Here is a 115,343-nt window from a genome sequence, read left to right on the forward strand (position 1 = left end):
CGTGCCTCCACAGTGCGGGCACGGCTCACTCTGCTTCGTGCGTTGGCGCGCCATCTCCCTCTCCAGGCTTGGGGAAGCCAGCGAAACCCAGGCGCGAGAAGCTATCTGTTCGATTCGTCCATGTCAAAGGGAGTCACTACCCACAGATCCTTCGGCCTGCAAGCTCCTGCGTCGACGCTGATTACGGTCTGACCGGCCTCAGGATGACGTCCTTTCGGGCGTGACGGAGATGCATTCCAAGGAGAGCCGATGACCATCGCTGGAGAAGCGCGACGAGGCGCTGGCCGTCGAGCGCATGCGCACGCACCTGGAAGGCGTCGAGGAGGTGCTGCGCCGGTGGAGCACCCGGTGACGTGAAGTGCTGCGTGCTGAGTGCTGAGTGGCGGCGCGGCCGGCGAACTCTTGCGCGGCCGCGGGCTGGCCCCCTCCCCCGGCCCCTCCCCCGCTGCGCAGGGGAGGGGAGAACTCAGCGCCGAGAAGGCGTTGGCGCCGAGAGCGAGCCACCCCGCCACGATCGCGGTGCACGTGAGTCTCGAGGTGCGGAATAAGTCTGAGCGGCAGACGGCACTAAACCCTCTCCCGTTATCGGGAGAGGGCGAGCGCTCTAAGGCGCGGGGTGAGGGTGCCTGCGGCCGCGCCAGTCGTGCCACGACGGATCTTGGTGGGGATGTACGCCTACGCCGCGGACGCCGGGCGATGAGGTACTTCACCAGGGGGCCGACAGATGGGGCGGTCCGCGCCGCGATGGACGGATCCGGCGCAGGACGGTCCGCCTCGGCGGGGGTTGACAGGGGAGATAGATTCGGGGACCGATCTGGCGGTGGAATCCGGCATTTCGCCGCGAAAAGTCCGGCGGGCCCTTTCGGAACATCAGGGAATTCGTTATTCTTAGGGCCTTCGTTGGTGCGCGCCCTCGGGTGCGCTTCGGCGGCGAGTACGGTAACCAGCCGCTCGCCGCTTGCAGTCGGTGCCGGTTGTGGACAGCCAAGCTCCTGTGGCGGAACTGGTAGACGCGCTAGATTCAGGATCTAGTGGGCGCAAGCCCGTGGAGGTTCGAGTCCTCTCGGGAGCACTGTCCGCGGCACGAACGCACCGGCTGGGTTGTGATGCCCAGGTGCTGAAACTGGTAGACAGGCCAGACTAAGGATCTGGTGCCTTAACCGGCGTGGAGGTTCGAGTCCTCTCCTGGGCACTGCCTGATTGAAAATACGGGTCGGGAGGCGAGTGAGGATCGCGGCGCGCCCTGAGCGCGTCGAGGAAAGTCCGAGCTCCGCAGGGCAGGGTGCCGGCTAACGGCCGGGCGCCGCAAGGCGACGGAAAGTGCCACAGAGAACAGACCGCCGATGGCCTCCGCTGGGGGCACAGGCAAGGGTGAAACGGTTGCGGTAAGAGCGCACCGCCCCGGCGGCAACGACGGGGGCAGGGCAAACCCCACCCGGAGCAAGGCCGAACAGGAACGAGGGGCGGCCCGCCCCGCGAAGGATCCAGGTCCTTCACAGTTCCGGGTAGGCCGCACGAGGCCGCCGGCAACGGCGGTCCCAGAGAAATGATCCTCGGCCCGGCAACGGGTCTACAGAACTCGGCTTATTCCGCCTCCCGCTCGACTGCGCGCCCGTAGCTCAGCTGGATAGAGCGCTAGCCTCCGGAGCTAGAGGTCACAGGTTCGAATCCTGTCGGGCGCACTGAACGACATCAGAACCCCCGCGGTTGCTGCACTTGCAGCGGTCGCGGGGGTTCCTGCGTTTGGGCCTTTTTCGCGGCGTTCATATATTCGTCATCCGATCAGCGGATTTTCAGCAAGAGGACTCCGACTCGACGAGGGTACAGCGGGCCGATCGAGGCCGGACGTGCGCCGCGGCCAGTCCCCGCAGCCGGCCTGCCCGCCGAAGCCCGGTGCCATCACCTTCACGCGCATCCCGGCGGTGGGCCTCCTGAACGACCTGCACCGCCCGCTCCTGCGGCTGCTGGACGAGCGGACGAGCTTCGGAGAGGTGAGAAGCGCGGCGCAAGCGCTGTATGCGCGGCTCGCGGACGCCGCGGGGCTGGACGCCGGCGCGGCCGACCCGCGCCGGGAAGGGACCGGCACCAGCGCCGGGCGCGCCATTTCGCCGGTGGAGGCCGCGCGCTGCGTCCTGGATTTCTGGCGCACGGCGGCGTTCCTGCGCGGCGTGCTCGCCGCGCTCGAGGCGGCGCGAGGGCGCTTCCGGGAGACGCTGGAGGTGGTCTACGCGGGGACCGGCCCCTTCGCAACGCTCCTGCTTCCGCTGCTTCCGAGCCTCGCGCCGCGGGGCCTGCGCGTCACCCTGATCGACCTGCACGGCCGGTCGACGGAGAGCGTGAGGCGGCTGGTGGCGGCGGTGGGCGTGGAGAGCACGGTGGCGGCGGTGGTGACCGCGGACGCCGCGAGGTACCGCCACGGCCGCGCCATCCATGTCGTCATCGCCGAGACGATGCAGCGGGCGCTGGAGAACGAGCCGCAGGTGGCGGTGTCGCGCAACCTGGCGGCGCAGCTCGCGCCGGGCGGAATCCTCGTCCCCGAGCGGGTTTCCGTACACCTGGGAACGTGGAGCATCGGGCAGCCCCGCGCGGGGCGGGAACGCCAGGTGGAACTGCTCCGGCTGCGCAGCAGCGTCGGGCGCGCGCCGCCGCGGATCCTCGGCGGCGGCCGGATGGTGACGGTCCCTCGCCCGCGCGGGAACGAGGGGCTTGCATTGCTCACCCGGGTGCGCGTGTTCGGCTGCCATCGCCTGGACGTGAACGACAGCGCGATCACCCTCCCGCGGGAGGTGCCGGCCCTCCTGGTTCACGCCGGCCGCCCGGTCCACGCGCGCTACGCCGTGGGGACACGGCCGGGCTTCACCTTTGCTCCCATGAGCGAGGGCGGCACGTCCCCATGGGCAGGGCATGACGGACGACCCGTCTGCATCGGGTGAGCTTTAGGAGATTCTACCGGGAGGCGGGCGGGAGAGTACCTGGAGCCGAAGATCACAGGTTCGAATCCTGTCCGGCGCACTCGCATCACCTCAGAGCCTCCGCCGACTCGATGGACGTCCTCGTACTCTCCCAGGCGCAGGTCCAGGCACTGCTTCCGATGCCCGACTGCATGGATGCCGTCGCCGGCGCATTGCGGGCGCTCTCCGCCGGCGACGCGCGGCTGCCGCTCCGCACCGTCGTGCCGCTTCCGGACGGCCGCGGCGTGTTCGGCGCGATGCCCGCCTGGGTCGGGGAGCCCGCGACGCTCGGGATCAAGGTGATCACCGTCTTTCCCGGGAACGAGGGGTCGCGGCTGGACTCCCACCAGGGGGCGGTGCTCCTCTTCGATCCCGAAGACGGCCGTCTGCTGGCGGTGCTCGACGCCAGCTCCATCACGGCCATACGCACCGCCGCCGCCTCGGGGGTCGCCACGCGGGCGCTGGCGCGCGAGGGCCCGGCCGACCTCGCGCTGCTGGGGGCGGGCGTTCAGGCGCTGACGCACCTGGAGGCGATGCGCGCGGCACGGCCGCTGGCGCGCATCCGCGTCTGGAGCCGCCGCGCCGAGCGGGCGCACGCCTTCGCCCGGACCGCGCGCGAGCGCCTGGGAGAGACGGCGGAGCCGGTCGAGCGGGCGGAAGACGCGGTGCGGGGTGCTTCGCTGGTGTGCACGGTCACCTCGTCCCGTGAGCCGGTGCTGCGCGGCGAGTGGCTGGCGCCGGGAGCGCACGTGAACGCGGTGGGCGCCAGCCAGCGGACGGCGCGCGAGCTCGACGCCGAGGCGGTGCGCCGGGCCCGGCTCTTCGTGGACCGGCGCGAGTCGGCGCTGGCCGAGGCCGGCGACTTCCTCCAGGCCCGCGACGAGGGCGTGGTGGGGGATGACCACATCGTCGCCGAGCTCGGCGAGGTCCTGCTCGGCCGCAGCCCGGGGCGGCGGTCGCCCGAGGAGATCACCCTCTTCAAGTCCGTGGGAGTGGCCGTGGAGGACCTCGCGGCCGCACGCCTGGTCTACGCGCGGGCGATGGCCGCCGGCACCGGGACGCGCCTCGAGCTGGGCGGCGAGCGCGGCGACTGAGAAAGGCGGCCGCACGTACGCCGCGGCACGGCCACGTTCGAACGTTCACGGAGGCAGCATGCCGGCAGCGGTCCACGAGCTCTCCGCCCCCACCCTCGACGAGGTGCGCGACGCGGCGCGGCAGCTGCGGGGTGTGGCGGTGCGCACGCCGCTGGTACGGCTCCACCTCCCGGCCGGTGCGCCCGAGGTGTGGCTGAAGCTCGAGAACCTGCAGCCGATCGGCTCGTTCAAGCTGCGCGGCGCCGGCAACGTGATGCTGAGCGCGCCGCGCGACCTGCTGCGGCGCGGCGTCTACACCGCCAGCGCCGGCAACATGGCACAGGGCGTGGCGTGGCTGGCGCGCGAGTTCGGCGTGCCCTGTACGGTGGTGGTCCCCGACCACGCCCCACAGGCCAAGCTGGCGGCCATCGAGCGGCTCGGCGGCCGCATGGTGAAGGTCCCGTTCGACCGCTGGTGGCAGGTGCTGGTGGAGCACGAGTACCCCGGCATCGAGGGGGTCTTCGTGCACCCGGTGTCGGATCGGGCGGTGATGGCCGGCAACGGCACCGTGGCGCTGGAGATCTTCGAGGACCTGCCGGACGCCGACGCGATCCTGGTCCCCTACGGCGGCGGCGGGCTGTCGGTGGGGATCGCCGCGGCCACGCGCGCGCTGCGGCCCGAGGCGAAGGTGTATGCCTGCGAGGTGGAGACGGCCGCGCCGCTGCGGGCCTCGCTGGCGGAGGGGAAAGCGGTGGCGTGCGAGTACGTCGCCAGCTTCGTGGACGGAATCGGGGGGAAGAGCGTGCTCACCGAGATCTGGCCGCTGGCCAGCACGCTGCTGTCGGGTGCGCTGACGGTCTCGCTCGAAGAGGTCGCGGCCGCGATCCGGCTGCTGGTGGAGCGGACCCGCGTGGTGGCGGAGGGAGCGGGCGCTGCTTCCGTCGCCGCGGCGCTCAAGGGTGTCGCGGACGCGCGGCGGGTCGTGTGCGTGGTCTCGGGCGGCAACATCGACCCGGCGAAGCTCGCCCGGATTCTCATGGGCGAGCTGCCCTAGACGGCAGATCAACCTCGAAGCCCCGCTGCGCTCCTGCAGCGGGGCTTTCTCGTGTCTGCGATTTTGCCCAATCGCCCTGTCCGGTGAAGTCGCGAAGACTCTACCAAAGGAGGAAGGAATGTCATTCCGAAGGCGCTGCGCCGCCCTGTCTTCCATGCCGAAGCCGTGGCGCCTGAGGAATCTGTGGCCGGCTTCCGAGCCACAGGCCGCCTGACGCTCGGATGCATGCCACAGATTCCGCCGCGCGCCTGGCGCGAGCTGTTCGGCTACACCTGGACGGACGCGGATTCGGCGCATGTCGCAATGGTCCAGGCGGCGCGGGCGCGGAAGATCGCCGCGCCTGCGAACACGTTGATTCTGTTGGGTTGACGGGAGATGCTCATTGATCCAAATTTTGGATCAAACCTTGATGCGAGGTGGTGATTGTCGCGAAAGCCAGTGAGGGGGATGGAGAGGAGTGGACTGAGCGAGCTGCTGGCTTCGGCGGCGCTGGCCCGTCTGGTGGTGCACTTCGCGCTGAATCCCGGGCGTATCGAGCACGTGCGCGCGCTCCAGCGCCGCTCCGGGCTCTCGATGAGCTCGCTGAACCGGGAGCTGAGACGGCTGGAGAGCCGCGGTCTCGTCGAGCGCGTCGATGCCGGAGGCCGGACGCTCTATCGCGCGGCGGATGCGCATCCTGCGTGGAAGACGCTTCGCCAGCTCGTCCGCGACTTCGCCGATCCCGCGGAAGTCGTCACCGAGGCGCTCGCGGGCATGCCGGGGATCGAGGCCGCGTTCGTCTTCGGCTCGTTCGCGCGTGGAGATGCGCGCGAGGACAGCGACGTGGACGTGCTGGTGGTCGGCGACGCCGCGGCCGCGGGCGACGTGGGCCGCCAGGCGGCGGAAGCATCCGTGCTGCTGGGCCGCCCCGTCGAGGTGCGCGCCTACACGCGCGAGAAGCTCAGGCGGCAGCTCGCGGCGGGCAATGCCGTGCTCCAGCGCATCCTCTCCGGCCCCAAGCGCTGGCTGGTGGGCGACGAGGACCATCTCGCGGAGGCTGCACAATGAACTCGCAACGCATCGAGCGGCTGATCGAGTCGCGTAGCTTGGAAGAGGTTCACGGGGACGATGCGGAGAGATTGCCGCGATCTGGGCCGCCGCGCTGCGCGAGTGGTCGGATGCATCCGTCGCGGGACTGAGCGTCGCGGGCGCGTTCATGCACGTGTACCAGGCGGCGTTCCGTGCGGCCTCCGCGCTGGTCCGCGCAGCGGGTTATCGCATTCGCGGGGCCGTGGGCGGCCATCACTACGCCACGTTCTATGCCGCCGGGGCGCTTGGGGACGACGATCTCGAGCGCGCCGCGGACGCGCTGCAGAACGTCCGGGGCGGGCGCCACGCCGCGCTGTACGGTGACGACGAAGAGTTGGAGCCGGAGGATCTCGAAGCAGCCCGCGAGCACGTTGCACGACTGCTCGCGCTCGTCCATTCCGCTTTAGTCGCTCAACGTCCGAGCTTGGCCGGACAACTCCATCCGCCCTGAGAAAAGACCTCGGAAAAGTTGGCTCGCGCAGAACAGCAGAGGCAGCGGAGAAATCACCTCTGCTGCCTCTGCTGCTCTGCGTGAGATCTGCTGTTTCGGATTTATCGCGTCCCGGGCAGCACCGCGCGGCGCGTCGGCTCCCACACGTGGTCGTCGGCGCCGCGGATCAGGCGCATGAGGGCGCCGACCGCCGCCAGGTTCCCCCACACCGCGAACGCCGGCATCGCCACGAGGCGCGGCATCGGCTTCTCCTCGGGCCACATCCACCCGACGCCGGCCAGCACGGCCACGGCGAGCCCCGCGCCCAGCAGCGCCGCGGCCCAGGCGTGCGACGGCGCAAGCGCGGCCAGCGCCACGGCTGCCGGCACCGCGGCGACGGGAACGGCCCAGCGGCACACCTTGTGGCTCCACAGCTTCAGCGCGAACCCGCCGTGGCGCAGCGGGTTCAGCAGCCCGCGCCTGTACACCAGCGTCTCCATCCCGCGGCTGATCGTGCGCAGCTTGCGGCGGTACTCGCGGCGGAGCGACCCCGTGCGCGGCACCGTGCACAGCGCGTCGGCCGCCGACACGGCGCGGAAGCCGTGGTCGCGCGCGGTCAGCGGCGCGGCGAAGTCGCGGCTCAGGTGCGCGGGGAAGGGCACGCCGTGGAGGCCGATGCGGATGGCGTACAGGCATCCCGACGCGCCCACGATCCCGCCGAGCCGCGTCTCCAGGTCGCGGATCGTCATCTCCATCCCCACGTACCCCGTCTCCGCCACGTTCGCGTTCCCCTCCTCGGCCACGCTCACGTCGCGCCCCGACGCCACGCCCACCGACGGGTCGCCGAAGCGCCGCGCGAGCGCCATCAGCGCGCCGGGATGGACGCGGATCGACGCGTCGGTGTTCACCACCACCTCGCCGCGCAGGTGGGGGATGGCGGCGTTCTCGGCCGCCGTCTTCCCGCTGCGCGCCGGCATCCGCAGCAGCTCCACGCCGCGCTCCGCGTAGCCCTCCACCAGCGCGTCGGTGCCGTCGGTCGACGCGTCGGAGATCACCAGCACCTGCAGCCGCTCGCGCGGATAGTCGCACGCCAGCAGCGCGTCCAGCGCGCCGGGGAGCTGCGCCTCCTCGTTGTACGCGGGAAGGCTGACGCTGAGCAGCGGCCACTCCGCGGGATCAGCCGGCGGCGGCGGGGCGGGGCGGACGATCGCGATCGTTCGAAGCGCGAGCGGATACAGCGCGTACGCGTAGACGGCGAGCGCGAGCGGGAGGGCGGCCAGGGCGCAGGCGAGCAGGGTCATCGGCTACGCGCGCGGGAGAGGGCGCGCCGGTAGAGGGTGTCGTGGGCATCGAGCCACGGGCCGGGCGCATACGCCGTCTCGATGCGCTCGCGCGCGCGGCGAGCGCGGTCGGCGGCACCGGCGGGGTCGCCGTACACGGCCTGGATGGCCGCGGCCAGCGCGTCGGGGCGCTCGGGGGGGACGAGCATCGCCGAGGAGGGCGAGACCACGTCGGGGACGCCGCCCACTGCCGCGGCCACGATCGGCGCGCCGGCGAACGCGGCCTCGAACAGCGTTACCGGCGTTCCCTCGGTGCGCGAGCTGAGCACCCACGCGTCGAACGCCGCCATCCACCGCCCGGCGCCGGCCACCGGTCCGCGCCAGTCGATCCGCCCCGCGACGCACAGCCGCTCCGCCCGCGCGGCCACCGCGCCGCGCTCGGGGCCGTCGCCGAGGACGACGAGCCGGATCGGGAGATCGGCCAGGTGCGGGAGCGCGTCCACCAGCACGTCGAGCCCCTTCTCCCGCGATACTCGGCCGACCCAGCCCAGCGCGAACACGCCGCCGCCGAGCCCCAGTTCGCGGCGGGCCTCGTCGCGCGCGAGCGGCGGCGCGCCCGGCGTCCATGCGTTGGCGATCACGCGCAGGCGGTCGGCGCGCACGCCGCGGCGCTCCAACTCCATCCCCATCCGCCGCGAGACCGCGACGACGGCGTCGAAGCGGCGCAGCGCCCGGCGCTGGAGCCACTCGTACACCCGGTTCTTCCAATCCCCACCCGTAAAGCCGTGCACGGTGGAGAGGGTGGGGATGCCCAGCCCGCGCGCCGCGGCGCCGTGCAGCACGTCCGCACGGTAGCCGTGGGTGTGGACGACGTCCGGCCGCAGCCGCGCGAGCAGCGCCCGCACCGCCGCGCGCTCGCGGCGATAGGCGCGCGCGGGGGGATCGACCACGTGCACGGAGACGCCGGTCTCCGTGAGCGCGGCGAGGAGCGGGTGCCCGTCCGCCGCGCCGGGATCCAGGATCGCCGCGAGATGGACGCGGTGTCCGCGCGCGGCCTGCCCGCCGGCCAGCATCTCCACCACCCGCTCCAGCCCGCCGAAGCGCGCCGGCGCGGCGAGGTGGACGATCGTGAGCGGGCGTCCGTCGTCCGTCGCGGCATCGGCGGCGCCGGGAGATCCGGGCGCGGCGGCGAGCGATTCGGCGAGCATCATCCCCTCCGCACCCCGGCGATGCGCAGCCGGAAGCCCTCGTCCGACACCCCCGCCGCCACGTTCAGCCGCGGCAGCGCGAACGGCCGCGTCCGCGCGACGGAGGGGACGAACGCGCCGCCGTCCACGCGGAACGCGCCCGTGTAGCCGGCGCGCGCCACCGCGTCCTCCACCGCGGCCGAGGTGTGGCCGTAGGGATAGGCGAGCCAGGGAAGCCCGTTCGCGAAGCGCTCGCGCAGCCAGGCGAGCGGCCGCGCGAGCTCCATCTCCAGCTCGTCGGGAGATAGCGCGGGGAGGCTGGTGTGGCTCCAGCCGTGCGGCGCCAGCGTGATTCCCGGCCGGCCGGCGGCGGCGCGCAGCTCGTCTTCCGTCGCGATATGCTGGTGCGCGGGGACGTCGTGGCGCGCGAGCCCGGCGGAGCTACCCCACGCGCGGACGTCGTCCGGGCGCCCGCCGAGCACGTCCAGCGCATGTTCGCGGACCGATGGATCGAGCCCGTCCGCCCCCGCCAGCTCGTCCCACCACGGCGCGGTGCCGAGCAGCCCGGGGGCGACGAAGATCGTGGCCGGGAGGCCGCGCGTCTCCAGCTCGTCCACCCCCGCCGTCACCGCGCCCAGGCACGCGTCGTCGAAGGTGATGACGGCGCGCGGGCGGTCGTCACCCGTGCGCTCGAAGGCCTGGGCGAGCGGGACGACGTGGTGTGTCCTGGCCAGCGCGTCGAGCTGCCGTGCGAAGGCGTCACGCGGGAGATGCAGGCTCGCGTCCCCGTGCACCCGCTCCCCGGCGGGGACGACGTTGTGCCAGGCGAGCACCAGCAGCCCCCGCGGCCGCAGCGCCAGCGCCAGGCGGTCGACCTGCGCGGCGGAGAGGGTGCGCTCGGCCACGCGCTTGATCACCGCGCGCAGCGGCGAGACGGGGCGGGCCTCGGCGCTACCCACGGGCGCCCTCCGCGCGGCTTGCGTCCCCGCGCCGCTCACGCATGCGACACCTCCGCCACCGGCGCCGCGGCCACGCGCCCGGCCAGGACCGACGCGTACACCGCCACCACCGCCGCCGCGCTGGCCTCGGGGCGGAAGCGCTCGCGCGCCTTGGCCCGCGCCGCATCCCCCAGCCGCGCGCGGAGATCCGCGTCCCGCGCCAGCCGCAGCATCGCCGCGGCCAGCACCGGGACGTCGCCCGGGGGGACGAGCACGCCGTCGATCCCGTCCGCCACCACCTCGCGCGGGCCGCCCGCGTCCGCCGCGATCACCGCGCGCCCGGCCGCCATCGCCTCGGGCACCACCATCCCGAAGGGCTCGGGGGTGATGGAGGCGTGCACCACCACGTCGAGCGCCGCGTAGCACGCCTCCACCTCCGCGCGGTATCCGGCGAAGGTGAAGCGGTGGGCGAAGGGCGATGTGGCGACGAGCGCGCGAATCGCGTCGAGGTAGCCGCGCGCGCCGTCCGACTCGTCGCCGACGACGACGGCGTGGAGCGAGGGCTCGTCCGCCATCGCGGCCAGCGCGGCGCGGGCGAACTCCATCTGCCCCTTCCAGGGGATCACGCGGCCGACGATTCCCACCGCTACCGCGCCGGGCGCGATCCCCCACTCCGCGCGCACGGCGTCGCGGCGCGATGCGGCGGCCTCGATCCGCTCCGCGTCGACCGGGTCGTGGACGATGGTGATCCGGTCGCGCGCGAGCAGCCCGTCCAGCGCCTCGGCCACGGCGCCGGAGACGGCGATCACCCGCGCCACGGGCCGCATCGCCCAGCGCATCGCGCGGCTGCGGTCCGCGTGGAAGTCGCGCGCGTGCACGACGCAGGGGACGCCCGTCACTCGCGACGCAAGCAGCGCCTCGGGCGGGGTGAAGCCGTTGTTCAGGTGGAGGAGATCGATCCGCTCGCGCCGCAGGAGCCAGGCGAGCCGCGCGGCGTTCTTCGCCGTGACCGCGAGGTCCGCCGCGGCCAGCGCCTTGAAGGCGACCCAGCGGAGCGCGCCGGTCCCCACGCGTGCCTCGATCGCGGCGCGCAGCCGGCCCAGCGAGCGGTAGTTCATCACCCGGCGCAGGGAGCGGACGCGGCGGCCCGCCAGCCAGGTGCGCACGATCTCCGCGTCCTGGCTGGTGACGACCTGCACGTCGTGGCCGCGCAGCGCGCCGAGCGTCAGCGACAGGCTCTTGATCGCGCCGCCGAACCCGAGGCTGTAGTCCACGCAGAGGACGCGGGGGGCGGGGCTCATCTCCGCACCGCGGGCGGTCACACCAGCCCCGGCTGGCGCCCGGCGTCGGCCGGGTAGGCCGGGCGCGCACGGCGGCGCAGGAAGCCGCGGAGCGCCGCCTTCGCCCCCGCGTCGAGCACCTGCCACCCCACCACCAGCGTCGCCAGGGCCAGCAGCAGACCGAAGGCCAGCGAGGCGCGCAGGCTGGACGGCGTCACCAGCAGCCGCGCCGCCGACACGCCCAGGAACAGCATCACCAGCACGGACACCCGCGCCCACGGATAGTGGATGCGGTAGGCCGCCTGCGAGAAGGCGTAGGTCAGCCCGAAGCGCAGCACGTACGCGCCGATGGTGGCCCAGGCGGCGCCCATCATCCCGAAGCGGGGGATGAGCAGCGCGTTCAGCAGGAGGGTGACGGCCACGCTGGCCACCGACACCCACGCCAGCACCCCCGTCCGGCTGCGCAGGTACAGCCCCACGCAGGCGTACGCCGCCCACTGCTGCAGGATGGTGGCGACCAGGATCAGCGGCACCACCCGGTGCGCCGGGAGGAACTCGGGCGCCGCCATCACCGCCAGCACGTCGCGGATCACCGCCGTCATCAGCGCGGCGCCGCCCACCAGCACCAGGGAATAGTAGAGGAACATCCGCCGGTACACCTCGCCCGCGTCGGGGCGCCGGGCCACCTCGAAGCGCCGCGGCTCCCACACCTGGCTGAAGGGGACCACGGTGAGGGTGGAGAGGACGAAGGAGAAGCGGTAGGCCAGCGCGTACACCCCCACCGACGCGGTGTCGGTGAACCAGTTCAGGAAGTAGCGGTCGGAGAAGGTCAGCACGAAGCTCCCCAGCGACACCACGATCAGCGGCGCGCCGAAGCGGGCCAGCTGCCGGAAGCGGGGGAGCGAGAAGGCGACGCCCACGTGGCGCACCGTGTAGGCGCCGAGCGCCAGCGCGGAGGCCCCCGACACCAGCGCGTTGCCGAGCATCACCCCCTCCAGCCCCATCCCGCGGAACACCAGGAACCAGATGTTCAGCGACAGCTGCGCCACCAGCGTGGCCAGGTTGGCGGCCACGAACAGCACCGAGCGCTCGCGGATGCGCATCAGCAGCAGCCCGGGCGCTGCGGCCGACTGGAAGAAGTAGATCAGGAAGAAGATGCGGAAGTACTGCGGATCGGACGCGCCCCTGAACACCAGCTGGTTGAGCGGCCCGGCCAGCGCCATCCCGGCGAGCGCGGTGACCAGGGCCAGCGCGGTGCTCCCCAGCGCGGCCGTGGCCAGCAGCTTCCGCCGGTCGGCTTCGCCGGAGAGCTCGGAGTAGAACTTGAACACGCCCGAGGCCAGCCCCACCCCCGCGATCATGGCGATCACGTCGATGGTCATCCCCAGCAGCTCCAGCACGCCGTAGTCCGCGGTGGACAGGAAGCGCGTGTAGACGGGGAGCATGAGGAAGCTGGCCAGCTTCCCCAGCATCAGCCCGGCGCCGTAGACCAGCGTGTGCCGCCCGACGGTCCTGAACTCGCTCTGCGCGGGCGCGGCGGACTCGCTCACGGCGCCGCCGCGGGCACGGGGCGGCGCACCTCGGCGCGCGGCGCCAGCGACGCCGGGTCGAGCTGGTGCGCGGGCACGAAGGGCGGGGGCGCGTCGCTCCAGGTCTTCCACGGCGCGTCGCCCGCCTTCCACAGGCGGTTCAGGTCGATCACGTCCTTCATGGTGTCCATCGACTTCCAGAACCCGTCGTGGGGATAGATCCCCAGCTCGCGGTCGGCCACCAGCCGGTTCAGCGGGCGGTCCAGCTCCTCGTCGTCGCCGCCGAAGTAGGCCAGCGCCTCGCGGCTGAACACGAAGAACCCGCCGTTGATGCGCCCGCCCAGCAGCGGCTTCTCGCGGAACTCGGTCACCGCGCCGTCCTCGGTCTCCACCACCCCGAAGGGCGAGGGGAGGGGCACGCCCACCAGCGTGGCCGCCCGCCCGCTGGCGCGGTGGAAGTCGACCACGCGGGGGATGGGGACGTCGGAGACGCCGTCGCCGTAGGTGGCCAGGAAAAGCTCCTCGCGCACGTAGCGCCCCGCGCGCGCGATCCGCCCGCCGGTCATGGTGTCCTGCCCCGTCCAGGCGAAGGTGATGCGCCACCCCTGCTCGTCGCCGCCGGGCTCGTGGTGGAACACGCGCTCGCCGCGCCCGTCCAGCGTCAGCGTGTAGTCGCAGCTCAGCCGGAAGTAGTTCTCGAAGTAGTCGGCGATCATCTCGCCCTTGTAGCCCAGCGCCAGCACGAAGTCGCGATACCCGTAGCGCGAGTAGTGCTTCATGATGTGCCACAGGATCGGCCGTCCGCCGATCTCCACCAGCGCCTTGGGGCGGAACTCGGTCTCCTCGCGCAGGCGCATCCCCGTGCCGCCGCAGAGGATGATGACCTTGTAGGGCGATCGTTCGACGGGTGTGGTCACGGGATGCGTCCTCGGCTGGAATCGGGTGCCGGCGCCCGCGGTCGGGCGGCCGGCGCGGATGAAGTCAGGCGGCCGTTGCCGCCGGCGCCGTGGCGGGGACGCGCTCGGCGTCCGGCTGCGGCGCCGCCCCGGCCAGCGCGCGGATGCGGTCGGCCACCGCCTGCGCGGAATCGTCCGGGTGCGCGTGGAAGAGCGCGTTCGCGTGCGCGCGCCGCTCCGCGTGCAGCGCGGGGCGGGCGAGCGCCTGCTCCAGGTGCACCAGCAGCTCGGCGAAGGTCTCGGGCGCCGGGCCGCCGAACGCCTCGTCCAGGTCGTACAGGAAGCCGCGCTCGCCCTGGTACTCGGCCCGGTCGTACACGAAGTGGATCACCGGCCGGTCGAGGAGGAGGAAGTCGATGTAGATGCTGGAGTAGTCGGTCACCAGCACGTCGGCCACGCGCAGCGCCATGGCCACGTCGGGCAGCTCGTTCACCTGGATGAACGCGCCCGAGCCGTACTCGCGGGTGTAGGCGGCGTGCTCGCGCACGTTCGAGTGCCCGCGGATCCCCAGCACCGCGCCGTGCGCCGCCAGCAGCTCCTCCAGCGCCGCCGTCTCGCCGGCGGTGAAGGCGTAGTGGGTGCGCCCGGCCCTGCGCCAGGTGGGCGCGTACAGCACCAGCCGCCGCCCGGCCACCTCGCGCCGCAGCCCCTCCAGCATCCGCCGGTAGTCGGCGGGGAGCCGCTCCTCGGGCTCCACGATGAAGTCGTTGCGGGGGAGCCCGGTCAGCCACACGCGCTCCGCCGGCACGGGCGCGTAGGCCTGCGCCATGATCTCGCGGTCGCGCTCCGACGAGCAGAGGGTGGCGGCGTAGCGCGGCGTCTCGCGGGCCCACCAGTCCTCGCCCGGCGCCATGCGGCAGATCCGCCGCAGCGCCACCCCGTGCGAGAGCTGCACGATGCGGTGCTTGGCGGTCAGGAAGCGGCTGTAGCTGCACATGTTGCGCAGGCTGTAGCCGATCACCACCACCGCGGCGCGGGCCATCCAGTACATCCCCCGCGGCGACCCGGCGTCGACGATGTGCACGTTCGCGCCCTCGACCGGCCGCACCGGCGCGACGCCGCCCCGGGTGAGCACCACCTTGCGGATCGACGGGTCGTCCTTCACCCGCTCGAACACCGCGCGCGGGTTGTCGAGGGTGTGGGGATAGGTTCCCCAGGTGCAGAAGCACCAGGTGGAGCGGTCGACGGGGAGAAGCCGCTCCATCGGCACGAACATGGCGGCGCGCGCCCATTCCACCACGCCCGCGCCCGCGCGCCGCACGGCCTTCGGCATCCAGTTCATCATCGCGTGGCCGATCCCATCGGATGGAAGGCCGCGGTCCGGTCCGTCCCGGCGCTGGGCGCGGGAGGGCGGAGACTGCGGCGGCCGTTCGTCATTGTGCGGTGAGCGTGGGAGGGAGAAGAAAGCATTCCCGGCGTGGTGCCCGTCCGGCTGGAGCGGCAGACGGACTGTTCAATCGCCGTGCCTCCGGGTGGTGATCTCCAAGTTGTTGTCGTATGGGGATTTATCCTCCGGGCGAAGCGGCTTCGCGTGCGGGCGGGGCGCGGGGGGTGTTGCGCGGATGCAACACCACGCCGTCCGCCCGTCCGGCGAGGGAGCCCGCGGCCTCAGGCGGCCGCGTCGCCTGAAGCTCCGGGCGAGTCCTCGCGGGGACGTGTCAGGAGCACGACGAAGGTCTCCCGCGCCTCGCGCAGCACCGTCGCCTCGCCGAGCCCCGCGTCGCGCATCAGCGCCAGGCAGCGGTCGGTGTCGCAGAGCCCGGGGTGCAGCTCGACCACCACCGTGCCGACCCGGCCCAGCAGCGCGCCGTAGCTCTCGGCGAAGCGCTCCTCCGAGCCCTCGATGTCGCATTTCAGCAGGTCGATCGGCTCGCCGGCGGGAAGGAGCGCGTCCAGATCGACGAACGCCACCTCCGTTCCCGTCCCGTCGGCGGCCAGCCCGTTCTGGGGATGGAAGTCGCCCTCGCGCAGCCGCGCGCTGCCGCTCCGCTCCCCCGCCAGGCCGTGCACCAGCCGCACCTGCTCGTGCAGCCCGTTGGCCTCCACCACGCGCTGCGCGGCCTCGCGGCTCAAGCCCGGGCTTCCCTCCACCATGGTCACGTGGAACGGCCGCTCCGGCGACGCCAGCCGCAGCCGGTGAACCAGGCGCAGGGTGAAGTATCCCACGTTGGCCCCCAGGTCCAGCACCCGCAGCGGCGCGCCGGCGGGCGCGCGGCCCAGCGCGGTGTCGATGGCCAGGTCGTACTCGCCGTCGACGAAGATCTCGTTGTACAGGTACCAGTCGGCGGCGCCGCGCACCCACAGGGTGAGGCCGGACTGCAGCCGCCACTGCAGGTCCAGCTCGTCGAGGCCCGCCGCCCGGCGGATGCGCGAGCGGATGGCGCGGGGCACGACCGCGTGGTAGGCGCTGCGGAGGGGGGTGCGCATGGGAACGTCCCGTGACGGTGAAAATGGAGATGCGGCTGCGGCTAGGCCGCGCGGAGGCCGCGCGGCAGCGCCAGCAGCGCCAGGTTCTTCAGCGCGCTGAGCCGTGCCCCGGCGAAGCCGGCCGCGCGGAGGTAGGCCGCGGCGGCCAGCCTGCGCCGGCCGTCGGCCGCGTCCTGCAGCCCCGCGCCCACCCAGGCGCGGCCGGTCCGGCGCCGCAGCGCCGCGCGCTGGCCGCGGGTCAGCGGCTCGCCGGCCAGCAGGCGGAGCGCGGCCAGGTGCGCGTGCGCCATGTCGGACAGGTCGCGGGTGGCGTTGTCGCCGTGGCGGCGGACCTCCACCAGCGGGTCGCGCACGAACGCCACGCCGCCGCGGCGAAACGCGCGCAGGCAGAAGTGCATGTCCTCGCAGATCCCGTAGCGCAGCCCTGCGCGCACCCGCGCCTTTTCCGGAAACGCCAGCCCGCGCAGCGCCTCGGCGCGGAACAGGAGGGTCTGCACCCACGCCGGGATCTCGCCAAAGGAGACCAGCGTGCTGAACGCGTCGCCCTCGATCCGCTCGCCCGCGCCCGCGGCGGTAGGCGTCGTCGGCACCCGCGCCAGCTCGGGATAGAAGGTGAACTGGTCGAGCGGAAACACGCCCTTCTCGTCGAAGCGCACGAAGTTTGAGAACACGGCGGCCAGCGAGGGATCGCCCTCCAGGACGCCGAGCTGGCGGCGAAGCTTGTCGGGGCGCCAGCGGTCGTCGGCGTCCAGGAAGGCCACGTAGCGGCCGCGGGCGCGCGCCAGCCCCTCGTTGCGCGCGGCGCTGATCCCGCGGTTGGGCGTGCGCACCACCTCCAGGCGCGGGTCGCGCAGCGCGGCCAGCACCTCGGGGGTGTCGTCGGTCGAGCCGTCGTCCACCACCACGATCTGCAGGTCGTCCACCCCCTGCGCCTGCACGCTTTCCACCGCCTCGCGGACGAAGCGCCCGTAGTTGTAGGTGGTGATGACGACGGTGGTGCGCATGGGGACGAAGGCGGTGGTGCCCGGGTCAGCGCCGGCGGAGCCAGTCCGCCGATTCGCGCAGGAAGGGAAGGGGATCGGACCAGCGGAATACCTCCGCCCGGCTCCCCGGCGCCGCCGCGGCGCGGAAGAAGTCGAGCACCGCGCGCATGCGCCCCGGCGCGCCGCCGGGGAGCGCCAGCTCGGACGGCGAGCGGCGGAGGCGCAGGAGGAGGTGGTCGACCTCACCCCACTCCCAGCGGCTGCGGATCCCCACGCGCCAGGGCGGCGGATCGCCCGCCGGTTTCGCATCCCCCACCAGCAGCGCGGGGAAGTCCACGCCGGCGTCGGCCGCCAGCTGGAGCGATCCCCAGAAGCGGCCGTTGATCTCCATCAGGTACGGCGTGCCGGTGGCCGCGTCGAGCTTGTACTCCACCATCGCCACCCCCTCCCACCCGAACTCGGCCAGCAGAGCGCGCGAGCGCTCCAGCAGCTCCGGCGGCAGCGGCGTGCTCTCGCGGTAGACGCTGACCCCGCCCGACGGCGGCTTCTCGCGGATGCGGCGGTGCGCGAACGCGGCGGCCACCTCGCCGTCGCGGAGGAGGAGGAAGACGCCGATGCCGGGGCCCGTGATCCGCTCCTGCAGCAGGAGCGGATACGCGGCCGCGGGGATCGTCTCCGCGATCGACGCGAGCTCGTCGGCGTCCGACGCGTACGCGACGGACGTCTTCACCCGCCGCCCGCCCGCGTCGGCGACCGAGCGCGAGGGCTTCACCACCAGGGGAAAGCGCAGCCCGCCGGCGGCCGCCGCGCACTCGTCCGCGTCGTAGACGGCGCGCTGCGCGGGGACGTGGATCCCCACCCGCGCCGCGACCGTGGCGACGGCGGCCTTGTCGCAGACGCGGCGGAACGCCTCCGCGCCGGGGAAGGGGATCTGGATCCCCGCGAACCGCTCGCGCCGGGGGAGAATCGCCAGCAGCGCCGCTTCGGAGACGGGGAGGAGCACGTCCGCGCCCCACGCCGCCGCGCACCCGGCGACGGCGTCCGCGAACGCGCCGGGGTCCGCCAGCGGGTCGGGGACGCGCGCCTGTCCGCGGCACCAGCGCGAGGCGCCGGCCAGCGACCGCGTGCGCGCCGAGCAGACGTGCACGCGGTGCCCCGTCGCGCCCAGCGACCGCACGATGGCCAGCGCCGCCCGCTGCTCGCCGTCCGTCACCAGCACCGTCGCGTGCGGGCGGCGCACGTCACGAGGGCGAGCGGGGCGCAACGACGTCTCCGCGGCTCCGCTGCGCATCTCCGTGACGGTCATGGACGGGGGATCGGGAGAAGGGGGATCACGCGCCCGCCGGCCGCAGCCCGCGGAGCGCGCGCTTCAGGCGGTGGAGCCCGCGCAGGACCGGCGGCGGCGCGAGCGACGCCAGCAGGAGCGCGGCCGACCGCGCCGTCGGCGCCGCGCCGCGGCGGTGGTCGCGCAGCGCGGCGCGCGCGCCACGGCCGTCCAGCGAGCTGAGCCGCGCGTACGCCAGGCGGAGCTGCAGCCGCGCGCGGCCGCCGCGGTAGGCCTGCGTCTCGGCCGGGGTGAGCGCCGGCCGCAGCCGCGCCGCGCGGTCCAGGATCTCCAGCGCCAGGGTCACCAGCCGCGCATCGCCTTCGGACGAGACGATGGAGGCGTGGCCGACGCGGTAGTCCAGCAGCGCGTCCAGCACCACGGCCACGGGCGCATCCGCCGCCGTGCGGAGGAAGAACTCGGTCTCCTCCGCCGCCCGCAGCGACTCGTCGAACCCGCCCACGTGCTCCACCAGCGCGCGCGCCACCACCGCGGACGACGGGAGCGCCACGTTCCCCTGCAGCAGAAGGCCGAAGGCGTCGCCCGTGAACACGGGGACGGCGCCGCCGGCCGTGTGCACCGTCTCGCCGCGCAGCCAGCGGCCGAAGTGCGCCTCGGGCGGCGCGCCGCTCTCCGCGAACACGGCGAACACGCGCGGAAACCCCAGGTGCGGCGCGGGGAGGGGCCGCCCCTGCGGGTCGATCAGCCCGCACCCGCTCACCGTCCATGCCGCGCCGGTGGCCTCGAGCGCGGCCAGTTGCACCTCGAGCTTGCGGGGGCGCCATACGTCGTCCGAGTCGCAGAACGCGATCCAGTCGCCCGCCGCCTCGGCGATCCCGCGGTTGCGCGCGGCCGACAGCCCGCGGTTCTCCTGGCGGATGGTGCGCACCGGCGCGGGAAAGCGCGCGCAGACGGCCGGCGTGTCGTCCGTCGACCCGTCGTCGACGATGATGACCTCGAGCGGCGGCACCGTCTGCGCCAGGATGGAGCGGACGGTGGGCTCCAGCAGGTCGCCGCGGTTGTACGCGGGGATCACCACGCTCACCGCAGCCACGCCGCGCCTCCTTCCGCCGAGGCCGCAAGCGCCGCCTCGTCGCGCCCCGGATCGGACGATGCGGCGCGTGCGCGGCCGCGTCTGCCCGCGGTGACGGCGTGGTACAGCCGCTCGTACGCGCGCACCTGCGCGTCCACGCTGAAGCGCTCGCACGCGGCACGCGCCGCCGCGGCACCCAGCCGCGCGCGCAAGGCGGCGTCGCCGTGGACGCGGGCGAGGGCGTCCGCCACGGCCCGCGGCGAGCCGTTCTCCACCAGCAGCCCCGTCGCCCCGTCGTCCATCAGCTCCTCGGGGCCGCCGCAGCGCGTGGCGACGACGGGAAGCCCCATCGCCATGGCCTGCACCGTGGAGAGCGAGAAGCCTTCGCTGCGCGAGGTCAGCGCGAACGCGTCCGACGCGGCCAGCACCCCCGCCACGTCCTCGCGGAAGCCGGCGAAGGTCACCCTCTCCCCGATCCCCAGTTCCGAGCGCCGTGCGAGGAGATCGTCGTACAGCGCGCCCTTCGCCTCGCCCGCGATCACCACACGGAGGTCGGGGACGCGGTCGCGGAGGAGGGCGGCGGCGCGCAGCAGCACGTCGTAGCCCTTGGCCTCGCGCACGTTACCCACGGCGGCGATCACGAACGCGTCGTCGCCGATCCCCAGCTCGCGGCGGAGCGACGGGTCGCGGCGCGGGGTGAAGCGTGTGGGGTCGATGCCGTTGGGGATGACCTCGGTGAGGCCGGCGCGCAGCCCGCCCTGGGCCAGCACCTGACGGCGGAGGGCCTCGGAGACGAAGACGACGCGGCGCAGCCCGCGGTTGAGCAGCGCCGCCTTGAGCGCGCGGTGGCGCTCGACCGACAGGTCGCCCGCGCCGTGCAGCGTGGCCACCGCGGGCGTGCCGGTGACCGCGCCCACGATGCTGGCGGTGACCGCCGGGCCCAGATAGTGGCCGTGGATCACGTCCACCCGCTCCGCGCGGACGAGACGGGCCAGCCGCGCGTAGTAGCCCACCTCGAAGGGCCGCAGCGTGGGGACGATGACGGGCTCCACGCCGCACTCGCGCAGCCGCGCGTTGATCCATCCCTCGTCGGGAACGACGGCCACGGAGCGCCAGCGGTCGGCGTCCAGCCCGCGCACCAGGTCCACGAGCACCGTCTCGGCGCCGCCCGGGCCGCCGGTGTTGATCAGGTGCAGGACGGTCTTCATCCCCAGCCCCCGCCGCGCCCGGCCAGCGCGGCGCGCGGCTCCGCGGGCGCGAGCTGAGGCCCAGCCGGCTCCTCCGCCTCCGCCGGCGCCGCGGCGGCGCGCTTGCGGGCGTCGAGCGCCGCGTTGTGGAGCGCCGAGGTCAGGGCCAGGTTGATCCAGAAGAACGGGTAGTACAGGACGGTGACGAAGAAGCCGCTGGCCAGGAACCCGACCAGCGCGCCGTCCAGCCCGTGCGCGCTGTCGTGCAGGAAGCGGTTGCCTCCGCCGGGAAGCGACTGCGCGATCTTCCGCGTGCGCCGGTTCACCACCAGCGTGGCGCCGATCATCCCCACGAAGCCCAGCAGCCCCGTGTACCCCATCTCGGCGCCCGCCTCGAGGAAGATGTTGTGCGGGAGCGCGCGGTATCCCCAGTTGGCCTGGTGGTAGTCGGGCCAGTTGGCGTATCCGATCCCCAGCACCGGGTAGTCGCGCATGATCTCGCGTCCGCGCTTCCAGTACTCCTTGCGATTGACCGAGGTGTTGTCGGTGCCCGCGGTCTGGAAGCGCGCCTTCTGCTCGGGGGGGAGGATGACGAGCACGAACACCGTCAGCAGCGCGGTACCCAGCAACGCGCGCGCCCGGTAGCGGCTCTTCAGCAGCATCCACAGCGCCACCGCCGCCAGCCCGAGCACCGCGCCGCGCGAGCTCGAGGCCACGATCCCCGTAACCGCCGTCACCGCCATCGTCCAGAACAGCGCCTTCGTCAGCTTTCCCCAGTGCGGCGACAGCGCGGTGACGAAGAAGATCACCATCGGCAGGTAGATGCACATCTGCACGCCGAACTCGCCGGAGTTCTGGAACCATCCCGGCGCGCCCGTGGTCCCCCAGTCGCGGAAGATGAAGCCGTCCTGGGCCCACGAGCGGGTGCCGTGCTGCGACATCTTGAACGAGTAGACGAGGAAGCTCAGCAGGAACACCAGGAAGCGCCGCTCGGTGTTCACGATGCTGGAGATCAGCAGGTAGATCAGAACCCAGGAGAAGTACTCCTGCAGCTTGGCGAACGACGCCTCGGGCTTCCACGCGAACACCGACGACGCCAGCAGGACGACCGTGTAGGCGCCCAGCATGGCGTCGGCCACCGTGTGCAGGCGGATCCGCCCGCCCTCCAGCACCAGGTAGGCGATGACGGTCAGGATCACGCAGATGAGCGCCCAGGGCGGGCCCACCAGCGAGTCGTAGATGGACTGCGGGCGGACGTACTCCAGGAACAGGTAGCCGCAGATCAGCCAGAACGACGCCGGCTGCGTCTTCAGGAACTCCCAGATCTCGCCGGGGCGAAGCGCGTACAGCGCGTCGGCGGCGCCGGCCGCGGGCGCGGCCCGCGCGGCGGCACGGGAGCGCGCCGGCCGGCGCCCGCGCCTGAAGCCTTCGTACGTTGCGACGATCTCGGCGGCGGTGACGTTGTGGGGTGCGTCCATGCGGGGGTCGGGTCGGGGAAGGCGGCCCCGGGAGGAATGCGTGGGCGCCCGGCCGGCGCGCGCGTTGGGAGCACGACGCGCGCCCGCGCGGGGCGCAGGCACGCCCGTCCGCCGCGCCGCCCGTTCCGCGCGCCCGTCCAGCATCCGCGCGGAAAATCGCCCGGCCACGGCGATGCCGCCCGCGCCTGCCCGGGACGCACGTCACGCTGAGTGATGCGCGCGCGCAACACCCGTCGCATCCCCGCGGCGGAGCGGGGAGGCGCGGGCGGCGAAGTCCAGCGCGCGCATTAGCTTCCCCATGTCGCCCCGCGATCCGGCGGCGGATCGGGAGGATCCGGGGGCGTCAGGCGACGCCGGCGGCGATCTCCGTCGCCTGGGGAGAGGGGGCGGACGGAGCCGCCGCGAGCAGCTCCACCCCGTGGCGGCGGAAGAGCGCGGCCGCGGGCTCCAGCGGCCGCCAGCGCACGAATCCGCGCAGCGGCGGCATCTCGACCACGGTAAGCACGCCCACCGCGCGGAAGCCGATGCGCAGGAAGGTCCGCGCGGCGGGGAGGTTGTTCAGGTAGCACTCCGCCCACACCCGCTCCACCCCCTCGGCGAACGAGCGCTCCAGCAGGTGGTGCATGGTGCGCTTGTTCAGCCCCGCGCGGCGGAACGCCGGCGCCACCCCCGCGCGGAGAATGCGCGCCTCGCGCTCCAGCATCCGCCCGTAGTAGGTGGGAAAGCCCTCCGCCGTGCCGAACTGCATCCAGCAATAGCAGGCGACGTCTCCGTCGATCGTCCCCACCACCGCCTCCTCGCCCCAGCCGAAGGGGGCGTGGAAGGTGTCGGTGAGGCCGGGATACCACGCGGCGTCGATTCCCCCACGGAAGCGCTCCATCTCCGCGAAGGTGCGCACGCGGTGCAGCTCCAGTGGCGGCCCCTGCGGCCGCGGCGCCGCGGCGAACCCCGCGGGCGTGGCCGCGAAGACGAGCTCGCGGCGCCAGAGCGTGCTCTCCGCCAGGAAGCGCAGCTTTCCCGCGAGGCCGACGTAGCGCGGACCGGTGAAGCCCTTGCCGCGCAGGCGCGCGGCCACGCCGCTCAGCACGCGCGCCTCACGCGGGCTGGGCGGCGGGCTCCGCGGCGGTGCGCAGCCGGCGGAAGTGCCGGTCGCGGTAGATGCGCCGCGCGGTCTGCAGGAAGGGGAGCGCGCTGCGGTGGAAGGTCGGGTGCGGCACGTCCCCGCCCCCGAACTTGTTCTTGAACTGGCTGGTGCCGCCGCACATGTCGTACGCCGCGATCCCGTTCTCCGCGGCGAAGCGGATCACCTCCCAGTGCAGCGCCTCGTTGGGGCACAGGTGCTGGTGCCGCAGCCAGCTGGCCGCGCCCCAGAAGTAGATGCAACGCGCGTCGTAGGGGAACAGCCCCGCCGCCAGCACCTCGCCGTCCTTCCGCGCCCAGAGCGGGAGGAGGCGCCCCGCCGGCGTCAGCCGCTCGAACAGCGAGCGCGGGCGCTCGATCCCGAACGGCCGCACCATCCCCTGCTTGCCGTAGACCTCGCCGAACTGGTCGTAGAAGTGGTCAACGATCGCGGGATCGTCCGTCCGCTCCACCACCACGCCGCCCTTCTCCGCCTTGCGCACGCGGTTGCGCGCCTCGCCCCGCAGCGCCGCCCACGCCTCGCCGGGCGACGGGGGGACGGGAACGAGGTGGGTGACGCCGTCCTGCACCTGGAATCCCATCTCCGCCATCATCCCCTGCTCGAGCGAGGGATGGCCGAGCTCCAGGTGGAGGAAGTGGCGGGGTCCGGAGAGGCGGACGAGCGCATCGATCACCTCGCGCATCTCGATCCCCTCCCGCACCAGCGGCCCCATCCAGTTCGTCCCCGTTCCTCCCAGCGGGCTGCCGTGGATGGGCACCATCATCCGCGTGATGCGCAGCCCGCAGTGCACGCCCACCCGCTCGCCGTCGCGGACGATGTCGAAGCAGGCGATCCGCCCGTCGGGGTGGATGTCGAGCACGTGGTCCAGCCAGGCGCTCTCGTGGAAGAGCGTCTTGCCGGGATACGCGCGGACGACCTCGTCCCAGTCCGCGGGACGCCCGGGGAGCGGCACAAAGCGGATCATGCGGCCGCGCGGGTGCGGGGGGACGGGAACCGCGCGCGAAGCAGGGTAACGAGGTGTCGCATCTCCAGTCCCCACCGGGTGATGGGCGAAATCTCCGCCGTGCCGCGGGCCGCCAACTGGTGCTCGAGGATGGCGGACGCGGGGACGAACCAGCCGTCGCGGCCGGCCACGTGCCGCAGCGCGTCCTCCACCTCGGGATCGACCCGGCCGCCGCGCGCGAACCCCTTGCCCAGATGCGTGGAGAGGATGCAGGCGCCGCCTTCTTCCACGAGTCGATCGACGGCCGGGCGCGTGACCAGCCGCTTGAACGCGGCGGCGTCGGGCGCGTCGGCGGTGCTGAACCAGTGCTGCACCCACGGCGTCGACCCCAGGCGATACGGACCGTGCGGAGGGATGGCGCCGGAGTTCAGCACGGGGAAGGTGAAGCCGCGCACGAACCTGAAGCGCGCGCGGCACGCGTCGCCCCAGAAGCGGGGAGAGGTGGCGACGTGCCCGTCGAACCGCGGCCGCCGCGCGATGCGCTCTGCGGCGAGCAGGGGAAGGCGGAGGAGCGCCGTGCGGTAGCGGTGCGCGCCCCAGTACAGGTTCTCGCCGTTCTGCCCGTGGTTGCAGTGAATGGACATCGGCGCGCCGACCTGCTCGTCCAGGAAGCGCAGGCCGCGCAGCGTCCGCTCGCGGTCGCTGGTTTCCATCGTGGCGCCGTGGAAGGCGAGTTCGAACCCGCGCTCCACCAGCCCGCGCACGAAATCGAGGTATTCGGGATCCTGCAGCGTCGCCCCCGCGAAGTACAGGTCGCTTCCCTCCGGGCAGTCCAGCGGCCACGCCGTCTTCGTGGTCCGCATCCCCAGCGAGTGCAGGAGATCGTAGACCGGCCGCACGTTCTCCACCGTGGCGTCGTCGGTGTCGTCGAGGATGGTGAAGGCGAAGCGCTTCCCGCCCGGATACAGGCCGCCGCCGCGAACGGCTGCGTCCGCGGCGGACGAGGGAGAGGGCGGGGGAGAGAGGACGGCGGACATCATCACTCCGGCACCGCGGGCGCGACGGCCGCCGCGGGGAGCGCGCGACCGCGCGGCGTGGCGAGGAGGTCGTCGAGCTCGCGGACCAGGTCGTCGCGCAGCCGCTCCTCGCCGCCCAACGACAGGGCGAAGCGGCGCCCGCGTTCGCCGATCTCCGCGCGGAACGCCGCGTCCAGGGCCACGCGGGCGACGGCGGCGCGCAGCGCGTCCGCATCAGCGGGCGGGACGATCGCGGCGACCGTGTCGTCCAGAACGTCGCGCGTGGCCGCCGACTCGGTGATGATCACCGGCTTCCCCATCGCCATGGCCACCAGCAGCGTGCTGATCCCCGACGGCGAGAGCATCCCGGGGACGATGGGAAGCACCACCGCGCGGCAGCGGGCGATCCACGCGTTCCACGAGGCGGGCGTGCCGTCGTCCGCCACCCGCTCCACGTTCTCCGGCCAGTCGACGGCATCCTCCCGCGTCCCGTGCTCCTCCACGCGTCCCCACGGCGCCAGCACGACGCAGCGGTGCGGCGATCCGCGGAACGCACCGCACAGCGTGGTGAAGTCGCGGTTCGATCTCCCGCAGGCCAGGAAGAACCCCTCGTCCACGGTCTCCGTCCGCAGCACCTGGTCGTGCGTGTTGACCTTGAAGGGGACGTAGCGCACGCGGTCCGGCGGGATGGCGTAAACGCGGCGCAGCTCCGCCGTGTCGCGGAAATAGAAGACGAAGCGGTCCACCGCGCCCAGCAGCCAGCGGCGCACGGCAAAGCGCATCCGGCCGCGCGCGGCTTCGGGGCGGGTGAGCACCAGGTCGGCGGAAAGGATGCGGCAACGGGCGAAGGGGAGGAGCTTCTTCGCCGCGCAGAGCAGCAGGAGCGAGCGCACGTCGATGTTCAGCAGCGCCGCGTCGTACCGCCACACCGCGAGGCAGCGCGCGACCGCCCGCCACCCGCGGGCGCGGTCCGCGCGCACGGGCGTGACGGCGCGGCCGCCGAGCGTGCGGCCGTCCAGCCACGGCGTGTTGGTCAGCACGCGGAGCGGGGGCGGGCTCATCACCGGCTCACTTGCGGTAGCGGCGCCCCTTCCCGGACGCGATCAGCGCCAGGGAATGGAGCCGGGCCCAGTAGTACAGCCAGTACAGGGCCAGGTTGGGCGCCAGCGCGGCCACCCGCCGCGCCTTCGCGCAGCGGTACGCCACCGTGGCCGCGGGCACGGCCAGCTGCAGCGCCAGCGCGCCGCCCAGCGCGGCGGGGAGGGGAACGCCCGGCCGGAAGAGGAGCGCCACGCCAGCCAGCGTGCAGGCCAGATGCGCCGCCATCATCGCCAGCGGCCGGTCGAACCGCGGGCCGCCGACGGTGGCGAACATCCCCAGCCCGTGCCACACGGTGCGGCGCCAGAACTCCCGGATCGAGCGCGGGTTCCCCAGGTGTACCACCGACACACGCGCGCATTCCCAGATGGGGAGCCGCGCCTCCAGCAGCCGCCGCCCGATCTCCGAGTCCTCGCCCGTGGCCAGGTCTTCGCGGAACCCGCCGACCGCGTCGAACGCCGCGCGCGAGATGAAGAAGTTCGCCGAGTTGAGGTAGTGCACGAACCGGTCGCGGCCCACGAAGTGGAGCGCGTCCCAGGCCGCCTCGATCCAGTGCCCCCCTTCCGGCGCCCGCGCCTCGCACCCGGTGGCGGCCGCGCCCGTCCGCCCCAGCGCCGCGATGGCCTCCTCGAGGTAGCCCTCGGGGACCAGGCAGTCCGCGTCGACGAAGGCGAGGTACGCCCCGCCGCCCTCGCGCGCGCCGGCGTTGCGCAGCGCCCCGATGCTGCCACCTTCCCGCCGGATCACCCGCACCCCGTCCGGCTCCAGGCTGCGGAGGAACTCGTACGAGCCGTCGGTGGAGCCGTGGTCGACGTACACGACCTCGGCATTGCCCCAGCACCGTGCCGCCGCGAGCACCGACGGAACGGTGTCGCGCAGGTAGCGCATGGTGTTCAGCACCGGCACCACGAGGGTGACGCCCGCCGCGCGCGTCTCCACGCCGGGCGCGCCGGATGCCGCGGCGCGGGCCTCGTCCGCCGCGGGGAGAGAGACCGCGCTCACGCGGCGGCCTCCCACGCGAAGCGGCAGCCGTGCTCCACGCGCGACACCACCCAGCGGAACTTCCCCGAGCGCTCGCGCGGGATCGAGTCCACGCGCTCGATCTCCACCGCCATCCCCGCGCCCAGCCGCGCGGCCAGTTGCGCCACCAGCGCGGCCTCGTCGCCGGCGGTGAACGCTTCGCCCGCCACCAGCTTCACCTGCAGCCGGTCGGCGCGGTCCTGCACCAACTGCGACTCCCGGATCTGCGGATAGGGCTTGAAGGGATGGGTGAGCACCGAGGGCGAGATCATCCGTCCGTCCGGCGTCACCACGATGTCCTCGGCCTTGGTGGTCACCGGCTCGATGCGCGCCAGGGTGCGGCCGCAGGCGCAGGGCTCGCGGCGGATTGCGGTCACGTCGCCCGTGCGGTAGCGCAGCAGCGGCATGGCCGTGTTGTGCAGCGACGTCCCCACCAGCCAGCCGGGCGTCCCGTCGGGCACCGGGTTCCCCTCGTCGTCCACCACCTCGGCCACGCCGTACTCCTCGGCCAGGTGCTTCCCGTCGTGCGCGGCGCACTCGGTGGCGAAGAGGGTGCGCTCGGCGTGGCCGTAAAAGTCGAACGGCACGCACCCGAACGCGGCCTCCATCGCCTCGCGCTGCACCTGGTGCAGCGTCTCCGACGAGGTGAACACCGCGCGCAACGGCAGCGTCTCGCCGCGCGCCAGCAGGTGCCGGGCGAGGATGAAGAGGGTGGAGGGATACCCTTCAAGGAAGCGCAGTCCGCGGCGGCGGATCTCGTCCACGTAGCGCGGCAGGTGCTGCGGGGACAGGTGGAACGACGAGAACCAGACCTGGCGGTGGACCGCGTTCACCCGCCAGAACGGCGGGCGGGCGGCGTCCGTGGGCACGATCACCCGCCCCAGGAGGAGGCCGATCCAATCGCGCTCGCCCATTCCGCCCCACGCTTTCTGGCGGCGGTCGACTGCGTCGTTCATGACACAGGTGTTGCGGGTGTACCACAGGGAGAGGGGGGATCCCGTCGTCCCGCTGGTGTGCCCGTGCGCCCAACTCCGCCCCGGCCGGGGCTTCGTCCAGAGTTCCGCCGCCCGCCCGCGCACCGTCTCCTTGTCCAGCAGCGGCAGCCGGGGGAGGTCGGCGACTCCGCGGACGTCGGCGGCGCCGACGCCGGCTTCGTCCATCACCCGGCGGTACCAGCGACTGCGCTCGTACGCCACGCGCACCACCTCGCGCAGGCGGTCGTCCTGCCACGCGCGCAGCCGCTCGGCGGGCCAGCGCTCCGACTCGGCCAGCAGCGCCACGGCCGCCCTGTACGGCGCGCCGCGGCGGTAGGCGGAGATGCGAAGTCCATAGGCGTTCAGCAGGAGCGTCTGTGCCCAGGCGGGAGAGCGCCGGTACAGCGCGTCGGAAGAGATCGAGAGGGGCATCCGGACGGGAAGGGCTCGGGAGGACCGCCGCCGGCGCGCGGCGGCGGCCGCCCTGCGGGGCAAGGACGATGCCCGTTCCGCCCCACGCGCAGCCGCGTTCGGGGCGCGAGGCACGGATCTTCCGCCCCGTCGCCGCCGGGCCGCACCCCTCCCCGGAGCCGCCCGCCCCGCCACTCCGCTCCCCCCGGGATCCGACCCTGATGAACGTGGTATCCGTGTGCCGCGACGGCGCCTTGGCGTACCCCGCGCCGCACGACCACTCGCCGCCGGAGCCGTTCCCCGAATCGCCCTTCCCCGGCGCGCCCCCGGGTGGCAACCGCGTCTACGCCCTGGTCCGCCGCGCGCTGCAGGCGTCCGGCGCCGATGCGGGCCGCTTCGGCACCCCCGCGTGGAACCCGCTGGGCGAGTGGATTTTGCCCGGCCAGCGCGTGTTCGTGCTTCCCAACCTGGTGGTGGAGCGGCGGCCGGGCGAGCCGGAGGCGGACTTCCGGGGGAAGTGCACGCACGGCTCGGTGCTCCGTGCCGTGCTCGACTACGCGGCGCTCGCCGCGGGCGGGGCCGAGCGGGTGCGGTTCGGCAACGCGTCGCTGCAGTCGTGCGACTACGCGTCGGTGGCGGCGGAGACGGGCGCGGCGGCGGTGGGCGCCTTCTGGGCGGAGCACGACGGTGACCGCGGCCCGCTCGACCTGCGTGCCACGGTGACCCGGTGGACCCGCTTCGGCGCGTTGCTGGAGCGCCGGACACGCCACCCCGAAGACGTGGTGCACGTGGACCTGGGGGCGGACAGCCTGCTCGACGAACTGTACCGCGGCGGCCCGGCGCCGGAGTTCCGGGTGGGCGACTACGACCACCGCGAGATGGCCGAGTACCACGCCCCCGGCCGCCACGTCTACGCAGTGCACCGGGCCGTGCTCGAGGCCGATGCCATCGTAAGCGTACCCAAGCTCAAGACGCACGAGAAGGTGGGGATCACCTGCGCGCTGAAGGGCACCGTGGGCGCCATCGCCCGCAAGGAATGCCTGGCTCACCACCGCAAGGGCGGTGCGGGGCAAGGTGGAGATGAGTACCCCGGCGGCACCCCCGTCCACCTGCTGGCGTCGGAGATGGCGGACCGGGTGACGACGATGGACGCCGGAGTGGGCGCGAACCTGGTCCGGGTAGCCAGCAAGGGGCTGTACCGCGCGCTGCGCGTGGGGCCGGGAATCATGGCGGGGGGATGGCACGGCAACGACACCGCGTGGAGGATGGCGCTCGACATCGCCCGCATCCTCCGCTTCGCGCGGGCGGACGGCACGCTGGCGTCCACGCCGCAGCGCACGCACCTGGTGCTGGTGGACGGGATCGTGGGCGGCGAGGCGGAGGGGCCGGTGTATCCGCGCGGCAACCCCTGCGGGGCGGTGGTCTTCGGCAGCGACCCGGTGTGGGCCGACGTGGCGTGCGCGCGGGTGATGGGCTTCGATCCCGCCGCCATTCCCCTGGTGGCCCGGGCGCTCGACCCGCTGCCGTACCCCGCGACGGAACTGCGCGAAGGTGACGTGCACGTGATGGTGGACGGAAGCCCCGCCGGCCTGGAGGACCTCAACCGGGTGCTGGAGCGCGGCTTCGTTCCGCCCAAGGGATGGAAGGGACATGTGGAGGCCGGCCGCCTTGGGACCGCCGCGATCGACTGAGCGCCGCCGCAACCGTTGGAGTCCGGTGGTCAGGAGACGTGGTGGACCTATCCCCTCGCGCAATCCCCAGGATGTCTCAACAGCATTGAATCTCACGGAGGGAACAGAGGGAACGGAGGAAATCAGGTCGGTCCTCCCTTCCCCTCCGTTCCCTCCGTGTGGTTTATTTTTAACCGTGATTCGAATAGCACGGTCATCCGTCGAATCCGGGCTACGCGGAGCCGCGGAGGACGCGGAGACGAACCCTCGTGCAGTTCTCCGTGTTCTCCGCGTGAGGAAAAGCAGCTCTCGACTCCGCACGGTAGCCTGACCCGAAGGGGATGAGCCGGCTCCGGAGGCGCAATGCACCACGGCCCGGGATCCGATCGGGATCCCGGGCCGCCGCGCGTGAGAGCGTCCGCGCCGCTTACGGCAGGCGCCCGGTCGAGAGGCTCACGTTGTCCCAGTAGCGATACTCGTCGAAGGTCCCGTTGTAGTTGACCTGGTCGCCCACCATGAAGTACCGGAAGCGCTGGGCCGACGGGCTGTACGTCCACCCGGGGTCGCTCCAGCGGAAGTCCGTCTTCTCGTACAGGAGCCGGCCGTCCACCCAGATCCGCACGATGCCGTCGCTGGACGTGTACGCGGAGTTGAGCGTGATCTGCATCTCCACCTGGTACCAGCGCCCCGGCTGCAGCGTGCCCAGCTCCGGCGACATCACCTCCACCGCCCGCCCGTCGGTGCCCACGTAGCCGCCCGAGAACTTGAGCGCGTATCCGAACGAGGTCAGGATCGCCCAGAACTCCGGCACCCCGGTGCTCAGGTCGCGCTGCCAGTACAGCAGCTTGCGCGCGGCCTGCTCCGAGCCCGCCAAGGGCGGCGCAAAGTACACGTCGCCGCGGAAGAAGATGCTCTGCCCCAGCCCGATTCCCGGCACGTACTCGGCCCCGAACGAGCGGTTGAGGTCGGCCGCGGTCCCCGCGTAGTGGATCTTCACCACCTTGCCGTGGCCGCCGCCGGTGGGGTCCGTCGCCACCGACAGGTCGTTGGGCGCCTGGGTGTAGGGGTAGACGTACGGCAGCAGGCTGCCGTTCTCGAAGTCGCTCGAAGCCAGCACCGTGGCCGTGCCCGGGGTGCCGCCGCTGGTGGCCGTCTTCACCGTCACCGGCGCGGTGGCGGTCTTCCCCTCGGCCGTGGCGGTGATGGTGGCCGAGCCGTCGGCCAGCGCGAACACCACGCCCAGCGGCGACACGTTGGCCACCGTCGGGTTGCTGCTGCTCCAGGTGACCACGCGACCGGTCAGCGCGGTGCCGTTCGCGTCCTTGGCGATGGCCGAGGCCTGGGCGTTCTGCCCGGGCGCCAGGGTGAAGGACGAGGGCGATATCGAAAGGGTGGCGATGGGCGTCTGCTGCACGCTCACCTGCGACTGCCCGGCCGCGCCCGACGCGGCGGTGGCGGTCACCATGGCGCTTCCCTCGGCCACGGAGTGGACCACGCCCGACGGGTCGACGGTGGCCACGGCCGGGTTCGACGACGCCCAGGTGTAGCTGGTGCCGGGCACGGCCGAGCCGCCGGCGTCGGAAGCGACGGCCGACAGGTTGAGCGTCTGCCCGGTGGCGAGGGTGACGGCGGCGGGCGAGATGGCCACCGCCGTGACGAGCTGGACGACCTGGATCATGGACGTGTCCGCCTTTCCGCCTGCGGCGGCCACCACACGGGCAAGGCCGGTGCCGCGGGCGCGGACCAGCCCGGCGGGGGTCACGGACACGACGGTGCTGTCGGCGGTGCTGAACGAGGGGACGGCGTTGACCTGCTTCCCGGTTCCGTCGTAGGCGGTGGCGCTCAGCTGCACGCTGTCGCCGATGGCCTTCAGGATGTATGCGTCGGGGGTCACCACCACGCTGGCGATCTGCCTCGGCTTCACCCGCACCGTGGCGGTGCTGGCGGCCTTGCCGTATACCGCGGTGACGGTCGCCTCGCCGTCCTTCAGCCCGGTGACGTTGCCACTGGCATCGATCGTGGCCACGGAGGGCGCCGAGGTGCGCCACTCGGGCGAGCCGCCGCCCGACACCGTGGCGGTCAGGTGCGCGGTCTCGCCGGGCGCCAGCTCCACCTCGGGCGTGGCGATCTGGATGAAGACCTCGCGCGTGGATCCCACGGCCGAGCCGCTGCCGTCGCATGCCGCCAGGGCGGCCGCGGCGGCGGCGGGGATCACGATACGAAGCTTCCGAAACAGGTTCATCTTTCTCGTCTCCAGTCCAATTGCTGTCGGTTGTCCGACCGGACCGGCCATTTTCCGCCATGACAGACGGGGCCGCCGGGAGGGACTCCTCGCTAGGGGAAGTCGACCTCGCTGGCGGCCCGGCGGACGTGGCAGGACGAGTCCCGCGGTAGTCCCGTAGCTCTGCGTCGCCGCCTTTCGGCGGTTTTGCTCTGAGCAGCTGTGTCGAGGGGCGTGCCCGACCCGGCGCCCTGGATGGCGGGCGCGCGGTGGGCCTCGGGTTGTCGAGTTTTGCGGCAAAAAGAAAAGCAACGGGCATTCCAGCCCGTTGCCTGTGCGCTCGCCGCTGCGCAAGTGCTTACATCACAAGCAGTTGCAAAGATATTGCAGAAGCATTTGTTTGTCTACCCCCCTCTTGCATGCCGCAACGATTCACGCAAAACGACCACGCGAAATGTGATACGTGGTCGCCCGTGAAGTGCTCGCGGACCAGACTGCCGCGGCACTGCTTATCGAAGCATAAGCTCAGGAAAAAGAACGTATTACGCAGATGGGCGAAGGTCGCGGAGAATCGAGCCCCTCTGCTACGTCAGTTGCTGCGCGTGGGGACGGTCTTCCATGATCCGGAGGTGAGGGAAGGGACTACACGTACACCGGCGGCTCGGTCGGATCGACGTCCATGCTGCCGTCGAATCCGCGCGCGGGAATCGGCGGCGTCGTGCCGCCGTGGAGCATGGAGACGATCGCCTCCAGGTCACGCGGCGTGAGACGGGAGTGCGTCGGAAGGGTCACCAGCCGCGCGGCGAGCTCCTCGGCGCCGGGCCAGCGCCGCTCGGGGCCGGCCAGCCGCGGCCGGACGGCGTCGAGCGAGCCAAGCGGCGTGGGATAGCCGCGGATGACGCCGAGCCGCGCCGCCTCCGCGGGGAGCGCGCGGTCGAGGAGGACGGGGAGGCGGAGGAAGCCCGGGTCCGCGCCGTCGACCGGGCGCATGCGGCGGATGCCGGGGATGCCGGAGATCGCGTCCAGCAGCGCGCGCGCGTTCCGGCGGCGCGCGTCGGCCTCGCGCTCGGCGGCGGCGCGGGTGCGGCGCAGCAGGACCGCGGCGGTGCGGGGAAGGGCGGACGGCGGGCGGGGGGGATGGTACACCGTCTCGCCCAGCGCCAGCCCGGGGACGGCGGCGGGGAGCGCGTACAGCGACGGCCGCCCCAGCATCCACTGCGCGGCCGCCACGGCGACATTCGCGAACTCCTCCATCGTCCCCGCCGCGGGGATCGCGGGGAGCTCGATCTCCGCCGCGCGGGAGAGGAGCGCGCCGCCGCGGCCGCCGGTCCATCCCTTCCCGCGCCCGAAGCTGAGGACCGACAGCGCGCCGAATCCCCCCGCCGCCCGCCCGCGCCACGCCGCGCCGTGCCCCTGCGCCGCGTCCTCGATCACTATCGCCCCGTGCTTCTGCGCCAGCGAGAGCACGTCCCTCCACGCCGGGGGATATCCGTACGTCCACGCGGCCACCATCACGCGCGCGCCCGCCGCCAGCACGCGCTCGAGCGAGTCCAGGTCGGGCGAGAGGGTGAGCGGGTCGACGTCGTACAGGGCGATGGGCACGTCCGCGCCCACCGCCGCCGACGCCACCTCGAAACAGGTGTACGCGGGGAGGGCCACGGGCGCGGAGGCGTCCCCCGCGGCAGCGTGCGCGGCGGAGACGGCCAGCTGCAGCGCCTGGGTGCCGCTGCCACAGAGGAGGCCGGACGCCGCGCCGTGCCGCGCCGCCAGCAGCGCGAGCAGCCGGTCGGCGCCGCCGCGGGCGGGGCGGAGCGCGGCGCCCGTGGCGGCCAGCAGCGCGCGCGGCGCCAGCGGCGAGTACGCGGCGAGCTGGCGGCGCATCAGGGGAAGTGGCGGGAGAGCGCGGGGCCCAGGCGGTTCGCGACCGCCATCGGCAGGCGGCGCCAGGCGGAGACGGCCAGCCGGTACGCCGCGCCGTCGGCCGAGGGCGTCCCCGCGTCTCCGCCGGGCGACCAGGTGATCCAGGGGAGCACGGCCTCGGTGCCGCCCCACTGCTGCTTGAAGCGGTGCGTGGGGCCCCCCGGCGTGCATCGCCCGAACGAGAACACGCGCTGCCCGCGGGCGATCGCCTCGCGCATCAGCCCCCAGTACAGCAGCATGTTGGGCGCGGCCGCGTTGTGCTCGCGCAGCGACGACGCCCAGGTGATCTCCATCTCCCCGCCGGAAAGGAGACAGCAGGCACCGGCGACCGGCTCGGCGCCGCGGTACACGGCCGCGAACACGGTCTCGCCGCCGAAGTGCCGGGCGATCGCGGCGAACCAGGGGCGGGGGAGGACGGGCGTGCCCAGGTCGCGCATGTTGCGCGCGAACACCGCGTAGAACGCGTCGAGCTCGCCGTGGCCGCAGCGGAACTCCATCCCCTCCTTCTGCGGCCGCTTGATCTGGCTGCGGAGCTTGGCGCGGAAGCCCTTCTCCCACAGCTCCTCCGCCGTGCCGGGGAGGGCGAGGTAGCTGCCGACCTTGCGCGGCGGCGCCGTCGCGGCGGGGAAGGGGAGGTCCGCGCGGAGGCGCAGCTCCAGCACCTTCGCGCCCGATCGCTTCGCCTCCTCCAGCGCGTGCGTGGCGAGAAGCGCGCGCGCCTTTTCGTCCCCCAGCGGTCCGCCGTCGTTCAGGAAGGGCATGGAGACGAGGTGGTGGCCCGTCAGCCGGCTGCGCACGCGGACGAGGGGAAGCACGCCGCGCCACTCGCCCTCCTCGTCCTCCGCCGCCCAGAGCAGCGTCTCGTGGCCCAGCACGTCGGCCATCACCGCGCGCCAGGCGGCCCGGTGGCAGAGCGTGGCGCCCTCGCCGCCGCGCACGAACGCGTCCCACCGCGCCGCGTCGTCCGTCGCCGCGACGCGGAGCGTGGAGGCGGGCGCGGCGGTCAGGCCGGGAGCGGGCACGGCGCCTCGGCGGGGTGCGGGGAAGCGGCGAGCCCGAGCGTGCGGGCGATGGGCTGGAAGCGGAACTCGCCCAGCAGGCGCCGCAGCCGCGGGACGGTGCGCGTCAGCCCGCCGTAGTGGCGCAGGCGCGTCTTCGGCGACACGCGGAAGCGCGGCTGCTCCGGGTCCAGCTCCCACGGGTGGATGTAGAAGGTGCCGGGGACGCCGCGCCGCTCCGCCTGCCGCAGCGCGTTGGCCACGACGCCGAACGGCAGCAGACGCAGGAACGCGCCGCCGCCGGCCGGAAAGACGCGCCCCGCGACGCGCAGGGTGGCGGGGGGAAGCTCGTGCAGCGTCCCGGCCTCGCGGGCGATGCGGTGCGGGTCGCGCGCGTCCGCGGGCCAGCCGTGGCCACGGCCGGGAAAGACGCTGGAGTCGTACGCGTAGCCCTCCTCCAGCAGCGCGTCGAACGCCCACGCGCGCTCGGGGGTGATGGAGAAGCTCGGCGCGCGGTACCCCAGCACCGGCGCGCCACCGGCGTCTTCCAGCGCCGCTTTCGAGTCACGGATCGACGCTCGGAACTGCTCCGGCGTCAGCGACGACACCCGCTCGTGGCCCCACCCGTGCGACGCCACTTCGTGCCCCGCGGCCGCGACGTCGTGCACCAGCGCGGGGAGCCGCGCGGCGACCCAGCCGAGGACGAAGAAGGTGCCCGTCGCGCCGTGCCCGGCGAGCAGGTCCAGCAGCCGGCGCGTGGACGCGTCGACGCGGCTGGGGAGGCGCTCCCAGTCGGCGCGCGGCACGTACGGTTCCAGCGCGTGGACCTGGAAGTGCTCCTCGACGTCTACCGTGAAGTGGTGATTCATGATGGGCGGGTGGCGGAATCCGGCGGATGGCGCGCACTACCCGCGTGCACGGAGCGCGCCCGCGATCGCCCGGGGCCGCCGCGATGGCGATGTTGCCGCGCTGGCGCCGAATCTCCGCCCTTCTCGCGATCCGGAGATGGCGCGGGGAGAAGCCCGTCTCCGCCCGAAGGTGATGCATGGATGCAACACCCCCTCGAACCGACGATCCTGATCTCCCCGTCTCGCTTGAAATCGCCTGATCGGCTGCAGCGTCTGGCCTCCCTCGCCGTCGTCGCCGCCGTGCTGGCGGCGGTGCTGGTGCAGCAGCCGGGCGAGGGCGCCGCCGTCTCCTTCTGCGTCGCGTGTGGCGAGCGCGGGGTGGCGGACGCGCTGCGCAACCTCCTCCTCTTCGTTCCCGTGGGGATGGCGGCGGCGGGATGGTTCCGCGCCTCCGCGGCCACCGTGGCGGCGTGCGCGGCGATGTCGCTGGGCGTCGAGGTCGCGCAGTTGTGGATCCCCGGACGCGATCCGGCATTGAGCGATCTCCTCTTCAACACCCTCGGCGCGGCGGCGGGCGTGGCCCTGGCGCGCTCGCGGGCGGCGTGGCTGCGTCTCCAGCGGCGCGCGGCGGGGCGGCTGTCGCTCGCCTGGGCCGCGCTGGTGTGGATCGCCGTTGCGGCGACGGGGGTGCTGCTCGCGCCGCCCGCGGGCTCGCAGCGCAGGGTGACCGGGACGCGGGAGGGAGACGACGTCGTGCTCCACGTCTACACTCGCGCGGCGCGGGTCCGGCTCGACCAGCCGGTCGTGCGCTGGCGCGATGCGTACGCGGGGACAGCGGCGGACGCGGCGGATCCCCCGGTCGCCGTGCGCGATCGGGGCACCTGGTGCGCACGGGCAGGCTCGCGGCAGCGCTGCGGGCTGGGCGCGACGGCGGGCGGCGGCTGGTCGGTGCTCGCCTATCCCGACGCGCTGGCGGCGCGGTTCGGCGCGCTGGCGGACGCGGCGTGGGTGGCGCTCCTCTTCCTTCCGTTGGGATTCTGGTTCCGCCGCGGCCGGATCTCCGCGGTCGCGGCCGCCAGCGCGCTCGGCGCGCTCGCCGTCATCCCCGTGGCGGGGATGCTGGCGGGCACGCCGGCGCTGGAATGGGCGGGAGCGGGCGTGGGGATGATGGCGGGCGCGGCGCTCGCGCGACTGGCCAGGCCGGCCGCCGGGGGGGACGCTCAGTAGACGTACACCGGGGTGCCGACCGGGACGCTGCGGTAGAGGAACTCGAGATCCGAATCCAGCAGGCGCATGCAGCCGTGCGTGGCCGGCCGGCCCACCGACGCCTCCTCGGGGGTGCCGTGCAGGTAGATGCCGTTGCCGGTGTCGAGCTTGTAGTTGCCCAGGATCCCCGGCATGCTGCGGTTCACGCTCCCCGGCGGCGGCGCGAAGAGGGTGTCGCCGAACACCGCCTCGTCGCCGCGGGCCACCGGGTGCCAGCTCCCGTCCGGCGCCACGCGGCCGACCACGCCTCCGCGCGTGGTCACGTATCCCCCCTCGGCGACGGGGACGCGCTGGCCGCCGCGCAGCCAGACCAGCTTCCATCCCTGCAGCGCCGCCAGTTCGATGTAGTGCCAGTCGGGCGCCGACCACATCGGGTTGCGCTCCTTGCCGATCACCCGGCGCACCCCGCGGGGGGTGGTGAAGTCCCACGACTGCCCCTCGTACTCCATCACCACCTCCTTGCCGACGGCCACCGGCGCGGTGTAGAGCATCGTCTGCCCGTCCATCAGCCAGAGCTGGCGGTCGTCCACCGACACCAGCACGCGCAGCCCGGGCGCGCTGATGGCCTGCTGGCGCAGCGGGGTGACGGGGCCCGGCGCGGCCTCGGGGCCGGGGAGCACCGACCGGCCCAGCAGCGCGGGCTGCGCGGCGGCCTGGGTTGCGGCGAGGGCGAGCCCCGCGAGCGCGGGGAGCAGGGTGGGGATGCGCATCGGGCTCTTCACTGAACGGGCGCGGCGGCCGGGTGCGCGACGATGCGCCCGGCCGCCCCGCGCTTCTTCGTTCCAACCGGCCTACTGGCCGTCGCCTTCCGTGTCGCGGCGCGACGTGTCACGCTGCTTCTTCCGCCGGCGCGCCGCGGCCACGGCGGCCAGCCCCGAGCCCACCAGGATCAGCGTCGACGGCTCCGGCACCACCGGCGGCGGAGGCGGCGGCGGTGGGGGAGGGGGCGGCGGCGGCGGCGGCGGCGGCGGTGGCGGCGGCGGCGGCGGCGGCGGTGGCGGTGGTGGCGGCGGCGGCGGCGGTGGCGGGGAGTCGTTGCTGTCCCCGCCGCCAATGACGATCCCGCCGCCGATCAGGGGGATGAAGCCCCAGAACCAGGGGAACCCCCGCTTCTCGATGGCCACCGGCTCCACCGCGGTCGGCGGCGGCAGCGCGATCGGGCGCACGGCGTTGATGGCCACGGCGTCGACCCGGGGCGGGCGCGCGGCCACGTAGCAGATCGTGAGGTCCTTGCACACGCGGTACTTCAGCGTGTCGGGATCCACCGCGTCCTGCGGGGCGGCGTCGAACCGGGCCTGCTGGACGAAGCTGGCGAAGTAGTCGCCCAGCGTGGCGGGCTGGCCCGTGCGCACCCCCGCGGGCGCGGACGCGAGCGCCAGCGTGGCCGGCGCCGCGTGCGCGGGTGCGGGGGCCGCCGTGGACGCGCCGGCGTCACCGCCGTCGGCCGCGGACTCGGACGGACCCTGCGCGGCCAGCGGGGCCACCGTGGCGAAGGCGGCGGCCAGCAGCAGGCGCGGCAGGATGATGGGGCGGAGGGCCATGAGGACCTCGTGGGTGGCGACAGGCCGGGCCGCTCGGAAACCGCCATGCGGCGCCGGCTCGGCACGAATGCAGACGGAACGTCTTCGCCGCACCCCGAAGCAACGCCGATACCACCTCTAAATGCATGTGAAACCAAGGATTTTCCTGCCCCGGGTGTCGCGCCGCCGCCACAACCGCGCGCTGCCCGCAACGCCGCACCGTGACAGTCCCGCAACAGTGGAGGGCGGAACGCCGTGGCGCGGAGTGCGCGAAATCTACACAAATGGAGCGGCGCGAACGGAGCAGTCGCTGGTGTTTTCGATCGATGAAGAGATCGATTCGGGTCGTGCTCCTGAACCGCCGGGATGATCCGTTTCGGGGAGAGGGTGATCAGGAGATCATGATCGCGGATCGAATCTGGGGATCGGGAGATCGGGAAGGAGATTAGATCGGGCGATCGGGACCCCGGAGATCGCGATCCGGTGATCGGAATCGAGGCGGGATAGAGATCGAATCCCGTCGATGCCGTGGGTCAGGTGAACCGGTGATCGGAGAGAGCGCGCGCGAGCTCGCGGATGCAGCGGTCGATGCGCTCGTAGCTGCGGATGTACGCGTCCGTGCGGCGCCCCCACGGGTCGGAGATGGAGCGCGTCTCGATCGGCTCGGGATCCAGGTCCCCGAGCACGACCACGTCCGCCGGCTCGCGGTCGAAGCCGCGGATCACGGCGCGCGCCTGCTCGGGCGTCATCACCACCACCAGCGCCGTCGCGTCCACCCGCTCGCGCGACAGGAGCGATGAGCGGTGCGCGGAGAGGTCGATCCCGCGCGCGCGGGCGGCGGCCAGCGCCTCGGCCGGGGCGGGGCGGTCGGGGCCGATGAACCCCGCCGAGCTCACCTTCACCCGCGCGCGCGGCAGGTCGGGGAGCGCGCGGAGAAAGGCCCCCGCCGCGTACGGGCTCCGGCAGATGTTCCCCTGGCAGAGGAAGAGCACGGACGCGGGAAGACCGCGCTCCCGCAGCTGCCGCAGCGCGGCGCGGCGCCGGCCGGTGTGCAGCGCGCGCTCGGGCGCGTGCCGCACCCACTTCAGCGTGCGGCGCAGCGGCGGCCAGGCCAGCGTGGCGCGGAGAAGGCCCTCCCGGCGGGCGGCGACGCCCGTGTCGAGCGGGGTGGAGGCGTTCACGGCGGTGGGATGCGGAAGGTGGGCGGGCGCGAATGCCCGTCCGGCGGGAACTTCCGTGCCGGTTCGCCGGGAGATTCGCCCGCTTGCGCGAAGCCCAATCGCCACGCGCCTCTCCGCGCCGTCCGGGGATTGTCGGGGATGCGCAACGGGTGTTGCGACCACACCACGGGCGTCGTGCCCGTGCGACGAAGGAGCCGGAACGCGCGAAAGGCGCGGCGGTGCACGGATTCCGTGTCGATATCCGGGATTGGAGCGTCGGGGGCACGCCCCCTGCCCGGTTCGGGGGCCGCTGTTCCCGCTGCAGCATCCGGCTCCTTTCCCTGCGGCCTCCCCTCATGGCATTCCTCGCCCGCCGTTCCACGGTGCCGCTCCTGGCGGCCTGCCTCGCCGTCGCGCCTCCCCTCCGCGCGCAGAGCCTGACGGCCGGCGCCCTGGCGGGGGTGGCGCGCGACCCGCGCGGCACCCCCGTCGCCGGCGCGCTGGTCACCATCACCGAGGCGCCCGGCGGCGTCGCCCGCACCGCCAACACCGACGGCGGCGGCGGCTTCGGCGTGCGGCTCCTTCCGCCCGGCACCTACGACGTGCTGGTGGAGCGGATCGGCTTCCAGCCCCTTCGCGTCACCGGCGTTCCCGTCTCTCCCGGCCAGACCACGCAGCTCGACGCGGCGCTGACCGCCGCGGCTGCGGCCGACCGCGTGGAGGCCGTTCCCTTCCGCGCCGGCGTGCGCGGCGGCTTCGGGCCGCCCTCGGCGCTGCGCTTCGCCGCGGGCGACCTCGACGCGCTCCCCGCCGAGCGGCGCGAACTCGGCACCGTCCTCTCCTTCGCGCCGCTTCTCGCCCCGGGCGGTGACCTCTTCTCCGCGCGGCGCGTGGTGGTCGACGGCGTCCCCTTCCGCGCGGTCCCGCTTCCCGCCGGCTTCCCCGACCCGCTGGGAACCGCGGCCTTCGCCTGGCGCTTCCTGGAGCGCGCCGAGGTCCTGTCCGCCCCCGCCGACGTGGAGTGGGGCGGTGCCGCGCCGGCCACGCTGCACGCCTTCACCCGCCGCGGCGGCCGCGCCTTCGCGGCCGACGCGGGCGCGTGGTGGTCGGGCGGGTCGCTGCCGGCCGCCGACGGCTTCGCGTCGGGCGGCTCGCACTCGGGCCTCGAGGGCGGGGCGACCCTCGGCGGGCCGCTGGGGCAGGGCGCGGGCGAGTTCGTGCTGGGCGCCGAGGTGCGCTCGCTCGACACGCCGCTGCAGCTTTCCTCCCGCGCGGGCGAGTTCGCGTCCACCGTCGCCACGGTGGCGCTCGATTCGTTCGGCGTGGCGCTGGCGGGCACGCCGGAGCGGGTGAAGACGGAGCTGGGCTCGGCCTTCGCGCGCTTCGACTGGCGCTCGGCGGGGGGGCAGGCGTTCTCCGTCCGCGCGGCGGGATCGACCCTGCTGACCCCCGAGCGGCGCGCCTTCACCGACCTGGCCGAGGGTGGCGGCAGCGCGAAGGGGAGCGACCTCCTGGCCTCCGCCGCGCTGGCGGTGCCGGTCGACAACGACATCGGCATCGAGCTCCGCGGGACCTTCGAGAACAGCACGCGCAGCTACGACTCGGGCGACACGGCGTTCGCGCTCACCCGCATCGTCTCGGGCGCGCTGGGCTTCGGCGCGCACGAAGGCTTTCCCGGCAAGTTCTCGCGGATGTCGTCGGGCGGAACGGCGGTGGCGCACGTCCGCGCGGGACGGCACCTGTTCAAGGCGGGCGGCGGCGGCGAGCTGGTGAACCACGACCGCGCGTTCGCCCCCGGCGCCACCGGCGAGTTCACCTTCTCGGGCACCGACGACTTCGCGCGCGGGCTGGGCGTGTTCGCGCAGACGCTGGGCGCGTCGCCGTCGGTCTCCTTCTCCGTCCCCCGCGTATGGGCGTTCGCGCAGGACACCTGGACGCCGCGGCCGGGGATCGAGCTGGCGCTGGGCGTGCGCTGGGACATGGAGAAGATCCCCGCGAGCGACATCCCCCTCGATCTCGACTGGGGCGTGCGTACGGGGATCGCCACCTCGTCGGTGCGCCCCAACGCCAACCGCATCGCGCCGCGCGGGTCGCTCACCATCGCTCCCGCGGGCGGCGCGTGGCGGCTGCGCGCGGAGGGCGGCGTCTACACCGGCGAGTCCGACCCCGGCGTGCTGGCCGAGGCGGTGGGAAGCAGCGCCGCGCTGCGCATCCGCCGCGGGGTGGACGTCCCCTGGACCTGGGGCGCGGCGCCGGACTCGGCGGCGGTCCCCGGCACCACGCGCACGCTCACGCTGCTCACGCCCGAGTGGGGGCCGCCCCGCGCCGCGCGCGCCGGGCTCTCGCTCAGCCACGCCCTCCCCGGCGCCACGACGCTGCACGTGGGCGCGGAGTGGCGCAGGACGGACTTCCTCCCGCGCCGCGCGGACCTGAACCTCCTTCCCGGGCCCACGGCGCAGGACCAGTACGGGCGCCCGCTCTTCGGCACGCTGGTGCAGCGGGGGACGCTCCTCCTGGCCCAGCCGGGGACGGGGCGCCGCTTCACCGACTTCGACCGGGTGAGCGCCATCGACCTGGACGGGTGGATGGAGTGGGCCGCGGCCACCGTGGCCATCGAGCGGCGCCCGGCCACGGGGCTGCGGCTGATGGCCGGCTACACCTTCTCCCGCACGCGCGACAACCTGCTCACCGCCGGCGTCTCGGCGCCGGGCGACCTCCCCGTTCCCTTCCTGGCCGACGGCGCGGACTGGAGCGAGGGGCGCTCGTCGCTCGACGTGCCGCACCGGGGCGTGCTGCTGGCCGAGCTGCGCGGCGGGGGGAGATGGGCGCCGTCGCTGGCCGCCGTCTACCGCGCGCGCTCGGGCGATCCGTTCACCGCCGGCTTCCGCGCCGGCGTGGACGCCAACGGCGACGGCTCGGCCAGCAACGACCCCGCCTTCGTCGATCCGTCCGTCCCCGGCTACTCCGAGGTGGCCGCGGGCTGGTCGTGCCTGTCGTCGCAGCAGGGCGGCTTCGCGGTGCGCAACGGCTGCCGCGGGCCGACCGTGCAGTCGCTCGACCTGCGGCTGGGGGTGGACGTGCTGCGCAGCGGGAACCACGCGGCGCGGCTCACCATCGACGGACTGAACCTGGTCGGTGGCGAGCGCGGGCCGGTGGACGCCGCGCTGTACCTCGTGGACCCGGCCCGCGCGCTCTCCACCGACGCGCAGGGGCGCGTGGTGGTTCCGCTCGTGGCCAACCCCGGCTTCGGGGAGCCCCTCCTGCGCCGCGCCACCGGGCGCACGGTGCGCATCGGCCTTCAGCTCGCCTACTGACAATGCGCCGCCCCGCCACCCTCGCCGCCCTGGCGCTCGCCGCCCTCGCCGCCTGCGAGTCCGTCCCCGACCCCGTGTCCATCACGGGCGTGGGGAAGGCTGCCGGCTTCGCCTACCTCGACCGCAACGGCAGCGGCGTGCTGGACGGCGGCGACCGGCCGTACCGCAACCTCTCCGTCTCGCTGGTCGAGCTCTCGTCGGGGAGCGTGGCCGCCACGGTCACCACCGACTCCACCGGGCTCTACCTGTTCGAAGACGTTCCCGTGGGCCGCTACCGCATCCGCGTGGACGCGGCGCAGCTCGGCGACAGCGTGCGGGTGACGCAGGGGCAGGACAGCACCATCACCGTGGCCTTCTCGGACTCGCTGGCGCCGCAGGTGCGGCTGCAGCTGGCGTATCCGCTGCGCACGATCGCGCAGGTGCGCGCGGCGCCGGCGGGAACGCCGGTGCTGTTCGCCGCGCGCGTGGTGGGCCTGGTGGGCGACACCGCCTTCTTCTGGGACGGCAGCCGGGCGATCCGCGCGCCGAAGGCCACGATCGGCGCGCCGAACCCGCCGGTGGACCTGGCGGGCGACAGCGTGCGCGTGGTCGGGCGCACCGCGCGGGCGGGAACGCTGCCGATCCTCGACTCGGCCTCCATCATCCCGCTCTCCGCCCTCGCCGTTCCCGCGCCGCCGCCGGTGGCGAGCGGGGCCGCGGCCGGGGCCAGCGGCGGCACGCTCGACGCCGCGGCGGTGCACGTCGCCGCGGCCACCATCCTCGACTCGCTCTTCGTCGACGGCGTGGGCTACCTGCGCGTGGACGACGGCTCGGGCCCGCTGGACGTGCGCCTGGGCGTGGGCGTGCACGTCACCCCGCTCCCCTTCCAGCCGGGGGTGGTGATGAACCTCTCCGGCCTGCTGGTGCCGTCATCCACGGCGGGGAAGTGGGTGCTGGTGCCGCGCGAGAACGCGGACCTGGAGATCACCACCCTCACGTCGCCGTTCGCGCCGGCGGTGCCCACGAACGTGACCGTGTCGGCGGTGGACTCGACGGTCACGCTGGGATGGACCGACGCCAGCGGCAACGAGACCGGCTTCCAGGTGGACCGCCGCGGCGGCGGCACGCCGTTCTTCGGCCGGGTGGCCAACCCGGGTCCGAACGCGACGGGGCTGACCGACCCGGTGCTGGGGAACTCGTTCTACGGCTACCGCGTGCGTGCCTGCAACGGCCTCGTCTGCTCCGCGTGGACCGACGAGGTGACGGTGGCCACCGTCCCAGCGGCGCCCACGCAGCTGCAGGCGATCGCGCGGTCGCTGGCCATCGACCTCGGGTGGCGCGACCAGTCGCGGGTGGAGTCGCGCTTCGAGATCCAGCGCAAGAACTCGGGCGGCACCTTCGTGGACCTGGCGCAGACCGGCGGCGACGTGGTGACGTACCACGACGCGCCGCTCCCCGCGGGCACGCCGCAGACGTACCGGGTGCGCGCCTGCAACGCCGCCGGGTGCTCGCCCTACGGCAACGAGGCCACCGCCACCCCGACGCCGTAGATCGCGATCGATCACGGCGAGATCCGGCCCCGGACGCGACGACGTGTCCGGGGCCGGATCTCATCGAAAAGAAGATCACACACAGGGCACAGAGGAAGACGGAGCCACAGAGAACTCAGCGCTGAGTTTCCCTGTGATTCCGTTTCTCTGATCCCGTGCCGCTAGATCCGAGGAAACAGCGAGTCTCACGCAGAGTCAGCAGGGTCAGCAGAGAACTGCAGCTTTTCTCTGCTGACCCTGCTGACTCTGCGTGAGACCATCGAACTCAGTCCACGCGCGGAACCTCGATGCGGAAGATCGAACCGCGAGGCGCGCGCGGCCGCAGCGCGATGGTCCCGCCGTGCACGCCCTCGACGATCTGCCGCACCAGCAGCAACCCCAGCCCGCTCCCGCCCGGCCGCGTGGTGAACGGCCGCGTGAACAGCCCGGGAAGGTGCTCGGGCGCGATCCCCGGCCCGTCGTCCCACACCGAGATCCGCACCCGGTCGCCCGCCGCGCGCACCACCACGCCGGCCGATCCGCCGGAGCCGACCGCCTCGACGGCGTTCAGCACCAGGTTGCGGACCGCCCGCACCAGCAGCGCGTGGTTCCCGCGCACCCGCACCCGCTCGCCCGGCACGGGAAGCGCCATCTCCAGCACCGCCGCGGACGGGTGCGCCACGCCGCGCACCGCCTCGGCCGCCGCGTCGCCGGCGTCGACCACGTCCAGCGGCATCCCGCCGGGAAGCGCGCGCAGCTCGTGGACGGCGCGCGCCACCTCGCCCGCGGCCGCGAACGCGCGCTCGGCCAGGTCGCCCGCGCGCCCCGCCAGCCGCTCCTCGGCCAGCAGGTAGAGCAGCCCCACCAGCGTGGACACGGGCGTGGCCAGCTCGTGCGCCAGGAACGCGGAAAGCTGCGCCTCGGCCTCGGGCCCGGGCGCAGCGGGTGGAGACGCGGCGCGCTCCGCCGCGGCGCGGGGAAAGAGCGGGACGGCGGGCGCGCGGAGCTCGTCGGGCATGCGGGAGCAGGGGAGGGGTGTGGCACAACCGGACCACGACCGACGGCGCGGAGGACCCGGGGTGGGAAGTCCCCGGCCGATGCAAGGCGCGGGACGGCGAATGCCGCCCCGCGCCCTGGTACGAACCGTCACGCCTCAGGCTGCGGCCGTGCCGCCGCCCTTCGCGTCTTCACGGCGCCGGCGGCGGCGATACGCGCCCGCCAGCCCGGCCAGCCCGGTCCCCACCAGCGCCAGCGTCACCGGCTCGGGCGTGGTAACGCCCGGATCGCAGTCCACGCTGGTGGTGCACTTCACCGACCCCAGGTCGCTCTGGGCGTGGATCTGGATCTGCGTGTTGGTCAGGTCCAGGTCCCAGGCGCCGGTCATGCTGAAGGTCATGACCACCCAGTCACCGCCGCCCAGGTTGCTGACGCCCGAGGTGCCGCAGGTGGGCGTCATCCACAGGTCGTTCCCGCCGCCGGGCAGCGCGTTGCCGCAGCTGCTGGCGATCGACCCGTCGTTCCCGTTCACTCCCGCGTCGAAGTCCAGCCCGAACGCGCCGCCGGAGCCGGGGACGTTCGTGATCTTCCACTTGGGCGGCGGGTTCGACGAGTTCGAGGTGCGGTACGGGCCGTCCATCGTGGTGACCGTCCCCTCCACCGCGTCGGGGATCAGGTTGTCCTCGTTCAGGTTGAAGAACGAGATCGAGGTCCACACGAAGTTCTGGTACGAGCCGTACAGCCCCGACAGGTTCTGGATCGACAGGGTGACGGTGGTGCCCGACACCAGCAGCTTCACCGATCCGCAGGTGGTGAGGCCCGGAAGCCCCGGCCCACAGATGTTCAGCCACTCCCTGTAGTTCGGGTCGGCGTGGGCGGGATTGGCGGTTGCCGCGCAAAGCGCGAGCACCGCCGCGGCTACGGCTTTTCTGCGCATTCACTACCTCCGCGCGTAAGAGGGGTGCGGCGGGCGCCGGACGGGTCGAAGAGGTGAGTCCGGAGGGGATGCCTGCAACCGCGGGCGGATGCCCCGCCCGATCGGGGCAGAGCCTTGCGCCATGCTCCCACCGCAATGCCCGCGCCCTCGCGAGGCCCGGTGGGGCATCCTCCGGCACTGCTTCTCATCGCGTGACACAGCAACGACTTATGGAGATTTGAGGATCGTGCGGGCCGCGTGGTGTGGCGCACGTTTGTGGGCCGCCCGCAACACTGGTCGTGGTGCGCCTGCACCGCCGTCGCAGCGCCGCAACAGGTGCGGTCGCTTGCCGTGCATTCCCAGGTCGGTCGACACGAGGTCCGAACTGGAATGAGATCCAACGAGAAGCCGCCGCCGCGCGTGGTGCGCGGCGGCGGCGGTGGCCTCGGGGGGACGAGGCGAGGCGTGCGGTCAGCCGACCACGGTGCCACCGGCCATGGGGCGGTGGCTGGCGCTCTCGACGCCCAGCTCGGCCGCCACCCGCGCCAGCGCGGCGACCACGGGGCGGAGCGAGCGGGTGACGCCGCGCACCGTCACCGTCATCATCGACGCGTCCACCGAGCGCAGCAGCTCGCCGCTCGACATGGTCAGCAGGTCGCCGAACGGGGCCATGTGGTTGGGCGCCAGCGGCGAGGCCTCGCCCAGCCCCAGCCGCCCCAGCAGGTGGTCGGCCTCGGCCGAGGCGTAGCGGTCGCTGGCGCGGCGCCCGAAGCGCCACAGCAGGTACGAGATCTTGAGCGCCAGGTGCGCCACCGCCTGCGCCAGCACGGCCGCGTCGGCGTCGTCGGCCCCTGGAGCGCGCGACTCCAGCTCGTCGGCGGTCTCGAGCGCCAGCGTGCAAAGGCTCTCGATTTCCCGCTCCAGGATGTGCAGGCGGATGGGGTTCATGGACGCCTCGTGTGAGTCGTGGGGGTGCGGCGGGAAGAAAAGGTCGCCGCCGCGTCCGCGCAAGGGTGGTGTAAACTTCCGCTCCCCTCGCGCTCCACGCCTGGCCCCAAACGATTGGCGGAGCCAGGTGAATGCAGGGGATTGCCTGGCCTGTCGGCAAGGCCCGCGCCAGCACTTTTTTCGGCTTCGGGACTGCACTCGCGCCCGCGCGTGATGCGCGCGAGGCGCGACGATTGTGGCGGCATGGCTACAGCGGCTGTCCCGCGGTCACCATCCGCCGGGCCTCCTCGGCGTCCACCGGGCCGCCCACGAAGAAGCCCTGCACGAAGTCGCACCCCAGGTCGCGCAGGCTTCCCATCTGCTCCTCGGTCTCCACCCCGCTGGCCACCACGGGGAGGTTCAGCGCGTGCGCCAGGCTCACGATGGCGCGCAGCACCTCGGGGTCGGCCGCCGACTGCGCCAGCACCGAGCGGTGCACCTTCACCGCGTCCACCTCCAGCCGCCACAGCGAGCCGGGCGTCGAGCCCACCGTGCCGTACTGGTCCACCTGCACCACCACGCCCAGCGCGCGCAGGCCGCGGAGGACCTCTTCCACGCGCGGGTCGCCGAGCACCGCCTCCGACACCTCCAGGCGCAGCAGCGACGGCTTGGCGCCGGTCTCGGCCAGCACGCGGCGCACGTTCTCGACCCCGTCGGGCGACAGCAGCTCGCGCACCGACACGTTCACGCTGACCCGCGGCGAGCGGTCGCCGAACTGGCGCTGCCAGGCGTACAGCTGCCGGCAGGCCTCGCGCAGCACCCAGCGGTCGATCGCGGCCACCAGCCCCGTGTCCTCGGCCACCGGCACGAACTGGCCGGCCGAGAGGGTTCCCCGCTCGGGGTGGCGCCAGCGCACCAGCGCCTCGAACGAGGTGATGTGCCCCGTCTCCACCGAGATCACCGGCTGGTACTGCAGCGTCAGCCCGTCGCCGCGCACGGCCGTGCGGAGATCGGACTCGAGCTGCAGCCGCGCCAGCGTGCTCTCGTGCATCTCGCGGTCGAACAGCTCGTAGCGCGCCTTGCCGCCCTCCTTGGCGCGGTACAGCGCGGTGTCGGCCTGGCGCATCAGCTCGCCCAGGTCGTTCCCCGCGGTGGAGCTCACGGCGATGCCGATGCTGGTCGACACGAACAGCTCGTGCGGCGACAGCCGGAAGGGCGACACCAGCTCGGCGCGGATCCGGTCGGCCACGCGGGTCACGTCGCCCGGGTCGTGGATGGAGTGCAGGAGCACGGTGAACTCGTCGCCGCCCAGCCGGCACACGGTGTCGCCCGGTCGCACGCAGCGCTGCAGCCGCGCGGCGATGTCGATCAGCACGCGGTCGCCCAGCTCGTGCCCCATCTGGTCGTTCACGCGCTTGAAGTCGTCCACGTCCACCAGCAGCAGCGCGAACAGCGCCCCGGGCTCGCGGGTGGCGGCGCGGGCGGTGTGCTGCAGGCGGTCCAGGAAGAGCGCGCGGTTGGGAAGGCCGGTCAGCGGGTCGTGCAGCGCCTCGTGGGCCAGCTGCTCCTCGAGCCGCTTCTGGCGGGTGACGTCGCGGGCCAGCCCCTGCACCCCCGCCTCGGCGCCCTCGCGGCGCACGGGCGACTCGATCAGCTCCAGGAACACGGTGCGGCCGCTGCGGTGGCGGAAGCAGGACACGCGCGCGCCGTCGTGGTCGCCGCCCATCCCGTCGCGGCCGGGGATCTCGGGCTGCCCCGCGTCGGCCAGGCGGCAGAGCGGCGTGCCCACCAGCTCGTCGGGCGCGTAGCCCAGCACGCGGCTGACGCCGGGAGACACGTACTCCAGCACCCCCTCGGCGTCCTGGTGGTAGAAGAAGAGCGCGGCGCTCCCGTCCACCACGTGGCGCAGGATCTCGCCGGCGGCGTGCGCGGCGCCGGCGGCCGGCTCGGGCACCAGGTACAGAAGCGTGCACCCCTCGGGGAGCGCGGCCAGGCGCACGGTGGCGTCCTGGCGCTGCCCGTCGCGGCGCGCCAGGGCCAGCGACACCTCCTGGGTGGCGCCGGCGCGGGCGGCGTCGATCGCCTCCTGCGCGCGGGTGCGGTCCTCGGGCCAGATCAGCGAAAGGAAGGGGGCCTCGATCAGCGAGACGGCGGGCGCGTGCCAGAGGTGGCGGCAGGCGGGGTTGGCCGCGGCCACCCGCCCCCACGCGTCCACGGCGATCACCGCGTTCGGGTCGCTCAGGAACACGCCCCGGTAGTCCAGGCCTTCCGGGGCGCACTCCACCGGGGCGCCTCCCGTCTGCGCCGTCACGCCGGAGGGGAGCCGCTCCGGCCGCGCGATGTCGGCGGGCACACTCGTTGGCTCCGGTGCGCGGGTAGAAGGAGGGCCGGCGGGTTGCCGGGGCGGATGAGCGCCAGTGTGGGGGGCAAGAAGCACGCAACCGTCCGGGGTCACGCGGTGAAAGGACCGATGCTGCGCAAGTCGTTTTCCGGCAGGGTGATGCGACATCCCTGCGGCGGAGGCGGCGGTGCGAACGGCGTTCGGCGGTGCGGCACGCGCTCAACAGGTGCGGCACGCGGGGGCGCTTCCGGCGCGCCGGCGCGTTGCAGATGAGACGAGAATCTCAAGCTGCGACGCGGAAACTCGTCGCCTTCGTCCGGTCTCCGCGCCCGCCCGATCGGGCGGAAAACGCCTCGATCTCGCCTCGAGTCAGCGGCATCGGCAGGATCGACGATCGGATCAACGGCAGTCTCCGCCGCTCCACGCGAGAGCCTTCCGCTCGAGCCACCCTGCGGCGAAGGGCCCACCCGTGCGGGGAAGGCCCTTCCGCGGTCCATCGGTCGTGCGAGCGAGGGAGCGGAGGCGTCCCCGCGACCGCCCGTCCCGCGTCCGCCCGGGGAATCGGGCGGACGGGACACGCTGCGTCAGGTGGCGTTTTCCTTGAGGCGCGGCGCCACCAGCACGCTGTCGGCGCGGGCGGACTTGCGCGCGCCCACCACCGTCTTCTCGCGGCGCGTGGCCCTCCACCCCGCCAGGCCCAGCGCGGCCGCGCTGGGAATGATCAGCGCCGCCATCAGCAGCGCGGTGCCGGCCGCCGTGGTCATCTGAGAACGCATGCGCGGGTCGACCATCGCCCGCAGCTGCAGGAAGTCCATGCTGAACATGGCCGCCACCACCACGCCGCCCACCGCGATCAGCAGGCAGAGCGTGGCCAGCGTGCGCACGGTGCGCCGGTGCTCGAGCGCCACGCCGGCCAGCATGGCCAGCAGGATCCCCAGCAGCGGGGTGACTAGCGTCTTCAGCACCAGTCCGCCCACGCCGAAGCGCCAGGAGAGCTCGCCCGGCTGGAAGGGCCACGAGCCGGCGCCCACCTCGATCGCGGGAACCAGCGCGATCATCGCCGCCACGGGATACACGGCCAAAAGCACGGGCCGGCGGTTCATCTCGTCCATGGGAAGCTCCATCTCCTTGCCGGGTGGGGATTGAAATGCGGCCCAGGGCTTCACCCGGGCTGGGGGAGCGCCCGCGCCACGGCCGGAACCGCCGTGAGGGCGGCGCGCACCGCCACCTCTTCCGCGCGGGCCTCGCTTCCGTCCACCGGAACGATCACCCGCACCAGTGCCTCCTCGGTGCGGCGCCGGAGCGCCGCGTCGCGCAGGAGGTTCCACTTCACCGCGTACTCGTCCGCCGTCACCCGGCCCCGCCCCTGGTACCAGTACAGCACCAGCGCGCGCTGCCCCTCGTTCTGCAGCAGCGCCCGGTTCACCGTCACCGGGCCGGCCGCCGTGGCCACGCGCATCGTCCGCGTCGTCAGCACCTCCCACCCCGCGCCGGGAAGGCAGTTCTTCGGCGAGTGGATGGTCCGCCCCTGCGCCTGGCTGCGGTAGTAGCCCACGTAGAGGGAGAAGGCCGCGGCGGCGCCGGGCTGGGCGTAGACGCGCATCAGGTAGTCGTCCATCCCCGCCACGCGCCGCTCCTCGTCGCCGATCTGGCGGTCGCGCCCGACCCAGGCGCCGATGCGCGCGGGGACGGCCTCGGCCAGCGGCACCTGCAGGGGGAGCGAGCGCTGCCGCCCCGAGGCGGCCACCAGCAGCGCGCCGGCGGCCAGCACGGTGGCGGGGGCCCACCAGCGCCGGGCGCTCACGCGGCCTCCGGCACGAAGCGGCGCTCCACGCGCGTGAGCCCGGCGGCGATGGCGCCCAGGATGGCCAGCGCGGCCAGGTAGATCAGCCACCCCTCGGTCAGGTGCATGAACCCGTCGCCCAGGCGGGGGTCCACGAACACCACCAGGAAGCCGGTGAGGAAGACGCGCACGCCGTTCAGCAGCACGGCCACCGGAAGCGCCAGCGCCAGCAGCACGCCGCGCGCCGTCGCCGTGCGCAGCCACAGCCCCCCGGCGAGCAGGGCGATGGCCAGCAGCGCCGAGAGCGAGCGCAGCCCGCTGCACGCCTCGGTCACGAACAGGCTGCGGCCGGGGAGGTTGATCACGTTCCCCGTGAGCTCCACCGGGATGTTGCGCCAGTGCAGCATGGCCGCGCCCAGCGCCGAGGCCTTGAACTGCAGCGGCAGCGCCAGCGAGGCCATCACCACGGCGGGAAGGGGGATGCAGAGCACCAGCAGCCCGAACGGGAGCCACCAGCGCGCCACCTGCCGCCATCCCCACACGAACACGACCAGCGCGGCCAGCGCCACGAGCAGCGACAGCCGCATGGTGAAGAGCTCGGCGGCCAGGCCGGAGAGCCACCTCAGGCCGACGGCGCCCGCCAGCAGCGCCACGCCGGCGCCCTGCCGGGGCGCGGGGCGGGCGACGAGGCCGGCGCGCCAGGCCAGCCACGCGGCCACGGGGGCCAGCAGGAGGCCGTGGCCCGCGTTGGGGTCGCTCCACCAGTCGCGCGCCAGCGTGGCGGCGGGGCGCCAGAACAGCACCGCGAACGCCGCCGCGGCGATCACCGGGGCGGCGGCTGCGGTCGCGCCGGCCAGGCGGGCCCGGGCGCGCGGCGCGGCGGAAAGCGCCAGCTCGGTCACGGCATCACCAACCACCGCGGCGCAGGACCACCGTGGGCACGGTGCGCAGCAGGATGGCCAAGTCGCGCCGCACCGAGCGGGTGGCGATGTACTCCAGGTCCAGCTGCACCTTGCCGCGCACGTCGTCGAGCGAGCGGTCGTAGGGCTGGTTCACCTGCGCCCACCCGGTGATGCCGGGAAGGACGCGCTGGCGCTCGGCGTAGCGGTCCACCTGCTCGCGCAGTTCGGCGAAGATGCGGGGCTGCTCGGGGCGCGGGCCCACCAGGTTCATGTCGCCGCGCAGCACGTTGAACAGCTGCGGGAGCTCGTCGAGCCGGTACTTGCGCAGCATCCGGCCCAGGCGGGTCACGCGGGGGTCGTCGGGCTGCGCCCACACCTGCAGGCGGTCGTCCGACGAGGCGGTCATCGTGCGGAACTTGTACATGGTGAAGAGCCGGCCGCCGTAGTCGAAGGTCCGGCGCCAGCGGTTGTCGGCGCTTCCCGGGGCGCGGCGGTCGACCCCCACGCGTACCTGGCGGAAGATGACGGGGCCGCGCGAGGTGAGCTTCACCAGCAGGGCGATCAGCAGCATCAGCGGCGCGGCCAGCGCCAGGAGCAGGAGCGCCGCGGCCACGTTCAGCGCGCGGACCGCGTCCACGTCCAGCCGCACGCCCTGGAACGGGCGGGGGATGGACAGCTCGGGCACGGGGGCCGGCGAGATCACCAGCTCGTCGGCGGTCACGAGGCGGGGGTAGGTGAAGGACGCCCGTGGAAGGCTCCGGCGTCGCGTCGCGGTCTCGGGGGGCACGTCTGGGGGCTCCGGCGAGGGTGGTCCGTGGCAGGGCCTGCGAGTCGCGGCGTGCCACCAAGGCAATGCCCGTGCGCGGCGGTGCCATTCACATAACCAGTTGAACCGTAATCACTTGGGTGGTTCGGGCGGTCCGAGGGTGCCGTTCCGGACGTGGTGGCCCGCCCACAGGTGTGGCGAGAGCCCACACCGGTGGCGCGCGCGCGCCACAGCCGTCGCGATCTTCCGCAACACCCCGTCCGGAGACCTTCGCGATCTCCACGCCTCGGTGCACACGTGATAGAGACAGAAAGTCTCACGCGGAGGCGCGGAGAACAGCGGAGGAGGTTCGTCACGACGTGAGTTCTCCGCGTCTCCGTGTCTCCGCGTCTCCGCGGCTCCGCGTGAGGCCTCTTTTCATCCTGTACCGGGACGAAACGAAGCCCTCTCCCGCGTTGCGGCGGCGAGAAGGCTTCGGGATGAGATGATGCTGGAAGCAGCTACGGCTGCTCGGCGCGGGGGAGGTGCAGGGTGAACCAGAAGCGGGTGCCGTCGCCCGGCGTGCTCTCGACGGAGAGCTCGCCGTCCATCTGGCCCAGCAGCTTGCGGCAGATGCCCAGCCCCAGGCCGGTGCCCGAGAAGCCGTAGCCGCGGCGGTGCGGGCGCGGGCGGTAGAGGCCGCCCACCGCGTCCAGCGCCTCGGGCGCGATGCCGCGGCCGGTGTCGCGCACCGAGAAGCGCACGCGGGCGTCGCCGTCGGCCTCGGCCGTGAGCTCCACCCACCCGCTGTCGGTGGAGTGCAGCGCGTTGACCGCCAGGTTCAGCATCACCCGGCTGAGCGCCACCGCGTCGCCCAGGCGGTGGTCGTCGCGCAGCACGTGCAGGCGGATTTCCACCCCCTTCTCCTCGGCCAGCGGCGCCACCACGTCGCGCAGCGAGTCGAAGAGCGAGCGCAGCGACAGCGGCGAGCGCTCGCCGCCCGCGCCGGCGCCGCGGTTCAGCTCGATGGTGTCGCTGACCAGCGCCACCATCCCCAGCGCGGCGCTGTAGATGATCCCCACCTGCCGGCGCTGCGACTCGGAGAGCGCGCCGCTCTGCCCCTCGCGCAGCGCGCCGGCCAGGAAGAGGATGGAGGTGAGGGGGCTGCGCAGGTCGTGCGCGAACTCGGCCAGCGGCTCCAGCGGCGACGGCCCGCCGCCGGGGTTCAGCAGCTGGTCGCGGACGCGGTCGAAGGCGCCCAGCACCGCGGCCGCCTCGGCCGGCGAGGGCGCGTCGTCGTCCGCCGCCAGCCACCCGGCCACCACGGCGGCGCGCAGCCGGTCCAGCAGCACCAGGGGATAGCTGGGCGCCAGCGTGGCGGGCCGCGCGGCCTCGGCGGCCACGCGGCCCGTCAGCTCCGAGAGGAGCACGGCGTCGCCCGCGCTGCGGGCGACGCCGTCGGCTGCCTGCTGGAGGGTGCCGGACGCCCCGGTGCTCGGCTCGGCCGGGGCGGCGGGTTCGGCGGTGGCCATGCGGTCTGCTTTAGTCCGCGCGGATGGCGGTGTCGCGGTGGAGGCCGTGCTTCTCCATCAGGCGGTACAGGGTGGTGCGGTCCACCCCGGCGATCTTGGCCGCGCGCGACATGTTGGCGCCCGCGCGCTCCACCAGGCTCATCAGGTACATCCGCTCGAACTCGGCCAGCACCCGGTCGCGCGCCGAGTGGTAGGGCTCGTCGCCCACCAGCGCGTACGACGACGTGGCCTCGGCGCCGCGCGGCCGCCCGCGCGGCGCGTCGTCGCGGAAGGGGATGTCGTCGGGATGCACCTCGGCGCCCGGCGCCACCAGCACCACCGTGTGCTCCATCAGGTTCTGCAGCTCGCGCACGTTGCCGCGCCAGGGGCGCGCCTGCAGCAGCGAGAGCGCCGCGGACGACAGCCGCGGAGCGGGCGCGCCGGGCTCGCGGTGGCGGCGCCAGTAGAAGTTCAGGAAGTGCTCGGCCAGCAGCGGCACGTCCTCGGGCCGCTCGCGCAGCGGCGGGAGGTAGATGGGGACCACGCTCAGGCGGTAGTACAGGTCGCGGCGCAGCATCCCGCTGTCCGTCGCTTCCGCCGGGTCGCGGTTGGTGGCGGCGATCACCCGCACGTCGACCACCGCGTCCGTCGTCTCGCTTCCCACCCGGCGCACGATGCCGTCCTGCAGCACGCGCAGCAGCTTGGCCTGGATGGTCTGCGACATCTCGGTCAGCTCGTCCAGGAAGAAGGTGCCGCCGTCGGCCGCCTCGAGCAGCCCCACCTTGTCGCGGATGGCGCCGGTGAACGAGCCCTTCACGTGGCCGAACATCTCCGACTCCAGCAGGCTCTCCGGCAGCGCGGCGCAGTTCACCGCCACCATCGGCCGCTGGGCGCGCCGGCTCTCGGAGTGGATGAACTGCGCGATCATCTCCTTGCCGGTGCCGCTCTCGCCGGTGATGAACACCGAGGCGTCGGTCTGCGCCACCCGCCGCGCCAGCTCCACCGCGCGCACGAACGCGGGCGAGCGGCCCAGCAGGGTCAGCGCGCGGCTGTGGCTCTGCCGCGTGCCGCTCTCCGCGGCGGTGCGCAGCGCCTCCTCGGCGCGCGCCTCTTCCACCGCGCGTGCGGCGCGCCCCATCAGGATCTGCAGGTGCGTGGCGGAGAAGGGCTTGGGCAGGTAGTCCCACGCGCCGCGGCGCAGCGCGTCGACGCTCGAGTCCACGCTGGGGCTGCCGGTCATCACCACCACCAGGCAGCGGGGGTTGGCCTCCAGGCAGGCGCCCAGCACCTCGAGCCCCGAGAGGTCGTCGAGATAGAGGTCCACCAGCGCCACGTCGAAGGCGCGGCGCGACAGCGTCTGCACCGCCTCGCGGCCGTGCCCGCAGGCCGTCACCGCGTAGCCCTCCATCCGCAGCACGTTGGCGCAGCTGTCACGCAGCGTGTACTCGTCCTCCACCAGCAGGATGGAGATCGACGAGGCCGCCTCGGCGGACGCGGACAGGGGAGAGGTCGTGGCTGGATCGGGCATCGCGAGCTCCGGGTGGGCTCCGGACGATGATCTCCGGACCGACGATGGAATGGCGGATGGCATGAACGCGAGCCGGGGAGCAGGTCGCGGTGGGCACGCCGGGCGACCTTGCCGCCGCGTTCCCCGTGCCGGGCGAGCTTCCGGGCGCCGGTCGGGGCGCCCCGCTTTCGCACGGTCCGGGCCTTTCCGGAAGCACTCCGGCGGCGTAGCGGCCGGGGGAGCGTGCATCGGGTTTAGGGGGGCGAAGCGGCCGGCCGCGGGGTGAGGGCCGGGGCAAGAGGCGGACCAGACGTGCGGGAGAGGGCTGTCGTGGGCCTGCAAGAAATTGCTGCATAAACAGATATGCGTCAAGCCAGTCGCACGTTCGGCCATCCGGACGCAGGAGACGGCTGGAACGCCGCGTTGCAGGATTGTATCGAAACGTGCTCTCCCGGGTTCGCACGCGAGTGTCCGCGCACCTGCGAGCCGCACGGGTTTCGCGCCCGCAATCCCGATCCTAGCGCGACAAACATCCGCTGTAAAGCTTCTCGTTCGTCTCCGCGCGAGACTCGGCGGAAAAGCCGCATGCGGCCGGATACGGCGCGGGACGCGGGGAAACGCGTCGTCGGCGGAAGCGGGGGAGCGGGGAGGGCCGGGTGGTGCCCACAGGTGTTGCGCGCGTGCAACACTCCGCCGTGCCCGGGCGGGGGCCGTGCGGCGGGCCGGGGAGAGCGGCTACGCGCGCGCGTGCGGTGCGGCGCGCTCCGGCCCCGTCGTTGCGATAGCCGCGCGGCGCGGCGCCCGCGGTCCGCGCGGCGCCTCCCTCCCGAACGTCGGACGCGATTCCCATGCAGACCCTTCCCGCCCCGCTCCAGCCGACACCTCCGCTTCCCGACCGCCCGCGCGCCGGGCTGTCGCTGGACGACGCCCCCCGCCGGGGGCGCAACACGGGGCTGCAGCGCATCGCCGCCACGCTCTACCGCTTCCGCTGGTTCCTGCCGATCCCGGTGGCGCTGGGGGTGGGCGCCGGCTTCCTGGCCGCGCGCCAGGCGCGCCCCGAGTACGCGGCCCGCTCCACCATCTGGATCGACGCCAGCGGCGGCACCATGGGGATGAGCCAGGGCGGCCCGCTGCGCTCGCCCGAGCTCCTGCAGTCGCGCGCGTGGGTGGAGCTGCTGCGCTCGTACACGGTGCTGGACCCGGTCGTCCGCACCGAGAAGCTGTACCTGACCTACGGCTCGGCCTCGGCCGGGCGGCTCTTCGCCGACTTCCAGCTGGCCGAGCGCTTCCGCCCCGGCGAGTACCGGCTGAGCGCGGAGCCGGGCGGGCGCTACCGCCTGGCCACGCGCGCGGGCGCCACCATGGAGGTGGGGCGGCTGGGCGGCGCGGTGGGCGCCAACGTGGGCTTCCGCTGGCACCCCGACGCGGCGCTGCTGCGGCGCCTGGAGCGGATCGACTTCACCGTGGTGACCCCGCGCGACGCCGCGGTGCGGCTGGCGGGCGAGCTGGTGACGGGGATGGGCGACAACGGCAACTTCCTGCGGCTGGAGCTGCGGGGGACCGAGCCGGCGCGCATCACCTCCACCCTCAACACCCTCACCGACCGCTACGTGCAGGTGGCGGGCGACCTCAAGCGCTCGCGCCTGCAGGAGCTGGAGCGCATCCTGGGCGAGCAGCTGGGCTACGCGGCGGGGAGCCTGGCGCGCGAGGAGGCGGCGCTGCAGGGCTTCCGCGTGCGCACCATCACGCTGCCGACGGACCGCGGCTCGCCGGTGACGCCGGGGCTCGAGGTCACGCAGAACCCGGTGCTGTCGAACTTCTTCTCGCTGAACATGGAGCGCGAGCAGATCCAGCGCGACCGCGACGACCTGGCCCGCGCGCTCTCGCAGGACGCCGCCACGGTCTCGACGGTCGAGGCCATCCCCTCGGTGCAGAAGTCGTCGGCGCTGGTGCAGGCGCTGAGCGAGCTGACGCAGAAGCGCGCCGAGGAGCGGGCGATGAGCGGGCAGTTCACCGACCTGTACGTGCCGCTGCAGCGGCTGCGCGAGCAGGTGCGGACGCTCGAGCGGCAGACCATCCCCACGCTGTCGGCGCGGCTCGACGCCGAGCTGGCCGGGCGCCAGCACGCCATCGACGGGCTGATCCAGTCGGCCTCCACGCAGCTGCGCGGGATCCCGCCGCGGGCCATCGAGGAGGCGCGCCTGACGCGGCGGGTGGAGATCGCGCAGGACCTGTACAAGCTCCTGCAGCAGCGGCACGAGGAGGCGCGGCTGGCGGCGGTCACCACCATCCCCGACGTGCGGGTGCTGGACCGCGCCACCGAGCCCTACTCGCCGGTGCGCGACCCGCGGCTGCAGCTGATCCTGCTCTTCTCCCTGGCGGGGCTGGCGGCGGGCGTGCTGGGCGCGATGCTGTACGACCGCGCCAACCCGCGGCTGGCGTATCCCGAGCAGGTCACCGAGGGGCTGGGGCTGCCGATCCTGGGCGCCATCCCGCGGGCCCGCTCGGTGGGCGCGGGCGCGCGGGCGTCGTCGGTGTCGCCCGAGCTCCCCGAGGCGTTCCGGGCGCTGCGGCTGGGGCTGGTGCACGCCAGCGGCACCGCGGGCCCGCTGGTGGTCACCATCACCAGCCCGGGGAGCGGCGACGGCAAGTCGTTCGTGTCCGCCAACCTGGCGCTGACCTTCGCCGAGCAGGGGCACCGGGTGCTGCTGATCGACGCCGACCTGCGGCGCGGCACGCTGCACCGCGTCCTGGGCGTGGAGCGGAAGCCGGGCTTGAGCGACTACCTGGCGGGGAATGCCACGCGGGCCGACGTGGTCCAGCGCACGCCGTACGAGGGCGTGCACATGATCGCGGGGGGCACGCGGGCGGGGCGGGGGCCGGAGCTGCTGAGCACGCCGGCCATGGCCGAGCTGCTGGCCGACCTGCGCTCGGCGTACCGGGTGATCCTGATCGACAGCCCGCCGATCGGGGCGTGCGTGGACCCGCTGGTGCTGGCCACGCTCAGCCGCGACATGCTGATGGTGCTGCGCAACGGCGCCACCGACCGGCAGCTGGCCGAGTGGAACCTGGACCTGGTGGACCGGCTGCCGATCCGCGTGCTGGGCGCGGTGATCAATGGCATCGCCGCCAAGGGCGCCTACCGCGCCTACCGTTACTTGAAGGGCTACGACTACCAGGCGCTGCCTGAGGACTCCACCTCCGCGCCGAGGCTGCAGCCGGTGGCGTAAGGCAGCGAGTGCGGAAGTGCGTGAGTGCGATAGTGCGCCGGCGTCGAGAGATGCCGGCGCACTTTGCACTCTGGGATAATGAAAACTGCAAGTCTCACGCAGAGTCAGCAGGGTCAGCAGAGAACTGCAGCTGTTTCTCTGCTGACCCTGCTGACTCTGCGTGAGGTCGAAGTTCTTTCCTTCCGCAGTCCGCCGCGTCTCCGCGGCTCCGCGTGAGGCCCTTCATCGCCTGGGGACCGCGAGGAGAGCATGGGAGAACGCGAAGAGCCCCGGCCGTGTGAGACCGGGGCTCTTCGTGGGATCCGAGGCGTGGGGGCTCGGGGAAATCAGGCGGGTGGGGCAGGGGCGGCCGCGGCGGGCTCGACGGCGATCTCGACGTGATGGGCGCCGTTGCCGTTCTTCGTCTTCCCGTTCCCGCTCCCCTTGCCGTGCCCGAGCGCGGCGTGCAGGTCGTCGGCGGCGTGGGCCAGCAGGTCGGCCGCCTGCACCCGCGGCGTTCCCGAGCCGTCGATGGCGAAGCGCCCCGCGTACACCCGCGGCGCGGGCGCGCCGTCGCGCGCCAGCTCGCGCTGCACCGTGCCGCAGAGCCGCTCGGCCAGCCGCTCGGCGCCCTCCCACCCGGTGGCCGGTGCCAGCACCGCGAACTCGCCGCGGCTGATCAGCCCGATCACGTCGGAGGTGCGCCCGGTCAGCCGCAGCAGCTCGGCCACGCTGTCGGTGCGCCCGTCCATCCCCACGCCCTCGCCCGACGTGTCGGCGTGGAAGGCGATGCAGGCGAGCGGACGGTGGTTGCGGTACGCGTCGGCCACCATCTCCTGCGCCCGCCGCACCAGCCCCGCCGCGTTGTACAGCCCGCTGGCCGCGTCCAGCAGCCCCCGCTCCTCGGCCGCCGCCACCTCGCGCCGCACGGAGGCCAGGGCGCGCACCTTCAGCACCAGCTCCTCGGGGTCGAGGGGGAACCCGAACGCGTCCCACGCCCCGGCGCGCATCGCCGCCAGCCGGTCCATCCGCGAGATGGTGCCCGCCGAGGCCACCAGCACCGGCGTGCTCGAGCCCAGGCGAGGATGCGCGCGCAGCGCGCGGCACAGCGCCTCGGTGCCGTCGAGCCCGTGCTCGGCCTCGAGCAGCACCACGTCGGGCTCCAGCTCGTCGAAGCGCGCGTAGGCGTCGTCGTGGTCCGACGCGCGCGCCACCAGGCAGCCGTACGGGGTCAGGATGCTCTCGAACGAGCGAGCCAGCCATTCCGTGCGGCTGTACACCAGCACCGTGGGGGGGTGTGCGGGGGAAGTCGGGATCGAGGGCATCGCTCGGATGGTGTGGGGGCGCCCGGCGCGGACATGGGGGGCAGGTCCGTGCCGGACGCGGGGGGAATTTGCGGCGGGGGACTGCACGACCCGTGCTGCGTGCTCCGGCGTGCGAAAGCCAAGCATTTGCAGCTATTTAGCCGAAAGGAGACAGGCTGCGGGTGCTGCGTGCGCCCGACACCTGTGCGGTCGCGCCCGTCCCACGCGCAGCATGTTGCACGCGCGCCACACCTGGCGGGCGGCGCCGACGGCCGGGGGCGCCGCGCGGGCGGGCGCGCGGGGAGAAAGCGCCCGTGCGGCCAGCGTTTTCGCCGCGGCGGCGCCCCGGCACCAACGTTGATCTTCCCTGCCGCCGCCGGCCGCCCGCCGTCCTCCGGCGGCCGCCTTCCCACGCCCGGAGCACCATCCCATGAAGCCCATCCAGCGATCCCTCCTCGTCCTGGCCGCCGCGCTGCTGGCCGGCACCGCCGGCGCGCGCGCGCAGGCCGCCGCCCAGCCCGGGTGGGACCCCGGCCGGGTGCAGCTGAACCGCGCCGACCTGCAGGCGCTGCTGGCCAGCTACGAGCAGGCCGCCACCTCGCCCGCGCACAGCGAACGCTACCGCGCCCAGGCCCGCGTCCGCGCCGAGGCCATCCGCACCCGCCTGCAGGAAGGCGACGTGCAGCCGGGCGACCAGGTGGCGCTGCTGGTGGAGGGGCAGGAGGCGCTGACCGACACCTTCACCGTGCGCGAGGGGAGCGTGATCTTCCTCCCGCAGATCGGCGACGTGCCGGTGCGCGGGCTGCTGCGCTCGGAGCTGGAGGGGCGCCTGCGCGAGCACCTGTCGAAGTACCTGCGCAACCCCGTGGTGCGCGCGCGGCCGCTGGTGCGGGTGGCGGTGGAGGGCGAGGTGGGGCGTCCCGGCTGGTACGTGGTGCCGGCCGACGCGCTGGTGACGGACGTGCTGATGCTGGCCGGCGGGCCGCAGTCGAACACGTCGACGGCGCGGCTGCGGATCGAGCGCCAGGGCGTGCCGGTGTGGCAGGGGCCCATCCTGGCCGAGGCGCTGGCGCAGGGGCGGACGCTGGACGCCATGGGCATCCACCCCGGCGACCGCTTCTTCCTTCCCGGGAAGCCGGCCAACGCGGCGGGGACGGTGATGCGCGGGCTGCCGGTGGTGCTGTCGCTGGTGCTGGCCGCCTCGCGGCTGTAGGCGCGGTGAAAAGCTCCGGCGCGTCAGGCGCCGGAGCCGTTGCCGTTGTGCGAAAGCTCGGCGCCCACGGCGCGCTCCAGCAGGTCGGGCCACACCTCGTCGAGCGAGCGGACGCCCAGCAGGCGCTCGGTGTAGCCGTTCCCGCGGAGGGCGCAGCGCACGATCAGGCCGCCGCGGAAGTGCGGATGGCGGCTCCACCCGGCGGGGTCGGCGTACATGAGACGGGCGTACGCGTCCCGCGCGGCGGGCGGAAGCCACTGCCGCAGGAAGGCTGAGACCTCGTCGCGGGTCGTGGGGTCCATGGCTGGGCGATGCTGACTGGCAGGAGAGTCCCCGTCCCAAACCCGCAGCATCCCGCGTGCCGCGCGGCGCCGCCCCATCGCACGAATCTTTCCCATCTCGATCTTCCCACCTTGATTATACGAACAATGGCTGATAAGGGCCTGCGGGTACTGGTGACCGGGGGTGCGGGATTCATCGGCTCCCATGTGGCCGCGGCGTACGTGCGGCGCGGCGATTCCGTGACGGTGCTCGACTCCCTGGTGCACGGCTCGCGCGACCGCGTCCCGGCCGGGGCGGAGCTGGTGGAGATGGACGTGCGGGATGCGGCCGCCGCCGAGCTGGTGCGCGACGGCTGCTTCGACGTGGTGAGCCTGCACGCCGCCCAGATCGACGTGCGCGACTCCGTCGCCCGCCCGCGCTTCGACGCCTCGGTGAACCTCGACGGGCTGCTGAACCTGCTCGAGGCGGTGCGCGCGGCGGGGCGGGGGCGGGTGGTCTTCGCCTCGTCCGGCGGCGCCATCTACGGCAACGCGCGCACGCGGCCGACGCGCGAGGGCGCGGCCAAGCGGCCGGAGAGCCCGTACGGCGTGGGGAAGCTGGCGGGCGAGCACTATCTCCATGCCTTCCACCGCACGCACAGGCTCGACTACGTGGCCCTGCGCTACGCCAACGTCTACGGCCCGGGGCAGGACCCCAACGGCGAGGGCGGCGTGGTGGCCGTCTTCTGCTCGCGGCTGGCGGAGGGCGCGCCGCTCACCGTCTACGGCGACGGCGAGCAGACGCGCGACTACGTGCACGTGGCCGACGTGGTGCGCGCGAACCTGCTCGTCTCCGGCCTCGCGCTGCCGCCGGGCGGCTCGGTGGACGCGCGCGCGTTCAACGTGGGGACGGGGACGGAGACCTCCGTCAACGCCTTGGCGTCGGTGCTGATGGGCGTCGCCCACGCGCCCGCCATCGTCCGTCGCGCGCCGGCGCGCCCCGGCGAGGTGCGCCGCTCCTGCCTGGGCGCGGAGAAGCTGCGGCGGCTGGGATGGCGTCCCGGGCTGACGCTCGAGGAGGGGATGCGCGAGACCTTTGCCTGGGTGCGCGCGCAGTCCGCCGCGCCGGCCGAGCCTACGCCGTCCAAGCGCCGCGTCCGCGTCCCCGCCGTGATCTGAATCTCCAGAAAAGACCTGGGCTCACGCGGAGAAGCAGAGGCAGCGGAGAACTCATCTCTGCTGCCTCTGCTGCTCTGCGTGAGACTGCTGTTTTCAGGATTTATCGATTCGACCCCGTAGCCGTCGCGGTCGATTGGAGCCAGGGCATCGGGGGGACGACGGCGACGTCGCGGAACGGGCCCTCGGGGAGGCGCCGCAGCAGGTTCGTCGACACCACCTGGCCGTAGAAGTAGATGGAGAAGCCGTTCACGCCCAGCTCGCGGCCGATGCGGATCTCCCGCTCCACCTCGTCGGCGCCCAGGCCCGCGAGGATGCCGGCGTAGACGTGGCGGCCGCTCGGCTGCACCCCCGCCACCTGGTCGCGTACGATGCAGCGCCAGTCGCCGTGCTGCTCCTGCGTGTAGCCGCACGCGGGGGTGGTCACGGTGGAGTACGTCATCGGCACGGCGGCGTCGAAATAGCCGTCGCGCGCCCACGTCCACGGGTCCTGGAAGTACTGGTCGATGCCGCTCGACGACGGCCGGGCCAGCGCGTCCCAGCCGAACCGCCGCCGGTCGTAGATCGGCCACACGGCCGCGGAGAGCGGCACCGGACGCACGGCGTGGATGCTGTCGTAGACCTCGCGCACGGTGCGGTTCACCAGCTCGCGCCGGAAGCGCGCCCACCCGGCCGAATCGGCGCGCGGGTCGCGGCCGAACTCCGCCAGCGCGGCGGAATCCCACCCGAACTCCTCGCCGGGGTAGCGGATGCGGTCCAGGTGCACGCCGTCGACGTCGTAGCGCCGCACCACGTCGGCCGCCACGCGCGCCAGGTGCGTGCGCACGCCGGGGACGGCGGGGGAGAGGAAGACGTAGTCCTCGCCGTTGGGGCAGCGGTGCAGCCGCCCCGACCGGGTCCGCACCGCCCACTCCGGGTGGTCGATCAGCACGTGGTTCGGCTGCCCCGGCGCGCTCGGCCGCAGCATCCCGCATTTCGCGGACGACTCGGACTCCCACCCGGAGAGCGCGTTGATCCACGCGTGCAGCTGCAGCCCGTTCCGGTGCGCCTCGCGCACCGCCAGCTCCAGCGGATCGGTCGCCGGGGGAACGCCGCCCAGCCGGCCGCAGAGCCGGATCGAGCAGGGGTCCAGCTGCGACGGATAGAGGGCGTCGGAGGGCCCGCGCACCTGCAGGTAGACGATGTTGAAGTGCGCCCGCGCAGCCAGCCGCATCACCTCGGGGATGGTGGCGGTGTTGTAGTCCATCCGCGGCACCCAGATCGCCCGCGCCTCCACCATCGGCGGCTTTGCGCCGGACGCGCGGACCGCGGCGGGTCGCGGCGCCGTCGCGGCGACCGGCGGGAGCGTCGGGGTCACGTTCCGCGGGCGCGAGGCGGCGCCCATGAACAGCACGGGAAGAACGGCGAGCAGGGGGATTCCCAGCAGGTACTTCATCATCTACCACACGGTTGAAGGACTTCGGATTCTGCGGACTGCGGTCACATCAGCCGCTGGAGGTCTTCCTCGAACGCCAGCGGCACCAGCTCGCCGCGCTGCCGGTTGGCCGCGCCGCCCAGGTGCTCGAGCGCGGCGGACGGCTTCGCGCGGGCCAGGTCGATCGCCTCGAGCGAGTCGCGGTCGGTGGCCAGGCGCAGCATCACCGCGTAGTGCGGATGCCCGGTGGCCGGGTTCGTCTCCACCCGGTAGCCGGTGACGTACACCGAGTCTGCGGCGGGCGGGAGGAGCCGGAAGGTGTCGCACGCGAACGCCAGCACGATCCCGCAGCACAGCTCGTCGTAGCGCGCGCGGGTCTGCGCCGCCGCCTCGCGCGGCCCCGGCGCCACGATGGACGGCGGCGGGAGCTCCACGGAGAGGCGGAGGGCGAGGTCCGCCTCGACCGCGACCGTGAACGCCGGGTCCACGGGAAGGCGGATGCGCTCGCGGTACGAGTAGAGCGCCTCGATCCACGCGTGCGGATCGGGCTCCAGCACCCGCCGCGCGAACCGGGCGACCGCCAGCCGGCGCGCGTACGCGTCCAACCCGTCGTCGTCACCCTCGTCGTGCGGCTGCGGGCCGGGGTCGGCGACGGCCTCCCACGCCACGCGCGTGAACGAGCGGGGATCCCGCACGTGCGCCAGCGCGTCCTCGTCGCCTGACGGCGCGGGGGCGCCGAGCGCCGCGGGAACGCCGGGGATGCGCAGCTCGGGCGGATACCACGGCGGGGCGGGGAGCGGCGTGCCGCCGGCCGCCGCCACGGGCGCGGGGGGCGGGCCGCCGGGGTGCGGATCCGCGGGGATGTCCTGGCCGCCGAAGAGCTTGAGCGAACGGAAAGGGTTCCAGCTCACCGTCATCCTCCTGGAAATATCGGTCGGATCCGGCGCCTTGCGAAGGGGGGGACCGCGCGTGGCGTGTCTATGGGGACGGGAGGCGGGGGGTGCCTGCCGGATGGGCGAAGATGCGTCGCGATGTGTGCCGAAGGGTTATCGCGCGCGGACGGACGGCGCAAGCCGCGCGTTCTGCGGCGGCCGCGCCGCCGGGCGGAGGTCTCCCGCGAAGCCTTTGTGTCGCAACGGATAACGCGTTATCTTCCTCGCCGGACGGCATGGCCCCACCGCGACCCGGCGGCGGGGCCGTGTGCATCCGCCATCGTCGCCATCCCCACGCGGCAGGGGATCTTTCCCGGCATCCGGCCGGTATTCCGCCGCTCAAGCATCGGCGTCCGTCGCGTTCCGTATCGCCCCGCTCCACCCATCCGTTGCGAATGGCACTGAGAAACGAGCTCGTCGCGCAGGGGAACTGGCTCTTCCGCCACCGCAGCTGGCTGCCGCTGGTGCCGCTGGCGCTGGTCTTGGCGCTGCTCCCGTTCGCGCCGGACCCGCGCGCGCATCCCGCGCACCCGTGGTGGGAGGCGTTCTGCGTGGGGCTCAGCTTCACCGGCGTGCTGGTGCGGGCGATGACCATCGGCACCAAGCCGCGCGGCACCTCGGGGCGCAACCGGCGGGCGCAGGTGGCGGCGCGGCTCAACACCACGGGGATGTACTCCATCGTGCGCCACCCGCTGTACGTGGGGAACGCGCTGATGTGGGCGGGGGTGGCGCTGTATCCGCGGATGTGGACGGCGGCGATCCTGGCGGCGGCGTTCTTCTGGGTCTACTACGAGCGGATCATGCTGGCCGAGGAGGACTTCCTCCGCCGCCAGCACGGCGCCGCGTTCCGCCAGTGGGCGAAGGTGACGCCCGCGTTCGTCCCCGACTTCTCGCTCTGGGTGCGGCCGGACCTGCCGTTCGCGCTGCGTGCCGTGCTCTCCGCAGAGTATCCCGGCTTCCTCGGGCTCGCCGCGTCGTTCATGGCCATCCGCACCGCGTCGGACCTGATCTTCCTCCGCCGCGTGGAGCCGCACCCGTTCTGCCTGGCGCTGTTCGGGACGGCGGTGGTGGGCTACGCGGTGCTGCGGACGCTGCGCAAGCGTACGCGGCTGCTCAAGGTCACCGGGCGGTGACGGAGCCGATCCCCCGGCCGCGGTTTCCATTCAAGGGATGGCTCTCACAGAGGACACAGAGGCCACGGAGGAATCGATCGGTTCCCCCGTGGCCTCTGTGCCTTCTGTGAGAGCTCATTCTTTCGATGGAGGTTATGGTCCGGACGGCTCCTCGACGCGGTGGTACGGCTCCAGCCCCTCGATGGTGGCGGTGGAGACGGAGCCGTCGGCGGCGAGCGCGAAGGTGATGAAGTTCTCGCCGTTGTCGCCGGGCTCGCGGAAGCGCGCGCGGAAGGTGTCCCAGTTCCAGTGCTCCAGGTCGGCCACCAGGCGCGGGCCGACGGCGGCCACCAGCTTCCCGTTTTCCAGCCGCACCCGCAGCTCGCCGTGCGCGGAGTCGGCGTAGACGCCGGCGTAGCGCGCCAGCGGCAGCGAGGGACGGGTGCCGCGCGCGCGCAGCTTCAGCCGCTCGGCGAACGCCGCCCGGGCGTTCGAGTCCGCGGCGGCGTAGAGGGCGCGCAGCTCGCCGCTCCAGTCGCGCGGCGGCTCGCCGGTGTACAGGTCGAGCACGTGGTTGAGGATCGCGTGCCGCACCTCGGCGTGGTCGACGTTGGCGAGCACGACCACGCCCACGCGCTGGTCCGGCAGCATCCCCGCGATGGCGCTCATCCCGTCGATGCTGCCGGTGTGCATGGTCACGAAGTGCCCGCGGTAGTCCTCCAGGAACCATCCCAGCCCATACGCCACGAACCGCGTCCCCGCGAGCCGCGCGGAGGGGTAGAAGGCCGCGACGGGAACGACGAACTGCGGCGTGTACATCTCCGCGTAGCGGCCGGCGGAGACGAATCGCCGGCCGCCCAGGCGCGTGCTGTCGAGCTGGAAGCGGAGCCAGCGCGCCATGTCGTGCACGGACGAGTGCATCGACCCCGCCGGCCCCGCGTTGTCGATGTCGCGCTCGGGGATGGCGACGAGGGTGTCGCCGCGGCGGATGTGCGCGGCCGCGACGTTCGGCCGCCCGGCGAGCCCCGCCAGCCCGGTGACGGTCTCGCGCATCCCCAGCGGCTCCAGCAGGCGCGACTGGACGAGCCGCTCCCACGTCGTCCCCGCCGCGGCGGCGGCCACCTCGCCGGCCACCACGAACGAGAGGTTGTTGTACGCGTACTGCGAGCGCAGGCTGCTGGCCTGCGGGAGCCAGCGCATGCGGCGGATGATGTCGGCGCGCGGGTAGCCCAGCACCCACACGAAGTCGTCGGGCGACACGCCGCTGCGGTGCGTGAGCAGGTCGCGCACGGTCAGCTCGCGGGTGACGGACGGGTCGCGCAGCTCGAACGACGGGAGATACGTGCGCACCGGCGCGTCGAGGTCCACCTTCCCCGAGTCCGCCAGCATCAGCAGGGTGCTGACGGTGAACGCCTTCGTCGTCGACCCGATGGCGAACAGCGTGTGCGCGTCCACCGGCTCGTTCCGTCCCACGTGGCGGGTGCCGTAGCCCTTCTCGAAGACCACCGAGTCGCCCTGCACGATGGCGACGGCCAGCCCCGGCACCTTCCAGTCGCGCACCGCCTGCGCCACCCACGCGTCGAACGCCGCCAGGTCGGGCCCCGCCGCCACCTTCTCGCCTGGATGCACGGGCGTGGGATGCGGCTGCGTGGGCGCCGGCGGCTGTACCTGCGCGGCCAGCGGCATCGCCGCGAGCAACGCAGCGGTGGCGAGCACGAGCCCGGTGATTCGGCGGCGCATCGCGCGACGAGGATGGCGATCGGTTCGGGAGATCGGCATGGCGCTCAAGAGCGGTGTTTCGGAGATCAGAAAGGGTCGCGAGAAGATGCAACGACGGGGGTGCTTCGCGCGAGGCCCCTCATCCTCCCGACCCCCTTCTCCCGAACTGCAGGAGAAGGGGGAGACCTCAGCGTGGGGTGAGGGTTTCGGCGCGAGTGGGAGGCATCCTGCCCGCCGTGGGTGGCCCCCTCCCCCGGCCCCTCCCCCGCTGCGCAGGGGAGGGAGAACTCAGTGCGGGGCAAGCATTTGCGTGAGGGATGCGCGCCCGGAGGGCCGGGACACCGCCGCGCGTGACGAGATGCCGGGGGGATCACACGAACGCCTGGCGCGGCGGGGGCCCGGCGCCGTTGGCCACAGTCGTATCGTGGCCTACGGCGCGCGCAGCCCGTTTTGGCGTCTAAGCGCCAAACACGCCCAAACCATGCAGTTTCAGGGAGATACGGAGATGCCCCGGCGCAGGCCATCGCGCCGGGGCATCGTCATTCCCGCAACAGAATCAGTTCGACGACGCGCTGCGCTGGTTCGCCGGCTGCTGGCCGAGCAGGTACTGCCGGACGAACATCACCGTCGCGTAGAACTGGTAGTCGACGTTGGCCTTCTTGCGGAAGCCGTGGCCCTCGTCGCGCGCCATCAGGTACCACACCGGGCTGCCGTTCTGCTTCACCCGCGCCACCATCTGCTCCGCCTCGGTGTGCGGCACGCGCGGGTCGTTGCCGCCCTGCACCACGAACAGCGGCCGGGTGATGTTCCCCGCGTTGTTCAGCGGCGCCGTGCGCTCGAAGAACGCCGCCATCTCGGCCTGCCGCTCGTCGCCGTACTCGGCTCGGCGCAGGTCGCGGCGGTAGCTCTCGGTGTTCTTGAGGAAGGTGTTGAAGTTGCTGATCCCCACCACGTCGAGCGAGCAGCAGATGCGGTCGTTGTAGGTCGTCGCCACGGCCAGCGTCATGAACCCGCCGTAGCTGCCGCCCGTCACCATCACCCGCTGCGGGTCCAGGTCCGGCTGCCGGCCGATCCAGTCGAGCAGCGAGCCGATGTCCTTCACGCTGTCGTAGCGCTTCATCCCGTTGTCGAGCTTCACGAACGTCTTCCCGTAGCCCGTCGACCCGCGGACGTTGGGGTAGATGATGGCCACGCCCAGCTCGTTCAGGAAGTAGTTGCTGCGCCCCAGGAAGGTGGGCCGGCTCTGCCCCTCGGGGCCGCCGTGGATGTTGATGATCACCGGCCGCCGCCCAGTGAAGCGCGCCGGCGGCTTGTAGTAGAAGCCGGTGATCTCGCGCCCGTCGAAGCTGGGCCAGCGGATGAGCGCCGGCTCCGACAGCTCGTTGGCCACCAGCCCGCCCAGCTCGCTCTCCGTCCACCGCGTGACCGCGCCCGTGGCCACGTTCAGCGAGTACACGTCCGACGTCGAGCGCGCGGAGCTGACCGAGAAGCCCAGGTCGCGCGAGTTGTTGTGCCACTCCAGCCCGCCGATCACCCCCTGCGGCACGCCGGTGACCGGGCGGACACGGCGCGAGGCGAGGTTCAGCAGGTACAGCTTCGACACGCCCGCCTCGTTGGTGGTGAAGGCCACGGTCGATCCGTCGGGCGACAGGTCGACGCCCTCCACGTCCCAGTTGATCCCCGTGGTCAGCGGCGTCAGGCGGCGCGTGGCCACGTCCATCAGCGCCAGGCGCTGGTACTCCGAGCCCTGGTCGGTGGTCAGGATGATCGAGCGCCCGTCGGCGGTGAAGCGGCCGCCGCCCCAGGCCACGGTGTCGCGCGGATCGTTAAGCTGCGTCTTCTGCCCCGTCGCGAGATCGAGGAGGTAGAAGTTGCTCTGGTTGACGGAGAGGTACTCGCCGACGAGCAGCCGGCGGTCGTCGCGCGACCAGTCCAGCACGCCCCAGCCGCCGCCCTGCACCTGCAGCACCATGCGGTCGGTCGACTTGTTCGCGGGGTCCATCACGTAGATGTCGCGGTCGCCGCCGTTGCGGCGCGTGGAGGCGTAGGCGATGCGGTCGCCCACGTGGCTCCAGCGCCAGCCGCCGTTCTGCGAGCGCCCGCCGGGGGTCAGCATCTCCGAGCGCCCCGAGGCGACGTCGTAGCGGTAGATCTGCCCGAACTCGTTGCCGCCCACGTCCTTGGTGAACAGGAAGTAGCGCCCCGTCTTCGGCTCGAAGCTGCCGCCGCCCACCGGCTCGTCGAAGAAGGTGAGCTGCGTCCGCGCGCCCATCGGCATGCGCACCATGTGCAGCTGCGCGGTGTTGGCGAAGCGGGTGGAGATGAGGATCTCGCGGCGCAGCGGGTGCCAGGCGGCGAGGCCCGCGCCCCGCGACTCGGTGTAGCGGCGCACCTCCTCGGCCAGCGTGGCGGGGATGGGCGGGATGCCGTCGGCCACGAGGTTCTCGTTCGGCGCGATGACCGGCTGCGGCTGCTGCGCGCGCGCCGCGACGGGCGCGGCGAGCACCAGCGCGGCGGCAAGGGTACGGCGGAGTCGCATGGATGGGTCCTCCGGGCAGGCGGGTGTCGGGCGCGGTGGCGGGCGTGTGGGGCCGGCCGCCGGCATCTGTATACGGGATACGCCGCATCATAGGGGGCGAATGAATTCGCTGCAACAACCACACGAAGTCCGCCTTCGCGGACTACAGGCTCCGGCCCGGACGCGGCGACGGCGCACGGGGCGGAGATCGACGCATCCGCTGCACTGAGTTGCAGTTCTCCCCTCCCCTGCGCAGCGGGGGAGGGGGCCGGGGGAGGGGGCCCACCCGCGGCCGCGGGGATCTCCGCCTGACGCACGAAAGCCCTCCCCGGATCACCCGGAGAGGGCTTCGTCTCTCTCGATTCTGTCGAGCTGGCGACGTCCTCGATTCTGTCGAACCCGACGACGTCCTACGCCGCCGCCTGCCTCGGCGTGTCCTGCTCGAACACGCCGAGGATCTCGCGGATCGTGGTCTCGCCGCGGTCGCGGGCGTACCACTGGCGCGCTTCGCGGTAGATGTCGCCCGTCGGCCGGGTAGCCGCGTGCTTCTCCCGCAGCACGAACTGCTGCAGCTCGGTGGGCCGCGGGCCCCACGTCCCCGCGACCGTGAAGTCCGGCCGCAGCACCACCACCAGCGGAATCGAGCGCGAACCGTTGGTCAGGTGCCGGTCCATCAGCTCGGGATGCTCGTCGCGCTTCACCACGCGCAACTCCACGTTCGGCAGCACCTCGGCCAGGCGCGCGGCCACCGGCACGGTGTTGGACGCGTCGCCGCACCAGTCCTCGCTGGTCACCAGCAGCCGCCACTCGCCGCCGATGCGCGCCGCGGTGCGGAGCGCCCACTCCGGCACCTGCGAGCGCCCCCACACCCCCTCCCACAGGCCGCGGTGCTCCTTCACCTCGCGGCCGAGATAGTCATCCCAGGTGAACCCCAGGTCCCAGTACTTCCGGTAATCGAAATCGCCCGTCATCGGCCAATCCTTTCTCGAAACGGTCCGGCCCGAACGGCGCCGTCCGCGGAGCGGGTCCGCGATACAGGACCCGTGCCTCCAATCTAAAACCGCGGTCAAGGGAAGATATCGTAATCTTCTGTAGATGAACGATTTATGCCGATGCGCCCGAGACGGTGTCTCCGACGGGATCGCCGACGCGCGCGGGGACCTGGTCGAACCCCGGTGGCGTCCGATTTGCACCGCCGACCCTTGAAACCCGCGCGGACAAGCAGTCCCGATCCTGCCACCTCGGAAAGTGCGGAGAATGATCACGAAACAGGATCTCGAGCGGCTCATCAACCGCGAGGAAACCGGGCGGCCGGTGGTATCGCTCTTCCTCGACATGTCGGTCAACTCCAACAACAAGCGCACGCACCAGGTCTTCCTCAGCCAGAAGCGCCAGCAGTTCGAGGAGCTGCAGAGCGAGTGGATGGCCGAGCACGAGGAGGGCGTGGAGACGCTGTGGGACCGCGTGCAGCGCTGGCTGGACGAGGACTACGACGAATCGTGCTGCGGCGTGGTGATCTACGCCGAGGTCGGCGGCGACGGGTTCGAGGCGCTGCAGACCCGCGCGCCGGTACAGAACCGGCTGATCATCGCGCCCACGCCGGTGGTCGGCCCGCTGGCGCAGGTGCTGGAGGGGTACCGCCACTACGGCGTGGTGCTGATCGACCGCGAGCACGTGCGCCTGCTCTCCGTCTACCAGGGGAGCGTGCTGGACGAGCTGGAGCGCCGCGGCGACCCGCTGCCGCCGCCGCACGACGTGCAGGCCGGCGGCTACGCGCAGAGCCGCTACCAGCGCCGCAAGCTCGAGGAGACCAAGCACTTCTTCAAGGAGTTCGCGGCCGAGGTGCAGGACTTCGTGGCCCGCTACGGGCCCGACGACCTGGTGCTGCTGGGCACGGAGGAGAACCTTTCCGCCTTCGCCGAGCACCTCCCCGACTCCATCCTGCAGCGCGTGGTGTACACCGGCCCCATGTGGGTGGACGAAAACGCGGCGGAGATCGTGCGCCAGCTGGAGCCGCTGCTGCGCGGCGAGCTGGAGCGCGCGCAGCACGAGGTGGTGGAGCAGGTGCGCGACCGCGTGGTGCACGACTACCTGGCCACCGCCGGCTTCCAGGGCACCCTCAGCGCGCTGCAGGAGGGCCGCGTCGACACGCTCCTGCTGGCCCGTGACCAGCGGCGCGACGGGCGGCGGTGCGCGCAGTGCGGCTTCGTGTTCGCGCGCGAGCTGGAAGCCTGCCCGTACGACGGGTCGACGGCGATGACCGAGGTGGACGTGGTGGAGGAGATGGTGCGAATGGCGGAGGGGCAGGGCGTGACCGTGGCCTTCGCCGACCCCGGCGAGGTGGCCGACCTCAAGGGCGCGGGGGCGCTGCTGCGGTACTGACCGGCGGGCGGAATGTCCGCATGGAGTGACCCGCGAGGCCCGGAGACGACCGTCTCCGGGCCTTCGCGCTTGACATGCGGTTACGTTCTCTGCTACCTATGTACGCATTCCCAAACAAACGTCCCCGCCGCCCACCGCCATGCCATCCGTTCTGGATACCGCGGCGCTCGACCAGGTCCGCGCCGACCTGGAGGAACTCGAAGGCGTCCGCCGCGCCGTGATCGACGGTCCTCCGTATACGGTATACGTGATCTCCGAGGCGGCGCACGCCCCGGCGGAGATGCTCGTACACTCCGTCCTCTCGCGCCACGGTTTGACGCCTTCCGAGGTGGAGCTGCACGTCAGCCACGTGCACGCGCCCGAGCCGCGCCGCCGCGTGCGCTTCGTCTCCATCCAGCTCGAGCAGCCGCGCATCGGGCGGGTGATCGCGCGGGTGGAGCTGGAGTGGGCGGGCCGCACGCACCTGGGCGAGTACGAGGGCGAGAGCGGGTTCGCGCTGGAGCTGCGCGCCGCCGCCGCGGCCACGCTGTCGGCGCTGGAGGAGGTGATGGGCGGGCGGGTGAAGTTCCAGCTGGTGGGGATCAAGCCCTTCCGCGCGTTCGACGCCGACGTGGTGGTGGCCCTGCTGCGCAGCGACGTCGACGGCAAGAGCCTGATCGGCGCCGCGCTGGCCGCCGACGCGCCGTTCCGCGCCGCCGCCGTCGCCGTCCTCAACGGCACCAACCGCGTCCTCGGCAACTACCTGTCGAACGACGAGGATGGGCAGGTGGGAGAGTAGGCCTTCGCTGGACGATTCCTTCCAGAAGCGTTTAGTTTGGAGGGAACCGACGATCAGGATGGGAGGTGCGGCGTGCCGGATATCCGTCCCATGGCTCTGCCCGATGGCAGCGTGGTGCACAGCGACCCCGAGATCATGGGGGGGACGCCCGTCTTTGTCGGTACGCGCGTTCCGGTGCAGACGCTGATCGACCACATCCAGCGCGGCAGCACGCTGGACGAGTTCCTGGAAGACTTCCCGACCGTTCGCCGCCAGCAGGCGAACGAGTTTCTCCGGCAGGCAACCGACGCCCTCCTGGACCGCGTCGCGTGAAGCGCGTCCTGCTGGACGAGAACCTTCCGCACCGTCTCCGCCGCGAGCTACCGGAGTGCGAGGTGCTGACGGTCGCGCAGGCGGGTTGGGCGGGAACGAAGAATGGTGCGCTTCTCCGCCTCGCCACCCAGACGTTCGACGTGTTCCTCACCGCTGACCGGAGCATCCCGCATCAGCAGGTTCTGGCGACCTTCGAGCTGGGATTCGTTCTCCTCGAAATCGGCGGCACGCGGCTGAAGGACATCCTGCCGTTCATCGAGCAGGTGAGAGAAGCCGTCGCGGCCGTCCGTTCCGGAGAGCTCATCCGCGTTCCTGCCGATTCGGCCGGGTAGAACATCGGGTCATCTGACGAAGGAAAACTGCCGCGCCCGGATCTCGAGGAGATCCGGGCGCGTTCTCTTACTCAGCACTCAGCACTCGGCACTCACCTCCGCCGCTTGCTCCAGTCCCGCATCACCATCCGTGGGTAGCCGTTGTCGGGGTCGCCGCCGGCGCGGAGGATGGAGTCGACCTTCTCGGGGCCGCGGTTGTAGGCCAGGAGCGCCAGCTTCACGTTGCCGTGGTACTTGTCGATCAGCGTCTTCAGGAAGCGGAAGCCCACGCGGAGGTTGGTGTCGCGGTCGAACAGCGCCTCGCGCTCCAGGCCCGGGCGGAAGTACCGCGCGGTCGACGGCATCAGCTGCGTGAGGCCGACGGCGCCCACGGGGCTCACCGCGTGCCGGTTGAACTCGCTCTCGGTGGCCACCAGGCCGAACGCGAGCTTGGGGTCGATCCCCTCCGCGTTGGCGATGTCCTCGATCCGCTCCGCCAGGTCCGCGGGGATGCCGTAGGTGGACGAGTTCGCCTGCACGCGCGTGAGCTTCTCGATCTGCGCGCGCTGCAGGTCGATCAGCCCGGGCGCGCGCGACGCGAGGGCGAACTGCTGCATGAACGTCCCACCTCCGTCCGCCGTTGCCTCGGCGGCCCTAACCCCAAGCAGGAACGCGATCAACGCCAGCGCGACTCCGAGAATGGCGCTTTTGGCCGTGGCGGCCACGTCCCAATGCGGACGTTTACGCGCCTCGATATCTGCCTGCAGTTTCAGCAGGAGAGACTGCATCCGGTGCCTCCGGGTCAGAGTTGTCCCCGAGGCGAAAAGGCAAGGCCCGTGCCCGGATCAGCCGTTCGCTGTCGCAGCCGTCCACGTTCCCGATCGGCCTCCTTCCTTGCGCAGGAGCCGGATTCCGGAGATCTCCATCCCCCGGTCGCGGGCCTTGCACATGTCGTAGACCGTTAGCAGCGAAACCGTTACGGCGGTCAGCGCCTCCATCTCCACCCCCGTCTTTCCATCGACTTTCGCGGTGGCGGAAACGCGAATTCCGGGGAGCGACTCGTCCGCCGAAATTTCCACTTCCACCGAGGTCAGGGGGAGCGGGTGGCAGAGGGGGATGAGGTCGGCGGTGCGCTTGGCCCCCGTGATTCCCGCCAGCTGCGCAACCAGGACGACATTCCCCTTCGGCGTGTCGCCGGCGACGATGGCGGCGAGCGTTTCCGCGGACATGCGGATGTGTCCTTCTGCAACAGCCACGCGCCGGGTGACGTCCTTCTCCCCGACGTCCACCATCCGCGGCCGCCCCGCCTCGTCCAGGTGCGTGAACCCGCCGTCGCTCATCTCCGATCTCCCGTGAAGTGTCTCGCGGCAAGATCCGCCGTCTCGCTGCGCGCCACAAGGACGGATTTCTCACGCGGAGCCGCGGAGACGCGGAGGTGCAGGGCTGAATCCTCCGCGTCTCCGCGCCTCCGCGTGAGAATCCGACGATCTGGGGGAGAAGAAAAACGGCCGGATCCGCGGCGGTGGATCGGGCCGTCGATTGCTGGAGATTAGGGGGATCAGGCCGCGCGGACGAGATCCTCGCGCATGCCGCGCAGCAGGTCGGCGAGGATTAGCTGAGGGTTGACGTTGCCGGCGGCCATCTCCATCGCCGCCTGCACGCGCAGGATGGCGGAGGCCACGCCCTCGGGGCGGACGCGCGCCTTCTTCGCGATCGAGGTCAGCAGCGCGGTATCGTCGGTGTAGGCCACCTGCTCGGGGGCGCCGCTCGCCACCACCATCAGGTCGCGCAGCCAGAGCGCGAGCGCGGCGAGTCCCGCGGTAAACTCGCCGCGCGCGCCGGCGGGGGCGACGTTGTTGGCCGCCGCGAACCGCTCCGCCGCGCCCTGCGCCGTCGCGGCGACGAGGAGGCTGCGCGCCGTCTCGCGCTGGCGCTGGAGCACGCCCGCGCCGCCGCTCGTCGGGAGCAGTCTAAGCGCGCGCCCGATCGCCCCTTCGGACACGGAAGCCAGCGACTCCGCCTCGGCGTGCTTCATCCTCTTCTCCCGCTCCAGGAACGCGGCGACCTCCGGCTGCGAGAGGCGGAGGACGCGCACCGGCAGCACGCGCGAGCGGATGGTGGGGAGCAGCGCGCCGGGGTTGGACGAGGTGAGGATGAGCGTGGTGTCGGCCGGAGGCTCCTCGAGCAGCTTGAGGAAGGCGTTCGCCGCCTCGGGGCTGGACTCCTGCGGCACCATCGCCTCCGCGTCGCCCACGACGAAGACCTTGCGCGAGCCCATGGCGGGGCGCACGGAGGCCAGGCGCTGGAGGTTCAGCACCATCCCCATGAAGTACGCGGGCGCCTTGTCGAACGCGGGAACGTGGAAGGGGTCCGCGCGCCGCGCCGCCAGCTCGGCGCCGCGGGCCTCCTCCAGCTTCTCGCGCAGCTTCTCGGGCGTGGCCGCGTCGGGGCGGGGGAGGGGGAAGAACCAGTGGAGGTCGGGGTGCTCCAGCCGCTCCACGAACCGGCACGCCTGGCACTCCCGGCACGCCTCGCCGTCGGCCCGCGGATTCTGGCAGAGGATGAGCTGCGCCAGCCAGAGCCCCAGCCGCTCCTTCCCCACGCCGGATGGACCGTGGATGAGCAGCGACTGCGGCAGGTTCCCCGCGCGCAGCGCCGACAGGAGCTTCGCGCGGACGTCCTCGTGGCCGTAGACGGGCGGAAGCGGCATCAGAAAACCCCCTCTTCCCGGGCGATGGAGCGGGAGGAGGGGGCGAATGAATTCGCTGCAACAACCACACGAAGTCCGCCTGCGCGGACTACCACCGCGGAGGCGGACGACATCCCGGCGCGCGCGAAAAGCATTCGGCCGAACCGCGCCGAAGCCTCTCGCCGAGTTGAGGTCTCCCCCTCCCCCAGTCGGTTTTGGGGGAGGGGGCCGGGGGGAGAGGGCCTTCGCGCCGCGGCAACGAAGATGTCTGGAATCCGCACCATCCCCGACTTGCGCACCATCACCATCCCGGCTTCCATCACCGCCCGCGCAGCCACGCCAGCGGGTCCACGGCCTCGCCGCCGGGGGTGCGGATCTGGAACTCGACGTGTGCGCCCTCGGGGGTGTTCTCGCCGCCGATGGTGCCGATCTGCTGCCCCTTGGCCACCGTCGCGCCCTGCTGCACCTGGATGTCCTTGAGATACAGGTACAGCGAGTAGTAGCCGCCGCCGTGGCTGATCACCACCGTGGGGCCGTAGCCCTCGAACGGCGCCGCCATCTCCACCCTGCCGCCCTCCACCGCGCGCACCGGCGAGCCCGCCGCGGCGCCGATGCCGATGCCGTTGTAGCGGATGGCGGTGCCGTTGGTCTGCATCGCGCGGCCGAAGCGGTAGATCACGTTCCCCTGCGCGGGCCACCCCAGGTTGCCCATGCTGGCCGTGGTCATCGTCGGCGCGGGGCGCGGGGCCACCGGCGTGGTGGCCGGCGGCGCGGGGCGGCCGGCCACGCGCGCGGCGTTGCGGTCGCGCGCGGCGGCGGCCAGGCGGTCGCGCTCGCGGCGCTCCTCCTCGCGGCGGCGGGCCTCGAGCGTGGCCATCAGGCTGGTCAGCCGCCGCTCGTCGCGCAGCAGCTCGTCGATGCGCTGCACCGTGGTCCGCTCGTGCGAGCGCAGGCTCGACAGCGTGCTGGTGCGCTGCGCCGCCATGTTCCCCAGCTGCGCGTTCTCCTGCGCCCGCTCGTTCTGCAGGTAGGTGAGGTCGGTGTAGCTGCGGCGGAGTTCCTGCTCGCGCAGCTCCAGCTGGTGCTGCAGCTCGGCGACGTCCCCGACGAGGGTGCGGTCGCGCCGGGCCACGAGGTAGAGGTACTTGTAGCGGTTCAGCAGGTCGGCGAAGGAGCTGGCGGTCAGCAGCACCTCTTCCGTCTGCAGGGGACCGCGCTTGTAGATGTCGCGCAGGCGCCGGTTCAGCAGCGCCTTCTTCTGCGCCAGCTCGTCCTGCGTGCGCAGCAGCTCGTCCGTCGTCTCGGCGATCTTCCGCTCCGTCTCGGTCATCTGGAAGTTGAGCTCGCGCAGAAGCGCGGCGCTCACCTCGCGCTGGCGCTGGATGTTGCGGATCTCGCTGGTCACGTCGTGCACGCGGCTGCGGATCCCCGACAGCTCGTTGCGCAGCTGGCCGCGCTCGGCGCGGATCTCCTGCAGCCGCCGCTGGCTGTCGGTGAGCTGCTGGCTGGCCGACGAGCGCGTGCGGCCGCCCTGCTGCGCCACCGCCGCCAGCGGCAGCGCCGCGGCCAGGGCGACGGCCAGGAAGGCGCGGGCGCGGCGGGACACCGTCAGACCGCCTCCAGGTGGCGGCGCACCGCCACCATGCTGCTCAGGAAGCCGAACACCGTCCCCACGATCACCACCAGGACGATCCACTGCCCGGGGATGAACTCGATGCGGAACATGGTGGCGCTCAGGATGCGGAAGGCGCCGTAGGTCAGCAGCGCGGCCAGGACGCCCCCCATCGCCCCCGTCATCAGCCCCTCCAGCAGGAACGGGCGCTGCACGAAGCCGTCGGTGGCGCCCACCAGGCGCATGATGCTGATCTCCTCGCGCCGCGCGAACACGGCGATGCGCACCGCGGTGGCGATGATGATGGCGGCCACCAGCGCGAACGCCACGCCGATCACCGTGGCCGCGCCGCCGGCCAGGCGCCGCAGGAGGTAGATGCGGTCCAGCCAGTCGCGCCCGTAGCGCACGTCCTCGACGAAGGGATACGCCCCGACGCGCTCGGACACGCGCTTCACCGCGCGCGGGGTGCGCGAGCCCGGCTTCATCCGGATCTCCAGCGACGCGGGGAGCGGGTTGTTGTCGAGGTCGGCGAAGACGTCGCGGAACTCCTGCATCTCCTCGCGCGCGTTGGCCAGCGCCTCGAGCTTGGAGACGTAGCGCATCTCCAGCACCTCGGGGAGCGCGCGCACCTCCTGCTGCGCGAGCTCCAGCTGGGCGGGCGTCGTCGCGTCGTCGAGGTACGCGACGATCTCCACCTTCTCCTCCACCTTCTCGATCGCCCGGCCGATGTTCCAGGCGGTCAGCCCGAACAGGCCGATGACGAAGAGGGAGAAGCCGATGGCCAGCACGGAGAGGAAGGCCAGCAGCGGGCTGCGGCGGAAGGCGGCCAGCGCCTCGCGGAGCGCATAGGGCATGGCTCAGCTCCCCCGCGTGTCGGCGAGGGTGATCCCCGCCGTCTCGACCACCGTGGGCTGCGGGGCCGGAGCGGGCGCGGAGGCCTTGCTGTCGTACACCACCTGCCCCTGCGCCAGCTCGATCACCCGGTACTCGGGGTGCGCGCGGACCAGGTCGAGGTCGTGGGTGGCCATCAGCACCGTCATCCCCATCCCGTTGATCTCGCGGAAGAGCTCGAACACGCCGCGCGCGGCCCACTCGTCCAGGTTTCCCGTGGGCTCGTCGGCCAGGAGCACCAGCGGCTCGTTGGCCAGCGCGCGGGCCACGGCCACGCGCTGGCGCTCGCCGCCGGAAAGCTCGTCGGGAAGCGCCTGCGCCTTGTGGCTGAGGCCCACCTGGGTGAGCACGCGGTTCACCCGCTGGCCGATGGCGGTGCGCTTGACGCCCGTCACCTCCAGCGCGAAGGCCACGTTCTCCTCGGCCGTGCGGTCGCGCAGCAGGCGGAAGTCCTGGAAGACCACGCCCAGCTTGCGGCGCAGGAAGGGGATCTCGCGGCGGCGGATGGTCTTGCTGCTGAAGCCGGAGACGCGCACCTCGCCCGCGTTGGGGAAGTCGGCCATCTGGACCAGCCGCAGGATGGTGCTCTTGCCGGCGCCCGAATGGCCGGTCAGGAACACCAGCTCCCCCTTCTGCACATGGAACGACACGTCCTTGAGTGCCGCGCCGGAGCGGGGGTACTCCTTGTAGACCGACGTGAGCTTGATCACGGACCGGGACTGCGGGAGGGATACGGCAAGTGGCGGAATGGGCGAAACTTAATGGCACTCGGGCGAGGTGTCAAAGTGCGCGGGTGTGGAAGCGTGGAAGTGCGAAAGTGCGGGAGTGCATGAGTGCGTCCGGCCGGGGCGTGCAGATACTTTGCCGAGCGATGACGTCCCGCGGCTTCGCCCGTGGAGGGCGTGGGGATTCACGGGGGCGTGATACCGGATGGCAATTCACACCGATGCCCGCGTCGACGTCATCCCTGAAGCTCATCGAAACACAGGGTTGATGATCGCAAACTGGTCGTCCACCAGTCTAGCGGGTGCAATCCGGTCCGTCGTGGTCGGGGTGAAGCAGGCCCGTCAGGCAGGTAAGTTCGAGCTGTTCGAGTAGTGCCGGCGTCGGGTGCGACAACGCGAACACGGCGCCACGCTCCATCGCCGCGGCCCGCACCCGTACCAGCATGCTCAGGCCGGGGCTGTCGACATAGGTGGTCGCCTTGCAATTCAGAAGAATGGATTCCGCTCCCTCCTGCACATGCCTCAGCAACTCCGCGCGGAGCGATTCGAGCAAGCCGATGATGATCTGGGGCGGGGCGTCCAGTACGACGCACTTCCCGTTCGTCTCGGAGGTGACGGGCCTCCGCCGGTCGTGGGGCATTCGGAACCATGAGAGAGGTGATTGCGTCTCGAGGGACGGCGCCGCCCAACGCGGCAGGGCAGTCAGAGAACCGAGCGCCCCGCCAGTCCGCCGGACGCCGTTCCAGGGCGCCCGCGAACGGGTGTTTGTCGCTCTACCCGCCTTTGACGACCTCGGCCGCCCGTCTGAGTACGTCGAGCTCTTTGTCGGTCCGCGTTTCCCACGAACGGGGAACCGGGCTGAGCCGACGCTTCTCCGAGCCGCAGTCGAAACACAGCCACCCGCTCGTCAGCTCGCCCGGAAGAAGCGCTTTGCTTCCGCGCGACACCGAGGACGGCGTGACCTCCCACACACACCACGTCACGCCGTCCTCACCGTTGTATTCCCTCAGTGCCATTTTCGTCGTTTCGGGTCCCAGGGGCAAATCGTCCGAAGTTCCCGCAATTTCAGTTCCCAATCGGCATGCCGAAGACCGTTCGTTCGATCGCGTTACAGCGGAACGCATCCTGCCGGTCGAGCGTGGAAATTGTTGTGATTTGGGAGAGCTTGTATGCAACGGCGCTATCAAGGCCACGACGGGCGGTGGTGGACGGTCGAGGCAGTGTTCCCGGGGCGCGACTTGAGCAGCCTCGAGGACAGGCGCATGGCCGCAGGATGGCTCAGGTTCCGCAGCGAGTGCGGAGAGGCGATCTATCTGGCCCCGATTCCTTCGCGGTGGGATTCCTGCGACACCGAGCACCTGGAGGCGCTCCGCGCGGCAGGAAAAGCCGCCGGGTATAGCGACCGACGTGCGTAGGAAGAGCCGGGGCAACCTGCCCCGGCTCTTCCACGTGGCCTGCAGCCCGTGCCGGAGTTCGCCAGCGGCTCCGGTCCGCCCGCCCGCTGCACGATGCGCTCGTCCGGCGTAACCGCTGGCCACCTCCGCGCTTGCAGGCGTCGCGGCGTGGATCTCCCGCAGCACGAGCATGGACGAGCCGAACCGATTCTTCAGCCGGATCCGGGATGAGCGAAATGATGCGATGTCATCCTGCGGAGCGTAGACTGCGCGGGACGCTGGCGGAAGGACGGATCTTCAACGAGGAGCGACGATGCGGCGTCTTCCATTCCTCCTGACCGTGCCCCTGCTCCTGGTGTCGACCGATGTGCTGTTCGCCCAGTCCGCTGCGACGCGGACCGGCCGCGCGTGCTTCCAGCCGCGCCCGCTGCCGGTGTGCCGCAGCTTCTGGATCACCGAGTTCGGGGTGCAGTGGTTCGTGTCCACCCCGCCGGGAGTGAATAACCAGCGGCGGTGGCTGGCCACCTGGGAGGTGGGGTGGATGCGCAACCGCTCGGAAAACCACGCGCTGGGCGGCAGCATCTTCCTGGCAACGAACGACCACGCGCACCGCTCGGGCGTGCGCGCCCGCTACCGCCGCTGGGCGACCGACGAGGTGGCGGTCGACGTCTCGCCCGCGCTCATCGTCTTCCAGTCCGACGAGGATCTGGAGATCGAGACCCGGCTGGGGGCCGCGCTGCAGGCCGGCGTCACCCTGCGCGACTGGATCGGCATCACCTCGCAGGTCGAGGCCGCGTCGGGCGGCGTCCGCCTGCTGACGGGCGTGCGGCTGGGCGGCTACGCCGGCGCGGTGACCGGCCTCGCGCTCCCGCTCGCCGCCCTGGCCGCCGGCGACGATTCCTGAGCCGGCGGACGCGGAGCACGCGGGGACGAAATCTCATCAGTTCTCCGCGTCTCCGCGCCTCCGCGTGAGGCAAAGCAGTTCTCGGAGACGAAGGTAGTCTGACCAGAACGGCGGGCCCCCGCGGAGTCGTCTCCGCCGGGGGCCCGTCGAGTCGTGCCTGAGCTCAGGATCGGGCGCCGCGCATCCGCTCGGCGAGGGTGATCGCGAGGAGGATGGCTTCCTTCATCGACCCCGCGTCGGCGATGCCCTTGCCGGCGATGTCGAGCGCGGTGCCGTGGTCGGGCGAGGTGCGGGGGAAGGGAAGGCCCAGCGTTACGTTCACCCCGCTGCCGAACGCGGCGGTCTTGAACGCGGCCATCCCCACGTCGTGGTAGGGCGCGATCACCGCGTCGAACTCGCCGCGGGCCGCGCGGGTGAAGACGGTGTCGGCGGGGACGGGGCCCGCGGCGCGGATGCCGGCGCTCGCCAGCCAGCGGATCGCCGGCTCCACGATGCGCGCCTCCTCGTCGCCGAACAGGCCGCCGTCGGATGCGTGGGGATTGACGGCGCAGAGCGCGATCCGCGGCGCGGGGATCGCCCACAGGTCCTTGAGCGCGCGCCAGGTCATCCCCGCCTGGTGCGCGAGGAGATCGGAGGAGAGGGCGCCGGGGACGTCTCGCAGCGCGATGTGCGTCGTCGCCAGCACCACGCGGAGCGGGCCGCCCAGCGCGGTGCGCTCCGCGGCCATCATCATCGCCACCTCGGGAACGCGGGCCAGGTCTCGCAGCATCTCGGTATGGCCCGGCCAGTGCCATCCCCCCGCGTGGAAGGCGGCCTTGTCGATCGGCGCGGTGACGATCGCGTCGACCTCGCCCTGCATCGCCATCTCCACCGCGCGGCGGATGGCCTCGCCGGCGACGCGCCCCGCGGCGGCGGCGCCGTCTTCCGGGGTCCATCTCCCGACCCCGACATCCTCGTCCGCCCGCATCAGCGAGTCGGGACCGACGCGGACGAACGAGGCCGCGCCGGCGACCTCTCGGTCGGCCAGCGCGGCCTCCGTCACCTCCGGGCCGATCCCCCGGGGGTCCCCCAGCGTCACCGCGACGCGGACCGGCGTCACGCCCATCCGTCGTCGCCCGTGCGCTCGTCGCGCAGCACGCGGTACAGCTCGCGCGCCTGCTTCTTCGAGGTGCTCTTCCCCGGCGTGGCCAGCAGCTCCACCTCCAGCGTCCGCGACGGGTACCGCACCTCGATCCGCTTCCCCGGCGGCACCGCGTCGCTGGGCCGCGCCGCCTTCCCGTCCACCTTCACCGCTCCCGCCTCGCACGCCGCCTTGGCCTCGCTGCGGCTTTTCGTCAGGCAGAGGCGGTGCAGGAGCACGTCCACCCGCAGGACCTCGTCGGTCACGGCATCACGGTGACGGCGGTGACCTGCCGCAGCTCGGCCACCAGCCGCTCGACCTGCTTCTGCTGCACGATGCGCGAGCGGATCTGCTCCTCCACGTCGGCCAGCGTGTACTCGCCGCCCGGGCGCCGCTCGAGCACCTTCGCGACGACGAAGGACGGCCCGCTCCCGTCGTTCAGCTCGAAGGGGCCCACGATGGTGCCCGGCGCCGCCTCGCCGATGGCGCCGCCGTACGCGGCCGGCAGGCGGTCCGGCAGCACGTCGCGGAGGGTGCGCTGCTCGGGCGGCGTGCTGGTGCGCGCGGCGAGCTGGGTGAGCGAGGCGCCGCCCCGTGCCGCGGTGGCGATGGAGTCGGCCAGCTGGCGCGCCCGGGCCACGTCGGCGTCGGAGATGTCGGGCCGGATGAGGATGTGGCGCGCCTGGCGCTCGCCGCCGCGCACCTTCTCGAGCTTGATGATGTGGTAGCCGTACTCGGTCTTCACGATCGGGCTCACGTCGCCGGGACGGAGCGCGAAGGCCACCTGCTCGAACTCGCGCACCATCTGCCCCGCGCGGAACCAGCCCAGCATCCCGCCCTGCTGCGCGCTGGGGTCCTGCGAGTCGCGCCGGGCGATGGCCTCGAAGTCGCCGCCGCGGCGGATCTCGGCCAGGATCCCCTCGGCCTTGCGCCGCGCGCGGGCCTCGGCCGAGTCGCTGGCCTGCGGCTTCACCACCGCCTGCTGGAAGGAGAGGGTGGCCGGGCGCTGCCCCAGCTGCGCCTTCTGCCGGTCGAAGTACTGCTGGATCTCGGCCTGGGTGACGGCCGGCATGGCCATCTTCGACAGCCGCTGCCCGATGTAGCGCTGGATCAGCGTCTGGTCGGTGAACTGCCGGGTCAGCTCGGCGCGGTACTGGTCGAGGGTGCGGCCGGCCTGCGCCAGCGCCTGCTCCATGGCGGCCTGGCTGCCGAAGCTCTGCTGCACGCGGTTGATCTGCGACTCCACTTCGCCCGCGATGTCGGCCGGGTCGGCCACGATGCCGGCGCGGCGCGCGGCCTCGAGCAGGACCAGGTCGTCCACGTTGCGCTGCACGATCTCCTGCTCCATCTGGCGGCGCGCGGCGGGGTCGGTGGGCACCTGCTGCCCCTGTCCCTGCATGCGCTCCAGCTCGATCAGCACGTCGGAGTAGAGCAGCGAGGTGTCGCCCACCACCGCCACCACGCGGTCCCACACCCGCTGTCCGGGCTGGGGCGCGGCGGGCTGCTGCGCCGCCAGGGCGGCGGGCGCGGCGAGGAGCGCGGCGGCGGAAAGCGCGGTCAGAGCACGCATCATCAGGAAGTTCCGGGGGATGAAAAGAGCGAGGCGGCCCGCCGGGGGCCGCCGTCCGGACCGCACGAAGCGCGTGGTCCGGCCGAGCTTATATACCGCGAGGCGCGGCGGGGTTCCCGCCGCGCCTCGGGGATGAGTCCTAAAGTCCTGAGTCCTAAGTCCCAAGTCCTGAGTTGTCCGTCACGAAGATCCGTCCATCCCCTCGGGCTCTCAGCAGCACTCAGCACTTAGGACTCAGGACTTAGGACTTAGGACTTCTTCTACTTCTTCCCCGTGTCCGCCGGAGCCGGGGCGGGCGCGGGGGCCGGAGCCGGGGCGGGCGCCTGCGGCTGCGGCATCGGCTGGCCCTGCGGCGGCGCGCCGGGGAGCTGCCCGGCCGGCGGCGCCACCTGCGGCTGGGTGGAGCGGATCTGCCGGATCTTCTCCAGCACGCGCTGGAACGACGCGTCGTTGATGGTGAAGCCGTAGATGGAGCGCAGCTGCGCGCCCAGCGAGCCCAGCGGCGGCAGCTGGCGCTGGCCGGTCACGGCCTGCTGCAGCCACTCGCGCACCTGCTGCTCGATCACCGCGTTCCCCGCCGAACCCTTGGGCGCGCGGTGCTCGGCGATGCCGGTGACGGTCAGCAGCTGGCGGATGGCGCCGCGGGCCTGCTCGCGGATGTCCTGCGACTCCTGCTGCGTGAGCCCCAGGTTGCGGCGGCGCGCCTCGGCCAGCAGCAGGCGCTGCGTGGCCTGGTCCTTCAGGATGTTGGTGATGGAGCTGTCGGGCGCCTCGCTGAGCTGCTTGAGCGCGTCGGCGGGGGCGCCGGCCATCACCTGCTGCAGGTCGCCCGCGGTCAGCTGGCCGCCGCGGAAGGTGGCCAGCGCGCGCTCGGCCGCGCGGCCGCGCACCGGCTTGCCCGGGTTCTTGGCCATCTCCTTCACCTGCGCCTCGGCGCCGCTCTCCACCTTCACGTTGGCGGCGGTGCGCAGCGAGTCGACGTACTTCTGCGTGGCGGTGCGCTGGTTGTTCTGGATCACGAACTGGCGGAACTGCTCCTTGTCGTTCCCCAGCGGGCGCTGGCGGCGCTCCTCCAGCTTGATCACGTGGAAGCCGAAGGGGCTCTCCACCACCGGGCTGATCTGCCCCGGCTGCTGCAGCTTGAACGCCGCGTCCTCGAAGGCCGGCGCCATCTGCCCGCGGCCGAAGAAGCCCAGGTCGCCGCCGTTGTCCTTGTTCGACGGGTCCTGGCTGTACTGCCTGGCCAGCGCGGCGAAGTCGGCGCCGCCGGCGGCCTGCGTGCGGATGCTCTCGGCCAGGCGGCGGACGCTGTCGCGCTGCGCGGGGGTCGCGTCTGCGGGGGGGCGGACCAGGATGTGGCGGGCGTGCACCTCCACGCCGGGACCCTGCGTGTTCCAGGCCTGCTCGAGCTGCGCGTCGCTGAGGGCGGTGTCGACGTGCACCGAGTTCTGGAACAGGCGGCCCATGATCATCTGGTCGCGCTGCTGCTGCGTGACCTTGTCGAGGTCGAGCACCGCCAGCGAGGTGTCCTCGGCGTAGGCGGTGGCCAGCAGCGTGTAGTCCACCCAGCGGTCCGCCAGCTCGCGGACGAACTCGGGGGTGGGCGGAAGCTGCGGGTTGGCGGCCAGCATGGTGGCGGCTTCGTCGACCTTCAGCTCCTTGCCGGCCGCCGAGGCGACCTCGTCCTTGTGCGAGTTGACGGCCTCTTTCAGGCTGTTGCAACCCACGGCCAGGGGAAGGGCGGCCACGAGCAGCGCCCAGCGGGACAGCTTCATCGAAAATCTCCAGCCCGGGTGGATGTGGATCGGCGCGGGACCCCGGGGAGCGTCCCGTCGCTCGGGAAAAGACTTCGCCGCGACCTGCTTTTCAAGTGCCCAGTGCCCAGTGCCCAGGAACAGCGTCCCATCACTGGGGCACTCGGCACTGGGCGCTTTCTTCACGCCGTCAAGCTCGAATCCCCCGCCAGGTCCTTCATCGCCGCCACGATGGTGGTGACGATGGGCTCGGTGCCGTGGCGGGTCAGCGTCAGCGACAGCGGCAGCGGGCGCCGCACGTCGACCGCGAACTGGTAGTGCGTCAGCGTCTTCTGCAGCGGCGCCATCCGCGGCACCACGCCCGTGCGGAAGTTCAGCCGCACGTCCCACGGGCGGACGAGGATGCGCTCCACCCCCAGCTCGCCGCCCAGGAGGCGCAGCGACTGGGTGGCCAGCAGCGTCTCCACCTCCTCGGGGAGCGGGCCGTAGCGGTCGCGCAGCTCGCGGCGGATGGCGTCGACCCCCTCCACCGTCTCCTCGCGGGCGAGGCGGCGGTAGAAGTGCAGCTTCTGCGGCTCGTCGGGCACGTAGTGGTCGGGGATCAGCGCGGCGCCGTCGACCGACACCTCCGCGATTCCCTTCTGCGGCTGCTTCCCGTTCCCCTTCAGCTGCTTGATGGTGTCTTCCAGCAGCCGCAGGTAGGTGTCGAGCCCCACCGCGTGCACGAAACCGCTCTGTTCGGAGCCCAGGATGTTACCCGCCCCGCGAAGCTCCAGGTCCTTCAGCGCGATGCGGTATCCGCTCCCCAGCTCGGTGTAGTGCTCCAGCACCCGTAGCCGCCGCTCGGCGTCCTCCTGCACCTCGTCGGGGATGAGGAGATAGCAGAAGGCGCGGTGGTGCGATCTCCCCACTCTCCCGCGGATCTGGTAGAGCTGGCTCAGGCCGAACTGGTCGGCGCGGTTCACGATCAGCGTGTTGGCTCGGGGCACGTCGAGCCCGCTCTCGATGATCGCCGTGGCCACCAGCACGTCCACGTCGCCGTCGAGGAAGCGCGTCATCACCTCCTCGAGCTCCTTCTCCCTCATCTGCCCGTGGGCGACGGCCGTGGAGGCGTCGGGGACCAGCCGCTGCACCTTCTGCGCGACCGCGGTGATGGTCTCCACCCGGTTGTGCACGAAGAACACCTGCCCCCCGCGGTCCAGCTCGCGCCGGATGGCGTCCTCGATGATCGCGTCGGTCCACGGCAGGACGTGGGTGATCACCGGCTGCCGGTCGCGCGGGGGCGTCTGGATCAGGGTCATGTCCCTGAGCCCCAGCAGCGAGAAGTGCAGCGTGCGGGGGATCGGCGTGGCCGTCAGCGTCAGCACGTCCACCGTCTTGCGCAGCTGCTTCAGGATCTCCTTGTGCTTGACCCCGAAGCGCTGCTCCTCGTCGATCACCAGCAGCCCCAGCTCGCGGAAGCGCACGTCGGGCGACAGCAGGCGGTGCGTGCCGATGACGATGTCGACCTTGCCGTCCTCCAGCCGGTGGAGCACCTCGGCCTGCTCCTTCGCGGTGCGGAAGCGCGAGAGCGCCTCGATGCGCACGGGGAAGTCGGCCAGCCGCTCGCTGAAGGTGTGCAGGTGCTGCTCGGCCAGGATCGTGGTGGGAACGAGCACCGCCACCTGCCTCCCGTCCTGCACCGCCTTGAACGCCGCGCGGATGGCGATCTCGGTCTTCCCGTAGCCCACGTCGCCGCAGATCAGGCGGTCCATGGGGCGGGGGCTCTCCATGTCCTTCTTGACGTCTTCCGTGGCCTGCCGCTGGTCGGGCGTGTCCTCGAAGAGGAAGGCGCTCTCCATCTCCCTCTGCCAGCGCGAGTCGGCGGAGAAGGCGAACCCCTTCTCGGCGCTGCGGGCGGCGTACAGCTCCAGCAGCTCGGCCGTCATCTCCTGGATGGCCTTCTGCGTCTTCTGCTTGGCCCGCGACCACTCCTTGCCGCCGATGCGGTGCACCTTGGGCGCGGCGGCCTCCTCGTCGGCGTCGCTGACCCAGCGCTCGATCAGGTCGACGCGATGGACGGGGACGCGCAGCAGCTCGCCGCCGGCGTACTCGATCACCAGCGTCTCGAACTCCTCCTCGCCCAGCCGCACCCGCTCCATCCGCCGGAACTGGCCGATCCCGTGGTCCATGTGCACCACGTAGTCGCCCGGCTTGAGCGCCGCCACGCTCTCCAGCGCCGCCCCGCCGCGGAACCTCCGCTTTCTGCGCAGGCGGCGCGTGCGGCGGAAGATCTCGTGGTCGGTCAGCAGGCGGAGCGGGGGAGACGCATCCGCGAGGACGAAGCCGCCGGAGAGCGAGCCGATCCCCAGCTCGGTGTAGCGGCTGACCTTGAACTCGTCGAGCAGCTCCTGCAGGCGCTCCAGCTGCCCCTGGTTGTCACAGAGGATCAGCGTCTGCTCGCCGCGGCCGGCCGCGCCGCGCAGCACCTCGCCCAGGCGCGGCATGTCGCGGTCGATGGGCTCCGGCGGAAGCGCGCGGAAGCGGAAGGTGGCCCGCACCGCCTCGCCGCCCGCCTCCTCCACGAACAGCTGGGGAAGCCGCGCGAGCCGCGCCCCCGCCTCGTGCGCGGGGAGGAAGAGCCGCTCGGGGCGCTCCGGCCGCGTCCCCCGCTTCGCCTCGGCCTCGTGCAGGCGAAGCACCTCGCTCCAGGTCCGCTCCAGCTCGGGCCTTGTGCCGCTCCCCTCCAGGTGGACGACGACCGTCTCGGCGGGGAGGTAGTCGAGCAGCGACTTGCGCTCCGGCTCGCCCCCGTCGGGCGACGGCGCCGCGTGCGACGGCGTGCCGCCGCCTTCGGCCGCGGGGCGGAGGTCCACGGGCAGCAGCTCCAGCGTGTCGACCGCGCGGACGGAGAGCTGCGTCAGGATGTCGAAGAAGCGGACCGACTCGATCTCGTCGCCGAAGAACTCGATGCGCGCGGGCTCGGGGGCGCCGAAGCCGAACACGTCCACGATCCCCCCACGCAGCGCGAACTGGCCCACCTCCTCCACCGTGGCCGCGCGCTCGAACCCCATCCCCTCCAGCGTCTGCGCCAGCTCGGCCAGGCGGATGGTCTGCCCCACCCGCAGTTCCAGCCGCAGGTCGTCGAGCCCGTGCACCGCGGGCGACAGCTCCTGCATGGCCCGCGCGGTGGTGACCAGGATCGACGCGCGGCCGGAGAGCAGCGCCTCGAGCGCCTCCACGCGCGCGCCGCCGATCTCCAGGTGCGGCTCGGCCTCCTCGTACGGGAGCGACTCGCGCTGGGGATAGAGGTAGACCGAGCCCTCGCCCAGGAGCGCCTCGAGGTCGGCGGTGGCCTGCTCGGCGTCTTCCGGGCGCGTGGCCACCAGGACCCAGAGCCGTTCGCGGCGGGCGCGGTGCAGCGCCGCGGCCAGCACCATGGGCGCCGACCCCGCCAGCCCCGCGGCCACCACGCGCTCGCCCGCGCGGGGAAGCGCGTCGGCCAGCTCGCGGAAGGCGGGAACGGTCCGGAAGGAGTCGATCAGCAGCGGGTGCGGCACAGCCTTTCGATATCGGGAGCCCGCGGAAACGCACGAACGCCCGCCGCCCGGCCGGGACGACGGGTTCTGCGCGCCGGAAGACCGCCACGAACGAGCCGCGCGGTCGCGGGAACAATCCTGTAACCTACCGCCGCGCGCGAGGCCACGTCAACCTAAGGGTGATTCGATTCGCGTTCGCGCAGCATCTTGCTCCTGTATCGAAAAAACTATATACATCAGAAGTGAGGAGAGTCTCATCTGGAATATTGAGGAGAGTCTCATCTGGAAGAGATGGGTGGTGAAGGAGGGGCGCCATGGTGAAGGCAGAGATGCTGGACGCGCTGCGGGAACTTGGGTCTCTTTGCCCAGCGGAGACGGAGGTGGTGGTGATCGGCGGCGGCGCCGCGATCCTGCGCGGATGGCTGGCGCGCGCGACCGTGGACATCGACGTGGCGGCCGCGCAGCCGGCGCTCGCGAGCTTCCGTCGCGGGATCGCCGAAGTCGCCGAGGCGCTGGGGCTGCCCGAGGGGTGGATGAACGACGGCGCCAAGGCGTTCGCGCGCGTGCTGCCGCCCGATTTCACCGAGCGCCTGGAGCACGTCTGCACGTTCGGCGGCCTGACGGTGAAGACCATCAGCCGTCGGGATTTCGTGCTGATGAAGCTGTTCGCGATGCGCGCGGAAGACGTCGAGGACCTGCGCACGCTGGCGCCCACGCGCGAGGAGCTGGAATTCGTGCGAAACGAGCTGCCGCGCCTCGCGGCGTTCGAGCCGAAGCGCGCGCACCTGATCGAATTGTACGTGGAGCAGGGAGGCGGATTGTGACGACGCGGGACCTCCACGCGGACTGGGCCCGGATCGGCGGCGGCTTCTCGGTCGAGCCGTCCAGCTCGCCCGTGGACCTCGAGGCGCTGATCATGGGCACGCTCGCCGCCGCTCCCGCCGACGCGCGGCTCTTCTGGGTGGCGGCCAGCTGGCTGGCGGTGCACCACAACCTGGTGAACACGCGCCGGCTCTCGCATTCCCTGCATTCCGCCGGCATCCGCGATCTCGCGGTGGCGGGCGCGATCCTCTCCGTGGCCCGCGAGGCGGCAGGCTCGGCCACCCAGCTCGATTCGGCGCTGAAGCACTGCAGGCCGCTCGGCGACCCGCAGCCGCTGTTCGACATCATCGCCGAGAGCCCGTTTCTGACCGCGAAGGCGCGCGACGGTGCGCTGGACGTGTTCGCCGCGTGGGGCTACTGGCAGGACGAGATCTCGCTCCGCACCGATGCGATCCGCCCGGTGCAGTGGGTGCTGGCGCACTGCCCCGAGTTCCGCAGCCGCGCCATCCTGGGCGCCGCGCTCGAGGCGGAGGTCGTCGACCTCGTCTTCCTGATTCCCCTGAGCGTCCAGGAGATCAGCGAGGTGCTGGGGGTGACCTATTCGGCGGCCCACAACGCGGCGGGCCGCCTCCTCGGCCGCGGCTGGCTGCGCAAGACGCGCCGGGGGCGGCGCCTGGTGCTGGCGCTGCGCGACGAGATCCGCGCGTGGTACGAAGCTTACCCGACGGAAGCGGGGAGCGCGCTCGGAACGGCGTGAATCCTTGACTTCGCCGGAAGGGGAATTAGGGTGCGGTGGGTGCCTGACGCCGGCATCATCATGCGGGGAGACCGGGATGTGGGGACACGACATGCGGTTCGTGTGCGCCCGCCGCGGAGAGCTGTGGTACGTGACGGTGTACGGCGACTACGGGCTCGAGGTGGCGAAGGTTGCGTACAGCGCGATCGTCGACGCGTGCACCGACGGCGGGCCGTGCCGCGCGCTCCTCGACTGCCGGATGGTGGAGGGCTCACCCACGACACTCGAGCGCTACGATTTAGGCGAGCACGTGGCGCGCGAGAACGCCGCGTTCCAGGAGCGCGGCCGCGCCACCCTGCTGCAGGTGGCCTTCCTCTGCGTGGCCCCGCTCCTGGACCTGAACCGGTTCGGCGAGACGGTGGCCCGCAATCGCGGCGCGTACGTCAAGGTGAGCGACGACATGGACGAGGCGCTGCGCTGGCTCGGCTTCTCGCCCAGGGGGGAGCGCATCGCCGCGGGGGTGTGACCGCGCCCGGGCGTCCCGTCTCCTCATCCGTCGGCGTCCCTGCCCTGTCCCCTCGCTCCCTCCGGCTCGTCCCCGCGCGGGGACAGAATGCGGCCGCGCCTCCGTTCAGGAATCGCCTAAGTCCAATCCCAGCAATGGATTGAGATTGTATACAGGATCGGAACGCCGCTTGCTCTCCGGACGGGCAGCTTCCTGCACCACCCGGAGACACACCATGCGCAACCCCATCGCCGCCGCCCTGCTCCTGCTGACGTTCGGCGGAGCCGTGGCGGCCGCCCGCCCGGCGGCCGCCCAGGACGGCGCGCTCCATCGCGCGGACGACGCCTACGAGGCGCGGCGTTCCGACGATCAGGACGGCTACGGCTCCACCCGCGACGACCGCTACGGCGGCGGCTACCAGCGCGGCCCCACCGTGCGCGTGTGGCTGGACAACGACCGCGACCTGTTCTATCCCGGCGCGCAGACGCGGGTGATGGTGCGGCCCAGCCAGGACGCCTACGTGGCGGTGATGCACATCACCCCCGACGGCGACGTGGAGGTGCTGTGGCCGCGCAGCTACAGCGACGACGGCTTCCTCGAGGGCGGCCGCTCGTACGCGTTCGGCAGCCGCACCGGCGGCGCGTTCCTGCGCGTGGGCTACGGCTACGGGCTGGGCTACGTGTTCTCCGTGGCCAGCGACGAGCCGCTCGACCTGCGCCGCGTGCGCGACTACTACTATCGCCGCACCGTAGGATGGGACGCGTCGCTGAACGTCTACGGCGACCCGTTCCACGCGATGGAGCGGATCGCGCGTCTCCTCGTCCCCGACTACGACGACGGGTACGGCTTCCTGGACTGGTACAGCTACTCGGTGGGAAGCAGCCGCTACTCGTTCCCCCGCTACGCCTGCTACGACAGCTACGGCTCGTGGTACGGGAGCCGCAGCCCGTACTACGACGGGTGCGACCGGGTGCGGGTGTTGCTGCGCGAGGTGCCCTACTATTATGACACCCGCTACTACCGGGGCGACCGCAGCCGCTACTGGCGCCGCTACTACCCGGGCGACTACGCCATCCGCCGCGACCCCGAGCACCGCTACAAGGAGGGCGACGGCGCCCGTGGCGTGGCCCGGTCGCCCAACTACCGGCCCTTCACCCGCTCGGGCGACGCGCCGCCGCCGCGCTCGGGGAGCAGCGCCCGCGACGACCAGCAGGAGCCGCGCGGCACCACGCAGGAGCGGCCCAGCCGGCAGCGCCCCACCCTGCAGCGCCGGCCGGAGGAGAGCGAGCCGGTGCGGGTGAGCCCGCGCAGCGAGCCGCGCTCGCAGGAGCCGCGCGAGCCGCAGACGCGCCGCTCCGAGCCGCGCAGCGAGCCCCGGAACGAGCCGCGCGCCGAGCCTCGCCGCGAGCCCCCGCCGTCGCGCAGCAGCGAGCCGCGCTCGGAGCCGCGCAGCAACCCGCGCTCCGAGCAGCCGCGGCGCGAGTCGCCGTCGTCCGGTGGGCGCTCGCCCAGCTCGGTCTCGTCGCCCCGGGTCCGGCCAGAGTCCTGAGGGAAGGAGGGCTCCGGGAGCATCCACACCGCATCAGGAGCCCTGCTTCGATGACCCGACGTCCGTCCGCACTCCTTTCCGCCGCGCTGGCGATCCTCGCCGGCGCGGCGCCGTCGTATGCCCAGGCGCCGCGCCCCGCGCCCACGCCGCCCGAGGTGGCCGCGGCGGCCAACGTCATCACTGTCGAGGACGCCCGCGCGCGGCTGGAGTTCATCTCCAGCGACCTGATGCGGGGCCGCGACACGCCCAGCCCCGAGCTGAACATCGTCGCCAGCTACCTGGTGTCCAACTACAAGGCGATGGGGTTCGAGGCGGGCGGCGAGGGCGGGACCTTCTTCCAGTGGTATCCCTACGGGCTGCGCCGGCTGAACACCACCGCCGCGCGCTTCGGGGCGCAGGGGCGCGAGGCTGTGGCGTTCACCGCGGGGCGCGACTTCTGGACGGCGGGGGGGACGGCGCAGGACGTCTCGGGCGCGCTAGTCTACGTGGGCCGCGCGGCGGACGGGTCGCTGGCGCCGGGGTCGCTCGCCGGCCGCATCGCCATCGCCGCGATCCCGGGCGCGTCGACGCGCGACTGGCGGCTGGAGCGCAACCGCATCCGCAACGCCGCGCGCGGGGCGGGGGCCAGCGCGGTCGCATTCGTCCTGGCGCCGGAATGGACGGCGGACTCGATCGCGAAGTATGCGGCGCTCTCCGCGCGGCCGTCGCGCAACGTGGGGACTGATCCCGCATATCCCCAGTTCTACCTGGGGCAGGAGGCGGCGGGGCGGCTCTTCCGCGCGGCGGGGATGGATCTGGCGCAGCAGTGGACGGCCGGCGCGGCGGCGGGCTTCCGCCCCGTCCCGCTGGCGGGGGTGACGGCGACGGGGTCGCTGCCGGTGGAGCAGGTGGACCAGGCGCGCGCACCCAACGTGATCGCGGTGTGGCCGGGGAGCGACCCGGTGCTGCGCAACGAGTACGTCGTCCTTTCCGCGCACATGGACCACGTGGGGGTGGGCGAGCCGGTGAACGGAGACTCGATCTACAACGGGGCCGACGACGACGGGTCGGGGACCACGGGGATCCTCGAAGTGGCGCGCGCCTTCCAGTCGATGGGGATGCGGCCGAAGCGCTCGATCGTGATCCTGCACGTGAGCGGCGAGGAGAAGGGGCTGGTGGGGTCGGAATGGTTCTCCGAGCACCCCACGATCCCACTGGACCGGATCGTGGCCGACATCAACATCGACATGATCGGCCGCAACAACCCCGACAGCGTGGTGGTGATCGGGAAGCAGTACTCGTCGCTGGGGACCACGGCCAACGCGGTGCAGCGCGCGCATCCCGAGCTGCACCTGACGCTCTCGGACGACCTGTGGCCGCAGGAGCGCTTCTTCTTCCGGTCCGACCACTACAACTTCGCGCGCAAGGAGATCCCGGCGATCTTCTTCTTCAGCGGCACGCACCGGGACTACCACCGCCCCAGCGACGAGGTGCAGAAGATCGACTTCGACAAGCTGACGCGGATCGCGCGGATGGCATTCTTCACCGCGTGGGAGGTGGCCAACGCCCCCCAGCGCCCGCAGTGGGACCCGCGCGGGCTGGCGGAGGTGCGGGCGATGACGAGGTGAGATTAGTGCCCAGTGCCAAGTGCCCAGTGCCCAGTAGAAGAGGTGCTGAGTGCTGAGTGCTGAGTGGACGCGGGGCTCGTCGGGAGTGACGGGTCCCGCGTCGCATTCAGGGGATGCTCACCCCAGGCACCATCGTGGCTCCCGCGCTGAGTTCTCCCCTCCCCTGCGCAGCGGGGGAGGGGCCGGGGGAGGGGGCCAGCCGGGCGGGCAGGATGCTTCCATATCGCCGCCGAAGCTGCTCGCGGCGCTGAGGTCTCCCCCTCCCCCAGTCGGTTTTGGGGGAGGGGGCCGGGGGGGAGAGGGCCATCGCCTGGCGGGCAGGATGCCGTCGCTCCACGCACAGTCCAGTGACGATCCGCGTCTCCTCGCTCCCGCAATTCGTCGCATCGTGATCTTCACGCCACAACAGTCTGTACATCTTTCGCCGCTTCCGTTATCGTTCCCGCCTTCACGACAATCGCACGGAACACACGCATCTCCAGGGGCGCCGAACCGGCCCGCGGCACACGGGTACGGGAGCGCGCCGAACCGTCCACGCACCACCCTTACGTCGTCCGCCGTGACCGACACCGCCGAGGCAGCCGTATCGCCCGACAGCGCGCTCGACGCCGCCCGCGAGGTGCTGCGCCGGTACTGGGGCTACCCGGACTTCCGCCCCGGGCAGGACCAGGCCATCCGCAACGTCCTGTCCGGCGGCGACTCGCTCACGGTGATGCCCACCGGCGGCGGCAAGAGCATCTGCTACCAGGTGCCGGCGATGATGCAGCCCGGCGTGACGCTCGTCGTCTCGCCGCTCATCTCCCTGATGAAGGACCAGATCGACGCGCTGGAGGCGCTGGGGATCCCCGGCACCTTCATCAACTCGTCGCTCTCGTTGTCCGAGATGAACGCCCGCCTGGCCGCGGCCGAGCGCGGGGCGTACAAGCTCGTCTACGTGGCCCCCGAGCGCTTCGACTCCGACGCCTTCCAGCATCGCCTGGCCGCGCTCGACGTCTCGCTACTGGCCGTCGACGAGGCGCACTGCGTCTCCGAATGGGGGCACGACTTCCGGCCGAGTTACCTGCGCCTGGGGCGCGTCCGTCGTCTCCTGAAGGACCCGCCGATCGCCGCGCTGACGGCCACCGCGACGGAGGAGGTGCGGCGCGACATCGTGCGCCAGCTCGGCCTCCGCTCTCCCCGCGTGCTGGTCACCGGCTTCGACCGCCGCAACCTCGTGTGGCACGTCCTCCGGGCGAAGAACGACTCGGAGAAGGACCGCATCCTCCTCAAGCTCCTTCGCGGGCGCGAGGGCTCGTCCATCGTCTACGCCAGCACGCGCAAGAGCGTCGACGCGCTCACCGGGCTGCTGAACGGCGCGGGCGTCCCCTGCGTGGGCTACCACGCCGGGCTGATGGACCGCGAGCGCAAGTCCGTGCAGGACCGCTTCATGAGCGGCGACGCGCGGGTGGTGGTCGCCACCAACGCGTTCGGGATGGGGATCGACAAGAGCGACGTGCGCATCGTGGTGCACTACAACATGCCCGGCAACCTGGAGGCGTACTACCAGGAGGCCGGGCGCGCCGGGCGCGACGGCGGGCCGTCGGACTGCGTGCTCCTGCACGCCTATCCCGACCGCTTCATCCACGAGTTCTTCACCGACGTCTCCAACCCGCCGCGCGACGCGGTGGAGCAGGTGCTGCGCGTCCTCCGCCGCGACGCGGACGCGCGCGGCATCTGCACCACGCCGGCGGACGAGATCGCGCGCGAGTTGAAGAAGCACCTCAAGGCCGACAAGCAGGTGGCCAGCGCCGTCCGCGTCCTCGAGCAGCACGGCTTGGCGAAGGCGAGCACCGCCGGCGGCCAGGGGGTGCGCCTCCGCCTCCTCGCGACGCCGTCGCGCATCTCCGGCGAGCTCTCGGGGCGGGAGACGGAGATCAATTTCCTGCGCGCGCTGTGGAAGGCGGGCGGGGGGGAGAAGGTGTACCGCGGCGCCGAGGTGGAGTGGCGCGTCCTGGGCCGCGCGGCGGGCGGCGAATCTCCCGTGGACCTGCTCGACCGGCTGCAGGACGAAGGCTTCCTCGAGTGGCAGCAGGGCGGGGAGGGGGTGTGGGTGATCGACCGCAAGACGCCCATCCCCCAGCTGCCGATCGACTGGCGCGCGCTGGACGAGAAGCGCGAGCGCGACATGCGCAAGCTGCAGAAGATGCAGATCTACGCGTACACCAAGGACTGCCGCCGCGGCTTCGTGCTGCAGTACTTCGGCGACGCGGCGGCGATGAAGCACTGCGGCGCGTGCGACAACTGCCTGGCCGAGGAAGAGCGGCTCACCGCGCGCCACGGCATCGAGCTCGACCGCGACGAGCCCCCGCGTGAGCGCAAGAAGAAGGACCGGCTCCCCCTCGATTTCCGCCGCGACCGCCGCGCCGCGCGCCGCGACGGATACGACCTGTCGCGCGACGGGGTGCTCACGGTGCAGGCCGGCCCCGACCTGCTGCGCGGCCACCTGCGCCGGCTGCGCAAGGAGCTCGCGCGGCGCCATGACGTCCCCCCGTTCATGGTGATGTCGGAGGAGGTGCTGAACGCCGTCGCCCAGGCGCAGCCGGACTCGCCCGAGGCGCTGCTCGGCGTGGAGGGCGTCACGCCGCGCCTGCTGGAGCGCTTCGGCGCGCCGGTGATGGAGCTGCTGCGCGCCCACGCCAACGGCGAGACCCTTCCCGACCTCGCGGACGAGCCGCGGCCGCGCCGCGCTTCGCCCGCGTCGTACGACGATCCCACGCCCGAGCAGTCGGCGCTCTACGGGAGGTTGAAGCAGCTCCGCACCGAGCTGGCGCGCGAGCTGAAGCAGCCCGCGTACTGCGTGTTCTCCGACCGCACGCTGATCGCCATCGCCCGCGACCATCCGACGACCGAGCGCGAGCTGCTGGCCGTCAGCGGCGTGGGACCCGCGAAGCTGGAGAAGTTCGGGGAGGCCTTCCTCCGCGTGCTGCGCGATGAAGCCTGATCCGACGGAAGTGCGTGAGTGCGGAAGTGCGTGAGTGCGGAAGTGCGTGAGTGCGGAAGTGCGTGAGTGCAGAAGTGCGTGAGTGCGCTCGATCGATGCGCGATTGCGGTCTGAGCTGACGGCAGCGCACTCACGCACTCACGCACTCTCGTCCGTGTGCCCAGCGTGACAATGACTTCGCGACGCCCGGCACGGGTTGACACGCCGCCGCCGTCCGTTTAGATCTCACGGCAGACGGAACGAGATGGAGCGCAGACGACGCTCCCCCGCCGGCACAGCGTCCGGACGAGGGAGCGTTTCTCATTGCTCCCCGAATCCCCCGCCAGACCGGCGGACGCAGCAACCGAATCGCGTGGAGATCCGGGACCGCGAGGCCCCCGCCCGGCAGAGTGCCGGTCGGGGGCCTTTCGTGTTTCGGAGCCGAAACAACACACCGGGCCGCCTCACGCCCCTGTCCGCCAGAGCGCGGGCGGGGGCGTCGTGCGTCCGCGGAACCAGAGACGGCGAGACAGACGGGGTCCCAGCCAGAGCCCCTGCACCCGGCAGAGCGTCCGGGCCCACCGACCCGGCCAGCGCGCCGGGGGAGAGGATGCGGTCCACCCGGAGCCAGCGGTCGCCACCCGCGCCGCGACGGGAGACAAGGCCGCGCCGGAGCAGGGATCGGCCGCCGCGCACCACGGCGCGGCGGCGGCGAAGGGACGCATGGCAGAGGAGCAGTCAATCATGGCGAAGGCACACACGCTCGTCGACAACTTCGGCGACAACGCGATCGACACCGCGAAGTGGAACTCGTTCGGGGTGCCCTGGGCCGGCCCGTTCGAGGTCAACCAGCGCCTGGAGATCCGCGCGGTCAGCAGCGGCAGCAACGTCTACGGCGGCATCGTCTCGGTGGCCAGCTACGACCTCACCAGCTCGCAGGTGGCGGTGGAGCTGGTGCGCCCGCTGCGCAACACCAACGGCGCCGAGACGTACCTGCACCTGGTGAACGCCGCGGGCGACAACCTGTTCTTCAAGGTGCAGGACGGGATCTTCTACTGCACCAGGAAGGCGGCGGGCGCCACCTCGTCCACGCACCTGGCCGAGGTCTACTACGACCGCACGCGGCACCGCTGGATGCGCATCCGCGAGCAGCTGGGGATCGTGTACTTCGAGTACTCGGCCGACGGCTGCGAGTGGACGCTGCTGATCTCCATCCCCACCCCGTGGGACGTGACCTCGGTGAAGATCGAGCTGGCGGCGGGCACCTATACCCCCGCGGCCCATCCGGGGGTGGCCATTTTCGACAACCTGAACGCGTACGACACCTCCCTCACGCGCCGCGTGGAGGAGCGCCGGCTGTCCGCGCGCGACGTGCGCGTGGAGGCCGCGGAGCTGATGGCCGAGCGGCGCCACGACGAGCACCACAACAACAACGACGAGGTCAACTATCCCGCCAATCCGTACATCGGGAACTACTCCAAGAGCCTGAAGCACGACTCGGTGGGCGACCCCGATCCCGCCTCGTACGGCACGCTGCTGCGCGCGCTGCAGAGCGAGGACCCGGCGGACTTCGAGGAGATCCAGCTGGCCTCGTCCACCGCGGTCAAGCTCACCAACCCGCAGACGGGGCTCACCTTCGACCTGGAGGGGCCCGATCCGCAGGAGGTCACCCAGCCGCCGGCGCCGCGCTTCGACAGCCGGGTGGCGGCCAACGAGATGGGCGAGCTGTACTGGATGGCGGTGGCGCGCGACATCCCGTTCATCAACTACGGCACCGACGCGACGATCAACAGCGCCACGGGCTCTCTGAACGGCGAGTTCGGGGAGTTCGGCGGCACCACTCCGGTCACGGCGCAGAACATCTTCCGCGGCATCTACCCGGGCGAGCAGATCGGGCCGTACGTGTCCCAGTACCTGCTGAAGGGGAACGTCGACACGCGCAAGCCGGCGGGGCAGGGGCGCAACGCCGTCGACGGGTTCATCTCCTACGGCTCGCGCACCATCGACCAGCGGCTCTTCCCGGCCACCGCGAACGTCGACTACCTGACCACCTTCACCCCCTGGCTCGACGTCCAGAACGGGTGGGACAAGCGCGGGCTGGACACCTTCGACACCACGAAGCGCTTCATCCGCGACCTGCGCGGCGGCGCCACTTTCGTGCACTTCGACCAGGTGCTCGACGCGTGGTACAACGCCGCGTGGATCCTGATGAGCGAGCCCACGGGCGACCAGTCGACCACGGCCACCGGGCGGCCGCAGATCGACCTGGAGTTCCCCAAGGACCAGGGGAACCCGTACGACCCGCCGGGAACGGCGATGGACAGCAGGACGCAGGTGGGGTTCGCCACCTTCGGACAGACGCACCTGCTGCAGGTGCTGGCCGAGGTGCTGGGGCGCGCGCTGCGGGCGGTGTGGTACCAGAAGTGGTACGTCCACCGTCGCCTGCGCCCCGAGGAGTTCGGCGGCCGCATCGACAACCACATCACCGGGCGGCGCACGTACGTCGTTCCCGGCACCACCACGCCGCTGATCCACGCCAGCATCCTGCAGTCGCTGCAGACGGGGATGCTGTCTCCGTACTACGGCGGGCAGCCGGGCGACAAGTTCCCCTCCTACCTGCTCCCGCAGGCGTACCCCGAGGGCGCGCCCACGCACCCGGCGTACGGCGCGGGGCACGCCACCGGGTCGGGCGCGATGGCCACGATCCTCAAGGCGTTCTTCGACGAGAGCACGCCCATCGAGAACCCGGTGCAGGCCGACGCCGCCGGCACCACGCTGGTGGCCTACACCGGCGCCGACGCCACGCAGATGACGGTGGGCGGAGAGATCAACAAGCTGGCCGGCAACATCGCCCTCTTCCGCAACGCGGCGGGGGTGCACTGGCGCACCGACTACACCGAGTCGCTGCTCCTGGGCGAGGCCATCGCCATCGGGCTGCTGCAGGAGATGAGTCTCGGCTTCAACGAGGACGACGCCTACTTCGAGCTCACCCGCTTCGACGGCGTCAAGATCCGCATCTTCGACGGCAAGGTGATGCTGCCGGTGGTGTGATCGGGCGGTGATGATCCTGCGTCCCCGTCCGCCGGACGGGCGGGGATGCGGGATCGAAAACGGAGAGACGCGGGGCGTGCGACGCCCCCGGTCATCACAGCGATGGCCGGGGGCGTCGTGCATCCCGCCGCCTCGCACAACGGCCTTCCCCCGCGACGCCCGCCGCGGGACGGGGCCACGCCCGCCGCACCGCGGCACGCACGCCTGGAAGGAAGATCCTCATGGCGAAAGCGATCACGCTGGTCGACAACTTCAACGACGACGTGCAGGACACCGCGAAGTGGAGCGCCAGCACCGGCGACCGCCTGCGCGAAGTCAACGGCCGGGTGGAGATCCGGCCGCTGGGGAACATCACCACCGGCCACTTCCTGAACTACCAGTCGGCCACCACCTACGACCTCACCGACTCGGAGTTCCGGATCGAGCTGGTCCGCTCGGTGGTGGGCACCTACGGCGCCGCCGCCTACCTGCAGGCGCGGATCGACGACAACAACCGGGTGCAGCTCCAGGTCACCGGCGGCTACCTGAACTGCGATTCGTGGGCGGCGGGAACGCTGACGAAGCTGGCGCGGGTCCAGTACGACCCGGTCGCCCACCGCTGGCTGCGGCTGCGCGAGCAGGGGGGCACCGTCTACTGGGAGACCTCGCCCGACGGAGCCGCGTGGACCGTGCAGGCCATGCAGCGCCCGAACCCGATCACGCTCACCGCCGTGTACGCCCTGTTCGGCGCGGGCACCTTCGCCGGGTACGCCATCGCCTCGCCCGGGGTGGCGGTGTTCGACAACTTCAACGTGCTGGACAGCGGCCGCGCGCGCCGCGTGGAGGAGCGCCGCCTCTCCGCGCGCGAGGTGCGCGTCGAGGCCGCCGACCTGGACGCCGCCCGCCGCCACGAAGAGCACGCCAACAACAACGACGAGGTCAACTATCCCACCCGGCCGCTGGTGGGGAACTACTCCAAGAGCCTGAAGCACGACTCGCTGGGCGATCCCGACCCGGCGTCGTACACCTCGCTCCTGCGCGCGCTGCAGAGCCAGGACCCGGCCGACTTCGAGGAGATCCAGCTCGCCACGCCGCCGGTCGGCAGCACGGGCCCGGTCAAGCTCACCAACCCGCAGTCCGGGCTGGCGTTCGACCTGGAGGGGCCCGACGCGCAGGAGATCACCCAGCCGCCGGCGCCGCGCTTCGACAGCGCGCAGACGGCGCACGAGGCGGGCGAGCTGTACTGGATGGCGCTCGCGCGCGACGTGCCCTTCACCGTCTACGGCACCGACACGCGCGTGGCCGCGGCCATCAGCTCGCTGAACTCCGAGTTCCCGCAGTTCGGCGGCACCACGCCGGTGACGGCGCAGAACGTCTTCCGCGGCATCTATCCCGGCGAGCAGGTGGGCCCCTACGTCTCCCAGTACCTGCTGAAGGGGAACGTCGACCCGCGCAAGCCGTCGGGACAGGGGCTGAACGCCGCCGACGGCTTCATCTCCTACGGCTCGCGCACCATCGACCAGCGGCTCTATCCGGCGCTGTCGGCCAGCGACTACCTGACCTACTTCCCCGACTGGCTGGCCGTGCAGAACGGGGCCGACGAGCGCGGAAACGACGTATTCGGGAGCAAGGTCTTCATCCACACCCTGCGCGACGGCGCCACCTTCGTGCACTTCGACCAGGTGCTCGACGCGTGGTACAACGCCGCGTGGATCCTGATGAGCGAGCCCACGGGGAACCAGTCGACCGCCGCGGGCGCCACCGGCCGGCCGCAGATCGACCTCGAGTTCCCCAAGGACCAGGGGAACCCGTACGACCCGCCGGGGACGGCGCTGGACAGCAAGACGCAGGTCGGCTTCGCCACCTTCGGGCAGACGCACCTGCTGCAGGTGCTGCCTGAGGTGCTGGGCCGCGCGCTGCGCGCCGTCTGGTACCAGAAGTGGCACGTGCACCGTCGTCTCCGCCCCGAGGAGTACGGCGGCCGGGTGCACAACCACGTCACCGGCGCGCGGACGTACTCGCTCAACACCAGCATCACCACCTCGCTGAGCACGGGTGGGCTGTCGGCCTACTACGGGCCGGGGAAGATCCCCTTCGGCGACGGCTTCCTGCTGCCGCAGGCCTACCCCGAGGGTGCGCCCACGCACCCCGCGTACGGCGCCGGCCACGCCACCGGGTCGGGGGCGATGGCCACGATCCTCAAGGCGTTCTTCGACGACACCACGCCCATCGAGAACCCCGTGCAGGCCGCGTCCAACGGCCTGTCGCTCATCGCCTACACCGGCGCCGACGCGACGCAGATGACCGTCGGCGGGGAGCTGAACAAGCTCGCGGGGAACATCGCCCTCTTCCGGAACGCGGCGGGGGTGCACTGGCGCAGCGACTACACCGAGTCGCTGGTGCTCGGCGAGGCCATCGCCATCGGGCTGCTGCAGGAGATGTCGCTCGGCTTCAACGAGGACGACGGCTACTTCCAGCTGACGAAGTTCGACGGCAACACCATCCGCATCTTCGACGGCAAGGTGGTGCTGGTGTCGTGACGCGGGCGGATGGACGGGGATGCGTCCCCGTCCGCCGCGGCAGGATCGAAGGACAGGGAGACGCGGGGTGATGGGACGCCCCCGGCCGTCAGCAGCGATGGCCGGGGGCGTCGCGCATCCGTGGCAGCAGATGGAGATGGAGATGGAGATGGAGATGGAGATGGAGATGGAGATGGAGATGGAGATGGAGATGGAGATGGAGATGGAGATGGACGGAGACGGGGCGAGGGGAGCCCTCCGCCCGGCACAGCGCCCGGGCTCGTTTCCCCGGCATCCCGCCGGGGAAGGACACCCACCGTCCCCGGGAGGGAACCATGGCCAAGGCCAGCACGCTCGTCGACAACTTCAACGACAACAGCCCCGACCTCACCAAGTGGGCGCCGTACGGCACCGGCCTGTACGCCGAGGTCAACCAGCGGGTGGAGGTCCGGCCCGCCAGCAGCAGCGGCGCGCTCTCCTACGGCGGGTACTATGCCGCCACCACCTACGACCTGACCGGGTCAGAGATCCGCGTGGAGCTGGTGCGGCCGCTGCGCTCGGCCGACGCGGCCGAGGCGTACCTGACGGCCGAGCTCGACGCCAGCAACCAGGTCTCCATCACCGTGGACGGCGACGTCTACAGCACGTACCAGAACCTGAACGCCTACCAGAAGGTGGCGGGAAGCTACACCCTGCTGGCGCGCGTCCCCTACCACCCGGCGCGGCACCGCTGGCTGCGGCTGCGCGAGGCGAGCGGGGTGCTGTACTGGGAGACCTCGCCCGACGGCGTGACCTGGGAGGTGCTGACCAGCAAGGCGCCGCCCATCGCGCTGACGGCGGTGAGCCCGGGCTTCGGGGCGGGAACGTGGGACCGCGTGCCGTCGCCCGGCGTGGCGGTGTTCGACAACTTCAACGTCCTCGACACCTCGCGCGCGCGCCGGGTCGAGGAGCGCCGCCTCTCCGCGCGCGAGGTGCGCGACGAGGCCGCCGGCGTGGCCGCCGCCCGCCGCCACGACGAGCACGCCAACAACAACGACGAGGTCAACTATCCCACCCGGCCGCTGGTGGGCAACTTCTCCAAGAGCCTGAAGCACGACACGCTGGGCGACCCCGACCCGGCGTCGTACGCCACGCTCCTGCGCGCCCTGCAGAGCGAGGACCCGGCCGACTTCGAGGAGATCCAGCTGGCCTCGTCCACCGCGGTCAAGCTCACCAACCCGCAGTCGGGGCTGGCGTTCGACCTCGAGGGGCCCGACGCGCAGGAGATCACCCAGATCCCCGCGCCGCGCTTCGACAGCGCGGTCACCGCGCACGAGGCGGGCGAGCTGTACTGGATGGCGGTGGTGCGCGACATCCCCTTCATCAACTGGGCGACCGACCCCACCATCTCCGCCGCCATCCTCTCGATCACCAGCGAGTTCCCGCAGTTCGGCGGCACCACGCCGGTGACGGTGCAGAACGTCTTCCGCGGCATCTATCCCGGCGAGCAGATCGGGCCGTACGTCAGCCAGTACCTGCTCAAGGGGAACGTGGACCAGCGCAAGCCGGCGGGGCAGGGGCGCAACGCGGCCGACGGCTACATCTCCTATGGCTCTCGCACCATCGACCAGCGGCTCTTCCCCGCGTCGGCCAACGTCGACTACCTGCTCACGTTCACCTCGTGGCTGAACGTGCAGAACGGCTTCGACACGCGCGGCGGCGACTCGTTCGACACCACCAAACGCTTCATCCGCGACTTCCGCGCGGCGACGACGTTCGTGCACTTCGACCAGGTGCTCGACGCGTGGTACAACGCCGCGTGGATCCTGATGAGCGAGCCCACGGGGAACCAGTCGACGTTCGTCAGCGGCACCACCGGCCGCCCGCAGATCGACCTGGAGTTCCCCAAGGACCAGGGGAACCCGTACGACCCGCCGGGGACGGCGATGGATTCGAAGACGCAGGTGGGCTTCGCCACCTTCGGGCCCACGCACCTGCTGCAGGTCCTCGCCGAGGTGCTGGGGCGGGCGCTGCGGGCGGTGTGGTACCAGAAGTGGCACGTGCACCGTCGCCTGCGTCCTGAGGAGTACGGCGGCCGCGTGCACAACCACATCACCGGCGCGCGCACGTACTCGCTCGACACCAGCATCACCACCTCGCTGTCCAGCGGCGGGCTGGCGCCGTACTTCGGCAACGTGGGCGACAAGTTCCCCTCGTCGTACCTCCTCCCGCAGGCCTATCCCGAGGGCGCGCCCACGCACCCGGCGTACGGCGCCGGTCACGCCACGGGGAGCGGGGCGATGGCCACGATCCTCAAGGCGTTCTTCGACGAGAGCACGCCGATCGAGAACCCGCTGCAGTCCGACGCCGCCGGCACCGCGCTCGTCGCCTACACAGGTGCCGATGCCTCGCAGATGACGGTGGGCGGCGAGCTGAACAAGCTGGCGGGGAACATCGCCATCTTCCGCAACGCGGCGGGTGTGCACTGGCGCAGCGACTACACCGAGTCGCTGCTCCTGGGCGAGGCCGTCGCCATCGGCCTGCTGCAGGAGATGTCGCTGACGTTCAACGAGGACGACGGCTACTTCCAGGTGACGAAGTTCGACGGCAGCACGATCCGCATCTTCGACGGCAAGGTGGTCACCGTCGTCTGAGCGGAGATGGGTGACGAAAGCGCCCCCGTCCGTCGCGCATGACGGCCGGGGGCGTTGGCCGTCGTTCGCGAGGTGACGAGTCACGCAGAAACCAATCGCAAATCCTCTGTGCCTCTGCGGCTGTGGTCTCTGTGCCCTCCGTGTGAAACCAAGGATAGCCAGTAGCCGAATGAGACGCCGTCGCGAGCTCACCCGCATCGTCTCCACGGAAGCGCAGCGGAGATCGCGCTCTATCGGACAGCGTCCGCTTTTCACCTCGTGGCCCGATCCTTTCGGTTTCCTTGCGTGCGGGCTAGATTCCCGCGGTTTCGGCAAGATCCTGGACGCGTGACCGAACGACCTGAAGGCATAGAGCGATGGACCGGTACTTCGACGAGAACCACCTGATGATCCGCGACATGGTGCGCGATTTCGCCGAGAACGAGATCGCGCCCGTGGCCGCAGAGCTCGACCGGTCGGGCGAGTTCCCGTGGGAGAACGTGAAGAAGATGGGCGAGCTGGGGCTGTTCGGCATCCCCTGGCCCGAGGAGCTGGGCGGCGCCGGGATGGACGGCATCGCCTACATGATCGTGATCAACGAGCTGGCCCGGGTCGACGCCAGCCACGCCATCACCGTGTCGGCCCACACCACGCTCGGCTCCTCGCCGATCGTGAACTTCGGCACGCCCGAGCAGAAGGAGCGCTTCGTCCCCCTCCTCGCCTCGGGCACGGTGCTGGGCGGATTCGGGCTGACCGAGCCCGGCGCCGGCTCCGACGCCGCGGGGACGCAGACCACCGCGGTGAAGACCGACGGCGGGTGGATCCTGAACGGGAGCAAGATCTTCATCACCCACGCCGGCGTGGGCGAGATCTTCGTCGTCACCGCGCAGACGGACAGGGAGAAGGGGACGAAGGGGATCACCTCCTTCATCGTCTCCAAGCCCACCACCGACCTGGAGAAGGCGCGGGAGATCGGCGTGGGGCACGCGCAGGACGGCCAGCTCTGCTATACGAAGGGCGTCCGCGCGGGGAAGAAGGAGGACAAGATGGGGTGGCGCGCCAGCGACACCCGCGAGCTGGTGCTGGAGAACTCCTTCGTCCCCGACGAGAACGTGCTGGGCGAGGTGGGGATGGGCTTCATCAACTTCATGAAGACCCTCGACTCCGGCCGCATCGGCATCGCCGCGCTGTCGCTGGGGCTGGCGGAAGGCGCGCTCGAGCAGGCGCGCAATTACGCGCTGGAGCGCCGCCAGTTCGGGCAGCCCATCTCCGACTTTCAGGGGATCCAGTTCATGCTGGCCGACATGGCCACGGAGATCGAGGCCGCCAGGCACCTCGTGTACCACGCCGCGTGGCTGAAGGAGCAGGGGAAGCCGTTCGGGAAGCAGGCCGCCATGGCCAAGCTGTTCGCCAGCGAGACGGCCATGCGCGTCACGACCAGGGCCGTGCAGATCCACGGCGGCTACGGCTACACCCGCGAATACCCGGTGGAGCGCATGATGCGCGACGCCAAGATCTGCGAGATCGGCGAGGGGACCAGCGAGATCCAGCGGCTGGTGATCGCGCGCAGCCTCCTCCACGACCTCACGCACTGAACGCCGCCGCCCGCGGGCGTCTTCGCCCGCCGGCGGCCCAGAAACCGGTAGTCACAAGCATGGTTCGATCTGAGCGCGGGGCCGCCGAGGCCCCGCGGGGTCGGCCCGTACCCCTCCGGGGCCTCGCCCCGTCTCCCGCACGGCAGGAGGCGGATTGAAGCGCGAGATCCTGATGAACACCACCGCCCGCGAGACGCGCGTCGCCATCCTCGAGGACGACGTGCTGGTCGAGCTGATGGTCGACCGCCCCGACGCGGCGCGGATGGTGGGCGACATCTACAAGGGGCGGGTCGAAGCCGTCCTCCCCGGCATCCAGGCCGCCTTCGTCGACGTGGGCACCGAGAAGGCGGCCTTCCTGCACGTCAGCGACGTGGCCCTGGACGACGACGACGAGGACGAGGAGCCCGGCTCGTCGTCCGCCGGCGACGAGGACGAGGCGGGGAACGGGGACGGTGGAGGCGGACGGCGCGGGCAGCGCTATCCCCCCATCCAGGACATCGTCAAGAAGGGTCAGGAGCTGCTGGTGCAGGTGTCGAAGGAGCCCATCGGCACCAAGGGCCCCCGCGTCACCGCGCACATCTCCCTCCCGGGGCGCTTCCTGGTCTACATGCCGGGGAGCGACCACGTGGGCGTCTCGCGCAAGATCGAGGACCGCGAGGAGCGCGCGCGGCTGCGCGCCCTGGCCCGAGAGGCGCTGCCGCCCAAGGCCGGCGGGGTGATCGTCCGCACCGTGGGCGAGGAGCTCACGCGCGAGACCTTCGAGCGCGAGCTGCGCAGCCTGATGCAGCTCTGGAAGCAGATCCAGAAGAAGGCCTCGCGCGCCCGCGCCCCGGCGGCGGTGCACCGCGAGGCCAAGCTGGTGGCCGGCATCATCCGCGACCTGTTCAGCCAGAAGGTCGACTCGCTGATCGTCGACTCGCAGCCGGTCTACGACGACGTGCGCGCCTACCTCGAGCAGGTCGACCCCTCGCTGATCGAGCGGGTGAAGCTGTACACCGACCCCAAGCCGCTCTTCGACGCCTACGACATCGAGAGCGAGATCCGCGACGCCTTCCAGCGCCGGGTGAACCTCCCCTCGGGCGGCTACATCATCGTGGAGCCCACCGAGGCGCTGGTCTCCATCGACGTCAACACGGGGCGGTACACGGGCAAGAAGGACCCCGAGAAGACGATCCTGAAGACCAACGTCGACGCGGCGCGCGAGATCGCGCGGCAGGTGCGGCTGCGCGACGTGGGCGGGATCATCGTGTGCGACTTCATCGACATGGAGACCAAGCAGAACCGCGAGAAGGTCCTGCAGGAGCTCCGCCAGCACCTGTCGCGCGACCGGGCGCGCACCAAGGCGTTCCAGGTCAGCGAGCTGGGGCTGATCGAGATGACGCGCCAGCGGGTGCGCCCCTCGCTCTACCACACGCAGACCGAGACGTGTCCCACCTGCGCGGGGACGGGGCGCATCTTCACGCCCGAGACGGTGGTGCGGCGGATCGAGCGCGCCATCCGCCGCGCCTGGGCCGAGGGGAAGGAGAAGAACCTGGTCGTGCGCGTGCACCCCGAGGTGGCGCTCTACGTCCTGGAGCAGGAGCCGGGGTGGATCAAGGGGATGGAGAAGAGCCTGGGGATGAAGATCGCCCTGCGCGACGACCCGCTGGCCGCGCAGGACGCCTTCAGGCTCATCTCCGGCGTCAGCCACCAGGACGTCTCCTCGCGCTTCAACCTCGGCTGATCGCCGGAAACAGCAGGTCTCACGCAGAGCAGCAGAGGCAGCAGAGAACTCATCTCCGCTGCCTCTGCTGCTCTGCGTGAGACCATTCTTTTCGCGATGCTTGTTCGCCCCCTCCTTCGTTTTTATCATCTACTCTAATGTCGCTTCGGTTGTGATGCGCTGATCCGTCTTCTGGGGACGACGTGCCATGAATCGCCGCATCTGCCCGGCCCTTCTGCTGGCGATGTGCACGTGGGCGACACTCCTGCCCGCGTCCGCACAGGTGACGCGAAACGTGGTGCCGATGAACGGGCAGGGGCCGCGCCTCCTCCTGCGCGAGGTGCTGCGGATCGGCAGCGCCGATGGCGCGCACGACAGCTTCGGCCGCGTGGCCGACGTGGCGTTCGACCGGCGCGGCCGCGTGTACGTCGCGGACGATCTCAATCACCGCGTCGCCGTCTTCGGCCCCGACGGCCGCTTCGTCGCCACCGTGGGGCGCGAGGGCACGGGCCCGGGCGAGTTCACCAACCCCTGGCGGGTGCGCGTCGACGCCAGCGACTCGCTGTTCGTGTGGGACATGGGGGCGGCGCGGGTGTCGGTCTTCGGCCCCGACCTGCGCTACCGGCGCAGCTTCGGCACGCCGCCCTCGTGGATCGTGAACGCGATGGAGTTCCTTCCCGACGGCACCCTGCTGGTGGCCGCCTACGGCTCGGGCGAGGAGCGCCCGCTGCAGCGCCTCCGCCGCGACGGGACGCGGCTCGGCTCGCTGGGCCCGGAACTGCGGCCGGAGCGGCTGGGCGGGTTCGAGTCCAGCCTCCTGGGCGGCCCCGCCGTGCTCGACGGGCAGACGCTGGTCTACAGCAACAAGAGCCCGTACCAGGTCGATTTCTACGACCCCGCGGGGCGGCTGAAGACGCGCTGCGTGGGCCGCCCGGAATGGACCACCCCGCCCGCCAGCGTAGTCAGCGAGCGCGGGCTCGAGCGGCGGCTGGAATGGGGCCGCTTCGTCCACGCGGCCAGTGTGCTGGCGGTGGGCCGCGGGCTGTACCTGAACGTCATCCACGACCCCCGCACCAAGCGCGAGACGCTGGACCTGCTCGACACCGCGTGCCGGCTGATCCGCCGCACCCCGCTGCGCGAGCCGGTGATGGTCGTCAGCCGCAGCGGGAACCGGATCGCCGCCATCCGCACGCTCGACTACGACGAGGTGGTGATCTACGAGCTGTCCATCTCCCCGCGTTAGCCGTCTCCGCCCGTTTCGCCGGAGGATATGATGCGCCCGTGGATGAGTCTCCTTGCCGCCGCGATCGCGGTGCTCGCGTCCGCCTCCCCGTCGGCCGCGCAGACCGCGATCCGGCCGAGCGTCTGCACCATCTCGTGCGGATGCGACCGGTACGGCTGCTACTGCTCGCGCACCGGCGGCAGCGGGGGATCGTGCAAGGCCGACGCGTCGAGCTGCACCGTCACGCTCTGCGCCACGCTGCGGCCGGACTCGGGCGCGGTCCTCGCGCTCGCCGCGGACGGCTCGCTGGTGATCGTGGACACGAAGCTCGCCGCCGGCGCGCCGCGGCTGGCCACGGTGCGCGCCAACCGGTGGCGCACCCTCTCGCGCGGCCACAGCGTGGGGGTGGACTGCGGCGGCGCCGTGGTGGCCGAGTACTTCGACGCGCGCACCGCCGCCCTGTCGCGCGCCCGCTCGCGCCGGCTGGCGATCTGATTCAGAGATCTCACGCGGAGGCGCGGAGACGCGGAAGGAAGTCCCGAATCCTCCGCGTCTCCGCGCCTCCGCGTGAGGCCAGGACAGCCGGTACGTGAACGGATTTTGGGGATCGGGAAGCGGGAGGGGTACATCTTCGGGCGGGGTGCGGTTAGATTGTTCGCCACGACGCCGCCTCTGGAGCCACGGACGGACGCCCGGGAGGCGACTTCACCGCGTCGGCGCTGGATTTTGCGGGGGTGCCGGGGTTGACGAAACCGGTAAATCCTGCGATATTCAGCGTCTTGTTTTGTTTCGGGCAAGTTCCGTCCGCCAATCGGGAGTATCGGAACCCAATGTACGCCATCGTCCGCATCGGCGGTCACCAGTATCGCGCCGAGCCGGGGAAGACCCTGCGAATCCAGTCGCTCGACACCGAGCCGGGCCAGACCATCCAGTTCGACCAGGTGCTGCTCGGCGCCGACGGCGACACCATCAAGGTGGGCACGCCGGTGGTGGACGGGGCGAGCATCACGGCCGAGGTGGTCCGCCACGGCAGGGGCGAGAAGATCACCATCTTCAAGCACAAGCGCCGCAAGAACTACCGCCGCAAGCAGGGCCACCGGCAGGGGTTCACCGAGGTGTGCGTGAACGACATCAGCCTCGGCTGAAGGAGGAGTTGAAATGGCTCACAAGAAAGGTGGCGGGTCTACCCGCAACGGCCGCGATTCGAACGCCCAGCGCCTGGGCGTGAAGAAGTACGGCGGCGAGCGCGTGCTGGCCGGGAACATCCTGGTCCGGCAGCGCGGCACCAAGTTCCACGCGGGCGAGAACGTCCGCCGCGCCAACGACGACACCCTGTTCGCCCTGGTCGACGGGATCGTGCAGTTCGGCCGCAAGGACAAGACGCGCAAGAAGGTCTCCGTGATCCCGCTCGAGGCGCTGGCCGCGGGCGAGGCGCCGGCCCCCGAGGCCAACGCGGACTGACCTCCGCCGTCGTCGAGATTTGAACGCCGCTCCGGCATTGCGCCGGGGCGGCGTTTCTGCATCAGGTCCCGTGGACGGAACGGACGAGGCTTCCCCCTTGCTCCATCCGCCGCCGGGTGCGATGGTTAACGCTCACTTTCGGTAGCTTTCTACCGGCCCCCGGCGAGTTCCGCCACCGCGTCTCCGAATTTCCCACCGTCTCCAGTTCCCATGCAAGCATGGCTGTTGTGGGCGCTCGCGGCCGTCGTCCTGCTGATCGCCGAGGCGCTCACCGGGACGCTGTTCCTGATCGCCCTGGCCGCGGCCGCGGTGGCGCCCGCCGTGGCCGCCGCGCTGGGGGCGGGCCTGGTGGCGCAGCTGGCGGTGTTCGGCGCGGCCGCCCTCCTCTCGCTGCTCAAGGCGCGGCCGCTGTTCGGGGCGCTCCTCCACCCCGCGTCGCAACAGGTGGCGACGAACGTCGCCGCGCTCCCCGGCGCGGTGGGACTGGTGCTGGAGCCGGTGCGCGATGCCCACCGCGCGGGGCGCGTGACGGTGGGCGGCGACGACTGGCGCGCGGTGACGGCGGACGGGAGCGCGCTGGACGCGGGAGAGCAGGTGGTGGTGCTCGACGTACAGGGGGTGACGCTGACGGTCGCCCGGTATCCTCAGCAGGAGATCTGAATCATGTCCGTTTTCCTTCTCGTCGTGGCGCTGGTGGTGTTCGCGGTGGTGATGGTGGCCATGGGCTTCACCGTGGTGCAGCAGGCGGAGACGATGGTGATCGAGCGGCTGGGCCGCTATCATCGCACGCTCGACTCGGGGATCAACGTGATCATCCCCCTCATCGACCAGCCCCGCCGCATCCACTGGCGCTTCACCACCGAGATCAACGGGCAGATCATCCACCGGAAGAGCACGTCGAGCAAGATCGACCTGCGCGAGCAGCTGTACGACTTCCCGCGGCAGAACGTGATCACGCGCGACAACGTGGCCACGGAGATCAACGCGATGATCTACTTCCAGATCACCGACCCGCGGCGCGCCGTGTACGAGATCGCCGACCTCCCCGGCGCCATCGAGAAGCTGACCCAGACCAGCCTGCGCAACGTGGTGGGCGAGATGGACCTGGACGAGCTGCTCTCCTCGCGCGACAAGGTCAACACCGCGCTGCGCCAGATCCTCGACACCGCCAGCGACAAGTGGGGCGTCAAGGTCAACCGGGTGGAGATCCAGGACATCAACCCCCCGCCCGAGATCCGCCACGCCATGGAGAAGCAGATGCGCGCCGAGCGCGACAAGCGCGCGGCGGTGCTGACGGCCGAGGCGGCCAAGCAGAGCGCCATCCTCGAGGCCGAGGGGATGCGCGAGGCGCAGATCGCGCGCGCCACCGGCGA

General features: G+C 72.3%; 92 protein-coding genes, 3 tRNA genes, 1 other RNA gene and 1 riboswitch (1 of these 97 running past the window's edge). Of the genes, 40 read left to right on the forward strand and 56 right to left on the reverse strand.

Annotation, left to right across the window (positions count from 1 at the left end; all coding sequences use genetic code 11):
* Positions 1-988: 988 nt before the first annotated feature.
* The 10 genes from VF092_25235 to VF092_25280 all read left to right on the forward strand — a co-directional run bounded on the left by VF092_25235 (position 989) and on the right by VF092_25280 (position 6,597).
* A tRNA-Leu gene (locus tag VF092_25235) sits at positions 989-1,072 on the forward strand.
* Between the two features lie 36 nt (positions 1,073-1,108).
* Positions 1,109-1,192: transfer RNA gene (locus tag VF092_25240), tRNA-Leu, on the forward strand.
* A gap of 22 nt (positions 1,193-1,214) precedes the next feature.
* An RNA gene (gene rnpB / locus VF092_25245) (RNase P RNA component class A) lies at positions 1,215-1,603 on the forward strand.
* 5 nt (positions 1,604-1,608) lie between these two features.
* Positions 1,609-1,682: transfer RNA gene (locus VF092_25250), tRNA-Arg, on the forward strand.
* Between the two features lie 165 nt (positions 1,683-1,847).
* On the forward strand, positions 1,848-2,933 hold the full coding sequence (locus VF092_25255) for a hypothetical protein (GenBank protein HEX6750619.1): 1,086 nt from the start codon (positions 1,848-1,850) through the stop codon (positions 2,931-2,933).
* Positions 2,934-3,043: 110 nt separating this feature from the next.
* Positions 3,044-4,045, forward strand: a complete 1,002-nt coding sequence (locus VF092_25260; GenBank protein HEX6750620.1) for an ornithine cyclodeaminase family protein — start codon at positions 3,044-3,046, stop codon at positions 4,043-4,045.
* Between the two features lie 58 nt (positions 4,046-4,103).
* Positions 4,104-5,078, forward strand: a complete 975-nt coding sequence (locus VF092_25265; protein ID HEX6750621.1) for a pyridoxal-phosphate dependent enzyme — start codon at positions 4,104-4,106, stop codon at positions 5,076-5,078.
* Between the two features lie 225 nt (positions 5,079-5,303).
* A complete protein-coding gene (locus VF092_25270; protein HEX6750622.1) occupies positions 5,304-5,447 on the forward strand; it encodes a hypothetical protein in 144 nt (47 codons plus the stop codon).
* 78 nt (positions 5,448-5,525) lie between these two features.
* A complete protein-coding gene (locus VF092_25275; GenBank protein ID HEX6750623.1) occupies positions 5,526-6,125 on the forward strand; it encodes a nucleotidyltransferase domain-containing protein in 600 nt (199 codons plus the stop codon).
* A gap of 148 nt (positions 6,126-6,273) precedes the next feature.
* On the forward strand, positions 6,274-6,597 hold the full coding sequence (locus VF092_25280; protein HEX6750624.1) for a hypothetical protein: 324 nt from the start codon (positions 6,274-6,276) through the stop codon (positions 6,595-6,597).
* Positions 6,598-6,698: 101 nt separating this feature from the next.
* Here the strand turns inward: VF092_25280 and VF092_25285 are convergent, their stop codons facing one another.
* The 19 genes from VF092_25285 to VF092_25375 form a co-directional block, all read right to left on the reverse strand.
* On the reverse strand, positions 6,699-7,877 hold the full coding sequence (locus tag VF092_25285; GenBank protein ID HEX6750625.1) for a glycosyltransferase: 1,179 nt from the start codon (positions 7,875-7,877) through the stop codon (positions 6,699-6,701).
* A complete protein-coding gene (locus tag VF092_25290; GenBank protein HEX6750626.1) occupies positions 7,874-9,064 on the reverse strand; it encodes a glycosyltransferase in 1,191 nt (396 codons plus the stop codon). Before VF092_25290 ends, VF092_25285 begins: the two co-directional genes overlap by 4 nt.
* Positions 9,064-10,002, reverse strand: coding sequence for a polysaccharide deacetylase family protein (locus VF092_25295; GenBank protein HEX6750627.1), 939 nt, complete (start codon positions 10,000-10,002; stop codon positions 9,064-9,066). Before VF092_25295 ends, VF092_25290 begins: the two co-directional genes overlap by 1 nt.
* A 35-nt stretch (positions 10,003-10,037) precedes the next feature.
* Positions 10,038-11,282: a glycosyltransferase family 4 protein gene (locus VF092_25300; GenBank protein HEX6750628.1), complete on the reverse strand. Its 1,245-nt coding sequence runs from the start codon at positions 11,280-11,282 to the stop codon at positions 10,038-10,040.
* A 17-nt stretch (positions 11,283-11,299) separates the two neighbouring features.
* Positions 11,300-12,811: an oligosaccharide flippase family protein gene (locus VF092_25305; protein ID HEX6750629.1), complete on the reverse strand. Its 1,512-nt coding sequence runs from the start codon at positions 12,809-12,811 to the stop codon at positions 11,300-11,302.
* A complete protein-coding gene (locus VF092_25310) occupies positions 12,808-13,707 on the reverse strand; it encodes a glucose-1-phosphate cytidylyltransferase (protein HEX6750630.1) in 900 nt (299 codons plus the stop codon). The genes VF092_25305 and VF092_25310 overlap by 4 nt, the downstream gene beginning before the upstream one ends.
* Before the next feature lie 64 nt (positions 13,708-13,771).
* Positions 13,772-15,019 (reverse strand): CDP-glycerol glycerophosphotransferase family protein, encoded by a 1,248-nt coding sequence (locus VF092_25315; GenBank protein HEX6750631.1) that lies wholly within the window; start codon positions 15,017-15,019, stop codon positions 13,772-13,774.
* Between the two features lie 335 nt (positions 15,020-15,354).
* Entirely contained in the window at positions 15,355-16,173 is an 819-nt protein-coding gene (locus VF092_25320; protein ID HEX6750632.1) for an FkbM family methyltransferase, read from the reverse strand.
* Between the two features lie 41 nt (positions 16,174-16,214).
* On the reverse strand, positions 16,215-17,177 hold the full coding sequence (locus VF092_25325) for a glycosyltransferase family 2 protein (GenBank protein ID HEX6750633.1): 963 nt from the start codon (positions 17,175-17,177) through the stop codon (positions 16,215-16,217).
* Positions 17,178-17,202: 25 nt separating this feature from the next.
* Complete coding sequence (locus VF092_25330) at positions 17,203-18,462, reverse strand: ATP-grasp domain-containing protein (GenBank protein HEX6750634.1); 1,260 nt, start codon at positions 18,460-18,462, stop codon at positions 17,203-17,205.
* Positions 18,463-18,487: 25 nt separating this feature from the next.
* A complete protein-coding gene (locus tag VF092_25335; GenBank protein HEX6750635.1) occupies positions 18,488-19,534 on the reverse strand; it encodes a glycosyltransferase in 1,047 nt (348 codons plus the stop codon).
* On the reverse strand, positions 19,522-20,721 hold the full coding sequence (locus VF092_25340) for a glycosyltransferase (GenBank protein ID HEX6750636.1): 1,200 nt from the start codon (positions 20,719-20,721) through the stop codon (positions 19,522-19,524). The genes VF092_25335 and VF092_25340 overlap by 13 nt, the downstream gene beginning before the upstream one ends.
* Positions 20,718-22,178, reverse strand: coding sequence for an O-antigen ligase family protein (locus VF092_25345; protein ID HEX6750637.1), 1,461 nt, complete (start codon positions 22,176-22,178; stop codon positions 20,718-20,720). Before VF092_25345 ends, VF092_25340 begins: the two co-directional genes overlap by 4 nt.
* A gap of 343 nt (positions 22,179-22,521) precedes the next feature.
* Positions 22,522-23,265, reverse strand: coding sequence for a GNAT family N-acetyltransferase (locus VF092_25350; protein HEX6750638.1), 744 nt, complete (start codon positions 23,263-23,265; stop codon positions 22,522-22,524).
* A gap of 7 nt (positions 23,266-23,272) precedes the next feature.
* A complete protein-coding gene (locus tag VF092_25355) occupies positions 23,273-24,283 on the reverse strand; it encodes a GNAT family N-acetyltransferase (GenBank protein ID HEX6750639.1) in 1,011 nt (336 codons plus the stop codon).
* The gene (locus tag VF092_25360) at positions 24,280-25,299 is read right to left on the reverse strand and encodes a hypothetical protein (GenBank protein ID HEX6750640.1); all 1,020 of its coding nucleotides are present in this window, start codon (positions 25,297-25,299) and stop codon (positions 24,280-24,282) included. Before VF092_25360 ends, VF092_25355 begins: the two co-directional genes overlap by 4 nt.
* A gap of 2 nt (positions 25,300-25,301) precedes the next feature.
* Positions 25,302-26,339 (reverse strand): glycosyltransferase, encoded by a 1,038-nt coding sequence (locus VF092_25365; GenBank protein ID HEX6750641.1) that lies wholly within the window; start codon positions 26,337-26,339, stop codon positions 25,302-25,304.
* Positions 26,340-26,346: 7 nt separating this feature from the next.
* Positions 26,347-27,378: a glycosyltransferase gene (locus VF092_25370; GenBank protein HEX6750642.1), complete on the reverse strand. Its 1,032-nt coding sequence runs from the start codon at positions 27,376-27,378 to the stop codon at positions 26,347-26,349.
* The gene (locus VF092_25375; protein HEX6750643.1) at positions 27,375-28,802 is read right to left on the reverse strand and encodes a hypothetical protein; all 1,428 of its coding nucleotides are present in this window, start codon (positions 28,800-28,802) and stop codon (positions 27,375-27,377) included. Before VF092_25375 ends, VF092_25370 begins: the two co-directional genes overlap by 4 nt.
* A gap of 200 nt (positions 28,803-29,002) precedes the next feature.
* Between VF092_25375 and VF092_25380 the strand changes: the two genes are divergently transcribed.
* The gene (locus tag VF092_25380) at positions 29,003-30,472 is read left to right on the forward strand and encodes a DUF362 domain-containing protein (protein ID HEX6750644.1); all 1,470 of its coding nucleotides are present in this window, start codon (positions 29,003-29,005) and stop codon (positions 30,470-30,472) included.
* Between the two features lie 406 nt (positions 30,473-30,878).
* Here VF092_25380 and VF092_25385 read toward each other — a convergent pair whose 3' ends face one another.
* The 4 genes from VF092_25385 to VF092_25400 form a co-directional block, all read right to left on the reverse strand.
* Complete coding sequence (locus VF092_25385; GenBank protein ID HEX6750645.1) at positions 30,879-32,693, reverse strand: Ig-like domain-containing protein; 1,815 nt, start codon at positions 32,691-32,693, stop codon at positions 30,879-30,881.
* A gap of 110 nt (positions 32,694-32,803) precedes the next feature.
* Positions 32,804-32,894: riboswitch (cyclic di-GMP riboswitch) on the reverse strand.
* A 420-nt stretch (positions 32,895-33,314) separates the two neighbouring features.
* On the reverse strand, positions 33,315-34,553 hold the full coding sequence (locus VF092_25390; protein HEX6750646.1) for an aminotransferase class I/II-fold pyridoxal phosphate-dependent enzyme: 1,239 nt from the start codon (positions 34,551-34,553) through the stop codon (positions 33,315-33,317).
* On the reverse strand, positions 34,553-35,614 hold the full coding sequence (locus VF092_25395) for a FemAB family XrtA/PEP-CTERM system-associated protein (GenBank protein ID HEX6750647.1): 1,062 nt from the start codon (positions 35,612-35,614) through the stop codon (positions 34,553-34,555). Before VF092_25395 ends, VF092_25390 begins: the two co-directional genes overlap by 1 nt.
* On the reverse strand, positions 35,596-36,459 hold the full coding sequence (locus VF092_25400) for an XrtA system polysaccharide deacetylase (protein ID HEX6750648.1): 864 nt from the start codon (positions 36,457-36,459) through the stop codon (positions 35,596-35,598). The genes VF092_25395 and VF092_25400 overlap by 19 nt, the downstream gene beginning before the upstream one ends.
* 225 nt (positions 36,460-36,684) lie before the next feature.
* On the opposite strand from VF092_25400, the gene VF092_25405 reads away from it, so the two are divergent.
* Positions 36,685-37,665, forward strand: a complete 981-nt coding sequence (locus VF092_25405) for a VanZ family protein (protein ID HEX6750649.1) — start codon at positions 36,685-36,687, stop codon at positions 37,663-37,665.
* Here VF092_25405 and VF092_25410 read toward each other — a convergent pair.
* From VF092_25410 to VF092_25420, 3 genes are all read right to left on the reverse strand, one after another.
* Positions 37,659-38,414, reverse strand: a complete 756-nt coding sequence (locus tag VF092_25410; GenBank protein ID HEX6750650.1) for a L,D-transpeptidase — start codon at positions 38,412-38,414, stop codon at positions 37,659-37,661. The two genes, VF092_25405 and VF092_25410, sit on opposite strands and share 7 nt — an antisense overlap.
* Positions 38,415-38,495: 81 nt before the next feature.
* On the reverse strand, positions 38,496-39,245 hold the full coding sequence (locus tag VF092_25415; GenBank protein HEX6750651.1) for a PEP-CTERM sorting domain-containing protein: 750 nt from the start codon (positions 39,243-39,245) through the stop codon (positions 38,496-38,498).
* Positions 39,246-39,757: 512 nt separating this feature from the next.
* Positions 39,758-40,405, reverse strand: coding sequence for a hypothetical protein (locus VF092_25420; protein HEX6750652.1), 648 nt, complete (start codon positions 40,403-40,405; stop codon positions 39,758-39,760).
* A gap of 335 nt (positions 40,406-40,740) precedes the next feature.
* Between VF092_25420 and VF092_25425 the strand changes: the two genes are divergently transcribed.
* Positions 40,741-43,698: a carboxypeptidase regulatory-like domain-containing protein gene (locus tag VF092_25425; GenBank protein ID HEX6750653.1), complete on the forward strand. Its 2,958-nt coding sequence runs from the start codon at positions 40,741-40,743 to the stop codon at positions 43,696-43,698.
* A 2-nt stretch (positions 43,699-43,700) separates the two neighbouring features.
* The gene (locus VF092_25430; GenBank protein HEX6750654.1) at positions 43,701-45,227 is read left to right on the forward strand and encodes an SdrD B-like domain-containing protein; all 1,527 of its coding nucleotides are present in this window, start codon (positions 43,701-43,703) and stop codon (positions 45,225-45,227) included.
* Positions 45,228-45,492: 265 nt separating this feature from the next.
* Here VF092_25430 and VF092_25435 read toward each other — a convergent pair whose 3' ends face one another.
* The 10 genes from VF092_25435 to VF092_25480 form a co-directional block, all read right to left on the reverse strand.
* Complete coding sequence (locus VF092_25435; protein ID HEX6750655.1) at positions 45,493-46,224, reverse strand: HAMP domain-containing sensor histidine kinase; 732 nt, start codon at positions 46,222-46,224, stop codon at positions 45,493-45,495.
* Between the two features lie 135 nt (positions 46,225-46,359).
* A complete protein-coding gene (locus VF092_25440) occupies positions 46,360-47,139 on the reverse strand; it encodes a PEP-CTERM sorting domain-containing protein (GenBank protein HEX6750656.1) in 780 nt (259 codons plus the stop codon).
* Between the two features lie 450 nt (positions 47,140-47,589).
* Positions 47,590-48,066, reverse strand: coding sequence for a hypothetical protein (locus VF092_25445; GenBank protein HEX6750657.1), 477 nt, complete (start codon positions 48,064-48,066; stop codon positions 47,590-47,592).
* A 247-nt stretch (positions 48,067-48,313) separates the two neighbouring features.
* On the reverse strand, positions 48,314-50,398 hold the full coding sequence (locus VF092_25450; GenBank protein HEX6750658.1) for an EAL domain-containing protein: 2,085 nt from the start codon (positions 50,396-50,398) through the stop codon (positions 48,314-48,316).
* Positions 50,399-50,970: 572 nt separating this feature from the next.
* On the reverse strand, positions 50,971-51,510 hold the full coding sequence (locus VF092_25455; protein HEX6750659.1) for a hypothetical protein: 540 nt from the start codon (positions 51,508-51,510) through the stop codon (positions 50,971-50,973).
* A gap of 38 nt (positions 51,511-51,548) precedes the next feature.
* Entirely contained in the window at positions 51,549-52,190 is a 642-nt protein-coding gene (locus VF092_25460; protein ID HEX6750660.1) for an EpsI family protein, read from the reverse strand.
* Positions 52,187-53,071 (reverse strand): exosortase/archaeosortase family protein, encoded by an 885-nt coding sequence (locus tag VF092_25465; protein HEX6750661.1) that lies wholly within the window; start codon positions 53,069-53,071, stop codon positions 52,187-52,189. The genes VF092_25460 and VF092_25465 overlap by 4 nt, the downstream gene beginning before the upstream one ends.
* 4 nt (positions 53,072-53,075) lie before the next feature.
* The gene (locus tag VF092_25470) at positions 53,076-53,792 is read right to left on the reverse strand and encodes a sugar transferase (GenBank protein HEX6750662.1); all 717 of its coding nucleotides are present in this window, start codon (positions 53,790-53,792) and stop codon (positions 53,076-53,078) included.
* 545 nt (positions 53,793-54,337) lie between these two features.
* Positions 54,338-55,348, reverse strand: coding sequence for a HAMP domain-containing sensor histidine kinase (locus tag VF092_25475; GenBank protein ID HEX6750663.1), 1,011 nt, complete (start codon positions 55,346-55,348; stop codon positions 54,338-54,340).
* Positions 55,349-55,358: 10 nt separating this feature from the next.
* Complete coding sequence (locus VF092_25480; protein HEX6750664.1) at positions 55,359-56,855, reverse strand: sigma-54 dependent transcriptional regulator; 1,497 nt, start codon at positions 56,853-56,855, stop codon at positions 55,359-55,361.
* A gap of 827 nt (positions 56,856-57,682) precedes the next feature.
* Here VF092_25480 and VF092_25485 point away from each other — a divergent pair.
* Entirely contained in the window at positions 57,683-60,064 is a 2,382-nt protein-coding gene (locus VF092_25485) for a polysaccharide biosynthesis tyrosine autokinase (GenBank protein ID HEX6750665.1), read from the forward strand.
* A gap of 326 nt (positions 60,065-60,390) precedes the next feature.
* Here VF092_25485 and VF092_25490 read toward each other — a convergent pair whose 3' ends face one another.
* The gene (locus VF092_25490) at positions 60,391-61,368 is read right to left on the reverse strand and encodes a response regulator (GenBank protein ID HEX6750666.1); all 978 of its coding nucleotides are present in this window, start codon (positions 61,366-61,368) and stop codon (positions 60,391-60,393) included.
* Positions 61,369-61,777: 409 nt separating this feature from the next.
* Between VF092_25490 and VF092_25495 the strand changes: the two genes are divergently transcribed.
* Positions 61,778-62,560, forward strand: coding sequence for a polysaccharide biosynthesis/export family protein (locus VF092_25495; protein ID HEX6750667.1), 783 nt, complete (start codon positions 61,778-61,780; stop codon positions 62,558-62,560).
* 23 nt (positions 62,561-62,583) lie between these two features.
* On the opposite strand, the gene VF092_25500 is transcribed toward VF092_25495, so the two are convergent.
* Complete coding sequence (locus VF092_25500; GenBank protein HEX6750668.1) at positions 62,584-62,862, reverse strand: hypothetical protein; 279 nt, start codon at positions 62,860-62,862, stop codon at positions 62,584-62,586.
* Between the two features lie 126 nt (positions 62,863-62,988).
* Between VF092_25500 and VF092_25505 the strand changes: the two genes are divergently transcribed.
* Positions 62,989-63,999 carry an NAD-dependent epimerase/dehydratase family protein gene (locus VF092_25505; protein HEX6750669.1) on the forward strand — a complete coding sequence of 337 codons (1,011 nt, stop codon included), beginning with the start codon at positions 62,989-62,991 and terminating at the stop codon, positions 63,997-63,999.
* Positions 64,000-64,099: 100 nt separating this feature from the next.
* Here the strand turns inward: VF092_25505 and VF092_25510 are convergent, their stop codons facing one another.
* Complete coding sequence (locus tag VF092_25510) at positions 64,100-65,434, reverse strand: family 10 glycosylhydrolase (GenBank protein HEX6750670.1); 1,335 nt, start codon at positions 65,432-65,434, stop codon at positions 64,100-64,102.
* 41 nt (positions 65,435-65,475) lie between these two features.
* Positions 65,476-66,321, reverse strand: a complete 846-nt coding sequence (locus VF092_25515) for a hypothetical protein (protein HEX6750671.1) — start codon at positions 66,319-66,321, stop codon at positions 65,476-65,478.
* 416 nt (positions 66,322-66,737) lie between these two features.
* Between VF092_25515 and VF092_25520 the strand changes: the two genes are divergently transcribed.
* Complete coding sequence (locus tag VF092_25520) at positions 66,738-67,475, forward strand: methyltransferase (protein HEX6750672.1); 738 nt, start codon at positions 66,738-66,740, stop codon at positions 67,473-67,475.
* 132 nt (positions 67,476-67,607) lie between these two features.
* Here the strand turns inward: VF092_25520 and VF092_25525 are convergent, their stop codons facing one another.
* The 3 genes from VF092_25525 to VF092_25535 all read right to left on the reverse strand — a co-directional run bounded on the left by VF092_25525 (position 67,608) and on the right by VF092_25535 (position 72,662).
* A complete protein-coding gene (locus tag VF092_25525) occupies positions 67,608-69,194 on the reverse strand; it encodes a serine hydrolase (GenBank protein ID HEX6750673.1) in 1,587 nt (528 codons plus the stop codon).
* A gap of 535 nt (positions 69,195-69,729) precedes the next feature.
* Positions 69,730-71,712 carry a prolyl oligopeptidase family serine peptidase gene (locus tag VF092_25530; protein ID HEX6750674.1) on the reverse strand — a complete coding sequence of 661 codons (1,983 nt, stop codon included), beginning with the start codon at positions 71,710-71,712 and terminating at the stop codon, positions 69,730-69,732.
* A 389-nt stretch (positions 71,713-72,101) separates the two neighbouring features.
* Positions 72,102-72,662: a thioredoxin family protein gene (locus tag VF092_25535; GenBank protein HEX6750675.1), complete on the reverse strand. Its 561-nt coding sequence runs from the start codon at positions 72,660-72,662 to the stop codon at positions 72,102-72,104.
* Between the two features lie 286 nt (positions 72,663-72,948).
* Between VF092_25535 and VF092_25540 the strand changes: the two genes are divergently transcribed.
* The 4 genes from VF092_25540 to VF092_25555 all read left to right on the forward strand — a co-directional run bounded on the left by VF092_25540 (position 72,949) and on the right by VF092_25555 (position 75,495).
* Complete coding sequence (locus VF092_25540) at positions 72,949-74,073, forward strand: Vms1/Ankzf1 family peptidyl-tRNA hydrolase (GenBank protein HEX6750676.1); 1,125 nt, start codon at positions 72,949-72,951, stop codon at positions 74,071-74,073.
* A gap of 139 nt (positions 74,074-74,212) precedes the next feature.
* Positions 74,213-74,851 (forward strand): hypothetical protein, encoded by a 639-nt coding sequence (locus VF092_25545; protein ID HEX6750677.1) that lies wholly within the window; start codon positions 74,213-74,215, stop codon positions 74,849-74,851.
* A gap of 90 nt (positions 74,852-74,941) precedes the next feature.
* Positions 74,942-75,163 carry a DUF433 domain-containing protein gene (locus tag VF092_25550; protein HEX6750678.1) on the forward strand — a complete coding sequence of 74 codons (222 nt, stop codon included), beginning with the start codon at positions 74,942-74,944 and terminating at the stop codon, positions 75,161-75,163.
* On the forward strand, positions 75,160-75,495 hold the full coding sequence (locus VF092_25555; GenBank protein HEX6750679.1) for a DUF5615 family PIN-like protein: 336 nt from the start codon (positions 75,160-75,162) through the stop codon (positions 75,493-75,495). The genes VF092_25550 and VF092_25555 overlap by 4 nt, the downstream gene beginning before the upstream one ends.
* Positions 75,496-75,587: 92 nt before the next feature.
* Here the strand turns inward: VF092_25555 and VF092_25560 are convergent, their stop codons facing one another.
* From VF092_25560 to VF092_25590, 7 genes are all read right to left on the reverse strand, one after another.
* A complete protein-coding gene (locus VF092_25560) occupies positions 75,588-76,091 on the reverse strand; it encodes a transglycosylase SLT domain-containing protein (protein ID HEX6750680.1) in 504 nt (167 codons plus the stop codon).
* A 228-nt stretch (positions 76,092-76,319) separates the two neighbouring features.
* Positions 76,320-76,814 carry a cyclic pyranopterin monophosphate synthase MoaC gene (gene moaC, locus VF092_25565; protein ID HEX6750681.1) on the reverse strand — a complete coding sequence of 165 codons (495 nt, stop codon included), beginning with the start codon at positions 76,812-76,814 and terminating at the stop codon, positions 76,320-76,322.
* A 218-nt stretch (positions 76,815-77,032) separates the two neighbouring features.
* A complete protein-coding gene (locus VF092_25570; protein ID HEX6750682.1) occupies positions 77,033-78,184 on the reverse strand; it encodes a hypothetical protein in 1,152 nt (383 codons plus the stop codon).
* Between the two features lie 298 nt (positions 78,185-78,482).
* Positions 78,483-79,769, reverse strand: a complete 1,287-nt coding sequence (locus VF092_25575; GenBank protein ID HEX6750683.1) for a peptidoglycan DD-metalloendopeptidase family protein — start codon at positions 79,767-79,769, stop codon at positions 78,483-78,485.
* Positions 79,770-79,771: 2 nt separating this feature from the next.
* Positions 79,772-80,629, reverse strand: coding sequence for a permease-like cell division protein FtsX (locus tag VF092_25580; protein HEX6750684.1), 858 nt, complete (start codon positions 80,627-80,629; stop codon positions 79,772-79,774).
* A 3-nt stretch (positions 80,630-80,632) separates the two neighbouring features.
* Positions 80,633-81,376, reverse strand: coding sequence for a cell division ATP-binding protein FtsE (ftsE, locus tag VF092_25585; GenBank protein ID HEX6750685.1), 744 nt, complete (start codon positions 81,374-81,376; stop codon positions 80,633-80,635).
* Between the two features lie 310 nt (positions 81,377-81,686).
* A complete protein-coding gene (locus tag VF092_25590; protein ID HEX6750686.1) occupies positions 81,687-82,031 on the reverse strand; it encodes an STAS domain-containing protein in 345 nt (114 codons plus the stop codon).
* A 1,067-nt stretch (positions 82,032-83,098) separates the two neighbouring features.
* On the opposite strand from VF092_25590, the gene VF092_25595 reads away from it, so the two are divergent.
* Positions 83,099-83,689, forward strand: a complete 591-nt coding sequence (locus tag VF092_25595; protein ID HEX6750687.1) for a hypothetical protein — start codon at positions 83,099-83,101, stop codon at positions 83,687-83,689.
* Positions 83,690-83,852: 163 nt separating this feature from the next.
* Here the strand turns inward: VF092_25595 and pdxA are convergent, their stop codons facing one another.
* The 5 genes from pdxA to mfd all read right to left on the reverse strand — a co-directional run bounded on the left by pdxA (position 83,853) and on the right by mfd (position 91,672).
* Positions 83,853-84,794: a 4-hydroxythreonine-4-phosphate dehydrogenase PdxA gene (gene pdxA, locus VF092_25600; GenBank protein HEX6750688.1), complete on the reverse strand. Its 942-nt coding sequence runs from the start codon at positions 84,792-84,794 to the stop codon at positions 83,853-83,855.
* Positions 84,785-85,075, reverse strand: a complete 291-nt coding sequence (locus tag VF092_25605; GenBank protein ID HEX6750689.1) for a S4 domain-containing protein — start codon at positions 85,073-85,075, stop codon at positions 84,785-84,787. The genes pdxA and VF092_25605 overlap by 10 nt, the downstream gene beginning before the upstream one ends.
* Complete coding sequence (locus VF092_25610) at positions 85,072-86,379, reverse strand: peptidylprolyl isomerase (protein ID HEX6750690.1); 1,308 nt, start codon at positions 86,377-86,379, stop codon at positions 85,072-85,074. Before VF092_25610 ends, VF092_25605 begins: the two co-directional genes overlap by 4 nt.
* Before the next feature lie 260 nt (positions 86,380-86,639).
* Positions 86,640-88,154, reverse strand: coding sequence for a peptidylprolyl isomerase (locus tag VF092_25615; protein ID HEX6750691.1), 1,515 nt, complete (start codon positions 88,152-88,154; stop codon positions 86,640-86,642).
* Between the two features lie 161 nt (positions 88,155-88,315).
* Positions 88,316-91,672: a transcription-repair coupling factor gene (mfd, locus tag VF092_25620; GenBank protein ID HEX6750692.1), complete on the reverse strand. Its 3,357-nt coding sequence runs from the start codon at positions 91,670-91,672 to the stop codon at positions 88,316-88,318.
* A gap of 293 nt (positions 91,673-91,965) precedes the next feature.
* Here mfd and VF092_25625 point away from each other — a divergent pair, with 293 nt between their 5' ends.
* From VF092_25625 to VF092_25660, 8 genes are all read left to right on the forward strand, one after another.
* Positions 91,966-92,475: a DUF6036 family nucleotidyltransferase gene (locus VF092_25625; GenBank protein ID HEX6750693.1), complete on the forward strand. Its 510-nt coding sequence runs from the start codon at positions 91,966-91,968 to the stop codon at positions 92,473-92,475.
* The gene (locus VF092_25630; GenBank protein ID HEX6750694.1) at positions 92,472-93,230 is read left to right on the forward strand and encodes a hypothetical protein; all 759 of its coding nucleotides are present in this window, start codon (positions 92,472-92,474) and stop codon (positions 93,228-93,230) included. The genes VF092_25625 and VF092_25630 overlap by 4 nt, the downstream gene beginning before the upstream one ends.
* Positions 93,231-93,306: 76 nt before the next feature.
* Positions 93,307-93,735 (forward strand): hypothetical protein, encoded by a 429-nt coding sequence (locus VF092_25635; protein HEX6750695.1) that lies wholly within the window; start codon positions 93,307-93,309, stop codon positions 93,733-93,735.
* 214 nt (positions 93,736-93,949) lie between these two features.
* Entirely contained in the window at positions 93,950-95,263 is a 1,314-nt protein-coding gene (locus tag VF092_25640; protein HEX6750696.1) for a DUF4384 domain-containing protein, read from the forward strand.
* A 50-nt stretch (positions 95,264-95,313) separates the two neighbouring features.
* On the forward strand, positions 95,314-96,870 hold the full coding sequence (locus VF092_25645) for a M20/M25/M40 family metallo-hydrolase (protein ID HEX6750697.1): 1,557 nt from the start codon (positions 95,314-95,316) through the stop codon (positions 96,868-96,870).
* A 559-nt stretch (positions 96,871-97,429) separates the two neighbouring features.
* Entirely contained in the window at positions 97,430-99,850 is a 2,421-nt protein-coding gene (locus VF092_25650) for an ATP-dependent DNA helicase RecQ (GenBank protein HEX6750698.1), read from the forward strand.
* 723 nt (positions 99,851-100,573) lie between these two features.
* Complete coding sequence (locus VF092_25655; protein ID HEX6750699.1) at positions 100,574-102,880, forward strand: vanadium-dependent haloperoxidase; 2,307 nt, start codon at positions 100,574-100,576, stop codon at positions 102,878-102,880.
* A gap of 221 nt (positions 102,881-103,101) precedes the next feature.
* Positions 103,102-105,399, forward strand: a complete 2,298-nt coding sequence (locus tag VF092_25660; GenBank protein HEX6750700.1) for a vanadium-dependent haloperoxidase — start codon at positions 103,102-103,104, stop codon at positions 105,397-105,399.
* An 88-nt stretch (positions 105,400-105,487) separates the two neighbouring features.
* Here the strand turns inward: VF092_25660 and VF092_25665 are convergent, their stop codons facing one another.
* Positions 105,488-105,691 carry a hypothetical protein gene (locus VF092_25665; protein HEX6750701.1) on the reverse strand — a complete coding sequence of 68 codons (204 nt, stop codon included), beginning with the start codon at positions 105,689-105,691 and terminating at the stop codon, positions 105,488-105,490.
* A gap of 22 nt (positions 105,692-105,713) precedes the next feature.
* Here VF092_25665 and VF092_25670 point away from each other — a divergent pair, with 22 nt between their 5' ends.
* From VF092_25670 to VF092_25710, 9 genes are all read left to right on the forward strand, one after another.
* Positions 105,714-108,011 carry a vanadium-dependent haloperoxidase gene (locus VF092_25670; GenBank protein ID HEX6750702.1) on the forward strand — a complete coding sequence of 766 codons (2,298 nt, stop codon included), beginning with the start codon at positions 105,714-105,716 and terminating at the stop codon, positions 108,009-108,011.
* 356 nt (positions 108,012-108,367) lie between these two features.
* Positions 108,368-109,585 (forward strand): acyl-CoA dehydrogenase, encoded by a 1,218-nt coding sequence (locus VF092_25675; GenBank protein HEX6750703.1) that lies wholly within the window; start codon positions 108,368-108,370, stop codon positions 109,583-109,585.
* A gap of 154 nt (positions 109,586-109,739) precedes the next feature.
* Complete coding sequence (locus tag VF092_25680; protein HEX6750704.1) at positions 109,740-111,308, forward strand: Rne/Rng family ribonuclease; 1,569 nt, start codon at positions 109,740-109,742, stop codon at positions 111,306-111,308.
* 187 nt (positions 111,309-111,495) lie between these two features.
* Positions 111,496-112,530, forward strand: a complete 1,035-nt coding sequence (locus VF092_25685) for an NHL repeat-containing protein (GenBank protein ID HEX6750705.1) — start codon at positions 111,496-111,498, stop codon at positions 112,528-112,530.
* 30 nt (positions 112,531-112,560) lie between these two features.
* Positions 112,561-113,004 (forward strand): hypothetical protein, encoded by a 444-nt coding sequence (locus VF092_25690; GenBank protein HEX6750706.1) that lies wholly within the window; start codon positions 112,561-112,563, stop codon positions 113,002-113,004.
* Positions 113,005-113,339: 335 nt separating this feature from the next.
* Entirely contained in the window at positions 113,340-113,654 is a 315-nt protein-coding gene (rplU, locus tag VF092_25695) for a 50S ribosomal protein L21 (protein ID HEX6750707.1), read from the forward strand.
* Between the two features lie 13 nt (positions 113,655-113,667).
* Positions 113,668-113,970: a 50S ribosomal protein L27 gene (gene rpmA / locus VF092_25700; GenBank protein HEX6750708.1), complete on the forward strand. Its 303-nt coding sequence runs from the start codon at positions 113,668-113,670 to the stop codon at positions 113,968-113,970.
* A gap of 210 nt (positions 113,971-114,180) precedes the next feature.
* Positions 114,181-114,630, forward strand: coding sequence for an NfeD family protein (locus VF092_25705; GenBank protein ID HEX6750709.1), 450 nt, complete (start codon positions 114,181-114,183; stop codon positions 114,628-114,630).
* Between the two features lie 3 nt (positions 114,631-114,633).
* Positions 114,634-115,343 carry the 5' portion of a stomatin-like protein gene (locus VF092_25710; GenBank protein ID HEX6750710.1) on the forward strand. Its footprint extends 367 nt past the window's final position, so the window shows 710 of its 1,077 coding nt (coding positions 1-710); its start codon is at positions 114,634-114,636; the stop codon falls past the right edge of the window.

It is taken from the genome of Longimicrobium sp. (assembly GCA_036377595.1).
Classification (GTDB): domain Bacteria; phylum Gemmatimonadota; class Gemmatimonadetes; order Longimicrobiales; family Longimicrobiaceae; genus Longimicrobium.

Excerpts from the sequence above, each read along its gene's own strand:
- VF092_25260 (HEX6750620.1), top strand. The coding sequence starts at position 3,044 with ATGGACGTCCTCGTACTCTCCCAGGCGCAGGTCCAGGCACTGCTTCCG.
- VF092_25265 (HEX6750621.1), top strand. The coding sequence starts at position 4,104 with ATGCCGGCAGCGGTCCACGAGCTCTCCGCCCCCACCCTCGACGAGGTG.
- VF092_25270 (HEX6750622.1), top strand. The coding sequence starts at position 5,304 with ATGCCACAGATTCCGCCGCGCGCCTGGCGCGAGCTGTTCGGCTACACC.
- VF092_25275 (HEX6750623.1), top strand. The coding sequence starts at position 5,526 with ATGGAGAGGAGTGGACTGAGCGAGCTGCTGGCTTCGGCGGCGCTGGCC.
- VF092_25280 (HEX6750624.1), top strand. The coding sequence starts at position 6,274 with ATGCACGTGTACCAGGCGGCGTTCCGTGCGGCCTCCGCGCTGGTCCGC.
- VF092_25285 (HEX6750625.1), bottom strand. The coding sequence starts at position 7,877 with ATGACCCTGCTCGCCTGCGCCCTGGCCGCCCTCCCGCTCGCGCTCGCC.
- VF092_25290 (HEX6750626.1), bottom strand. The coding sequence starts at position 9,064 with ATGCTCGCCGAATCGCTCGCCGCCGCGCCCGGATCTCCCGGCGCCGCC.
- VF092_25300 (HEX6750628.1), bottom strand. The coding sequence starts at position 11,282 with ATGAGCCCCGCCCCCCGCGTCCTCTGCGTGGACTACAGCCTCGGGTTC.
- VF092_25315 (HEX6750631.1), bottom strand. The coding sequence starts at position 15,019 with ATGCCGAAGGCCGTGCGGCGCGCGGGCGCGGGCGTGGTGGAATGGGCG.
- VF092_25320 (HEX6750632.1), bottom strand. The coding sequence starts at position 16,173 with ATGCGCACCCCCCTCCGCAGCGCCTACCACGCGGTCGTGCCCCGCGCC.
- VF092_25325 (HEX6750633.1), bottom strand. The coding sequence starts at position 17,177 with ATGCGCACCACCGTCGTCATCACCACCTACAACTACGGGCGCTTCGTC.
- VF092_25330 (HEX6750634.1), bottom strand. The coding sequence starts at position 18,462 with ATGACCGTCACGGAGATGCGCAGCGGAGCCGCGGAGACGTCGTTGCGC.
- VF092_25340 (HEX6750636.1), bottom strand. The coding sequence starts at position 20,721 with ATGAAGACCGTCCTGCACCTGATCAACACCGGCGGCCCGGGCGGCGCC.
- VF092_25345 (HEX6750637.1), bottom strand. The coding sequence starts at position 22,178 with ATGGACGCACCCCACAACGTCACCGCCGCCGAGATCGTCGCAACGTAC.
- VF092_25355 (HEX6750639.1), bottom strand. The coding sequence starts at position 24,283 with ATGATCCGCTTTGTGCCGCTCCCCGGGCGTCCCGCGGACTGGGACGAG.
- VF092_25360 (HEX6750640.1), bottom strand. The coding sequence starts at position 25,299 with ATGTCCGCCGTCCTCTCTCCCCCGCCCTCTCCCTCGTCCGCCGCGGAC.
- VF092_25365 (HEX6750641.1), bottom strand. The coding sequence starts at position 26,339 with ATGAGCCCGCCCCCGCTCCGCGTGCTGACCAACACGCCGTGGCTGGAC.
- VF092_25375 (HEX6750643.1), bottom strand. The coding sequence starts at position 28,802 with ATGCCCCTCTCGATCTCTTCCGACGCGCTGTACCGGCGCTCTCCCGCC.
- VF092_25380 (HEX6750644.1), top strand. The coding sequence starts at position 29,003 with ATGAACGTGGTATCCGTGTGCCGCGACGGCGCCTTGGCGTACCCCGCG.
- VF092_25385 (HEX6750645.1), bottom strand. The coding sequence starts at position 32,693 with ATGAACCTGTTTCGGAAGCTTCGTATCGTGATCCCCGCCGCCGCCGCG.
- VF092_25390 (HEX6750646.1), bottom strand. The coding sequence starts at position 34,553 with ATGCGCCGCCAGCTCGCCGCGTACTCGCCGCTGGCGCCGCGCGCGCTG.
- VF092_25400 (HEX6750648.1), bottom strand. The coding sequence starts at position 36,459 with ATGAATCACCACTTCACGGTAGACGTCGAGGAGCACTTCCAGGTCCAC.
- VF092_25410 (HEX6750650.1), bottom strand. The coding sequence starts at position 38,414 with ATGCGCATCCCCACCCTGCTCCCCGCGCTCGCGGGGCTCGCCCTCGCC.
- VF092_25415 (HEX6750651.1), bottom strand. The coding sequence starts at position 39,245 with ATGGCCCTCCGCCCCATCATCCTGCCGCGCCTGCTGCTGGCCGCCGCC.
- VF092_25425 (HEX6750653.1), top strand. The coding sequence starts at position 40,741 with ATGGCATTCCTCGCCCGCCGTTCCACGGTGCCGCTCCTGGCGGCCTGC.
- VF092_25430 (HEX6750654.1), top strand. The coding sequence starts at position 43,701 with ATGCGCCGCCCCGCCACCCTCGCCGCCCTGGCGCTCGCCGCCCTCGCC.
- VF092_25435 (HEX6750655.1), bottom strand. The coding sequence starts at position 46,224 with ATGCCCGACGAGCTCCGCGCGCCCGCCGTCCCGCTCTTTCCCCGCGCC.
- VF092_25440 (HEX6750656.1), bottom strand. The coding sequence starts at position 47,139 with ATGCGCAGAAAAGCCGTAGCCGCGGCGGTGCTCGCGCTTTGCGCGGCA.
- VF092_25445 (HEX6750657.1), bottom strand. The coding sequence starts at position 48,066 with ATGAACCCCATCCGCCTGCACATCCTGGAGCGGGAAATCGAGAGCCTT.
- VF092_25455 (HEX6750659.1), bottom strand. The coding sequence starts at position 51,510 with ATGGAGCTTCCCATGGACGAGATGAACCGCCGGCCCGTGCTTTTGGCC.
- VF092_25475 (HEX6750663.1), bottom strand. The coding sequence starts at position 55,348 with ATGGCCACCGCCGAACCCGCCGCCCCGGCCGAGCCGAGCACCGGGGCG.
- VF092_25480 (HEX6750664.1), bottom strand. The coding sequence starts at position 56,855 with ATGCCCGATCCAGCCACGACCTCTCCCCTGTCCGCGTCCGCCGAGGCG.
- VF092_25485 (HEX6750665.1), top strand. The coding sequence starts at position 57,683 with ATGCAGACCCTTCCCGCCCCGCTCCAGCCGACACCTCCGCTTCCCGAC.
- VF092_25490 (HEX6750666.1), bottom strand. The coding sequence starts at position 61,368 with ATGCCCTCGATCCCGACTTCCCCCGCACACCCCCCCACGGTGCTGGTG.
- VF092_25495 (HEX6750667.1), top strand. The coding sequence starts at position 61,778 with ATGAAGCCCATCCAGCGATCCCTCCTCGTCCTGGCCGCCGCGCTGCTG.
- VF092_25500 (HEX6750668.1), bottom strand. The coding sequence starts at position 62,862 with ATGGACCCCACGACCCGCGACGAGGTCTCAGCCTTCCTGCGGCAGTGG.
- VF092_25505 (HEX6750669.1), top strand. The coding sequence starts at position 62,989 with ATGGCTGATAAGGGCCTGCGGGTACTGGTGACCGGGGGTGCGGGATTC.
- VF092_25510 (HEX6750670.1), bottom strand. The coding sequence starts at position 65,434 with ATGATGAAGTACCTGCTGGGAATCCCCCTGCTCGCCGTTCTTCCCGTG.
- VF092_25520 (HEX6750672.1), top strand. The coding sequence starts at position 66,738 with ATGGCACTGAGAAACGAGCTCGTCGCGCAGGGGAACTGGCTCTTCCGC.
- VF092_25525 (HEX6750673.1), bottom strand. The coding sequence starts at position 69,194 with ATGCGCCGCCGAATCACCGGGCTCGTGCTCGCCACCGCTGCGTTGCTC.
- VF092_25530 (HEX6750674.1), bottom strand. The coding sequence starts at position 71,712 with ATGCGACTCCGCCGTACCCTTGCCGCCGCGCTGGTGCTCGCCGCGCCC.
- VF092_25535 (HEX6750675.1), bottom strand. The coding sequence starts at position 72,662 with ATGACGGGCGATTTCGATTACCGGAAGTACTGGGACCTGGGGTTCACC.
- VF092_25540 (HEX6750676.1), top strand. The coding sequence starts at position 72,949 with ATGATCACGAAACAGGATCTCGAGCGGCTCATCAACCGCGAGGAAACC.
- VF092_25545 (HEX6750677.1), top strand. The coding sequence starts at position 74,213 with ATGCCATCCGTTCTGGATACCGCGGCGCTCGACCAGGTCCGCGCCGAC.
- VF092_25550 (HEX6750678.1), top strand. The coding sequence starts at position 74,942 with ATGGCTCTGCCCGATGGCAGCGTGGTGCACAGCGACCCCGAGATCATG.
- VF092_25560 (HEX6750680.1), bottom strand. The coding sequence starts at position 76,091 with ATGCAGCAGTTCGCCCTCGCGTCGCGCGCGCCCGGGCTGATCGACCTG.
- moaC (HEX6750681.1), bottom strand. The coding sequence starts at position 76,814 with ATGAGCGACGGCGGGTTCACGCACCTGGACGAGGCGGGGCGGCCGCGG.
- VF092_25570 (HEX6750682.1), bottom strand. The coding sequence starts at position 78,184 with ATGCCGCTTCCGCCCGTCTACGGCCACGAGGACGTCCGCGCGAAGCTC.
- VF092_25580 (HEX6750684.1), bottom strand. The coding sequence starts at position 80,629 with ATGCCCTATGCGCTCCGCGAGGCGCTGGCCGCCTTCCGCCGCAGCCCG.
- VF092_25590 (HEX6750686.1), bottom strand. The coding sequence starts at position 82,031 with ATGCCCCACGACCGGCGGAGGCCCGTCACCTCCGAGACGAACGGGAAG.
- VF092_25595 (HEX6750687.1), top strand. The coding sequence starts at position 83,099 with ATGCGGCGTCTTCCATTCCTCCTGACCGTGCCCCTGCTCCTGGTGTCG.
- pdxA (HEX6750688.1), bottom strand. The coding sequence starts at position 84,794 with ATGGGCGTGACGCCGGTCCGCGTCGCGGTGACGCTGGGGGACCCCCGG.
- VF092_25610 (HEX6750690.1), bottom strand. The coding sequence starts at position 86,379 with ATGCGTGCTCTGACCGCGCTTTCCGCCGCCGCGCTCCTCGCCGCGCCC.
- VF092_25615 (HEX6750691.1), bottom strand. The coding sequence starts at position 88,154 with ATGAAGCTGTCCCGCTGGGCGCTGCTCGTGGCCGCCCTTCCCCTGGCC.
- VF092_25625 (HEX6750693.1), top strand. The coding sequence starts at position 91,966 with ATGGTGAAGGCAGAGATGCTGGACGCGCTGCGGGAACTTGGGTCTCTT.
- VF092_25635 (HEX6750695.1), top strand. The coding sequence starts at position 93,307 with ATGTGGGGACACGACATGCGGTTCGTGTGCGCCCGCCGCGGAGAGCTG.
- VF092_25640 (HEX6750696.1), top strand. The coding sequence starts at position 93,950 with ATGCGCAACCCCATCGCCGCCGCCCTGCTCCTGCTGACGTTCGGCGGA.
- VF092_25645 (HEX6750697.1), top strand. The coding sequence starts at position 95,314 with ATGACCCGACGTCCGTCCGCACTCCTTTCCGCCGCGCTGGCGATCCTC.
- VF092_25655 (HEX6750699.1), top strand. The coding sequence starts at position 100,574 with ATGGCGAAGGCACACACGCTCGTCGACAACTTCGGCGACAACGCGATC.
- VF092_25660 (HEX6750700.1), top strand. The coding sequence starts at position 103,102 with ATGGCGAAAGCGATCACGCTGGTCGACAACTTCAACGACGACGTGCAG.
- VF092_25670 (HEX6750702.1), top strand. The coding sequence starts at position 105,714 with ATGGCCAAGGCCAGCACGCTCGTCGACAACTTCAACGACAACAGCCCC.
- VF092_25675 (HEX6750703.1), top strand. The coding sequence starts at position 108,368 with ATGGACCGGTACTTCGACGAGAACCACCTGATGATCCGCGACATGGTG.
- VF092_25685 (HEX6750705.1), top strand. The coding sequence starts at position 111,496 with ATGAATCGCCGCATCTGCCCGGCCCTTCTGCTGGCGATGTGCACGTGG.
- VF092_25690 (HEX6750706.1), top strand. The coding sequence starts at position 112,561 with ATGCGCCCGTGGATGAGTCTCCTTGCCGCCGCGATCGCGGTGCTCGCG.
- rplU (HEX6750707.1), top strand. The coding sequence starts at position 113,340 with ATGTACGCCATCGTCCGCATCGGCGGTCACCAGTATCGCGCCGAGCCG.
- rpmA (HEX6750708.1), top strand. The coding sequence starts at position 113,668 with ATGGCTCACAAGAAAGGTGGCGGGTCTACCCGCAACGGCCGCGATTCG.
- VF092_25705 (HEX6750709.1), top strand. The coding sequence starts at position 114,181 with ATGCAAGCATGGCTGTTGTGGGCGCTCGCGGCCGTCGTCCTGCTGATC.